Below are 115,343 nucleotides of genomic sequence, written 5' to 3'. Positions count from 1 at the left end.
GCCCGGGAAGGGCATCGGGTGGATCTTGTCCAGCGGGGCCTGGAGCTTGGAGGGGCGGACGGTCAGGTCGATGAGGCGGGTGCGGCCGTTGTCGGCGGCGTACTCCGTGCTGCGCTCGTGGTCCAGGCCCATCTCCTCCAGGACCGCCAGCTCGATCTCGAGGAACTCGACCGGGACGCGGCGGATGGTCAGTTCGGACTCGGTGACCACCGCGGCCGCGAGCAGGCTCATGGCCTCCACGGGGTCCTCGGACGGTGCGAAGTCCACATCCCGCTCGATGTGCGGCGTGCCGTGCACGGTGAGGGTGGTGGTGCCGATGCCGTCGACCCGGACGCCCAGCTCCTCCAGGAAGAAGCAGAGGTCCTGGACCATGTAGTTGGAGGACGCGTTGCGGATGACCGTGACGCCGTCGTGGCGGGCGGCGGCCAGCAGTGCGTTCTCGGTGACGGTGTCGCCGCGTTCGGTCAGGACGATCGCGCGCTTGGGGGCGGCGTCGCGGTCGACCTCGCCGATGTAGGTGCCGTCGGTCGCGGTGATCTCCAGTCCGAAGTGCCGGAGCGCCGTCATATGCGGCGTCACGGTACGGGTGCCGAGGTCGCAGCCGCCCGCGTACGGCAGCTTGAAGTGGTCCATCCGGTGCAGCAGCGGGCCGAGGAACATGATGACGCTGCGGGTGCGGCGGGCCGCCTCCATGTCCATGGAGTCGAGGTCGAGTTCGGCGGGCGGGACGATCTCCAGGTCGTTGCCGTCGTTGATCCACCGGGCGCGGACGCCGATGCTGCCCAGCACTTCGAGGATGCGGTAGACCTCCTCGATACGGGCCACCCGGCGCAGCGTGGTGCGGCCCGCGTTCAGCAGTGTGGCGCACAGCAGCGCGACACAGGCGTTCTTGCTCGTCTTGACGTCGATACTGCCGGACAGGCGGCGGCCGCCGACCACCCGTAGATGCATCGGTCCGGCATAGCCGAGCGAGACGATTTCACTGTCGAGGGCCTCGCCGATGCGGGCGATCATCTCAAGGCTGATGTTCTGGTTTCCGCGCTCGATGCGGTTGACCGCGCTCTGGCTGGTACCGAGTGCCTCCGCGAGCTGCGTCTGTGTCCAGCCACGGTGCTGTCGTGCGTCGCGGATGAGCCTGCCGATGCGTACGAGGTAGTCGTCTGCCATGCGTCGACCGTATCTCAGATATGAGATGGGTGTGCAACTGTCATCAACTGGCTTGTTCTACTAATATGCAAACAACTGAGAGGTGGTCACCTAGGTCATGAAGAGCGCTCCGCGTCCTGCCGCCCGCCCAACGGGCCCGCTGCGGCTCCTGGTTGCCGTTCTGCCCTTCGGCGCCGCGATCGCGGCCGTCGTCGCCGTGCACGCATCCGTTTCCACCCGGCTGCCGGATCGGATGGCCGTCCATTTCGGTGCCGGCGGCCGGGCCGATGACTACTCCTCCAGCCAGGGTTTTCTGACGGGGTGTGTCGCCGTGCTGCTCGTCCTCGGCATCGTCTCCGGTCTGCTGACCCTGCTCCGGGCGCCGGCCGCCGCCATGCCCTGGCTGATCGCCACGATGTACACCATCGCTGCGAGCGTGGGCTCCGGCATGTGCCTGCTTCTGCTGGCCAACGCCAACGCCGAGGTGACGGACGCCGACGCCTCGGCCGTACGCCTGCCGGCGTGGCCGCATATGGCCGTGATGCTCGCGGCGGCCCTGGTCGCGGGCGTGCTGGGCTATCTGCTGGCCGGCGGCGCACCCCGCCGCCCGTCCCGGCAGGAACCGGGCGACGACGCGCCCCGGCTCGACCTCCCGGCCGGAACGACGGCCGGCTGGTCACGCGCCATCAGCTCGCCGCCGCTGGTCGCGGTGGCCGTCGTCCCGCTCTGCGCCGGGCTGTTCTTCGCCCTCCGCGCCGACGTGCTGACCGGCGGGTACCTCTTCGCCGTCGGGGTGCTGGTGCTCGCGGTCACCTCCGTGCGGGTGACCGTCGACCGGCGCGGTCTGACCCTCGCGCCGCTGCTGCTCCGGCCCGTCGCCCCCTGGATCCGCTTCCGGCGCATCGCCCTCGACCGGGTCACGGAAGCCACCAGCCGCCGGATCGACTGCCTGGCCGACCTCGGCGGCTGGGGCTACCGCCACCGGCCCGGCGCCAGTGGCCTGGCCCTGCGCTCGGGCGACGGCATCGTGATACGGCTGACCAACGGGCGGGAGTTCATGGTGACGGTGGACGACGCGGCGACCGCCGCCGCGCTGCTCAATGCGTACGCGGATCGCGCGCGGGCGCGGCTGGGAGGCTGACGTGCTCTTCCGTGTCGACCCTGGCTCGTCCGTCCCGCTCGGCGACCAGATCGCCGCCTCGGTCCGCGGTGCCATCGCCGACGGCACGGTGGACACCGGTGAGCGGCTGCCCGCCGCCCGCGAACTGGCCGCGTCCCTCGGTGTGAACGTCCATACCGTGCTGCGCGGCTACCAGCGCCTCAAGGAGGAGGGCCTGATCGAACTCCGCCGCGGCCGCGGCGCGGTGGTCACCGGCAGGGCCGCCCCGGCCCGGGCCCGCCTGAGTGAAACCACGGCACGCCTTATCGCGGAGGCCCGCCATCTGGGGCTGTCCGACGAGGAGATCGTGAGCGTGGTGCGGGTGGGGCTGGCGGGCGGGTGAGCGGCGGCTCCCACCCAGCGGCCGGGCCGGGCCGGCGGGCGGGAGCCGGAGCAGGGGGTCAGGCCGCCGTGAGGCGGACGATCTCGCGCGGGCGGGATTCGCGGTCGTCGTAGGCCAGGTCCAGCTCCGCCGTCGCCTGTACGACGGCGAACGATGCGGCGGAGGCCTCCTCGGACTCCCATTGCACGATCGAAACCACCGCGTCGCCGGACACCCAGCACTCCGCGGAGAGGCATCCGGGGGTCTGCCGGAACACCTCACCGACCCGGTGGACGCGGGATATGAACTCCTCACGGTGAGCCGGGTGCGGGTAGTGGTGTGCGACCATTCCGACCTTCATGTTGTGCTCCTTGGTTTTCTCGGCGCTTCTCGGCGCTTCTCGGCGCTTCTCGGCGTTTCTCGGTGTGTCTTGGTGCCGGTCGTATGTGAGGGAACCCCTTCGCTTCAGGAGATTCACTTCAGGAGAGTGGGCTCCGGCGACGGCTGCCGCCGGCTCTCCCACTCGGCCATCAGGTGGAACAGCGCGAACCGGTCGAGCACCGGCTGGTCCGGGTGGATCTCGCGGTAGCGCTGGTAGACGTTGACCACGATCCGTTCGGCGTCCAGCCAGTCGGCGTACTCGGCCAGATCGACCCCGAAGGCCGCCTCCTGGAAGTCGAGGCCCTTGGCGTAGGCGGCGTCGGCCTGTTCGATGACATGACGGAGGTAGCCGCGGACGGCGCGGATCCCGTCGGCGTCCGTCACCGGGCCGTGGCCCGGCACCACGGTCGGCGCGCCAAGGCCGATCATGGTGTCGCAGGCGGCGATCCAGTTGGCGATCGGGCCGTGCCACACGATCGGCGTGCACCCGGCGAACACCAGGTCACCCGTGAAGAGCACCCCTGCATCGGGAACGTGCACCACCGTGTCGGCCTCGGTGTGGGCGGGCCCGAGATTGAGCAGCCGCACCTCGCGGCCGCCCACCTCGAGGGTGAGCCGCCGGTCGTAGGTCTGGTCGGGGGCGCGCAGGCGGATGCCGCCGAAGTCGAACGGGCCGAAGCGGTCGCGCAGATACGGCGTGAGCGTCGGCCCCAGGTCCATGACCTGGAGGCCCGCGGTCAGCTCCGGCGGCATCTCGGTGCGCATCTCGTGCGCCGTCCCCTCGGCGGCGACCACGCGCACCGTGCCGGGGAGCAGCTGGCCGCCGTGGGTGTGGTCGCCGTTGGCGTGGGTGAGCACGGCGTGGCTCAGCGGGTGCCGGTCGGTGACCGGCTGCATGCCGAACAGCATCCCGGCGGTGAGCGGCAGGTCGTAGAGCGTGTCGACGAGGAGACTGGCGCCGTCTCCCGCGACCAGGCCCGCGTTGCTCAAGCCGTACCCGCCGTCGGGCAGCAGCCACGCCCAGACGTCGTCACCGACCCGGTGCAGACCCTTGGTGTAAGGCAGGGCGGAGGGGGCGGGGTTGACCCGCGGCCGGCGGGGCTTCGCGGTGGGGTCGGGCCGGGCGGCGAGCGGGTGGGGAGCGGCGCCGGCCCGTACGGTCTGCCGCAGCTCGCCCAGCCCTTCGGCGTGCAGCGACACCACGTCGCCGTCCTTGAGCCAGCCGCGGAACGCTCCCAGGTCGCCGAGGTCGAGATGCTCCAGCAGGCAGCAGCCGGGGACGGTGCCCGAGCCGAAGACGTCTCCCGGCCGGAGCTCGACTCCGCGCGAGGCGTACGAGATGACCTCGCCGAACGTCCAGTCCATGGCGTCGGTACGGCCTTCGCCGACCGGCTCGCCATTGACCTCGGCCCGCACCTGGAGCGCGAGCCTGCCGTCCGGGCCGAAGGGCAGTTCGTCGGGCGTGACCAGCCAGGGTCCGAGCGTGGACGCACCGTCCTTGCCCTTCGCCTGGCCGATCTTCAGCCGGCCCTCCAGGCTCTGCAGGTCGCGGGCGGTCCAGTCGCAGAAGAGGGTGTATCCGGCGATCCGGCCCTCGGCCTGTTCGGGTGTCAGGTCGCGGCCCGGGGTGCCGATCACCGCGCCGATCTCCAACTCGAAGTCGAACCAGGCGCTGCCGGGGGAGATCGGTACGTCGTCGTCAGGGCCGATGACGGTGGCGGGGTTGCCGAAGTAGAAGGCGGGGATCTGGTACCAGGCCGGCTCCAGCGTTCCCGTGCCGCCGGTGGCACGGAGGCAGGCGCGCATGTGGTCGAGGAAGCACAGGGAGTCCCGGAGGGACGGCGGTCTGGGAACGGGGGCGCGCAGGGTGGCGCCGGCGAGCGGGACGACCTCGTCGGGCTCGGCGAGCGCCCGTTCGCCCGCCTGCCGCAAGGAGCTGCCGAGCAGCTCGATCAGGGTCGTGCCCCGGGGGAAACCGTGGATCAGGTCACCGTTGACGACACCGGCCCGGTCGCCGTCGGCCGAGGCGTACGTGACGAAGCGCAAAACGACCTCCTCCTGCTGGGGCCCGGACGCCGTCATCGCCCTGCGTCCTGAGCCGTCCTGGGTTCTGGGTTCTGTGTTCTGCCTGTTCTGTTCTGCCCGTCCTGCCTGTGTTGGCCAGCATAGAATATTGTCGCCGGCATAGAGGAGGTTCTGTGGCGACGCGGCGAGAGCAGACCAGTCTTGAGAGCAGTGAGCGGATCCTGATAGCGGCGGCGGAGCTGTTCGCGGACAAGGGCTACCGGCAGACCACGTTCGCCGATGTGGCCGAACGGTCCGGGATCAGCAGGGGATCGATCCCCTGGCACTTCGGCAGCAAGGAGGGCCTGCTGCTGGCCGTGCTCGAACGCTCGCTGAACACGATCCGCGCGGGCCTCGCCGAGCCCCCGGACGAGCCGGCAGGACCCGAGGGGATAGCGGAGGGATTCGACGGCCTCCTGGAGGGCGCCCGGGCACTGTCCGCACAGCCCACCACCAAGCTCTTCGTCACGCTCCTGGTGGAGGCGCTGGAGCCGGGCTCGCCCATCCACGGCCGTTACGTCGAGATCCACCACACCCTGCGCGGCCACTGCCGGCGGTGGCTGGAGCGGCTGCCGCTGCCGCCCGGGCTGTCCGCCGAGGCGCTGGCCGTCACCATCGTCGGCGCCGCGATCGGCATCCACCAGCAGTGGCTGCTGGCGCCCGACCGGGTCGATCCCGAGCAGGCGCTGACCGCGCTGCGCGCACTGGTGGCGGCCGCGGCACTGCCCGTACACCCCGGGTAACCCCCGACGTGCGCAAGGGAGTTGCTCTCCTGTCCGTGCGGCGTCAGTCCGGGGCGTGCAGGGACTCGGCCGCCGCGGCGGCGATCGCCTCCGCCACGAGTGCGAGCGCCGGCACGTCCAGCTTCCACTGCTGCCAGTACAGCGGCACGTCCACCCGTTGCCCCGGCGCCAGTTCCACGAGGGCGCCCGAACGCAGCAGCGGTGCGGATTGCGGCTCCGGGACCAGACCCCAGCCGAGACCGGCGACCACCGCGTCGCAGAACCCCTCCGACGTGGGCATGTAGTGGCGGAGCGGGCCGGCGCCCGACCGGTTGGGTGCAAGGGACCGGACGAACCGGTCCTGCAGTTCGTCCCGCCGGTCGAACGCGACCACAGGTGCGTCGGGCAGACAGTGCTCCAGCGGCCCGGCCGACAGGTGGCGCGCCACGAACCGGGGGCTCGCGACCGGCGGATACCGGGCCAGGCCCAGCGGGCGCACCGTGCAGCCGGCCACCGGCTCCGCCGACGACGTCACCGCCGCCATCACCTTCCCCTCGCGCAGCAGCGCCGCGGTGTGCGCCTCGTCCTCGCGGTAGAGCTCGAAGCAGATGGGCGGGCTCTGCGGTACCCGCGTCAGGGCCGGCATGAACCAGGTGGCCAGGGAATCCGCGTTCACCGCGATGGCCAGCCGGGCCGGGCCCACCCCGGATGCGATACCCAGTTCCCGCCGCGCGTCCCGCTCCAGGGCGGCCAGTTGGCGCGCGAACCGCAGCACCACTTGTCCGGACTCCGTGGGCCGGACCGGTTTCGTCCGCATGAGCAGGACCCGCCCGGTGCGCTGCTCAAGCAACTTCACCCGCTGGCTGACCGCGGAAGGCGTCACGTGCAGAGCCGCCGCGGCGGCGTCGAAAGTGCCCTCGTCGACGACGGCGAGCAGCGTACGCACCTGGTCGTAGGGCAGATCGGTCATCACACCTGCTAATGCTACGTAAGAAACTTTAGCTGTACTAATGTCACGGGGATTTCTAGCGTCGGGTGGCATGAACAGCGGCATCCTCCCGGCGGCCCTCGCCGGATTCAGTACAGGCCTGTCCCTCATCGTCGCCATCGGCGCGCAGAACGCGTTCGTCCTGCGCCAGGGGGCGCGCGGACAGGCCGTCCTCGCGGTGGTCGGCATCTGCGCCGTGTCCGACGCGCTCCTGATCGCTCTCGGTGTGGGCGGGCTCGGTGCGGTGGTCACCGCGTGGCCCGCCGCGCTGACGGCGGTCGGCCTGGCCGGCGGCGGTTTCCTGATCTGCTACGGCGTCCTGGCCGCCCGCCGTGTGCTACGGCCTGCCGCCGGACAAGGGCTGACGACGAAGGGCGCGTCGGCGGGATCCGTCCGCGCCGCGGTGCTCACCTGCCTGGCCATGACCTGGCTCAACCCGCACGTCTACCTGGACACCGTGCTGCTGCTCGGCTCGGTGGCCGCCGACCGCGGCTCGCTGCGGTGGGTCTTCGGCCTCGGCGCGATGCTGGCCAGCCTGGTGTGGTTCGCCGGCCTCGGCTACGGCGCCCGGCTCCTCAGCGGTGTCCTCTCCCGCCCCGCCGCCTGGCGGGTGCTGGACATCCTGGTCGCGGTCGTCATGCTCGTGATGGGCGCGATGCTGCTGGCCCGCACCCTCTGACCTCGCCGCGCCGTCGGCTTTCGATGAGAACGGACCCCGGCCGGGCATGACCGAAGAGCAGCGATGTACTAGTGTTATCTCGACATCGAGATATCTGCCGAGAGGTGTACCGCTGCCGCGCCAGTAAGGCATGCCTAACTAAGGGCTACCTTATCGGATCGGCCAGAGCCTGCAACGGCAGGATGCGGTGGTACGCGCGAATTCATGCATGAAGGAGACTGTCGTGTCGGCGAACAGCTTCGACGCCCGCAGCACGCTGCAGGTGGGCGACGAGTCGTACGAGATCTTCCGGCTGGACAAGGTCGAGGGCTCCGCCCGCCTGCCCTACAGCCTGAAGGTGCTGCTGGAGAACCTGCTCCGCACCGAGGACGGCGCGAACATCACCGCCGACCACATCCGGGCGCTGGGCAACTGGGACTCGCAGGCCCAGCCCAGCCAGGAGATCCAGTTCACGCCGGCCCGCGTGATCATGCAGGACTTCACCGGTGTGCCGTGTGTCGTGGACCTCGCCACCATGCGTGAGGCCGTGAAGGAGCTCGGCGGCGACCCGGCGAAGATCAATCCGCTGGCCCCGGCCGAGCTGGTCATCGACCACTCCGTCATCGCCGACAAGTTCGGTACGAACGACGCCTTCAAGCAGAACGTCGAGCTGGAGTACGGGCGCAACAAGGAGCGCTACCAGTTCCTGCGCTGGGGCCAGACCGCGTTCGACGAGTTCAAGGTCGTCCCGCCGGGCACCGGTATCGTCCACCAGGTCAACATCGAGCACCTGGCCCGTACCGTCATGGTCCGCGGTGGCCAGGCGTACCCGGACACCCTCGTCGGCACCGACTCGCACACCACCATGGTCAACGGCCTCGGCGTCCTGGGCTGGGGCGTCGGCGGCATCGAGGCCGAGGCCGCGATGCTCGGCCAGCCGGTCTCCATGCTCATCCCGCGAGTGGTCGGCTTCAAGCTGACCGGCGAGCTCAAGCCCGGCACGACGGCCACGGACCTCGTCCTCACCATCACCGAGATGCTGCGCAAGCACGGCGTCGTCGGCAAGTTCGTCGAGTTCTACGGTGAGGGTGTGGCCGCGACCTCGCTCGCCAACCGCGCCACCATCGGCAACATGTCGCCGGAGTTCGGCTCCACCGCCGCGATCTTCCCGATCGACGACGAGACCCTCAACTACCTGAAGCTGACCGGCCGCAGCGAGCAGCAGGTCGCCCTCGTCGAGGCGTATGCCAAGGAGCAGGGCCTCTGGCTGGACCCGGCCGCCGAGCCGGACTTCTCCGAGAAGCTGGAGCTGGACCTGTCGACGGTCGTGCCGTCGATCGCCGGTCCGAAGCGCCCGCAGGACCGTATCGTCCTGGCCGAGGCCGCCCGGCAGTTCGCGCAGGACGTCCGTAACTACGTCGGCGACGCGGACGAGGAGGCGGGCAAGGAGTCCTTCCCGGCCTCCGACGCCCCGGCCGTGGACCACAACGGTGCGCCGACCAAGCCCACCCAGGTGATCGCCGCCGACGGCACCGTCTACGAGATCGACCACGGCGCCGTCACCGTCGCCGCGATCACCTCCTGCACCAACACCTCGAACCCGTACGTCATGGTCGCCGCCGCGCTGGTGGCCAAGAAGGCGGTCGAGAAGGGCCTGACCCGCAAGCCGTGGGTCAAGACCACGCTGGCTCCGGGCTCCAAGGTCGTCACCGACTACTTCGACAAGGCCGGGCTGACCCCGTACCTCGACAAGCTGGGCTTCAACCTGGTCGGTTACGGCTGCACCACCTGCATCGGCAACTCCGGTCCGCTGGACGAAGAGGTCTCCAAGGCCATCAACGAGGCCGACCTGGCCGTCACCTCGGTGCTCTCCGGCAACCGCAACTTCGAGGGCCGGATCAACCCCGACGTCAAGATGAACTACCTGGCGTCCCCGCCGCTGGTCGTCGCGTACGCCATCGCCGGCTCCATGAAGGTGAACATCACCGAGGAGGCCATCGGCAACGACACCGAGGGCAACCCGGTCTACCTCAAGGACATCTGGCCGACCGAGGCCGAGGTCAACGACGTCGTGGCCAACGCCATCGGCGAGGACATGTTCAACAAGTCCTACTCCGACGTCTTCGCGGGCGACGCCCAGTGGCAGGCGCTGCCGATCCCGACCGGCAACACCTTCGAGTGGGACGCGGAGTCCACCTACGTCCGTAAGCCCCCGTACTTCGAGGGCATGACGATGGAGACCACCCCGGTCAAGGACATCGCGGGCGCCCGGGTGCTCGCCAAGCTGGGCGACTCGGTCACCACCGACCACATCTCCCCGGCCGGTGCGATCAAGGCCGACACCCCGGCCGGCAAGTACCTCACCGAGCACGGCGTCGAGCGTCGCGACTTCAACTCCTACGGCTCCCGCCGCGGTAACCACGAGGTCATGATCCGCGGCACGTTCGCCAACATCCGCCTGCGCAACCAGATCGCGCCGGGCACCGAGGGCGGCTTCACCCGCGACTTCACCGTCGAGGGCGGCCCGGTGTCGTTCATCTACGACGCGTCGCAGAACTACCAGGCGGCCGGGATCCCGCTGGTCATCCTGGCCGGCAAGGAGTACGGCTCCGGCTCGTCCCGCGACTGGGCGGCCAAGGGCACCGCGCTGCTCGGCGTCAAGGCCGTCATCGCGGAGTCGTACGAGCGCATCCACCGCTCGAACCTGATCGGCATGGGCGTGCTGCCGCTCCAGTTCCCGGAGGGCGCCTCGGCTCTCTCCCTGGGCCTGACCGGCGAGGAGACCTTCTCCCTCACCGGCGTCACCGAGCTCAACGACGGCACCACGCCGCGCACGGTGAAGGTCACCACCGACACCGGCGTCGAGTTCGACGCGGTCGTCCGCATCGACACCCCCGGTGAGGCCGACTACTACCGTAACGGCGGCATCATGCAGTACGTCCTGCGCAGCCTGATCCGCAAGTAACCGCGAGCGGGCGCCCCTTGAACGGGCGCCCGCCCCGACTCTCCCGAGTCCAAGGAGAAGGGCCGCACTCCCCGCGCGGGGAGTGCGGCCCTTCTCCTTACGTGTGCCCGAGCCCGTGGAAAGGGATCAGGGAGACGGGATCAGAACAGCATCCGGTACTGGTCCCAGCCACGGCTGCCGATCTTCACGCGGCGGTCGTACGGGTCCTTGCCGTTGCCGTTGCCCTTGTAGAGCCAGAGGGCGCCGTCCTTGTCACGGGCCAGCAGGTCGCTGTGGCCGTCGAAGTCGAGGTCGCCGACGGAGACCAGGTAGTCGTAGGTGTTCCAGCCGCCACCGATCCGGGTGCGGCTCTCGAAGGTGTCCCCGGCCCGGCCGTTGCCCTTGTAGAACCACAGCACGCCGTTGCGGTCCTTGGCGACGATGTCCGTCTTGCCGTCGCCGTCGAGGTCGCCCACCCCGGCGATGTCGGTGTACTGGCCCCAGCCGCTGCCGACCTTGTAGCGGTCCGTCAGAGTGCCGTCCGCGTACGCCATGTACATCCACAGGACGCCGTTCTTGTCGCGGGCCAGGATGTCGGCCTGCTTCTGACCGGCGAGGTTGCCCGGCGACATGATGCGGTCGTAGATGTTCCAGCCGCCACCGATCCTGCGTTCGCCGGACTCGGAGGCGTAGACCAGGGTGCCGCCCTTGTGCCGGACGTAGGCGCCGGTCTTCTGGCCGTCACCGTTGTGGTCGACCTGCGTGGCCGCGGTGAAGTTCTCCCAGCCGCTGTCCAGGAACCAGCGGTCCTCCACCCCGCCGTAGCCGTCGGGGTGGTAGGCGTACAGGAAGCCGTCGGAGCGGTTGACCGCGAAGAGCGGGTAGGTGGGAATCTCCGCACGCGACGCCGAGCGGTACGGCGTCGCGGCGGGTGCCTTCTGGGAGGCGCCTGCCTTGGCGTCCTTCGCGGCCGCGCCGGCGGCGTCGAGGTCGTCGGCGGAGGCGGTACCGGCGCTGGTGGCGACCAGGGCCGCGGCAACGGCCGCGGTGGCGAGCCTGGCCAGCGTGCGCCCGGCCTTCCGGCAGGAGTTGAGTGCCACGTGTTCTCCAAGTTCCTGAAAGCGCGTGATGTGCCTTTTGCCTGCACATCGCATAAACGTTCCAGAATCCTACATAGAGGCTTTACCTGCCGTTTAAGGGGGTCCCGTCTATGGCTGGGATGTTTTGGCCAGGAGCTCGACCTCGGAGAGGGTGGCGGGGGTTGGGATGCGGAGGCGGTAGTGGTGGTAGGTGGCGGGGGCGGGGAGGGTGAAGGGGCGGGTCTGGCGGGGCCAGGGGAAGGGCTCGGCGGTGCGGTGGTCCAGGGTGTGCCATGTCTTGCCGTCGTTCGAGCCCTCCAGGGTCCAGGTCTGAGGGGCTTTGGCGTCGGCTGCCGAGGTGAGGGTGTAGGACGTGACGCGGGTGTGGGGGCGGGTGGGGAGAGGGGCCGTGGTGAGGGTCTGGGCGGTGGTGGAGGTGTTGTCGGTGAGGGGGGTGCTGCCGGGAAGGGTGGTGTCGCGGGGCGGGGTGGGGACGGCGTCGTCCTGGGTGAGGGACGTGGGGGCGGCGTTCTCGCCCGTGCCCCAGGCGGAGGGGCGCGGGCCCATGGTGAATTCCAGGGTGCCGCCGCGGGCGATGAGCTGGTGCGGGAGCCGGGTGGAGTGCCATGTCCTGCCGTTGACCCGGAGGCTCTGGACGTAGACGTTCCGCGCGCTGTTCCGCGGGGCCTTCACCACCAGGTCGCGGCCGTTCTCCAGGTGCACGGTCACCTTGGTGAACTGGGGCGAACCGATGGCGTACTCGCCGCTGCCCATCACCAGCGGATAGAAGCCGAGAGAGGAGAAGAGGTACCAGGCGGACTGCTCGCCGTTGTCCTCGTCGCCGTGGTAGCCCTGGCCGATGTCGCTGCCGGTGTAGAGGCGGGAGAGTGCCTCGCGGACCTTCGCCTGGGTCTTCCAGGGCCGGCCGGCCGCGTCGTACATGTACGGGATGTGGTGGGCGACTTGGTTGGAGTGCCCGTACATACCCATCCGTACGTCACGGGCCTCCGTCATCTCGTGGATGACGTCGCCGTACGAGCCGGCGAACTCCGGCGCTGCCGTCTCCGGGGTGGCGAAGAACTCGTCCAGTTTGTGGGCGAGTCCGGCCCGGCCGCCGTAGAGGTTCGCCAGGCCCCGTGAGTCCTGCGGGGCGGTGAAGGCGTACCCCCAGCCGTTGGTCTCGGTGTAGTCGTAGCCCCAGACGCGCGGGTCGAAGCGATGCGACGGGACGCGCCAGTCGCCCTTTTCGTTCTTGCCCTGGAAGAAGCCCGCCTTGGGGTCGAAGAGGTGCACATAGCCGAGGGCGCGGTCGCGGAAGTAGTCGGACTCCTCCTTGTAGCGGGGCTTGCCCGTCCGTTCGTACAGGGCCCGGCCCATCCTCGCGATGCCGTAGTCGTTGAGATATCCCTCCAGCGCCCAGGACAGGCCCTCGCCGGTGGCGGTGCTGGTGTAGCCGAGGAAGGGGGAGGTGGCCATGCCCTTGCGGCCCACGCCCGGACTCGGCGGCGCCACCGTGGCGTTCTTCACCGCCGCCTCGTACGCGGCCTCGGCGTCGAAGTCCACGCCCTTGACGTAGGCGTCGGCGAAGGCCACGTCCGAGGAGGTGCCGGTCATCAGGTCCGCGTAACCGGGGGAGGACCACCGGGAGACCCAGCCGCCGTCCTTGTACTGCTGGACGAAGCCGTCGACCATCCGCCCCGCCTGCTTCGGGGTGAGCAGCGCGTAGGCGGGCCAGGTGGTGCGGTAGGTGTCCCAGAAGCCGTTGTTGACGTAGATCTCGCCGTCGACGATCTTCGAGCCGGTGTGGGTGGGGGTGTCGGGGCCGGTCTGCGGGGAGAAGGGGGAGGCGTAGCGTTTGCGTGAACCGACGTGCTCGAAGCCGGAGTTGGGGTAGAGGTAGAGCCGGTAGAGGCTGGAGTAGAGGGTGGTGAGCTGGTCGCGGCCGGCGCCTTCGACCTCGACCCGGCCCAGCAGATCGTCCCACTGCGCCCGCGCCCGGTGCATGACGTCGGTGAAGGCGGTGCCGGCCGGGATCTCCCGGGCCAGATTCGCCTTGGCCTGGTCCACGCTGATCAGGGAGGTGGCGATCCGCATGGTCACGGTGCGGTCGGCGCCGAGCCGGAAGCGGAGGTAGCCGGTGACGTCGTCCCTGCCGTCCCCGCCGGCCGGCTTGCCGCCGTCGGTGACCGGTGCGTCGAATTCCGCGTAGACGAAGAGCCGGGTCGCGCCGACGGACAGTCCGCTGCGGACGTCGGAGAAGCCGGTGACGATGCCGCGGCGGGTGTCCAGGGTGAGGCCGCCCTTGTTGGTGACATTGTCGAAGATCAGGCTCGCGCGGTCGGCGGGGAAGGTGAAGCGCATCAGCGCGGCGTGGTCGGTCGGGGTGATCTCCGCCTTGAGGCCGTTGTCGAAGGTCACGCCGTAGTAGTGCGGCCGGGCGGTCTCGTGGGCGTGGTGGAAGGGGAGGGCGCGGGCGGTGCGGGAGGCGTCCGGGGTGCCGGCCGCGACGGACGGCATGACCTGGAAGGTCTGCCGGTCGCCCATCCAGGGGCTGGGTTCATGGCTGGCGCCGAAGGCCTGGAGGGTGGGGAGGTTGTCGGCGTTGTTCTTCCGCGCGTAGTCGTAGAGCCAGTCGGTGGAGCCGGCGTCGGTCACCGGCGTCCAGAAGTTGAAACCGTGCGGGACGGCGGTGGCGGGGAAGGTGTTGCCGCGCGAGAAGCCGCCGCTGGAGTGGGTGCCGCGGGTGGTGACGGCGTGGTCGGCGAGGTGCGCGAGCGGTTTGTCCGGCGGCTTGGGGGCGAGGGTGACATCGTCGATCCAGCCGCGGAAGGCCGGGGCGGTGCGCGGGCCCTCGGGCGCGTCGTAGGCGACCAGGATCCGGTCGACGGTCTTGCCGGCGGCGACCGCGGCGATCCGCGACTCCCGGCTGTTCCACTGGTTGACGTAGAGCGTCTTGGCGGCGGCCTGGCCCTGCGGGGTCAGCGGTGCGCCGTGCTGGTCGACGGCCGGCAGCTCGCTGAGGTACGTGCCGTCGGTGAAGGCCAGGTCGAGGGCGGCATGGGTCGCGGGGTAGGCGAGATCCGTGGTGGCCATCTCGGGGAAGAGCTTGTACGAGAGCGTGGTCGACGCGGTGACGGGGGTGTGGACGTCGAAGACCTTGTTGTACGAGTAGCCGCGGCCGGCGGCGGTGTGGGTGCCGGCGTAGCGCAGGGCGTGGCGGCCGGTGAAGCCGGCGTGTGCCTTGGCGGTGGGGGAGTGGGCGGGGCCGGTGCCGGTCCTGGTGCTCATGCCGGGGGCCGCGGGGGAGGTCTCCGGTGTGACGCCGGAGGCGCGGGGCGCTCCGTCGGGGCCGGTGTCGACGGTGTCGGTCCAGTCCGGGCGTGGGTCACCGGGTTCGAAGGATGAGGTGAACTGCGCTGATTCCGGCGGCCTTTGGGGGGACGTGGCCCGGGCCGGCCCATGGGCGGTGATGACGAGCAGGGCGGCCGCCAGGAGGGCGGTGGGGCGGGGGACGCCCCGCAGCGGACTGTGCCGGTGTCTGAGCCGCACGCGGTCCCTCTCAACCAGGTTGACATCGTTGTCGGTTGGTGACGTGACGATAAACAGGGATAAGTAAGGTGCGTGGGCATGGTGGTGTCAAGGGTGTCGCCGCGACCGATGGGCCGGCCGGGTACCGGGGTGATCCGGCGGGGTGACGGCGGTCCGATCACGCATACCGGGGAGGTCTCAACTAGGGAAAGACTCCCGCCCAACCCTGCGCTCGATCTTGCCCCTTCGGCCGGAAGTGGACTATACCTGTCGGCGTCCGACCCGGCCGTACGAGCAGGCCGTGGGGAACGGGGGAAAGACGGGGAACCGAGTATTTCCCGGTAATTCTCCAGCGCGCCCCGTGCACATCCCGTACGAACTCAGCTTCATCTGACCCGCGGTGCCGGGGTGGCTCCGGTACACCGCCTGAGTCCTGAAGAAGGCGAGGACTTGAGCATGGGATCCACCTCGGAATTCAACCGTCGCGATCTGGTCAAGCGAGCCGCCGCCCTGGGGATCACCGCCGTACCGGCGATGGGGATCCTCTCGGCGTGCGCCACCGGAGGCGGCGGAAACGAGGACAACGGCACCAAGAACAAGGGCGCGACCTCGGCGAAGAATCCGCTCGGAGTGAAGAACGGCGTACCGCTGGAGGCCTTCATCTTCAAGGGCGGGCTGGGCGACCAGTACGCCAGGGACGCCGAGGCCGACTACCACAAGACCTATGGCGCCACGGTCAAGCACACCGGAACCCAGCAGGTCGGCCCCAAACTCCAGCCCCGATTCGCCGGCGGCAATCCTCCGGACCTCATCGACAACTCCGGGGCCGACCACCTCGACATGAACAAGCTCTCCGCACAGGGCCAGTTGCAGGACCTCACCGCACTGCTCGACGCCCCTTCACCGGACGACCCGAAGAAGAAGGTCCGGGACACGCTCTACCCCAGCACCCTGGAGAAGGGCCGGCACAAGGACGCGTTCGACGTTCTCTATTACGCGTTCGTCGTCTACGGCACGTGGTACTCCCGCAAGCTGCTGAAGGACAAGGGCTGGGAGTACCCGGAATCCTTCGACGACATGATCAAGCTCTGCGGCGAGATCAAGAAGACGGGCGTGGCGCCCTGGACCTACCCGGGCAAGTACCCGTACTACGTCCACTTCACGTTGTTCGCACAGATCGCCAAGATCGGCGGACTCGACAAGTGGATCGCCATCGACAATCTGGAGCCCAAGGCCTGGACATCGAACGACGCCGTCAGACAGGTCGTCGAGCACTACGAGGAACTCGCCGCCAAGGGCTACTTCCTGGAAGGCAGCCAGGGCCTGACGCATATCCAGGCCCAGACCGCCTGGACCCGCGGCAAGGCCGTCTTCATGCCCAATGGCTCCTGGGTGGAGAACGAGGCGGCGCCGACCACGCCCCAGGGCTTCGATATGGCCGTCGGGCCGCTCTTCAACGGCGGCGCGGACGACAAGATGCCGCACGGGACCGTACGTGCCGAGCCGGGTGAGCCGTTCGTTGTGGCCAAGGGCGGGGAGAATCCGACCGGCGGAATGGAGCTGCTGCGCATTCTGCTGTCGAAGAAGCACGCACAGAATTTCGCGACCAAGGTCAAGTCGCTCACCTCGGTCCAGGGCGCCACCGATGGTATGCGGCTCTCGCCCGGCCTCGCCTCGGCCGCCCAGGCCGTCAAGGACGGTGGCCGGAACCTGCTGATGATCCAGCTTCAGGAGTGGTATCCGAAGCTCACGGACGAGAAGATGGGCGGGCTCACCAGCCGGCTGCTGACCGGCGATCTGAAGGCCGCGGAGTGGATCGCGAAGACCCAGCAGTACGCGGACGAATTCGCCAGGGACGATTCCGTCACCAAGTTCCGGCGTGCGGCCTGACCGGTACCACCGCTGACGAGGGAGGGCCGGGAGCGCAATGCGACACGGCAAGTACCGATTCATCGTGGGGTTCCTGGCCCTGCCGTTGCTGATCTACGCGATCTTTGTGATCTCGCCGTTCATCCAGGCATTCCAGATTTCGACCACGCAATGGAGCGGCCTGCGGGGCGGCGCCCGGAGCATCGGTCTGGACAACTACGACAAGCTGCTGCACAGCGGCGAGTTCTGGAACGCGCTCAAGCACAACGTCGTCATGCTGGTGCTGGTCCCGATCGCCACCCTGACGCTGGGGCTGTTCTTCGCCTTCATGCTCAATGTCGGCGGACGGGCCCGCCGTGGCGCCGTGATCACCGGCGTCCGCGGAACGTCGTTCTACAAATTCGTCTACTTCTTCCCGCAGGTCATCTCGATCACCATCATCTCGGTGATCTGGTTCAACATCTACAATCCGGATCCGCACGACGGCATGCTCAACTCGCTGCTCGGCGCGGTCGGTCTGGACTCGCTGCAGAGCTCCTGGCTGGGTGAGCGCGGTATCGCGCTCGCCTGCATCATGGTGGTCATGGTCTGGGCGAATGTCGGCTTCTACGTCGTGCTCTTCTCCGCCGCCATGGCCTCCATTCCACGGGAGATCTACGAGGCCTCCCTGCTGGACGGAGCCAGCCGTTTCCACACCTTCTTCCGGATCACCCTTCCTCTGCTCTGGGACACCGTGCAGACGGGCTGGGTGTATATGGGCATCATCGCGATGGACGCCTTCGCGCTGGTGCAGATCATGTCGGTCAACATGGGAGGCCCGGACGGCGCGACCGATGTCGTACCGCTCCGGCTGTACCAAACCGCTTTCCGTGACAGCCAGTTCGGCTATGCCGCGGCGATGGGTGTCGCCATGCTCGTCGTCACGCTGTTGTTCGCCGTCCTCACCATGCGCTTCGCGCGGCGTGAGCGGATCGAGTTCTAGGGGGCGGGGCGTATGACGACGGAGACCGATGCGGTGCGGAAGCAGCCGGCCGACGCCCGGCGGCGCCCCGGGGGCGGAAGGCCCGCCGGGAAGTCGCGCGGGGGCACCGAGGGCGGTGTACTCAATGCCTTCTCCCACGGCATTCTGATCGCGTGGGCGCTGATGGTGGGCATGCCGCTGCTGTGGGTGCTGTGGAGCTCGTTCAAGAACAGCGGCGACATTCTCACCACGCCCTGGTCGCTGCCCGACACGCTGCACTTCGAGAACTGGGGCAACGCCTGGGAGAAGGCCAACATCGGCAAGATGTTCCTCAACACCCTGATCGTGGTGGGTGGTTCGGTCACCGGGACGATGGTGCTCGGCTCCATGGCCGGCTATGTGCTGGCACGCTTCACGTTCCCCGGGAACCGCCTCATCTACTACCTGTTCGTCGCCGGGATGTCCTTCCCGGTGTTCATGCTGGTCATCCCGCTGTTCTTCGTGATGCGGGACTTCCCGGGAATTCCGCTGCTGGCGACGTACCAGGGTCTGATCGCCGTCTATGTCGCCTATTCGCTGCCGTTCACCGTCTTCTTCATGACGGCGTTCTTCCGCACCCTGCCCACGTCCGTGGCGGAGGCGGCGATGATCGACGGCGCCTCGCACGTCAGGACGTTCTTCCAGGTGATGCTGCCGATGGCCAAGCCCGGCCTGATCAGCATCGGGATCTTCAACTTCCTCGGGCAGTGGAATCAGTACCTGCTGCCGATGGTCCTCAACCAGGATGAGGACAAGTACGTGCTCACCCAGGGCCTGGCCAATATCGCGCTGCAGCAGGGCTATGAGGGCGACTGGGGCGGGCTGATGGCCGGCATGATGATCGCGATGCTGCCGGTGCTGATCGTGTACGTCGTCTTCCAGCGGCAGGTGCAGGCCGGGCTGACGGCGGGAGCGGTCAAGTAGGGCACACCGGCGCCCCTCCCGGGGCGGCTCCCCCGTGGTGGAGCCGCCCGCGCGCGCTGCCCGTCTCCGCGGGCTCGATCATGGCGGGCTCAACGCCTTGACGTGACTTCCCGGCCGGAGTTCTGCTTAGAGTTCACATGTTGAATCGAGGGCCGCCTCCCGACGGTGTGGGTGCGGCCGGCGGGCGGTCGCGTACCTCCTCCAGCTGTTGCCGGGAGGTGCTCCCACGCCCAGACAGGAGTGGATGAGCCGATGGAGACTCCGGGGTCGCAGTCCTCGCTGCACCGGGCCAATCTGGAGCGGGTCGTACGCGCGGTGCGTATGGCGGGCTCACTCACACAGGCGGAGATCGCGAGAAGCACGGGGCTGTCCGCGGCCACCGTCTCCAACATCGTCCGGGAGCTGAAGGACGGCGGGACCGTCGAGGTGACCCCCACGTCGGCCGGCGGCCGGCGGGCGCGCAGCGTCTCGCTCTCGGGCGACGCCGGCATTGTCGTAGGGGTGGACTTCGGGCACTCCCACCTGCGGGTGGCGGTCGGCAACCTCGCCCACCAGGTGCTCGCCGAGGAAGCCGAGCCGATCGATGTGGACGCCTCCGCCGCCGAGGGCCTCGACCGGGCGGAAGAGCTGGTCAACCGGCTGATCAAGGCGACCGGGATCGGCCTGGGCAAGGTCATCGGGGTCGGCCTGGGCGTCCCGGGCCCGATCGACGTGGAGTCCGGGACGCTGGGCTCGACCGCGATCCTGCCGGGCTGGGCGGGGACGAACCCCGGCAAGGAGCTGTCCGAGCGCCTCGGCGTGCCCGTCCATGTCGACAACGATGCCAACCTCGGCGCGCTGGGCGAGCTGGTGTGGGGCGGGGGGCGGGGGGCGGCCGACCTGGCGTACATCAAGGTCGCCAGTGGTGTCGGCGCCGGTCTGGTGATCAGCGGGCAGATCTACCGCGGGCCGGGGGGCACCGCGGGCGAGATCGGGCACATCACGCTGGACGAGTCCGGCCCGGTGTGCCGCTGCGGCAACCGCGGCTGCCTGGAGACCTTCACCGCGGCCCGCTACGTCCTGCCGCTGCTCCAGCCGAGCCACGGCGAGGACCTGACCATGGCGCGGGTGGTGAAGCTGGCCCGCGACGGAGACCCGGGCTGTCGGCGGGTCATCGCGGACGTAGGCCGCCATATCGGGAGTGGTGTGGCAAACCTGTGCAATCTCCTCAATCCCAGTCGGGTGGTGCTCGGCGGGGACCTTGCCGAGGCCGGTGAGCTGGTGCTCGCACCGATCCGGGAATCGGTGTCCCGGTACGCGATCCCCAGCGCGGCACGGCAATTGGGCATTGTCACCGGCACGCTCGGTGGCCGGGCCGAGGTCCTGGGCGCACTGGCGCTGGTGCTGAGCGAGATGGGCGATGCGACGCTGCTCGGCGGCGTGCAGGGTGCGGACGTACCCGCCCTCGCGTAAGGGCCCGCCCTTGCCCAACGGCGACGCCCTTGCGTCACGGCAGCGTCCTCGCGTCACGACGCTGAGTTCACGCACCAAACGCATGGCACCGTTGTCATCTCGTTAAGAATTTACTCCTTGACGGTCGGCAGGCGGCCGAGTTGACTTCCAGCCACCTCGGCCGCAACGACGCGGCCACGTCAGGGAGGTAACCCCCATGAACGTTTGGACGCGCCGCGTCGTCATAGGCACCGCCGCCGTCTCGATGGCGCTCTCCGTGGCCGCCTGCGGCAAGGCCGGTGACGGCGCCAAGGCCGGCGGTGGCGATGACAGAACCATCGGCCTGCTCCTGCCGGAGAACAAGACCACGCGTTACGAGACCTTCGACCGTCCGCTGATCGAGGCGAAGATCAAGGCGCTGTGCGACGACTGCACGGTCAAGTACAACAACGCGGCCCAGGAGACCCAGACCCAGAAGAAGCAGTTCGACGCGCTGATCACCCAGGGTGTGAAGGTGATCATCCTGGACCCGGTCGACTACAAGGCCACCAAGTCCTGGGTGAACCAGGCCGCCAAGAAGGGCGTCAAGGTCGTCGCGTACGACCGGCTGGCCGAGGGCGATATTTCGGCCTATGTCTCCTACGACAACGAGAAGATCGGCCGCCTGCAGGGCGAGGCGCTGGTCAAGGCGCTCGGCGACCAGGCCAAGGACAGCAGTGTCGTCATGATCAACGGGTCTCCGACCGACCCCAACGCGCCGTTCTTCAAGAAGGGCGCCCACAGCGTCCTCGACAAGCAGGTCAAGAAGATCGCCTACGAACAGGACATCCCCGACTGGTCGCCGGACGAGGCCAACAAGAAGATGGCCGCGGCCATCGACTCCCTCGGCAACGACGGCTTCCAGGGCGTCTACTCCGCCAACGACGGTATGGCCGGCGGCATCGTCACGGCGCTCAAGCAGCAGGGGGTGAAGGTCCCGGTCGGCGGCCAGGACTCCGAGCTCGCCGGGCTGCAGCGGATCCTCAAGGGCGAGCAGGCGTTCACGATCTACAAGCAGATCAAGCCGGAGGCGGAGACCACCGCCGAGATCGCGGTCAAGCTGCTCAAGGACGAGAAGACCGACTCCCTGACGCCCACCAAGGTCGACAGCCTCAGCGGCGAGGTCAAGGGCATCCCGGCGAAGCTGTACGACGCGCAGATCGTGACCAAGGACAACATCGCGGCCACGATCATCAAGGACAAGGTCTACCCGGCGAGCCAGATCTGCACCGGCGACACCAAGGCGGCCTGCGAGACGGCCGGTATCAAGTAGGGCCGTTCCTCAAGAGCCGTCAAGGGCCGTCAAGGCGTCAGGGGCCACCCGGCCACACCCCCTTCACCGCTCGCAGAGCTCTCCCTTCACCGCTCGCAGAGCTCCCCGCTCTCTCGCACCACCATCCCCGCCGTTGTGACGGCGGCGAAGGAGATGATTCACGTGTCCGCTACGCCTGTGCTGGCGTTGCGCGGAATCTCCAAGCGGTTCGGCGCCGTCCAAGCGCTCACGGACGTCACCCTGGAGATCCACCCCGGTGAGGTGGTCGCCCTCGTCGGCGACAACGGTGCCGGCAAGTCCACCCTGGTCAAGACCATCTCGGGCGTCCACCCGGTCGACGAGGGCACCATCGAGTGGGAGGGCGAGCCGGTACGCATCAGCAAGCCGCACGACGCCCAGGAACTCGGGGTTGCCACCGTCTACCAGGACCTCGCGCTCTGCGACAACCTCGACGTCGTCGCCAACCTCTTCCTCGGCAGCGAGACCCGCACCGCCGGTGTCCTCGACGAGATCGCGATGGAGAAGCGCGCCAAGGAGCTGTTGGACACCCTGTCCATCCGCATCCCCAGCGTCCGTATCCCCGTCGCCGCGCTCTCCGGCGGTCAGCGGCAGGTCGTCGCGATCGCCCGCGCACTGATCGGCGACCCGAAGATCGTCATCCTCGACGAGCCCACCGCCGCCCTCGGCGTCGAGCAGACCGCACAGGTCCTCGACCTCGTCGAGCGGCTGCGGGAACGCGGTCTGGGCACCATTCTCATCAGCCACAACATGGCCGATGTGCAGGCCGTCGCGGACCGGGTCGCGGTGCTGCGACTGGGCCGCAACAACGGTGTCTTCGACGTCGAGGGCACCTCCCACGAAGAGATCGTCGCCGCCATCACCGGCGCCTCGGACAACGCCGTGACCCGCCGCAAGGCGCGTACGCACCAGCAGGCGAAGCGCACGGACCAGGAAACGAAGGAGGCCGGCGCATGAGCGACCTCACCAAGGAGCCGACGAAGGAGTCGGCCAAGGAGCCGGCCAAGGAGCCGACCGGGGAGCGGACGGCCCAGGCCCCTGCGGCCGACGCCACGCCCCCGCCGGCCGCCGTCGACCCCCGGCTGCTCGTCCGCGAACAGGGCCTCGCCGGCTACCTCACCGTCTTCAAGCGCCGAGTGCGCGGCGGTGAGCTGGGCTCGCTGCCGGTCGTCGTCGGCCTGATCGTCATCGCGATCGTCTTCCAGCTCAAGAACAGCAGCTTCCTGTCCGCGGACAGCCTCGCGAACATCGGTGTCTACACCTCAGGCCTCGGCATCATGGCCGTCGGCATCGTCTTCGTGCTGCTGCTCGGGGAGATCGACCTCTCGGTCGGCTCCGTCGCGGGCGTCGGCGCGGCCGTCTGGGCCGTGCTCAGCGTCACTCACGGGGTCGATGACTGGCTCGCCGTACTGATCGCCATCGGGGCCGGTGTGGCCATCGGCGCCCTGCATGGGTTCTTTTTCGCCAAGATCGGAGTACCGGCCTTCGTCGTCACTCTGGCCGGTTTTCTCGGCTGGAGCGGGCTGCAGATCTGGATCATGGGCAAGGAGGGCTCCATCAACACGCCGAGCGGCAGTGTCGTGGAGCACCTCACCGGCTACTACTTCGAGGACAAGGCCGCCGCGTACGGACTCGCGCTGATCGCGGTGCTCGCGTACGCCGGATCGCTGCTGCTGGAGAGCAGGCGCCGTAAGGCCGCCGCGCTGCCGTCCCGGCCGCTCAGCGAGGTCCTGCTGCGCTCCGGTGTCGTCGCGGTGCTCGCCTTCGCCGTCGCCTATGTCCTCAACGAGCCGGCCGGCGCCCGCGGCCTGCCGCTGGCCCTGGTGCTCTTCCTCGCCGTGCTGGTCCTCGCGGACTTCGTGGTGCGCCGTACCACCTACGGCCGGCAGATCTTCGCGGTCGGCGGCAACGCCGAGGCGGCCCGACGGGCCGGTATCAACGTCAACACGATCCGGATCAGCGTCTTCGCGATCTCCGGGATGCTCGCCGCCTTCGGCGGACTGTTCATCGCCAGCCTCTCCGGGGGCGCCACCAAGAACCTGGGCGCGGGCAACACGCTGATGAACGTGATCGCGGCGGCCGTCATCGGCGGCACCAGTCTCTTCGGCGGCCGCGGCAAGATCTGGTCCGCGCTGCTCGGCATGCTGGTCATCCAGTCGATCCAGCAGGGCCTGAACCTGCTCGGTATGGCGAGCGAGATCCAGTACATGATCACGGGAGCGGTGCTGCTCGCCGCGGTCGTGATCGACTCGGTCTCGCGCCGGACCCAGAGGACGGCCGGGCGTACCTGACGCGCGGCGCGCCGTCCATTCGGCGGACACCGGCCCCCACCGGGCATGATCCGGTGGGGGCCGGGCCGCGTCGGGGAGGCGGTCGGGGAAGCACCGTCACCCGAGTGACATACATCGCGAGGCCCGGGCGTCGACGCGGCGACCGCAACATTAGACTCATCTGATCGGCAAGCTCGATCACAGCACCAAGCCCGACCACGGCAGGCTTGACCAAGCAAGGAGGCAGGAGTGCAGAAGGTGCCGCGCGCGTTGCTTTCCCGCATCAAGGGACCACGCGACCTGGACCGACTGGGCCCGGAGCAGCTCGAGCAGCTGGCCGGGGAGATCCGTAGCTTCCTTGTCGACGCGGTCGCCAAGACCGGCGGCCACCTCGGCCCGAACCTCGGCGTGGTCGAGCTGACCATCGCCCTGCACCGCGTCTTCCACTCCCCGAAGGACAAGGTCCTGTGGGACACGGGACACCAGTCCTACGTCCACAAGCTGCTCACCGGCCGCCAGGACTTCTCGAAGCTGAAGATGAAGGGCGGACTGTCCGGCTACCCCTCGCAGGCCGAGTCCGCGCACGACGTCATCGAGAACTCCCACGCCTCCACCGTCCTCGGCTGGGCCGACGGCCTCGCCAAGGCCAACGAGCTGCGCAGGCGGAACGACCATGTCGTCGCCGTCATCGGCGACGGAGCCCTCACCGGCGGCATGGCCTGGGAAGCCCTGAACAACATCGCGGCCGCCAAGGACCGTCCGCTGGTGATCGTGGTCAATGACAACGAGCGCTCGTACGCCCCCACGATCGGCGGCCTCGCCAACCACCTCGCCACGCTCCGTACCACCGATGGCTACGAGCGCTTCCTGGCGCGCGGCAAGGACCTCCTGGAGCGCACGCCCGTCGTCGGCAAGCCGCTGTACGAGACGCTGCACGGCGCCAAGAAGGGCCTCAAGGACTTCATCGCGCCGCAGGGCATGTTCGAGGACCTCGGCCTGAAGTACGTCGGCCCCATTGACGGCCACGACATCGAGGCCCTGGAGTCCGCCCTCCAGCGCGCCAAGCGCTTCGGCGGCCCGGTGATCGTGCACTGCCTCACCGAGAAGGGCCGCGGCTACCAGCCCGCCCTGCAGGACGAGGCGGACCGCTTCCACGCCGTGGGCAAGATCCACCCCGACACGGGCCTGCCGATCGCCTCCTCCGGCGCCGACTGGACCTCCGTCTTCGGCGAGGAGATGGTCAAGCTCGGTCACGAGCGCGAGGACATCGTCGCGATCACGGCCGCCATGCTGCAGCCGGTCGGTCTGGACAAGTTCGCCAAGGCCTTCCCGGACCGGGTCTACGACGTCGGCATCGCCGAGCAGCACGGCGCCGTCTCCGCCGCGGGCCTGGCCACCGGCGGTCTGCACCCGGTCTTCGCGGTCTATGCCACCTTCCTCAACCGCGCCTTCGACCAGGTCCTGATGGACGTCGCGCTGCACAGGTGCGGCGTCACCTTCGTCCTGGACCGGGCCGGTGTCACCGGCACCGACGGCGCCTCGCACAACGGCATGTGGGACATGTCGATCCTCCAGGTCGTCCCCGGTCTGCGGATCGCCGCCCCGCGCGACGCCGACCAGGTCCGTGCGCAGTTGCGCGAGGCCGTCGAGGTCGAGGACGCCCCGACCGTCGTGCGCTACTCGAAGGGCGCGGTCGGTCCGGCCGTCCAGGCCGTCGGCCGGATCGGTGGTATGGATGTGCTGCGCCGGCCCGCCGAGGGCATCGACCGCCCGGACGTGCTGCTGGTCTCTGTCGGTGCGCTCGCCCCGATGTGTCTGGAGATCGCCGATCTCCTCGACAAGCAGGGCATTTCGACGACCGTGGTGGACCCGCGCTGGGTCAAGCCGGTCGACGAGGCGCTCCCGGGTCTGGCCGCCCAGCACCGTGTGGTCATCACCGTCGAGGACAACTCCCGTACCGGTGGCGTCGGTTCGGCGATCGCCCAGTCCCTGCGGGACGCCGGGGTGGACCTGCCGCTGCGCGACTTCGGTATCCCCGAGAAGTTCCTCGACCATGCCTCCCGTAAGGAGGTCATGGCGGAGATCGGGCTCACCGCGCCGGACATCGCCCGCCAGGTGACCGGCCTGGTGGCCAAGATCGACGGTCCGGCCGAGCCCGCCGGGGTCGCCCGCGACTGACTCCGTCCGGGACTGACTCCGCCCGCCGCGGACCGGCGGCGGCGCGTCGACGAACCATGGACCGCGACACACCGCGGACCGTGGCACGAAGACCGACGTGCCATGAAGACCGACGTGCCATGAAGATCAATGGGCCGGGCAGACCATCCGTTCACTCGTACGGATGTTCCATCCGGCCCATCTGCATACCCAGCGAATCACCCCATCGGGTGAATCCCTGCCGCCCGGAGGCCCGCCGAAGCTGACTGTTTCCAGACATTGCGGAGACTCGGTCAGTTCAGGAGAGTTGCCAGGGACGTCCAGGCGGAGGTTCGCCCATGAGCACACAGCACGGCACACCACACGATTCGCGTCGCAGAAGCGGTCTGTTCAGGACGAAGACTGTCGAGCAGTCGATCCTGGACACCGAGGAGCCGGAGCACACGCTCAAGAAATCCCTGTCCGCGCTTGATCTGACCGTTTTCGGGGTCGGTGTCATCATCGGCACCGGCATCTTCGTCCTCACCGGAAAAATCGCCAAGGAGCAGGCCGGGCCCGCGGTCGCGCTGTCCTTCGTCGCGGCGGGCGTGGTCTGCGCGCTCGCGGCGCTGTGCTACGCCGAGTTCGCTTCCACCGTGCCGGTCGCCGGATCGGCCTACACCTTCTCGTACGCCTCACTGGGCGAACTGCCCGCCTGGATCATCGGCTGGGACCTGATCCTGGAGCTCGCCCTGGGCTGTGCGGTGGTCGCGGTCGGCTGGTCCGGCTATGTCCGCTCACTGCTGGACAGCATCGGATGGCATCTGCCGGCCGGCCTGACCGGCAGTCATGAAGGGCAGTTCGGCTTCGACATCCTGGCCTGCGTCCTGGTGCTGCTGCTGACCGTCATCCTGGTACTCGGGATGAAGCTGTCCTCGCGGGTGACGGCGCTGGTCGTCGCCGTCAAGGTCACCGTCGTCCTGCTCGTCATCATCGCCGGCGCCTTCCTGATCAGCGGCGCCAACTACGATCCGTTCGTACCGCCCAGCCGGCCGAGCGCGGCCGGGGGCGGACTGGGCGCTCCGCTCTCGCAGCTGATGTTCGGCTTCGCGCCGTCCAACTTCGGCACCATGGGAATCTTCGCCGCGGCCGCGGTGGTCTTCTTCGCGTTCATCGGCTTCGACGTCGTGGCCACCGCCGCCGAGGAGACTCGCAACCCGCAGCGCGACGTACCGCGCGGCATCCTCGGCTCGCTGGCCATCTGCACGGTCCTCTACGTCGCCGTGTCCGTCGTCGTCACCGGCATGGAGAAGTACAGCGAGCTCTCCACCGACGCACCGCTCGCCGATGCGTTCAAACACCACGGGAAGCCGTTCTTCGCCGGTGTGATCAGCTTCGGTGCGGCGGTCGGCCTGACCTCGGTCTGCATGATCCTGCTGCTCGGCCAGAGCCGGGTGTTCTTCGCGATGAGCCGGGACGGGCTGCTGCCCCGGGTCTTCTCGCGAGCCCACCCCAAGTACGGAACCCCGTACCGGTCGACCATCGCGCTGGGCGTCGTCGTCGCCGTCGTGGCCGGCTTCACCTCGATCGATGTGCTCGCCGAACTGGTCAACATCGGCACGCTGTTCGCCTTCGTCGTGGTCGCCATCGGCGTGATCCTGCTCCGCCGCTCCCGTCCCGATCTGCCCCGCAGCTTCCGCACCCCGTGGGTGCCGGTGGTGCCGGTGCTGTCCGTACTCGCCTCGCTGTGGCTGATGCTCAATCTGCCTGCGGAGACCTGGGTCCGGTTCGCCATCTGGATGGTCGCCGGCTTCGGCGTCTACTTCGTCTACGGACGGTCACACAGCCGGCTGGGCATGCGTAACCGGGAGGAGTCAGGCAGACATTGACCCCGGAGCCGTCCGGGCCGTTGGGTCTTTTCGTCCCTTAGGGGGTGCTCGAACAGATCCCCTAGGGGACGCGAGCGCCCCCTGCGGGGCCACAACGTGGCGGTGCCGGACGGTATTCCCATGCTGCGGTGCCGGACGGTAGTCCCACGTGGCCGTACCGGACGGTATTTCCACGAGGCGCTGCCGGACGGTATTCCCAGAGGGCCCTACCCCCTGTCGCGCTCGCCCCCCTCGCGCTCGCTCCCGGTGCTCTCGCCCCCGGCCCCGCGGCCCCACACCGTACGTGGTCCCGCTACCCGGGCGCCCAGGGCCTGGACGCGTTCGCGCAGGCCGCGGTCCGCGGTGACGACCAGGCAGTCCCGGCCGGCGGCCTCGGCGGCCACCAGCTGCACGATCCGGTCGTCGCCGCTGCCGGATGCCGACACCACCCGTACGCCTTCGACGGAGGTCACTCCGCGGGCCGCGCCCTCCACCACCAGCACCATCTCCAGGGGAGGTGCGACCAGCCCCGGCAACCCGCCCTCCGCACAGGCCGGCAGAGCGTCGCGCAGTCGCTCCGCGGCGCCGCGACGGTCCCGCCACCACCCGTCGGGCACCGAGCCGACGACATTCGCGGCGTCGACAATGACCAAGGAATCCATACCCCCAGCCTCCCACGCCCGTCATGCAACGCCGTGAGGGCCGGCCCCCACGGAGGGAGCCGGCCCGCACCTCTGCGTCAGCTGACTACGCGGGCACGCTCGCCACGCCCGGGGCCAGGAACTTCTTGCCGGTCACCCGCTCGGACACACCCGCACGGTCCAGGTACGGCGTGATACCGCCCAGGTGGAAGGGCCAGCCGGCGCCGGTGATCAGGCACAGGTCGATGTCCTGCGCCTCGGCGACCACGCCCTCGTCGAGCATCAGCCCGATCTCCTGCGCGACGGCGTCCAGCACCCGGTCGCGCACCTGCGCCTCGGTCAGGACGGCGTCGCCCTGCTTGAGGAGCGCGGCGACCTCCGGGTCCAGCTCCGGCTTCCCGCTGTCGTAGACGTAGAAGCCGCGCTTGCCGGCCTCGACCACGGCCTTCAGGTTGGGGGAGACCTTGAAGCGCTCGGGGAACGCCCCGTGGAGGGTCTCCGAGACGTGCAGACCGATCGCCGGGCCGACCAGCTCCAGCAGGACGAGGGGCGACATCGGCAGGCCCAGCGGCTCGACCGCCTTCTCCGCCGTCTCGACCGGGGTGCCCTCGTCGATGACGTTCTGGATCTCGCCCATGAAGCGGGTCAGGATGCGGTTCACCACGAACGCCGGGGCGTCCTTGACCAGCACCGCGGTCTTCTTCAGCTTCTTGGCGACACCGAACGCCGTCGCCAGCGCGGCGTCGTCGGTCTTCTCGCCGCGCACGATCTCCAGCAGCGGCAGGATCGCGACCGGGTTGAAGAAGTGGAAGCCGACGACCCGCTCGGGGTGCTTGAGCTTCGACGCCATCTCGGTGACCGACAGCGAGGAGGTGTTGGTGGCGAGCACGGCGTGCTCCGGCGCCACGGCCTCCACCTCGGCAAACACCTGCTGCTTGACGCCGATCTCCTCGAAGACCGCCTCGATGACGAAGTCCGCGTCGGCGAAGCCCTCGGCCTTGTCCAGCACACCGGTCACCAGGGCCTTGAGGCGGTTGGCCTTGTCCTGGTTGATCCGGCCCTTGCCGAGCAGCTTGTCGATCTCGGCGTGGACGTAGCCGACGCCCTTGTCGATGCGCTCCTGGTCGATGTCGGTCAGGACGACCGGCACCTCCAGACGGCGCAGGAAGAGCAGCGCGAGCTGAGAGGCCATCAGACCGGCGCCGACGACACCGACCTTGGTGACCGGGCGCGCCAGGTTCTTGTCCGGTGCACCGGCCGGCCGCTTGCCGCGCTTCTGCACCAGGTTGAACGCGTAGATGCCGGCCCGCAGTTCACCGCCCATGATCAGGTCGGCGAGGGCCTGGTCCTCGGCGTCGAAACCGGCCTGGAGGTCGCCGTTCTTGGCGGCGGCGATGATGTCGAGCGCGCGGTACGCGGCCGGGGCGGCGCCGTGCACCTTGCCGTCGGCGATGAACTTTCCGCGCTCGACGGCCTGGTCCCAGGCCGCACCGCGGTCGATCTCCGGCCGCTCGACGGTGACGTCACCCTTGAGGACCTGCGCGGTCCACACCAGCGACCGCTCCAGGAAGTCCGCACCCTCGAAGATCGCGTCGGCGATCCCGAGGTCGAAGACCTGCTGGCCCTTGAGCTGCTTGTTCTGGTTGAGGGAGTTCTCGATGATGACCGAGACGGCCTTGTCCGCGCCGATCAGGTTCGGCAGCAGCGCACAGCCGCCCCAGCCCGGGACCAGGCCCAGGAACACCTCGGGGAGGGAGAAGGCCGGGAGGGCCTTCGAGACGGTCCGGTACGTGCAGTGCAGACCGACCTCGACGCCGCCGCCCATCGCGGCACCGTTGTAGTACGCGAAGGTCGGCACGGCGAGCGCGGACAGCCGCTTGAAGACCTCGTGGCCGCCCTTGCCGATGGCCAGCGCTTCCTCGTGCTTCTTCAGCAGCTCGACGCCCTTGAGGTCGGCGCCGACCGCGAAGATGAACGGTTTGCCCGTGATGCCGACGCCGACGATGTCACCGTCCGCCGCCTCCTTCTCGACCTGGTCGAGCGCGGCGTTCAGATTCGCCAGCGAGGCCGGACCGAAGGTGGTCGGCTTGGTGTGGTCGAAGCCGTTGTCGAGCGTGATGAGGGCGAACTTGCCCGCACCGTACGGCAGATCGAGGTGGCGGACGTGCGCCGAGGTCACGACCTCGTCAGGGAACAGCTCGGCCGCGCCCTTGAGAAGCTCAGCGGTAGTGGTGGTGCTCACTTGTCGCCTCCGGCGTCCTTGTGGTGCGGGTTCTCCCAGATGACCGTCGCGCCCATGCCGAAGCCGACGCACATGGTGGTCAGGCCGTAGCGGACCTCGGGCTGCTCCTCGAACTGGCGGGCCAGCTGGGTCATCAGCCGGACGCCGGAGGAGGCCAGCGGGTGGCCGTAGGCGATGGCGCCGCCGTACTGGTTGACCCGCTCGTCGTCATCGGCGATGCCGTAGTGGTCGAGGAAGGCCAGCACCTGGACGGCGAACGCCTCATTGATCTCGAACAGGCCGATGTCGCCGATGCCCAGGCCCGCCTTGGCCAGCGCCTTCTCGGTGGCCGGGATCGGCCCGTAGCCCATCACCTCGGGCTCGACACCCGCGAAGGCGTACGACACCAGGCGCATCTTGACCGGGAGGCCGTTCTCCCGGGCGAAGTCCTCGGAGGCGATGATCGAGGCGGTGGCACCGTCGTTGAGGCCCGCGGCGTTACCGGCCGTCACGCGCCCGTGGGTGCGGAACGGGGTCTTCAGCCCGGCCAGGTTCTCCAGCGTCGTCCCCGGACGCATCGGCTCGTCGGCCGTCACCAGACCCCAACCGGTCTCGCCCACCTCGGCGTTGGTGTTGCGCACCGAGATCGGGACCAGGTCCTGCTGGATCTTCCCGTTGGCGTACGCCTTCGCCGCCTTCTCCTGTGAGCGCACCGCGTAGGCGTCCGCGCGCTCCTTGGTGAGGTGCGGGAAGCGGTCGTGCAGATTCTCCGCCGTCATGCCCATGAACAGGGCTGATTCGTCGACCAGCTTCTCGGACACGAACCGCGGGTTCGGGTCGACGCCCTCGCCCATCGGGTGGCGGCCCATGTGCTCGACACCGCCCGCGATGACGGCGTCGTACGCGCCGAAGGCGATGGAGCCGGCGGTGGTGGTGACGGCGGTCAGCGCACCGGCGCACATCCGGTCGATGGAGTAGCCGGGCACCGACTGCGGGAGGCCCGCGAGGATGCCGGCGGTACGGCCGATGGTCAGGCCCTGGTCGCCGATCTGCGTGGTCGCGGCGATGGCGACCTCGTCGATCTTCGCGGGGTCCAGGTCCGGGTTGCGGCGCAGCAGCTCCCGGATGGCCTTCACGACGAGATCGTCGGCGCGGGTCTCGTGGTAGATGCCCTTCGGGCCCGCCTTGCCGAACGGGGTGCGGACGCCGTCGACGAAGACGACGTCCCTAGCGGTACGAGGCACGTTGGCTCTCCTCCAGGTGCGGGATGGCACTGCTGCTGGGCGCCCCCAGGGACGCTTCACACCGACATGCTACTTACGGGTAACCAAGCTGCACACCCCCATCGCGCGGAGCGGCGAAGGTCACACCGGATGGCGGCGCGACGGACCGGACACCCGCACCGGCCCCAGGGGGGAGGTCAATGGGCACGACGCGGCCATCCAGCCGAAGCGGCGAAGCCCGCCGGCCGGGAGCTCGGGGATCGGAAGCCGGAAGCCGGAAGGTCGCAGATCGCCGTAAGCTGGAAGCCGAAGATCACCGGCCGAAAACCGGCGGAAAAGGGCCGAATGCTGTCGCCTCCTGGCGCAATCCACCCCGCCCGGCATGCCCAACGACGCCCTGCGATGCCAACGCCCGTCCGGCTCCTGGATCCGCCCGTCCGGCTCTTGGATCCGTCCGTCCGGCTCCTGGGCAGCAGCCGGGAATACCCGCCCCCACCGCCCCGTTGTGGCCCGCAAGGGGGGGCTCGCGTCCCCTACGGGATCTGTTCGAACGCCCCCTACGGGTACGCGTGGGGGCGTTCGTGCCTCAAGATCGTCCCGCCCGTTCGTGCCTCAAGCTCGTACCGCCGGGGTGCCTGCCCCGGCGGGACGGTCCGGTCAGCCGGCGTCCGGGGCGGCCAGCAGTGCTTCCGTGAGAATCGGGGTGACCTGTTCGATCTGCCATGGCCGGGCGCCGTGCTCGGCCAGGACAGCGGTGACCGACTCGGGGGTCGGCACGGCCGGCGGGTTCCAGCACAGCCGGCGCACCGTGTCCGGGGTGATCAGGTTCTCCTGCGGAAGGTTCAGCTGCTCGGCGAGCGCGGTGACCGCCGCGCGGGCGGCCGACAGCCGGGCCGCGGCGGCCGGGTCCTTGTCGGCCCAGGCCCGGGGCGGCGGCGGGCCGTTCAGCGGCTGGCCGGGCTGCGGCAGCTCGCTCTCGGGCAGCGCCCGGGCGCGGTCGATGGCGGCCTGCCACTGCTCCAGCTGCCGACGGCCCATACGGTGCCCGAAGCCGGGCAGCGCCGCCAGGGCGTGACTGCTCTGCGGCAGGTGCAGCGCGGCCTCCACGATCGCGGTGTCGCCGAGCACCTTGCCGGGCGAGATGTCGCGCCGCTGGGCGACCTGGTCGCGGGCCGTCCACAGCTCCCGTACGACCGCCATCTGGCGGCGTCGCCGGACCTTGTGCATACCGGACGTCCGGCGCCAGGGGTCCTTGCGGGGCGGCGGCGGGGGAGCGGCGGCGATCGCGGCGAACTCCTGCCGGGCCCACTCCAGCTTGCCCTGCCGCGTCAGCTCCTCCTCCAGCGCGTCCCGCAGGTCCACCAGCAGCTCGACGTCGAGCGTGGCGTAGCGCAGCCACGGTTCGGGCAGCGGCCGGGTGGACCAGTCGACGGCCGAGTGGCCCTTCTCCAGGGCGAAGCCGAGGACGTTCTCCACCATCGCGCCGAGGCCGACCCGGGCGAATCCGGCCAGCCGTCCGGCCAGCTCGGTGTCGAACAGCCGGGAGGGGGTCATCCCTATGTCGCGCAGGCACGGCAGGTCCTGGGTGGCGGCGTGCAGCACCCATTCGGCGTCGCCGATCGCCTCGCCCAGCGCGGACAGGTCGGGGCAGCCGACCGGGTCGATCAGCGCGCTGCCGGCGCCCTCGCGGCGCAGCTGGACGAGGTAGGCGCGCTGGCCGTACCGGTAGCCCGAGGCCCGCTCGGCGTCGACGGCCACCGGACCGGTACCGGCGGCGAAGGCGGCCACGACCTCGGCGAGCGCCTCTTCCGTGGCGGTCACCGGGGGGATGCCCTCACCGGGCTCCAGAAGGGGGACCGGCGCCGGCCGGGTGTCCGGAGGAGGCGGGTCTCCGGCTGCTCGCAGTGTCGTGTCTGTCGTGTCTGCTGCGGTCTTTTGGGCGTCGGTCACCAGTCAAGGGTATCTGTGTATGTACGTCGCCCGTCGAGGGAAGGTTCCCTCGACGGGCGAGCGGGTCGGGCGAAGGGGTAGCGGTCGGGTGAAGGGGGTCAGTGGATGATGCCGGTGCGCAGCGCGACCGCGACCATGCCGGCCCGGTCGCCGGTGCCCAGCTTGCGGGCGATCCGGGCGAGGTGGCTCTTGACGGTCAGTGCCGACAGTCCCATCGAGACGCCGATGGCCTTGTTGGACTGGCCCTCCGCCACCAGCCGCAACACCTCGACCTCACGGCCCGACAGCTCGCGGTAGCCACCGGGATGCCCGGGCGCGCCCGGTGGACGGCGCTGCAGACGGGCCGCGTTGGCGCCGATCGCGGAGGCACCGGGGCGGCCGGGAATGCCCAGGTTGGTGCGCGTTCCGGTGACGACATAGCCCTTGACGCCGCCGGCCAGGGCGTTGCGTACGGCGCCGATGTCATCGGCCGCGGAGAGCGCGAGGCCGTTGGGCCAGCCGGCCGCCCGGGTCTCGGACAGCAGCGTGAGGCCGGAGCCGTCGGGAAGGTGGACGTCGGCAACGCAGATGTCGCGAGGGTTGCCGACGCGGGGACGAGCCTCCGCAATGGACGATGCCTCGATCACGTCACGTACTCCGAGGGCCCACAGGTGGCGGGTGACGGTGGAGCGGACGCGAGGGTCGGCGACGACGACCATGGCCGTCGGCTTGTTCGGGCGGTAGGCGACCAGGCTCGAAGGTTGCTCGAGGAGAACAGACACCGGGCCTCCTGGGGGAGTGGCAGGGACGGAAGCCGGCTGGGGGGAGCCGGAATGATCCGTATTTGAAGGGTCACTGACCTCTTCGGCAGCAAACCGGCGGGACTTTAGACTTTGATCACGATTTAGTTAGGGGCAATTCGGGCAAATCGGATGGGTGATCGATCAGGTGTGGGCACGGAGTGCATACCGAGGTGATCAGAGCCGTACGCGAACGTGATCAGACGGGCGCGCCGAGGCGGGCACGTCGGGGGGCGCGGCGAGGGAGGGCGCCGGGGGTGACGGGGCGACGTGTCGGGCCGCCCGTCCGCGCCCGGGGGATGACGACGGGACTTCCGGCACGCCTGGCCAGGACTTCCGCGCAGGGCAATACGGCACGAGGCGATACAACACAGAGCAATACATCACAGGGCAATACGGCACGGGGCCATACAGCTAGTGCGGCTGTGACCCCCGGCGCTGCGGCAGCGGGACCACCCCGCCGCGCGGCGCCATGTCGAGTGCGACCGGCGGCAGCCCCGCCACCTGGCACAGCAGATCGCACCACGCCGCCAGATGTGCCGCCAGGTCCGGCACTCCGCCGGGGCCCTCGGCTGGCGTCCAGGACGCCCGGATCTCGATCTGCGTCGCCGGCTCGCGGGCCGCCAGCGCTCCGAAGTAGGACGAACCGGCCCGGGTCACCGTGCCGCTCGGCGCTCCGTAGCCCACCGCGCGGGCGTCCAGCGCGCCCGTCAGCCACGACCAGGAGACCTCCGGCAGCAGCGGATCCGCGCCCATCTCCGGCTCCAGCTCCGCCCGTGCCAGCGTCACCACCCGGAAGGTGCCCTGCCAGGTCTCGTCCCCGGCCGGGTTGTGCAGCACCACCAGCCGTCCGTCGGCCAGATCCCGGACCTCGTCGCCCGGCCCCGTGCCGTGCTCGACGACCGCCGCCTCCAGCGCGTACGCGTACGGGGCGAGCCGTTTCGGTGCGGGCGTCGGGTCGATCTCGATCTCCGGCCGCAGCCGTGCCGACCGGAGCGCCTCGACCGCCTGACGGAAGGGGATCGGGACCTCGTCCGCGCTGTCCGCGAGGTGTTCGTGAGCCGCAGCCATGCCCGGAAGAGTAGGCCGAACCGGCCCCGCATACGCGGAGGACACCCGGTGCGCGCGTCGCCCGTTCGGAGGCGCCCCGGGGCCCGTGCGAAGATTTGGGCGTGAGTGCCAACTTCAGCCCCACGGGCCAGCCGCAGACCGGTACCTACGACTCGGCCTTCCTCAAGGCCTGCCGGCGTGAGCCGGTGCCCCACACCCCGGTGTGGTTCATGCGCCAGGCCGGGCGCTCACTGCCCGAGTACCGCAAGGTGCGCGAGGGCATCGCGATGCTCGACTCCTGTATGCGGCCCGAGCTGGTCACGGAGATCACTCTGCAGCCCGTCCGCCGCCACGGCGTCGACGCCGCCATCTACTACAGCGACATCGTCGTCCCCCTCAAAGCCATCGGCATCGACCTCGACATCAAGCCCGGGGTCGGCCCGGTCATCGCGAACCCGATCCGCACCCGCGCCGACCTGGCGCAGCTGCGCGACCTGGAGCCCGGCGATGTCCCGTACGTCACCGAGGCCATCGGGATGCTCGTCCGCGAGCTGGGCGGCACCCCCCTCATCGGCTTCGCCGGCGCGCCGTTCACGCTCGCCAGCTACCTCGTTGAGGGCGGCCCCTCCCGCAACCACGAGCACACCAAGGCCCTGATGTACGGCGACCCGCAGCTGTGGGCCGACCTGCTCGACCGCCTCGCCGACATCACCGCCGCCTTCCTCAAGGTCCAGATCGCCGCCGGCGCCGGCGCGGTCCAGCTCTTCGACTCCTGGGTCGGCGCGCTCTCGCCGGCCGACTACCGCCGCTCCGTGATGCCGGCCTCCGCCAAGGTCTTCCGGTCCGTCGAGGGCCTCGGCGTGCCGCGCATCCACTTCGGCGTCGGCACCGGCGAACTCCTCGGTCTGCTGGGCGAGGCCGGCGCGGATGTCGTCGGCGTCGACTGGCGGGTGCCCCTGGACGAGGCGGCCCGCCGGGTCGGCCCCGGCAAGGCGCTCCAGGGCAACCTCGACCCCGCGGTCCTCTTCGCCCCGCGCGAGGCCGTCGAGACCAAGACCCGCGAGGTCCTCGACGCGGCCGCCGGCCTCGAAGGGCACATCTTCAACCTCGGCCACGGCGTCCTGCCGACCACCGACCCGGACGCGCTGACCCGCCTCGTCGAGTACGTCCACACGCGGACGGCCCGCTGAGTCCGGGCGGACGGCGGGAGTCCGGCGTCAGGCCCTGGAGAACCAGGGCCTGACCCACAGGACAGGGCCTAGCGTTCCAGTACGAGCGCCAGGCCCTGGCCCACGCCGATGCAGAGGGCGGCGAGGCCGGTGCCCGAGCCGAGGGCGGCGAGCTGGTGCGCGACCGCGCCCGCGAGGCGGGCTCCGGACGCGCCGAGGGGGTGCCCGATGGCGATGGCGCCGCCGCGCGGGTTCACCACGGACGGGTCGAGGTCCGGCCACTGGGCGACGCAGCCCAGCGCCTGGGCCGCGAAGGCCTCGTTGAGCTCGAAGGTCGCGAGATCGGCGAACCCGCGGCCGGACCGCTCCAGCGCCCGCCGCACCGCCTCCACCGGGCCCAGGCCGAAGAGCTGCGGCTCGACACCGGTCACCGCGCTCGTACGGATACGGGCCAACGGTTCGCGCCCCGTGGCCCGCAGGCCCTCCTCGTCCGCCAGCAGCAGGGCCGCCGCACCGTCGTTCAGCGGGGAGGAGTTGCCGGCGGTCACCGTCCCTCCGGCCGTACGGAACACCGGCTTCAGCCTGGACAGGGACTCCAGGGAGGAGCCCTCCCGGATCGTCTCGTCCCGCGTCAGGTCCACGCCCGGCAGCGGTACCACCTCGGCATCGTAGGCACCCTCCTGCCAGGCACGGACCGCCTTCTGATGGCTCGCCAGCGCGAAGACGTCCTGCTGCTCGCGGGTGATGCCATGCCGGTCGGCGACCAGCTCGGCGCCCTCGCCCAGCGCCACCGTCCACTCCGGGCGCATCCGCGGATTGACCATGCGCCAGCCCAGCGTCGACGAGAACATCTCCTGATGCCCCGCGGGGAAGGCCCGCTCGGGCTTGCGCAGCACATACGGCGCGCGGCTCATCGACTCCACCCCGCCCGCCACCGCGACGTGCGCATCGCCGAGCGCGAGGGCGCGGGCCACCTGGATGACCGCCTCCAGGCCGGACCCGCACAGCCGGTTCACGGTCACGCCGGGGACGGTCACCGGCAGTCCGGCCAGCAGCACCGCCATCCGCGCCACGTTCCGGTTGTCCTCGCCCGCGCCGTTCGCATCGCCGAAGCAGACATCGTCGATCCGCGCCGGATCGAGGCCGGGAGTGCGGTCCACCAAGGCCTTGAGCACATGGGCGGCGAGATCGTCCGGCCGCGCCTCAGCCAGTGCGCCGCCGTACTTGCCGACGGGGGTCCGTACCGCATCGACGATGTATACGTCCTGTACGCGTGGATCGCTCATCAGGCCCTTTCGCTGCGCTTGGCTTGCTTCCCACGTTGTCGTCCGCGGCGCCGTACCTTCCGTTCCGCCGTTGCGCCTGCGGCGGGCGTGGGTGGGTCGGGCGCGGGTCCGCTCCTCCGGACTTCGTCCTGCGGCGCGGCCCCTCCCGTGAGGGGGAGTGAAGACCCTCGGTGGGGGTGTACGCAAGTGGTCCGCTGCCCGATGTTGATCGCTTACGGCCACCCCCACCGGTCTCCTTCCACCCACCCACGGGAGGGGGCGGACCGCAGGACGGAGTCCGGAGGGGCGCACCCGCGACGTACAGCCCCGCGCAGCGGCAACGGCCCGCCGCAGGCGCCATGGCGAGAAACGCCAAAAAGCAAACGGGGCGCCGCGACGGGCGCAACGGCGAACCGGAAGGTACGGCGCCGCAGACGACAACGTGGGAAGCCAGCCAAGCGCAGCGGACGGGCGGACGGGTGAGAGAGTGGTCGCATGAACGCAGCGGACACCAGCACGGCGGCCCACGGTCCCGGCGGCATCGGCCACGTGGTCGTGATCGGTGGCGGTATCTCCGGGCTGGCGGCGGCGCACCGGCTGCTCGACGGCGGCGCCCGGGTGACCGTCCTGGAGGCTTCCGGCCGGCTCGGCGGCAAGTTGCGGGCGGGCGAGATCGCGGGCGTACCGGTCGACCTCGGTGCCGAATCGATGCTGGCCAGGCGGCCGGAGGCGGTGGAGCTGGCCCGCGCTGTGGGGCTCGGCGAACGGCTGCAGCCGCCCTCCACGGCTACCGCCAGGCTGTGGACCCGCGGGGCGCTGTGCCCGATGCCCAAGGGGCATGTCATGGGCGTCCCCGGGGATCTCGGTCCACTCGTGGCGTCCGGTGTGATCTCCCCGGAGGGGCTCGCCCGTATCGAGGAGGACGTGCGTCTGCCGCGCACCGAGGTCGGCGAGGACGTGGCCGTCGGCGAGTACGTGGCCCGGCGCATGGGCCGCGAGGTCGTCGACCGGCTCGTCGAGCCCCTGCTGGGCGGGGTGTACGCGGGCGACGCTTACCAGATCTCGATGCGCGCGGCCGTGCCCCAGCTGTTCGAGGCCGCGCGGAGCAGCCGTTCGCTGCTCGACGGCGTACGAGGCATCCAGTCGCGGGCCGCGGCCACGGTTCACCAGGCCGGGGCCGCGGCGACCGGCTCCGTCCAGGACAGCCCCGTCTTCATGGGGATCGCCGGCGGCATCGGGACGCTGCCGGGCGCGGTGGCCGATGCGGTACGCGCCAAGGGCGGCGAGATCCGTACCGGGACGCCCGTCGCCGCCGTACAGCGGACGGCCGATGGCTGGCGGATCGCCGTCGACGGGGCCGCGCTGACCGCGGACGCCGTGGTCCTCGCCACGCCCGCGCCCGCCACGGCCCGCCTCCTCGCCGCCGTCGGCAAGCCCGCCGCCGCCGAGCTCAGCACTGTCGAGTACGCGTCGATGGCGCTGGTCACGATGGCCTTCCGGCGCGCCGACATGGGACGCGCACGGCGGATCATCGGCAGCGGCTTCCTCGTACCGCCCGTCGACGGGCGCAAGATCAAGGCGTCCACCTTCGCCAGCAACAAGTGGGGCTGGATCGGTGCCGCCGACCCGGACCTGTTCGTGCTGCGCACCTCCCTCGGGCGCTACGGCGACGAGGAGGACCTGGAGCGCGAGGACGCCGAACTGGTCCGCCTCTCCCGTACGGACCTGCGCGAGGCGATGGGGCTGACCGCCGCCCCGGTCGCCACCGAGGTCACCCGCTGGTACGACGGGCTTCCCCAGTACCCCGTAGGGCACCTGGCGCGAGTGGCGCGTATCCGGGACGCCGTCGCGCAACTGCCCGGCCTCCGGGTGTGCGGTGCGCTCTACGAAGGTGTAGGCATCCCGGCGTGCATCGCCTCGGCCCACAGGGCCGCCGACGACATCCTCGGCACCCTGCGGCCGGGCACCCTCGCCGGCGAGCGAGAATGGACGGCATGACAGACGCTTCCACCCCCGCAGCCGCACCACAGAACGCCGCGGCCCCCGAGAAGGCCCCCCACGCCGGCAAGAAGGCCAAGGACCTCAACGAGGTCATCCGCTACACCCTCTGGTCGGTGTTCAAGCTGCGCGATGTCCTCCCCGAGGACCGCGGCGGCTACGCAGACGAGGTCGAGGAGCTGTTCACGCAGCTCGCCGCCAAGGACGTGGTGGTCCGCGGCACCTACGACGTGTCCGGTCTGCGCGCCGACGCCGATGTCATGATCTGGTGGCACTCGGCGAGCTCGGACGCTCTCCAGGAGGCGTACAACCTCTTCCGCCGCACCCGGCTGGGCCGCGCGCTGGAGCCGGTGTGGTCGAACATGGCGCTGCACCGCCCCGCCGAGTTCAACAAGTCGCACATCCCGGCCTTCCTCGCCGACGAGCGGCCGCGCGCGTACGTGAGCGTCTACCCCTTCGTGCGCTCCTACGAGTGGTACCTCCTCCCCGACGAGGACCGGCGCCGGATGCTCGCCGACCACGGCAAGATGGCCCGCGGCTTCCCGGACGTCCGGGCCAACACCGTGCCGTCGTTCTCGCTCGGCGACTACGAGTGGGTGCTCGCCTTCGAAGCCGATGAGCTCTACCGCATCGTCGACCTGATGCGGCACCTGCGCGGCTCCGAGGCGCGGATGCACGTCCGTGAGGAGATCCCGTTCTACACGGGGCGGCGCAAGCCGGTCTCCGAGCTGGTCGCCGGTCTGGCCTGACCCGGATGTGAGCCGAGGGCCGCCCTCCAGGAGCGGCCCTCGGTATCTGTTCGGTGTCTGTAGGGCCCTTACTTCCCCGGGCGGGCGTGCGGTGCCCGGGTCATCGCCTGGCCCGGCACCGGCTCCGGGCGCGGGGAGCAGTACACGCTGTGCGCCGGGACCTTGCCCTGCAGCAGGTAGGCCTCGGTGTAGGTGTTCACGCAGGCGTTCTCGCCGAAGGCGATGCCGTGCGTCCCCGCGCCCTTCTCGGTGACCAGCGACGAGCCCGGGAACCGCCGCTGCAGCTCCAGCGCGCCCTCGTACGGCGTCGCCGCGTCCCGCTCGGCCGCCAGCAGCAGCACCGGCGGCAGCGCCCCGGGCTCGGTGCGGACGTCCAGCGGACCGTGCTGCCCGTGGAGCACCCCGTCGAGCTCGGACGCGGCGGCGCTCACGGCGGCGTCGGCCAGCTCCTGTGCCGTCTTGTGGTCCGCCCGGTGCAGCGCGGCGTCGATGCCGTCCGCCGACGTCTCCGTCTCCGACGCGCGCGGCCAGAAGGCGCAGGGCAGGTTCATCCAGGCGTTGTCCCAGGTCTCGAACGGCGCGATCCGCGCCACCTGGGTGTTGTCCCGGTCCCAGGTCTCCCAGGAGCGCGGCCAGCGCGCGTCATTGCACTCCACGGCCGTGTAGACGGCGTTGGTGTTCTCCTCGTCCTTGGCGGTCTGGGTCTGCGGCATGGCCTGGGCGATCAGGGACCGGGGTTTGCCGTGCAGATAGTCCGAGAGGGCCTGGGCGCGCAGCGGCCAGAAGGAGTCGTTGTAGCCGGTCTTGAGGAACGCCGACTGCAACTGGCCGGGGCCGATCTTGCCGTTGAGCGGTTGGCGGCGGAGCTGGGCCGCGGCCTTGTCGTACGCCTGCTGGACGGCCTGCTTGGTTGTGCCGAGGCGGTAGGTGCCGTTGTGCTCGGCGACCCAGTGCAGCCAGTCGCCCCAGCGGTGCTCGAAGGCGATGTTCTGGTCGAGGTTGTTGCGGTACCAGATCTGCTGCGGCGAGGGGTTGACCACGCTGTCGAAGACCATCCTCCGGACATGGCCGGGGAAGAGCGTCGCATACACCGCGCCGAAGTACGTCCCGTACGAGGCGCCCATGAACGTCAGCTTCCGCTCACCGAGGGCGGCCCGCAGCATGTCCAGGTCGCGGGCGTTGTTCACGGAGTTGTAGAACGGCAGGTCCGCCCCGGCATGGCGGGCACAGCCGCGGGCGTACGCCTTCGCCTCGGCTACCTTCTTCCGCTTGAACGCCGCGTCCGGGTGCATCCAGCTGTCGGTGGGCGCCTTGGCGAACTCCTTGGGGTCCTGGCACGACAGCGGCGCCGAGCGGCCGACGCCGCGCGGTGCGTAGCCGACGAAGTCGTAGACGCGGGCCAGCTTGCGCCACTTGGGGAGCGCGCTGTAGAGCGGGAACTCCATGCTGGAGGCGCCCGGCCCGCCGGGGTTGAAGACCAGCGCGCCCTGCCGCTCGCCGTGTGCACTGGCGCGGATCCGGCTGACCGTGAGGGTGATCTTCTTGCCTTCGGGACGCGCGTAGTCCAGGGGAACGGCGAGCGTGCCGCACTCGACGGACGGCGGCAGATGCTCCGCCGTCGCGCAGCGGCCGAACTCGATACGGTGCGCAACGGGCGCGGGCGGCGCCAGGCGCGCGGGGAGCGTCCCCGTGGCGCTGCCCGCCGGGGCCGTGGCGAGGGCGGTCACCATCAGCGACCCGACGGTGCCGTACAACGCAAGTGCTCTCACTGGCCGTCCCTTCGTGTCTGCATACAAAAGGGATAGTTGAGGTGCCGATTGGCGTTGTAAAGCACCGGATGCCGGTGTCGGAGGCTATGCCCCGGAAGAGTGGAGCGCGGCGCGGAGGGAGGGGGCGCTGAGGGCAGCGGGGCCGTGGTGGGCCGGCGTGGCGAGAGAGGCGGGAGTGGCGGCGGAGTCCGGGGAGCCGGGGGAGGCGCGCCTCTGCCGGGCAGTTGGCGGGCGCCCGAGAAGGTGGCGCGGTCGCTTGTGAAGGCGGAGCTTTCACCCCCGTATGAAGAGGTGCCGCACGGCTCGTGCCAGACGGGTCGCGGGGCGCGCCGACGGCGGTCGTGGACCCGCGCGATCCCGCCACCAGCGGGTCAACTCCCGCCGTGCGGCGCGCCCTTCGGGACGGCCCTGGGCCAGCAGATGCGCGGCGAAGTCCAGGGCGTCCTGCCGGTACCCGCCGCCCATCGGCCGGTGTTCCGCATAGTCGGCGAAGGCCGTGCGGTAGTCCGCGCCGAGGATCTCCGGGAGCTCGGGCGCCACCTTGGCGACGACCGCGGCCCGCTTGGCCGTGAGCGCCCGGCTCTGCACCCGCAGGCGGACCGGGTCGAAGCCCTCGGGGGCCGGTGTGCCGGCGACCAGCGCGGACAGCAGCGCGGTCTGTGCCAGGGCCAGGCGCCGGCGCGCCGCGTCCGTGCCGGGACCGGGATCAAGCCGCCCGGACATGGCGGGCCTCCTTCAGCACCGTGCGGATCGCGTCGAGTTCCGCCGCCAGCTCCCCGCCCTCCGGGAAGTTTTCGTCGCGCTCCAGCAGCACACCGGGCGGGGTGGTCCGGGCACACAGCTCGGCGAGTACGTCCAGCACCGGCCGGGTCACCGGGTGGGCATGGCTGTCGTGCCACACCCCGTCCCGCTCCACCCCGCCCGCGACATGGACGTACGCGATCGCCTCCAGCGGCAGCTCGTCGAGCGCGACGGCCGGGTCCTCACCCCGGTTGACATGGTTCGTGTGGAGGTTGGCGACATCGATGAGCAGCCGCACCCCGGTCCGCTCCACCAGCTCGGACAGGAACTGGCCCTCGGTCAGCTCCTCGCCCGGCCAGCTGATCAGGGCGGCGATGTTCTCCAGGGCCAGCGGCACCGGCAGCGCGTCCTGGGCGATCCGGACGTTCTCGCAGAGTACGTCCAGGGCGTCACGGGTGCGCGGTACCGGCAGCAGATGCCCGGCCTCCATCACGGGAGAGGCGGTGAGCGGCCCGCCGGCCCGGACGAACGCGAGGTGCTCGCTGACCAGTGGCGCGCCCAGCACCTCGGCGCGCTCGGCGAGGGCTGCCAGCCGGCCGGCGTCCGGACGGTCCGCCCCGCCGAGGCCGAGCGAGACCCCGTGCGGAACGACGGTCGTGCCCCGCTCGCGCAGCTGCCGGACGCCGTACGGCAGATGGCCCGGGCAGATGTTCTCCGCCACCACCTCGACCCAGTCCACCGCCGGCAGTTCCGCGATCTCCGCGGCGATCTCCGGCCGCCAGCCGATGCCCGTTCCCAGGTGCTCCATGGCTCCTCCCCTCTGGCTTCGGCGCTCCATGCCTCCCCCTTCCGCTCCCCACGCTGTCGAGGCGATCGATCGACCGCGTACGGGGGTACTCCTGCCGCCTCACGGAGCGCCGAACCCCGCACCGGCCGAGTTCAGAGGTTGATTTGAGGGTGGGCGACGGGAGCTTGATGCGCGCCGGCCCGCGCCGGTCACCCCCGTATCCGCCCGGGCGGCAGCGCCCTCCGCAGCGCGGGGTGATCCGCGACGACGGTGGCCGAGCCTGGCCGGATCTCCGTGAACCCCGCGTCGCGCACCACGGGCAGCCCGCTGCCGGTCAGCGCCTCCCACTGCGCGGGCTCCGCGGACCGTACGGCCAGTGCGAACCCCGACGCGCGCCAGGCCGCCCGCTCCTCCTCGGGCAGCTGCCACCACGCCAGCTGCGCTCCATGGCCGGCCTGCGCCATCTCCTTGCCCGCCGACATCTCCAGCGCCGGGTTGAGCCACAGCACCGGCACCCCGTCGGCGGGCGGACCGGGCGGCTGCGGATCGTCCAGCTCCGTGCCCGACACCTGAAGCCGCGCCAGGTCCTTCGGCCAGCCGTCCAGGGGCACGGGCGGATAGACCCGCACCTCGGCGCCGCTACCGTGGACCGTGATCCCCGGCAGCGCCTCGGCCCGCCGCCACTCCGCGCCGCGCGCCCGCCGCACGACCTTGCGTATACGGGCGTCCTGCCACTTCCGCACGGCCTCGGCCCACTCGCCGTCACCGGCCGCCCGCTCGTCCGACAGCAGCACCAGCACCGCCCGCGCGGCCGTCTCCAGCGCGTCCGTCCGCGCCGGGAGCGCGGTCCGCTCCAGCCGCGCGACCAGCGGCAGCACGAACTGCGGCGCCGCGTCCCGGCCGGTCACTTCCTGCTCGAAAGGGCTCTCTTCCGGCGGGACTTCCCGCTGGGGCGGGCCGTCGAAGCTGTTGCCGGGCCGCTGCCCGGCGGTCTTGGTGCTGGTCACGTGTTCAAGTCTGCCAGCCTCCGCTGACAGCCCCCACTGACAGCCCCCACTGACAGCCCCCACTGACAGCCTCCGCTGACCGGCTCACCGACAGCGCCCGCTGCCCGACGCACCCCCCCCAACCGGTGCCGCACAGGAGTTCCGGCTACCGTCGGGGACGGCGCCACGGCGGGGGAACGCCGGAATCGCCGGATTCACCGGGAACACCGGACAGCGCCTGAGAGCGCCGGGGACACCGGCGGGGGAGTGGAGGTGTCGGCAGGTATGAGGCTGGACGGGGTAGGGCGGCGCTACGGGGTGCGCGGGCCCTGGGTGCTGCGGGACGTACGGCTCGACGTGCCCGCGGGCGCGCTGCTGCGCGTCGAGGGGACCAACGGCAGCGGGAAGTCCACCCTGTTGCGGCTGTGCGCGGGCATCGACCGCCCCAGTACCGGCCGCATCACCGGCCGGCCGCGCAGCGCGTACGTCCCCGAACGGTTCCCGGCCACCCTGCCGTTCACCGCCGTCGGCTACCTCACCCACCTGGGACGCATCCACGGTCTGCGCGGACCCGAGGCGGCTCGCCGTGCCTCCGAGTGGCTCGACCGCTTCGGAGCCGCCGGGCACGCCCGTACCCGGCTCGCCGAGCTGTCCAAGGGGACGAGCCAGAAGGTCGCGGTCGCCCAGGCCCTGCTCGCCGGACCCGAACTCCTCGTCCTGGACGAGGCCTGGACCGGCCTGGACCACGGTGCCCGCGCGGTGCTCGACGAGGTGGTCGCCGAGCGGGTGGCGGCCGGCGGCGCCGTCGTGTTCGTCGATCACGACCCGCAGCGGCTGGCCGGTGCGGCCGACGCCCGGTACCGGGTCGTGGACGGGCGGCTGCTCGCTCAGGAGGACAGCGGGCCGGCGGCCGAAACGGCGGTCGTGACCGGCCCCCGTGTGGTCATCGAGGCCGAGCCCGCGCCCGGAGGTGCGCCTCTCACGACCGCGGGCGGGCCGGGGCTGCCGGGCGCGCCGGGTGGAGCGGAGGGGCTGCCCGGGCGACCGGAGATCACCTGGGGGCCGGACGGTACGACCCGGCTGACGGTTCCCGCCGTCCACTCCGACGCCCTGCTGCGCGCCCTGCTCACCGCCCGTCCGCCCTGGCACATCCGGGCGGTCACCCCGGTACCACCCCGCGCCCCTGCCGAGCACCACGCTGTTCCGGCTCCTCACACCCTTGCCGAGCACCGCGCTGCTCCGGCCCCTCACACCCCTGCCGAGCACCAAGGTGCTCCCGACCCCGATGAGGCCCCGCACCCGTGATCGCTCTCCTCCGCTACCAGGCGGCGCTGCTGGCCGGCTCGCACCGCTGGCTGCCGCCGGTCATCTTCTACGCCGCCTTCCTGGCCATCGGTGTCCAGAGCGGCGGCCCCATCCTCGACGCGTTCGGCTGGGCCGCCGGCGGCCTGCTGCCGGTCGCCGTCTGGCTCACCCGGGTATGCGTCACCAACGAGCCGCCGGCCGCCCGCGCCTGCGCCGCGGCCGCCGCCGGCCCCGGCCGGGTCCACTTCTCCTGCGTCCTGACCGCGACCGGCGCCGGACTGCTGCTCGCGCTCCTCGGGATGGCGGTGGTCCTGCTGATGTCCGACCCGCGCTCCGCCGATCACCAGGTCCACGTCCCGGTCCTCCCGGCGGCCGGCGCCGGGCTCCTCGCCGCGCTCGCCTGTGTGCTCATGGGCACGGCGATCGGCGCCCTGTGCAACTGGCCCGTGCTGCGCAGCCCCGGCTGGGGCATCCCGACCGGCCTGACCGCCGCCCTGCTCCTGCTCGTGCTCGGCGCCTCCCCGGCCAACGCCGCCGTCACGGGCCTGGTCACCGGCTCCGCCCACGGCACCATCAGCACCCCCTGGCTGCCGCTCGCCGCCACCGTGCTGATCGCCGCCGCCGCCACGGCCGTCGCCTGCGGGCTCAGCTCACGCCGCACCTGACCCGGACAGGACTCGGTGTGAACTGTCAGCAGGGACGGAGAGTGGACTCAGTGATGCCAGGGGCCGCGCACCGCGAACGTGGTCCCCGGGGTGTAGCAGTTGACATACATCGTCCGGTGATCGGGGGAGAAGGTCACACCGGCGAATTCGCCCCACTCCGGCTTCTTCCCCGTCCCAATGTTCTGCCGGCCGCGCGCCATCGGATAGACCTTCCCGTGCCGGGTGAGGCCGAAGACATGCTGGGCGCCGTCACCGTCCTCGCAGACCATCAGGCCGCCGCTGGGCGCGAGACAGATGTTGTCGGGGGACTCGCCGGGCAGCTGGAGGTCGGTGCCGGGGCCGAAGACCACGACCTGGGTGAGCCGCTGCCGCCGGGGGTCGTACCGCCAGACCTGCCCGTAGTGGTCGGCCGCCGAGCCGTCGCCCCGGTGCGCGAAGCTGGAGACGAAGTACACGCACGAGCCGCCCCAGTAGCAGCCCTCCAGCTTCTGGGCGTGGGTGATGCCCCCGGGGCCGAAGTCCTGGAAGCGGATGGGCGTGCGGCGGGCGAGCGGGTCGGGGACGTCCACCCACGCGACGTGGTCGAAGGCGGTCCCGGGCGCCTGGACGGTGGACAGGTCGGGCACACCGGGGACCCGTAGCGCCTGGAGGCGGCCACCTGCCCGGAGCGAACCCCGGCCGCCCCTGGGCTTGTTCGGCAGAAAGCGGTAGAACAGGCCGAACGGCTTCTCGAACGCGTCCTCGGTCTCGTAGACGATGCCGGTCCCGGGGTCCACCGCGATCGCCTCGTGCTGGAACCGGCCCATCGCGGTCAGCGGTACCGCGCCGGTCCGGAGCGGGTCGTACGGATCGACCTCGAAGATGAAGCCGTGGTCCTTGGTGTAGTTCTCGTCACCGGCCCGTAGCTCGGTCTCTTCGCAGGTCAGCCAGGTGTTCCACGGGGTGGGGCCGCCCGCGCAGTTGGTGGAGGTGCCGGCGATGGCGACCCGTTCGGAGCGCACTGTGTCGTCCCCGTCCAGTTCCAGGACGGTACAGCCGCCCTCGCCACCGGGGTCGTAGGTCAGACCGGGCACCCGGGGGACGGCGGAGCGGGAGTCCGTACGGTTCTCGTGGTTCCGGACGAGGCAGGTGCCGTGGGACCGGTGTCCGGGAGGACCGGGGAAGGCCGCCATGCCGTCGCAGTTGCTGGGCACCTTGCCCTCCCCGGAGTGGAGCGGGTCGCCCTCCTTCGACAGGACCCGATACCGGAAGCCTTTGGGCAGGTCGAGCAGACCGCCGGGGTCGGGGACCAGCGGGCCGTAGCCTTCCCGCCCCATGCCCTGGGTGGTCGCGCTCCCCGCGAAGATCTCCGTGACGTTGCCGGAGAAGACGAGGGACGCCCCCAACGCGCCGGTTGTGGCCAGGATCTGACGTCGTGTCGCAGACATGGGCTGCTCCCCGTTGGCGGGCAGGTGACGTGACCCGCCTGTGGTACCACGCGCACGACTCGTCGGGAACCTGCCCGGCCGTGGGGAACCTGCCCGGCGGTGGGGAACCTGCCCGGCGGTGGGGAACCTGCCCGGCCGTGGGGAACTTACCCGGCCGTCGGGAACCTGCCGGGCCGTCCGGGCGTCAAGCGGCGCCGCCCCACGGCGCCCCGCCGGTGGCCAGTGGCTTGGCGTCGCGGGCCAGTGCGGTCAGCCGGGAGATGGCCCGGAAGTACTTCTTCCGGTAGCCGCCGCGCAGCATCTCGTCGCTGAACAGCTCGTCGAAGGCCTTCCCGGAGGCCAGCACCGGCACCTCCCGGTCGTAGAGCCGGTCCGCGAGGACCACCAGGCGCAGCGCGGTGGACTGGTCGGGCACGGCCTGCACATCGGTGAGGCAGACCGCCTCGATGCCGTCGCACATCGCGCCGTAGCGGCTGGGGTGCACCTTCGACAGATGCGTCAGCAGGGACGGGAAGTCGTCGAGCGAGGCGCCGGGCGTGCGGTACGCCGCGCGGGTGACGGTCTCGTCGTCGTACGGGGCGGGCGCCTCGGGCAGACCGCGGTGGCGGTAGTCCTCACCGTCGATGCGCAGCGGGCGGAAGCGGGCGCTCAGCCCCTGGATCTCGCGCAGGAAGTCGGTGGCGGCGAACCGGCCCTCGCCGAGCTTGCCGGGCAGGGTGTTGGAGGTGGCCGCCAGGGCCACACCGTTGTCGACCAGCTTGCCGAGCAGGGTCGAGACCAGGACCGTGTCGCCCGGGTCGTCGAGCTCGAACTCGTCGATGCACAGCAGCTTGTGGTCACTGAGCGTACGGATGGTCTGCTGGAAGCCGAGCGCGCCCACCAGGTTGGTCAGCTCGACGAAGGTGCCGAAGGCCTTGCGCTCGGCCGGTGCGGGGGTGGCGTGCCACAGGGAGGCGAGCAGGTGGGTCTTGCCGACGCCGTAGCCGCCGTCCAGGTAGACGCCGCGGGGGCCCTGGGGGGCGGTCGCCTTCTTGGGGTTCCTGGCGAACCAGCGTCGCTTGCCGGCGGCCTTGCCCGTCCCGGTGCCCGCCCCGGCGTCGATGCTGTCCGCGAAGTCGCTCAGCACCTGCACGGCCTGGCCCTGGCTGGGCTGCTTCGCGTCCGGGATGTACGTGTCGAAGCGCGCGTCCTGGAAGCGCGGCGGGGGCACCATCTCGGCGACCAGGCGGTCGGCCGGGACGTGCGGGGCGCGGGCGGTGAGCGCGGCCGGGGACGTGCCGGGGGAGGTCCCGTCCCCGTCGGCCGGCGGTCCGGCTATCGGGTCGGTCTGCGGGGAGGAGGGCTGGGAAGGCGACACAGCTGTCCAGCCTATCTCGTCGCCGGTCTCCGAAGGTCCGCCGGGCGAGGCATGTCACACTGCGGCCATGCGACGCCTCTTTCCCGTCCCTGACCTGCTCGTATCCGGCCCCGGCGGCACGGCGCCCAGCGTCGGCGACGCGGCCCCCGGCTCCGGCTCCACGGCCTCCGCGGCGGCGCCCGCCGACCTCACCGACCGGGAGTGGACGCTGGACGAGCTGGCCGACGCCTACGCGTATCCGGCGGCGGACGACCTTGCGCACACGGGCCGCACCGGGTCCTCCGAGCTGTCCGCCCCCGTATGGCTGCGGGCCAACATGGTGTCATCCATGGACGGCGCGGCCCACCACGAGGGCCGTTCGCAGCCGCTCTCCTGCGCGGCGGACATGCGGATCTTCGGAGTGCTGCGGGGCCTGGCGGACGCCGTGGTGGTCGGCGCGGAAACGGTTCGCCAGGAGGGTTACCGGCCGGCCCGCGTCCGGGAGGCGTTCGCTGCCCGCCGGGCCGCCGCCGGCCAGGCCCCGGCGCCCGCCATCGCCGTGGTGACCGCCGGTCTGGGGCTGGACTTCACCCTCCCCCTCTTCACCGAGCCGCTCACCCCCACCCTCATCCTGACGGGCGCCGGCGCACCGGCCCATCGGGTGGCGCAGGCCCGCGCGGCGGGCGCCGAGGTGCTGTTCGCCGGTGAGGGGCTGGGCGTCGATCCGGCGCGGGTGCCGGCGGTACTGGCCGGACGGGGGTACACCCGGCTGCTCACGGAGGGCGGGCCGAAGCTGCTGGGGCAGTTCGCGGCGGCCGGGGTGCTGGACGAGATGTGCCTGACGCTGGCCCCGGTGGTCGCCGTCGGCGATGCGCCGAGAATCATGAGCGGGCCGGCCGTCCCGGTTCCCGAGCGGTTCGCTCTGGCGTCCGTACTGGAGGAGGCCGGGTTCCTGTTCACTCGCTACCGCCGGTCCTGACATTCGGCGGAATTATCTGTTCCGCTTAGCTTCCGTTGGGCACACTAAACCCCAACAGGTCCCGTGTGGCGACGGGGCAGGATGGTTTCTGTCGGGCGCCGCGCAGCGCTGCGCCCCGAAGCGAAGAAGGGCGTCCGTCGTGTTCACGAGCGTATTGATGATCGAGAAGCCTCTGACGCCCGCCGACGTCGAGTTTGTGACCACCCTGCACGGCGACGACCGGATCTCGTTCGTCGTTCTCATGCAGCCCCGCGGCAAACAGGACGTCCTGCTCCGGGCCATCGACGATGTCGCCCTCGGCGAGTTCGACGACGCCGTACGGGAGGGCGACGAGCCGGCCGGCGAGGCCGCGGAGGCCCCGGCCCAACTCGCCCTCTCCCGGACCCTCCAGGCCCTGCGCGACGCCGGCGCCGAGGCCGTCGGACAGGTGGTCGCGGACCACCCGCTGGACCTGCTGCGCAGCGTCGTCGACGAGACCGGCGCGGACGAGGTCATCGTGCTGACGGCGCCGCACTTCGTCGAGGAGTTCTTCCACCGCGACTGGGCCTCTCGCGCCCGCCACAAGGTCGGCGTACCCGTACTCAAACTCTTCTCGCACGCCGCGGACGACCAGCCCGCCGGCTGACCGCGAGGGGCCGTGAGGGGCCGTGAGGGGCTGAGTCATCCCTCACCGGGTGTCGCGTGCGTCCAGCCCCCGTCCGGTTCTCGTCTGGTCCTCGCCCAGCCCTCTTCGGCCGGTCCTCGTCCAGCCCTCCTCGGCCGGTGGCTCATCGGCATTTCATCGATGTTTCAGCGGCGGTGGCTACCGTCGCGCGGACATCGGCAGTCTCGTCGTCACGGCGCGAACCGCTCGGCGTGCCCCAGCGAGTACGTGCCTGTGCGGCGAGTACGGGTCACTTCCCGACCAGGAGGTCATGGTGAGCGAGCACCACCCCACCCGCAGGGGGATCCTGAAAGCCGTCGGCGGAATCTCCGCGGCGATGGCTCTCGGAGGTGGGAGCGTCGTGGCGACGGCGTCGCCCGCCAGTGCGGCCGACGACGGTTTCGGCCTGCACATCAAGGAGCGCAACGAGGAAGACCCCCGTATGTGGTACTACCGCTTCGGGACCGACGCCATCGGCTGGGACAACGGACCCGCGGTCAACGTCCTGCTCCCGGACGACTACCACAGCAGCGGACGCACCTACCCGGTCCTCTACCTGCTCCACGGCGGCCTGGGCGATTTCATGGAATGGGACCGGGCGGCGGAAGGAGGCATCCGTGCCTACACCGCCGGCCAGCCGCTCATCGTGGTCATGCCCGACGGCGGACAGGCGGGCTGGTACTCCGATCCGGTCAGCACCAACGTGGGCCCCCGGAACTGGGAGACCTTCCACATGCACCAGTTGCGCCCCTGGATCGAGGCGAACTTCCGGACGTACGCCGAGCAGGACGGCCGCGCCGTCGCCGGGTTCTCGATGGGCGGCTTCGGGGCACTGAAGTACGCGGTCAAGTACCCCGACCTCTTCGCCTCGGTGAGCGCCCACTCCGGCCCTCCCAGCCTGCGCGGCGACCTCGGTGCGGTCGCCCACTGGGCCAACGTGTCCTCCGCGGTGAAGGACCTGGCGGGCGGCACGATCTACGGCGAACCGTGGGACGAGGCCAAGGTCAGCGCCGACAACCCGATGGAGCACATCGAGAGCTTCCGGGACAAGCGGATCTTCCTGGTCGCCGGTACCAGCCCCGACCCGACGGACCCGTTCGGCTGGGGCAACGAGACCGAAGTGCTCCGCGGCCAGCGGGAGTTCAAGGCCGCACTCGACGGCGCCGGCATCCCGTACGAGCCGTACGAGGACGACGGCGGACACTTCCCCCGCCCCATCCGTGTCAGGACCGACATCCAGGGCATCGTCGACCGGCTCCGCAAGGCGTAGCGGCGCGGGCCGCGGCGTCTCCAGCCGCTGCGGCCACGCCTGCCCCGTACCCCCACGGTCCACGGCCGTGCCCCGTACGCCCCATGGTCTACGGCCGTGCCCCGTACGCCCCCATGGTCTACGGCCGGACGGCGCTTGCTCGAGGGCGCAGCCGGCCGTCCCGTACCTCGGCGATCTCGTCGACCGCGTCCAGATGGGTGTGGTCGTGGGTGACCAGCACAGTGGCGGTGGCCCGCTGGTGAGTGAGGGTCAGCAGCAGATCGAGGACCGCGGCGCCGCGTTCGTGGTCCAGGGCGCTGGTCGGCTCGTCCACGAGCAGGACGGCGGGGTCGTTCATCAGCGCGCGGGCGATGTTGATCCGCTGGCGCTGACCGCCCGAGAGCTGGTGCGGCCGCCGGTCGGCCTGGCCCTCCAGGCCGACCGCCGCCAGGAGCTCCAGCGCCCGGGACCGCGCCCGGCGAGGGGAGCCGCCGTCGAGATGGGCCATCACCTGCAGCTGTTCGGCGGCCGTCAGCGACGGCAGCAGGTTCGGCTGCTGGAAGACCGTGCCGATCCGGGTGCGGCGCAGCGCCGTCAGTTCGGCGCGGCCGAGGCCGGTGGTGTCCGTGCCGTCGATCACCACCCGTCCGCGCTCCGGGCGGATCAGGGTCGCGGCGACCGCGAGCAGGCTGGACTTCCCGGAACCGGACGGACCGATCACGGCGGTCAGGCACCCGGCGGGTACGGCCAGCGAGACCTCGTCCAGTGCGGTCAGCCGGGTGTCGCCGTCGGGGTAGGTGAGGGTGACATCGGTCAGTTCAAGACGTGCCGAGTTCATCGGGCTCATCGGACTCATGGGGTTCGTAGGACTCATGGGGCTCGTAGGACTCGTAGAACTCGTAGAACTCGTAGAACTCGTAGAACTCGTAGAACTCGTAGAACTCGTAGAACTCGTAGGGCTCGTCGGACTCATGGGGCTCATCGGGCGCTTCCCAGGGCGGTGAGGGGGTCTACGGACGTGATGCGGCGGATGGCGAGGGCGGCGCCGACGGCTCCCAGCGCGATCATGATCAGGGCTGGGAGCAGCACGGTGGACGGATCGAGCACGAAGGGCACCGCGTCGCCCATGGCGGCGCCCACCCCGGCCACCACCGCGGTACCCAGGCCCGTACCGATCGCCAGCAGGACGACCGCCTGGCCGAGCGCGTCGCGCAGCAGATAGCGGGTCGAGGCGCCCAGTGCCTTCAGCACGGCGATGTCGCCGCCGCGCTGGATCGTCCACACCGTGAAGAACGCGCCGATGACCAGCGCGGAGATGGCGAACAGGAAGCCGCGCATGAGCTGGAGGGAGCCGTGCTCGGCGGCGTACGAGCCAATGGCGTTCAGGGCGTCGTCGGCGGTGACGGCCCTGGTGCCGAGCCGCTCGTCGGCGGAGGGCAGTTCGGCCGACGCGGTGGTGGAGAGGGCGAGCACGGTCGCGCCCGCGGCGGCACCGGAACCGCCCGCCAGCCGTCGCCAGTCGTCCAGCGACGTCCAGACCACCGGTGTGTGGCTGTACATCGCCGGGCCGGAGACCGCCGTGACGCGGAGCGACCGTCCGCCGAGCGTCAGCGCGTCCCCGGCGCGCACGCCGAGCGAGGAGGCGGCCTTCGCGGACAGCACCACCGTCCCGTCGGCCACCTGCCCGGACGCCGGCTCCAGCCGCGAACCGGGCCGCACTCCGAACACCGACACCGCGGCCGTCCGCCCACCCGTCCCGACCTTGTCCGTCCCGGCCTCGCCCGGCGTGACGGTGCCCGCCTCGGCCTTCGTCGTGGCGATCCCCAGCGGCTCGGCGCTCCGCACTCCCGGCACCCGCGCCCACTCCCGTACGGTCCGCTCCGGCAGCCTGGAGTCGGTGAACGTGACGCCGCCGTCCCCGGCGGGTGCCGAGAAGACCAGGTGGTCGACGGGCAACGCGGTGATCGCCGAGGTGTTCTCCCGGCCCAGGCCCGCCGTCAGCCCGGACAGCAGGCCCACCAGCACCGTGATCAGCACGATCACGGCGCCCATCAGCGCGAACCGCCCCTTGGCGAATCTCAGGTCTCTCCAGGCGACGAACACCGGCTTTGCCATCCTCAGGTCCGGGCGCCGGACCCACTGCCCGGCGGCTGGCCCCCACCCTCGCCCCCGGAAGAGGGCCCGGGCATCGCGCCGCGGAGGGGTTCACCGGCGCCGAAAGGTGCGCCCCGGCATCAAACCTTCGGTTGATGCCGGGTGGCGGGAGCGGCCCGTAGCCTGAAGAGGCCGTGACCGAAGAAGCCGTGACCGATCACTCCCTCACTCCCGTCCTGCGGGTCCTGCGCAGCTGCCTCCATCTGATGGTGGCCGCGCTGCTCGCGCTCGCCGCCGTACGGGCGGTCGCCGACCGTGTTCCGGGCGCCCCGGCTGTGATCGTCACCGCCGTCGCACTGTTCGCCGTGTACGTGGCCGGCCCCCGGCTGCCGCGCGTCCGCAGCTCCACGGGCGCCGCGGGCCTCTGGCTCGGTGCCGTGGCGGCCCTCTGGCTGGTGCTGCTCGCCCTCACCCCGGACGGCGTCTGGCTGGCCTTCCCGCTCTTCTTCGTGCAGATGCACCTGCTGCCGCTGCGCTGGGCGCTGCCCGCCGTCGCCGCCACCACCCTCGCCGCCATCGCCGGATTCGGGTGGCACACCCACACCCTCAGTGTGGGCACGGTGCTCGGCCCCTTCCTGGGCGCCGCCGTCGCGGTCGCTGTCGTCCTGGGGTACGAGGCCCTCTACCGGGAGAGCGAACAGCGCCGCCGACTCATCGAGGAGCTCACCGCGACCCGCGGCGAACTGGCCGTCGCGGAACACTCCGCCGGGGTCCTCGCCGAGCGCGAACGCCTGGCCCGGGAGATCCACGACACCCTCGCCCAGGGCCTGTCCAGTATCCAGCTGCTGCTGCGCGCCGCCGAACGCGCCCTGCCGGAGCGGCCCGAAACGGCCCTCGGCCACGTCCGGCAGGCCCGTACGGCCGCCGTCGACAACCTCGCCGAGGCTCGCCGCTTCGTCCGGGCACTCAGCCCGCCCGATCTGGAGACGGGGTCCCTGCCGGCCGCCCTGGAACGGCTCTGCGCCACCACCGCCCGGGCGTCCGGCCTCTCCGTGCACTGCCAGGTCTCCGGCGCGCCCACCGCGCTGCCCACCCCGCACGAGGTCGCCCTGCTGCGCATCGCCCAGTCCGCGCTCGCCAACACCGTGCAGCACGCCCGGGCCGGCCGCGTCGAGCTCACCCTCAGCTACATGGACACCGAGGTGGCCCTGGACGTCGTCGACGACGGCGCCGGGTTCCGGCCCGCCGAGGTGCCCGCGCCGGGCTCCGCGGCGGCCCGCGGCACCGGCTTCGGCCTCGCCGCGATGCGCGCCCGGGCGCACGCGCTGCGGGGCACCCTCGCCGTCGAGTCCGCCCCTGGAGAGGGCACCGCCGTCGCGGTCACCCTGCCCTGCCCCGCCGCGCCCGCCCCACCGGAGACCGCCTCATGACCGTCCCCGACAGCACCCCGGACACCACCCCGGACACCGCCCCGGACGTCACCCCGGGAACTGCCCCGGATGTCGCCCCCATCCGGTTGCTGCTCGCCGACGACCACCCCGTCGTACGGGCCGGGCTGCGCGCCGTCCTGGAGACCGAGCCGGACTTCGAGGTCGTCGCCGATGTCGCCACCGCCGAACGGGCCGTCGAGCTCACCGCCGAGAGCACCATCGACGTGGTCCTTATGGACCTCCAGTTCGGCGGCCGGATGCTGGGCTCCCAGGCCACCGCCGCGATCACCGCCCGCCCCGGTGCCCCGCGCGTTCTGGTCCTGACCACGTACGACACCGACGCCGACATCCTCGCCGCCATCGAGGCCGGCGCCACCGGCTACCTCCTCAAGGACGCCCCTCCCGAGGAGCTGGCCGCCGCGGTGCGCACCGCCGCCGCCGGGAAGTCCGCGCTGGCGCCCACCGTCGCGCTGCGGCTGATGGACCGGATGCGTACGCCCGCCACCGCGCTCTCCCGCCGGGAGACCGAGGTGCTGCAGCTCGTCGCCGACGGCCTCTCGAACGCCGCGATCAGCAAGCGGCTCTTCCTCAGCCAAGCGACCGTGAAATCCCACCTTGTCCACATTTACTCGAAGCTCGGGGTGGACTCCCGTACGGCCGCGGTCGCCACCGCCACCGCGCAGGGCCTGATCCGCCGCTGAGAGCCGGCCCGCGGACCGCCCGGTGATCACCCGCGGACCGCCCGGCGGCCTCCGATACCGCCGGGTGGCCCCGGCCCGGCCCCGGCCGCGGCCCATGGCCCGCCGCTGTCAGTGCCGGGTGCGAGAATCATCGACAGCACGACAGCAGCACGACAGCAGCACGACACGACAGCATGACAGCGGCACGACAGGTGCGACCGCACGGACCGCACCACCGCCCGCGATGATCGACGATCAGGGAGACGCACCATGGCACCCGCCATCCCAGCCTCGATGGACCGGCCGCACTTCATCGGCATCGGCGGAGCCGGCATGTCGGGTATCGCCAAGATCCTCACGCAGCGCGGCGCCCAGGTGGCGGGAAGCGACGCCAAGGACTCCGCGACCGCCCAGGCCCTGCGCTCCCTCGGTGCCACGGTCCACATCGGCCACGCCGCCGGACACCTCGCCGCCGACGCCACCAGCGTCGTGGTCTCCTCCGCGATCCGCCCCGACAACCCCGAGCTGGCCGCGGCCCGTGAGCGCGGCATCCCCGTCGTGCACCGCTCCGACGCCCTCGCCTCCCTCATGGACGGCCTCCGCCCCATCGCCGTGGCGGGCACCCACGGCAAGACGACGACGACCTCCATGCTGGCCGTGTCCCTCGCCGCCCTCGGCCTCAAGCCCTCCTACGCCATCGGCGGCGACCTCGACGCACCGGGCTCCAACGCCGAGCACGGCGCCGGCGAGATCTTCGTCGCCGAGGCCGACGAAAGCGACCGCAGCTTCCACAAGTACGCGCCCGAGGTCGCCATCGTCCTCAACGTCGAGCTGGACCACCACGCCAACTACGCCTCGATGGACGAGATCTACGAGTCCTTCGAGACCTTCGTCGGCCGCATCCGCCCCGGCGGCACCCTGGTCATCGCCGCCGACCACCCCGGCGCCCGCGAGCTGACCGCACGGATCTCCGGCCGCCATGACATCCAGGTCGTCACCTACGGCGAGTCCGAGGACGCCGACGTCCGCATCCTCAAGGTCAACCCCCGCGGCCTGACCAGCGACGTCACCGTCACCCTCACCAGCGGCAAGATCCTCACCTTCACCGTCTCGGTCCCCGGCCGGCACTACGCCCACAACGCCGTCGCCGCCCTGGCCGCCGGAGTCGCCCTGGACCTGCCGCCGCACAACCTCGCGTCCGCGCTCGGCAAGTACACCGGCGTCAAGCGCCGCCTCCAGCTCAAGGGCGAGGCGGCCGGCGTCCAGGTCATCGACTCGTACGCCCACCACCCCACGGAGATGACCGCCGACCTGGAGGCCATCCGCGGCGCCGCCGCCGAGAACTCCAGGGTCCTGGTCGTCTTCCAGCCGCACCTCTTCTCCCGCACCCAGGAACTGGGCGCCGAGATGGGACAGGCGCTCGCACTCGCCGACGCCTCCGTCGTCCTGGACATCTACCCGGCCCGCGAGGACCCGATCCCGGGCATCACCAGCGCCCTGATCATCGACGCCGCCCGCGCCGCCGGCGCCGAGGTGACCCCCGAGAGCGACCAGACGGCCGTCCCCGCCCTGATCGCCGGAATGGCCAGGCCCGGCGACCTTGTTCTCACCATGGGCGCGGGCGATGTGACCGACCTCGGCCCCGCCATCCTGACCCACCTGGGCCGCTGAGCCCGGGCCGCCGAGCTGAGGAGAGGGACACCAGATGCCGTACGAGATCGACAAGCCCGACGAGCAGTGGCGCGACGAGCTGTCCCCCGCCGAGTACCACGTCCTCCGCGAGGCCGGCACGGAACCGGCCTTCGTCGGCGAATACACCGACACCAAGACCGCCGGCCTCTACTCCTGCCGCGCCTGCGGAGCCGAACTCTTCCGCTCCGACACCAAGTTCGAAAGCCACTGCGGCTGGCCGTCCTTCTACGACCCCAAGGACAGCGAAGCGGTCGAGCTGATCGAGGACCGCTCCCACGGCATGGTCCGCACGGAGGTCCGCTGCGCCCGCTGCGGCTCCCACCTCGGGCACGTCTTCGAGGGCGAGGGCTACCCGACGCCCACGGACCAGCGGTACTGCATCAACTCGATCTCGTTGCGGCTGCTCCCCGACGAGGGCTGACCGGGCGAGGACCGGCCGGCCTTCCGGGATGTCAGGTCACGTCGGCAGGACGGCCTGGATGCGGGAGAGGGTGAAGACCCTGAGATCTTCGCGGAGATGGCAGTACGCGGAGAGGAGAGGCGGGTCGAGTTCGAGTTCGCTCACCGTGCGGACGGTCCGGTTCCCTGAGGCCGCGAGGTACTCCAGGGTGATGGGTTCGTGTTCGTGGATGGCGTGGGCGAGCTGCCGGAGGTCCGTCAGGTTCAGGGCCTTCGCGTATCCGGCGAGGATCTCCTCGGTGTCGGTCCGGAAGGGGACGCCGCGGACCGGGTCGGGGTGCGGTTCGTGGTCCGGGGCGGACAGCAGGCGGAGCGCGAGTCCAGCGGCGGGGGCGGTGCGGCGGCGGTGCTGCCGGGGGCGGGGGAGGGGCTGCGCGGCCCGGGCCTGCTCGGGCCGTTCGAGGCGGACCGCTCCGTCCTCCGTCTCGGCCACCGGTGCGTACCCTTCTGCGCGCAGGGCGCCGAGCGCCTCGGGCAGCGGGGTGCGGCAGAGCAGGACGCCGGGAGCGATGCCGCGCAGCCCGAGCCGCGACAGTTCGCGGTGGGCGGCGATCTCGGCGAGCAGGGCTGTGTCGTTGCTGTGGATCACGCACGCGGCGGTGACGAGGCGGAGCCGTCCGTGCTTACGGGCGGCGTCGGAGATCAGGTGCGTGAGGGTCTGGGGCAGTGGACCGTCCGCGGCGTCGGAGAGGCCGGCCCGGATCTCGGCCGGTGTGCGGCCCGCGTCCAGCGCCCGGCGCAGCGATGACGGCCCGAACCGCCAGATGGACGCCGTGCCATGGGTCTCCCGGTCGGCGAGTGCGTCCAGGAGCGCCGCGAGGCGGCCGGTGGGAGCACCCATCACCACCGCGGTGAGGTCCGCTCCGATGCGGACCCTCGAGTCGGCGCCCGGCAGCAGGCGCCGGGCATGTGTGTGCAGGCGGCCTTCGTCACCGAGCAGCAGGGCCGCGCCGAACGGGGACAGCGCGCCGCGGGCGAGGACCCCCAGCAGCCCGGCCTCCCGGATCAGCCCGGCGAACGGCGTGGTGTCCTGGGGCAGTTCATGGGCGAGTGGCCGGTGCCAGGCCACGAGCGGTCCCAGGTCGGCCGGATCCCGTACGCCGTGGGAGCCGGGAAGGCCGGCTGCCGCGGTGAGCAGCCCCTGACGGGCCGCCAGGCAGCTGGCGCAGGCTGACGTACGCTCCACGGCCGGCAGCGCCTTGCCCTCGTCGTCACGGGAGCCGGAGGGCGTCAGGCCGAGCAGCCACCAGGAACGGAGGAGAGCGGCGAACTGGTCGGCGGGCTCCTGCCCGGCCCACCCGTCGTACGCCTCGGTGACCGACAGGGCGCGCTTCTCGTATGCCAGCAGCCCGGCGGCGTACGCGGTCTCCAGCACGAGGCGTACCACGGGCTCGTCGCATCCGACGGCCTTGCCGAGGCGGGCCAGTTCGCGTGCCCCGACGCCGCCGGACTTCAGTGCGGTCACGGGGCGGGCCGCGCATTCCCTCAGCAGTACGCCGGCTTGCACCGTGAAGGACGCGGCCGCGGCGGCCGCGTCGTTCTCCACGTCGGAGGCGGTGAGGGAGACGACCGGGGGCTCGGGCGGCGTCGGCTCGAAAGGGGCGTGCCAGCCGGGACCGCGCAGGGCGCGCACCACCTCGGCAGGCACGTGCGCCGGCTCCACCGACCAGCCCCGGCCGCCCACCAGCAGAGCTCGCTCCCACAGCCAGCGTTCTGCGGGATCCTCGGTGACCGAGCCGAACATGATGGGTGTCCGTTCGAGGCGGAGACGCCGCTCCAGGAGGTCCCTGGCCGCCGGTGGCGCGGAGTCGATCAGTGCCCGCAGCCGGTCGGAGTCACGGTGGTGGGCGAGCACGGCATCAAGACGTTCCCGCTTCCTGGCGCCGGGGGCGAGACCGAGCGTCGTCGCGATCCTGCGCAGTTCGTCGGACGTGGTGCCGGACAACAGCTCCTCGAGCCCGGGACCGAGACCGAGGGGTGCCTCCCAGGCATCACCCAGCGCCGCCGCCATGTGCAGCACACCGTCCGGGCCGGGCCAGACGAGTGCGTGCACGCCGAGCGTGCCCAGTGCCGTGTCGAGGCGGGCGGTGTCCGCGCCGAGCAAGCTCTCCAGTTCCGCACGCGGAGCGGGAGCGCCGAGGGCCGCGAGCGCCTCGGCGGCCTGCAGACAGGGAAGCGGCAGGAGGGGCAGCACCCGCGTGACGGAGCCCGGCCGTTGCAGCCGGTCGGCGAGCTCATCGAGGGTGCTCGGCTCCGGTGCGCCCGCGCAGTCGGGGCGTGCGTCGAGCACACCCTGCAACCGATCGGCGTCGAGGGTGCGCAGCCAATGCGTCAGCGCCGAGCCGTGGGAGCTGCCGATGTCCATCACCTGTTCTGCCAGAGCGGTTTGCCGGGCCCGGCCCACGGTAACGCCGTCAGCGGACAGCGCATGCACAGGCTTGACAACTGGCCCGTTCCTGCCTCGGCCACTCTGGTCAGACCCATGGCCCAGGTGCCGTCCCGAGGAACCCCGAGCCGTCCGGATCGTCACCGCCCCGCCTCCCCCGCAGCCGGTGGCAAAGATGCTGGGCTCCGGCAAAGGTGTGATGCTCGAAAAGGGGCGGATTCCGCACCGAGAGGTATCCCACGGGACTCGGGCGATCCCGACCGAAAAATCCGCACCGCTCCAGTGGGGCAGGCGACGGGAAGGATGCGTGTCCCATGTTTCTGTCACAGCTGTTTCAGGGCGAGCCGGTCCTTGAAGCCGTCGCTCGGAACGAGACGCGGATCAACAGGCAGCTCCATAACGACTTTTCCCCCGTCAACCGCCTGCAGAGCGCTCTGCTCATCTGGGATCCCGACAGCTTGCCGCAGTTCGGTGCCGACGGCGACTACGGCAACGAGACGGCCGCTGCCGTCGCCCGGTTCAAGCGGGAAGTCCTCCTCGTGCCCGCCGCCGAAGTGATCGACGACGTGGGTCCGCGCACGGTTTGGCGGCTGGACGAGAACGCCTACGGGGCGGAGGAGCATCCGCAGGAGCCGTTCACGCCTCAAGTGATCGTCAAGCTGGGCGACGAGGCGGCCGCGGAGATCCCGTACGAGGACGAAGCACAGGAGTTCCTCCCATCCCAGGACCGCGCGGCCTGGGACGGCGTCGCCATGGCCTTCCCGGACTTCCACCTCGCGCTCAACAGGGGGCTCCCGGGCGTCGACCCGGAGGCGGTACGGCAGTGGCTGAGCCGGAACGAAGAGGTCCACGGAACTCCGTCCCAGCCGCTGCTCTCCTTCTACGTGATCCCCCTGCCCGCAGGCTCGGCCGAGCAGGTCGCCACGGCTGTGGACGCCCTGCCGTTCGTCGAACACGCCTATGTCGAGCAGGAGGTGGTGCCGCCCGAGGTCGTGGCGGACGACCCCCTGATCGTGGGGCAGGGGTATGTGAGCGCGGCGCCGATCGGGGTCGACGGGCTGCACACCTGGGCGCTGCCGTTCACGGACGGGAGCCAGGTCCCTCGTTTCGTCGATCTGGAATGGGGCTGGCAGCTCACCCATGAAGACCTCGTGGACACGGACGGCGTCAACCGTGTCCGTATCCTCCCCAGTGGGAGGGTCGCCAGGGAACCGGGCCTGATCAACCACGGGACGAACGTGCTCGGAATCGTGATGGCGACCGATAACCGGAAGGGAATGCTCGGACTGGCGCCGAACGTCAGGACGTCGGTCGCCCCGGTGGAGACGCCGACCGGTATGGACCAGGTCGCGGTGGCCCTGGCCGTGATCGGTACGGTACCCGGCATCGAGCCCGGGAGCATCGTCCTGCTCGAGCTGCAGGATGTGCAGAACCGACCGCTCGAAACCGACCTGTTCATCCAGCTTGCCATTCAGGAGCTGACGAGGAAGGGCATCACGGTCGTCGAAGCCGCGGGCAATGGGTTCGGTGATGGCGTGAACCTCGACACCTTCGTGGCGCCGGGGCACCTCTTCGATTCCGGCCGGATCTTCGACCGCAACGACACCACCGGTGCCTTCTTCGACAGCGGCGCCGTCATGGTGGCCGCCGCGACCTCGACGCACCCGCACTCACGCATGCGCTTTCCGGACAACCAGAGCTCGAACCACGGGAATCGCGTCGACTGCTACGCGTGGGGCCAGAATATTCTGACGACCTCATCACTCCTGGACCCCGCGACGAACCAGCCGTACCGCACGAACTTCGGTGGTACGTCAGGTGCGTCGGCGATCATCGCGGGAGTCGCCGTGGTGCTGCAGAACATCCGACGCTCGGTCGTCGGCGACTTTCTGACGCCCGCCCAGCTTCGGGCACTTCTCAGCGACCGTTCCCTCAACACCCACTCCGCGGCCGCGGACGACTTCCGGATCGGCGTCATGCCCGACCTCGCCCGTCTCGAACCGGCGGTGAGGGCACTCTAGTCACTGCAGGCCCATGCTCGTCTTGCGCGCCCCGGCGGCTACCGACGTAATTCCTTTTCCTGGAGCTGCGGCACCACGCCGCTCCGGATGATGCTGCGGCAGAGGGGATCTCTGGTGCGATGCGTCCTTTCCGGGAATGGGGTGCGATCACTGGCCGGAATTGCGCTCTTTCGGCGTCAGGCTCCCCCGTTCACCCTTCGACCAAGGGCGATCCAGCGGAGTCGATGGGGGAGCCGCGATGGTCGAGCTGCTCTACGTGCCCGTACTGCCGACGAAACAGAATGCGCTCCGGGCATACGCATCTCTGGCGCTCTCGGTGCGGGCGAGAACGTCGCCGCTGTGGACCATCCCGCCTCGAGCAGGCCCGCTGCGCCGGCTGGGGCATCGGCCCGGGGCTCCGGTCGACCCTGATCCGGCTGCTCTCACGGAGTGGCTGCGTGGCAAGGTCATTGAGGTCAGGAAAGTCCAACAGGCGGTACCCGCATGGCTGGACGCCTTCCATGTGGAGGACGAGCCGGGGTCCGTCACCGCGGGTGTTCGGGAGCTCTTGGCCGACAGCCCATTGCGGCCGGTTACAGGCGTCGAGCGAGCCGAGTGGCAGACGGCCGCGTGCGTGGAGCTGGCGCGGGCGAGTGGAAACGGTCTGGGCATACGTGTCTTGCTGACCGGCCTCCCCGATGAGCGGCGTGCCGACGCCGTTCTGGCCCTGCTCGACCAGATAGGAACCCCGTCGTCCATTGCCGTCGATCTGCTCCTCGACTTGGGTGCTGTTACCGACGAATACCACCCGGCAGACAAGTGGGCGCTACGTGCCTTGGAATTGTTCGGCCCGCTTCACCAATGGCGCACGGTGGCCATGATGGCGGGTGCTTTCCCCCGCAGCCTGCCCGAGTCGTTCCACGCGTCGCCGGAGGAAGCGCACCGCTTCGACTGGGATTCCTGGCACATGGTCCGGCATGCCCGAGGCGAGCATCCGCTCCACGTGACGTACGGGGATTATGGAGCGCATCATGCCAGCGGCGCGGATCAGCCTTCGGACAGCGGGGGTGGCCCGCCATGGGGTGTCCTGCGCTACACGGCGGAGCGTACCTTTCTCCTGATCAAGGCACCGACCGAAGGTACGGATCGTTGTGTGGTCGTTCGTTCGCTCGCCCGGCAGCTCGTCGAAGCGCACGACTTCCGCGGGCCGGCGTACAGCGACGGGGAGCGGTGGCTCCGTGATTGCGCGTACGGGACGGGAGGTCCCGGCTCGGGCAATCACGCCACGTGGACCTGGGCAGGACACATCCAGCACATGACATATGTGCTACGAGAATTGCGAAGGTTACCCGGACAGGCAAGGGGTGTGCTTCCAGCCGGGGACTGAGGGTTCTTGCTCCCGTATGCCTGACGGGGTGCCAGGGGCCCGGGCGGAGAGTGCCCGGGCCCCGCGCGTGCCCCGTCGGGCCGTGCCCACGGCCGTCTCGTCGGGGCGGCCCGCGCCCGTCTCGTCAGGCCGGCATGGCGATCGCCGTTACCACCAGTCCCGACTCGACGAGCCAGCCCCCGCTGAATTCGGTGAGCTCCTCGCCCTTGACCCGGGGGCCGGGGACGAGGAGGCGGGCGGTGAAGGTGGCGTTCGTGGGGTCGAGGGTGAGGAGAGCGTCCTCGAAGCCCAGCCAGCGGTGGGCGAGCGGATACCACGCCTTGTAGACGCTCTCCTTCGCGCTGAACATCAGGCGGTCCCAGCAGACTTCGGGCTCCAGCACGGCCAGACGGCGGAGCTGGGCGCGCTCCTCCGGGAGCGTGACGAGGTCTATCACCCCGGGGTCCTCTATGGGCTCGTTGGGCTCCGCGTCCAGGCCGATCGTCAGCACGTCCCGTGCGCGGGCCACCGCGGCGGCGCGGTAGCCGGTGCAGTGCGTCAGAGCGCCGACGACGCCGGCCGGCCACTGCGGCGCCCGATCACGGCCCGGGAGCAGCGGCGCCGGGGCGATGCCCAGCCGGGACAGCGCGGCCCGGGCGCAGCCGCGTACGGTGCCGAACTCCTTCTGTCGCTTGGGCACCGCGTCCTTCACCAGCGCCCACTCCTCCGGATACATCTCGGACAGCGGGGCGTCCTGGAAGGCTTCGGAGGTCACCATCGGCGCCGGCAGCAGTTTGTCGATCATGCGCGGGCTCCCGCTGTTCCGGAGGTCACCGCGGCCGGGGCCGGCAGGATCTGCACGGGCCGGCCCGGTGCACCGGAGCGGCGTCGCCATTCCCGTGGGTAGCCGAGCGACACCTCCTGATGGGGCACGCCGTCGCACATCAACAGCCGGGGGATGTGCAGATGGCCGTAGACCACGGTGGCGGCGCGGAACCGGTGCGGCCAGTCGGCGGTGGCTTCCGTGCCGCACCACAGCGCGAACTCCGGGTACCACAGCGGCCGGGTGGGTTCGCGCACCACCGGCCAGTGGTTGATGAGCACGGTGGGCAGCTCCTCCGGTACGGCGGCGAGCCGGGCCTCGGTGGCCGCCACCCGCGCCCGGCACCACGCCTCCCGCGTCGGATACGGGTCCGGGTGCAGATGGAACTCGTCGGTGCACACCACCCCGGCCTTCTCGGCGTCGGCGAGCGCCTCGCCCTTCGACGCCAGTCCCGGCTTGCGGAAGGTGTAGTCGTAGAGGAGGAAGAGCGGTGCGATGACCGCCGGGCCGCCCGCGCCCTCCCAGACCGGGTACGGGTCCTCCGGGGTGAGCACGCCCAACTCCCGGCAGATCTCCACCAGATGGTCGTAACGGGCCACCCCGCGCAGCTGCACCGGGTCGTCGGGCGGCGTCCACAGCTCATGGTTGCCCGGCACCCACACCACCTTCGCGAACCGGCTGCTGAGCAGAGTGAGCACCCAGCGGACGTCTGCGACGTACTCGCCGACGTCGCCGGCGACCAGCAGCCAGTCGTCGGGGGACTCCGGTCTCAGCCCCTCGACGACCTCGCGGTTCTCCGGATAACGGACGTGCAGATCGCTGACGGCCACCAACCTGCCCGCACCGCTCCGTCCGGCGCTGGGAGCGGGGTCGGGGGCGGGGACGGTGACGGACAGCGGGGCAGAGCCGGTGGGGTCGGCGGGGCCGTCGGCGCCGGGTGCCAGGGTGCGGATCTCGTAGGTCACCATGGCAGTAAAGACGGTGCGCCGGTGAGAGTGAAGGGCGGGGCCCTGCCGTGCGGTATACGTCACCGGCCTGGTGGTGATGCCACTGGTCAGGTGGCGCTACCGGCCTGGTGGTGTTGCTGTCCCGGTGTGCTGGCGGACTGGTGGTGGTGCTGTCCTGGTGCGCTAGCGGACTGGTGATGGTGGTGCGCCGCCGCGTCGGATCCGGGTGGCCAGCCACAGGTCGAAGCGGTCGTCGGGGTCGTCGAGGCGACGGCCGGTCAGGTCCATGGCCTTGTCGAGGCGATTGCGTACGGTGTGCCGGTGGACGCCGAGGCGCCGGCTGGTGGCGTCCCAGGCGCCGCCGGTCTCCAGCCAGGCCGCCAGGGTGGCGATCAACTCCTCGCCGTTGTCTGCGAGATCGAGCGGGCCCAGCACGGTGTCCGCGTAGCCCTGCAGCGTACGGCGGTCGGCGAGGTCGAGCAGCAGCCGGCTGGCCTGACTCTGCCGCGCCTCGGCCGGCTCGCCGCCGGCCCGGCTGACGGCGAGCAGCCCGGCCGCTTGCCGCAGCGAGACCCGTACCGCCTCGGGGGCGGTGGCCGGGCCGATACCGGCCGGGCAGCCCGGCGCGAAGCGGGCCAGCACATCGCGGACATCCAGGTCGTCGCCGACCACCGCCTCGATGAGCCCGCCCGGCGTGCCGCCGGCCGCGCCGTCCGTGACCCGGACCAGACCGCCGGGCATCGCCAGCGCCAGATCCGCGGCCACCTCCTGTGCGGCGGCCACCTCCTGTGCGGCGGCCACCTCCTGTGCGGCGGCCGCGTCCTGTGCGGCGGCCGCGTCCTCTCCGGCCGCGTCCACTCCGGACTCGTCCGCGTACTCCCTGTGGTCCCCGTGGTCCCTGTCGTCCCTGCCCATGCGGTTCCCGGATGCGCCGCTCTCGTCCACGGAGCCCGGAACAACGGCCCCCGCTCGGCCGGCTCGGCCCGTGCCGGCTCGCTCACAGCCCCCACCTGCCGTCGCCACCACGATCCCCCGCACCCGCTCGCTCGTCAGCCCCACCGAGTGCAGCATGTCCCGGGCCCGGTCCGAGGCTGGACGCTCCTCGGCCAGCAGCTCCGAGAGCAGCGCTGACCTGCGGCGACGCTCCGGTTCATCGCGTAGATGGCGGCGCTCCAGCTCCAACGACAGCAGGGAGACCAGACCGGGGACGACAGAGCGGGCGGCCTCGTCCGGGCGCCCGGTGAGCAGCAGCAGGCCGCGCAGCCGTCGCGCGCCCAGCGGCTGCACCTCCAGCTGCTGCCCTCCGACCGTGCTGGACGCGCTGCCGCGCAGGCCGCGGGCGGCGACCCGTTCGATCAGGTCGCGCGCCCGCTCCAGCGGCGGCTGCGGCTCTCGCTCGCCCGCGGCCAGCAGCCGCCCCAGCGGATCGAGCACCGCGGCGCCCACTCCTGTGGCGGCCGTCCACTCCGCGAGCATCGGCCGCAGCCCGTCGCCGGCCGCCGCGGCGGTCAGTCGCCGCTGCGTGGCGAAGGCCCGTTGCAGCGCCTCGCGCTGCTCATCGGCCCGGGCATCGAAGACGGCCTTGGTGACGGCGATGAACGGCACCCCGTCCGGCACCGTCAGCAGAGGCAGCCCCGCCTCCTCGGCCGCCGCCACCAGCGGCTCCGGCGCCCGCTGATAGGGCAGTCCCTGACCGAGCCCGAGCGCCAGGCAGGCCGCTCCGCCTTCGGCCACGTCCCGGACGTACGCCCGGCAGGCGGCCGGCTCGCTCGGCAGCAACAAGCCGATGGTCATCAGGAGTTCACCGCCCTGCAGCCACTTTCCCGGTACCAGCAGATCCGAGACGGTCGCCGCCTCGATCGAACGGACCAGCAGCTGTGGCGGCACGTCGTAGGCGACCGAGAGGCGGAGATCGGGCCGGGCGAGGAGGTCGGAGATACAGAGGGGCATGGACCCAGTGTCCATCACCTCTCCGCTACTCCTCTGAACCTCTCCGCTACTCCTCTGATCTTCTCCGCTACGCCTCTGATCAGTGGAAATCCGGGGTTCTTGACGCCGCCCACACCCACACGGATGCGCATACTCCGATTCGGTCCGGTCGACAGGGGCGATCAGTGAGCCATTGGTGGTTACTCGCTGGGCGAGAAGTGGGGGAGTGGCGATTGCCGCCTTATGGCGGACCAGCGCGGCGGAATATGAGCTCCCGGAGGGATACGAGCGGCGGAGGGATGTGGGTGTGTATGCGGGCGGCCTTTCTGGTGGCTCCGCAGGGCGTCGAGGAGCGCGAGCTGACCGGGCCCTGGAAGGCGGTGACCGCGGCGGGCGGCACTCCGACGCTGATCTCGACCTCCGTCGGCAGGATCCAGGCGTACCACCATCTCGACAAGGCGGGCACCTTCCCCGTCGATCTGACGGTGGACGAGGCGACCGAGGCGGACTTCGACGGCCTGGTGCTGCCCGGCGGGGTGGCCAATCCGGACACGTTGCGTCTGAACAGCACGGCCGTGGCGTTCATCAGGTCGTTCTTCGACGCGGGGAAGCCGGTGGCCGCCATCTGCCACGCGCCGTGGACGCTGGTCGAGGCCGATGTGGTGCGCGGCCGCACACTCACTTCCTGGCCGAGCGTGCGGACCGATATCCGTAACGCGGGCGGTACCTGGGTCGACGAACCGGTCGTGATCTGCTCCGACGGGCCGAACACGCTGATCACCAGCCGGAGGCCGGGCGACCTGGAGGCCTTCTGTGCGGCGATGGTGGCGGAATTCTCCCCTTAGATCTCTCTAGTCGGCAGATCGCTCTAGTCGGCGCGGCCCGTCGCCGCCACCGTCACACCCAGGCCGATCATGGCAAAGCCGCCCGCCCCGCCGACCATCGACAGGCGGCGGTCCGAGCGGGCGAACCAGGAACGGGCCGCCGAGGCTCCCAGGCCCCACAGGGTGTCCGTCATCAGGCCGATGGCGACCGGGACCAGGCCCAACAGCATCATCTGGACGGGCACATGGCCCGCCGAGTGATGCACGAACTGCGGCAGCACCGCCGCGAAGAAGACGATCCCCTTCGGATTGGTCACTCCCACGAGGATGCCGTCCAGGATCGTGCGCAGATCGCCGCGCCGCTCACCCGCCGGGACCTCCATGTCCGCCGCGCACAACTCCTTGCGATGCCGGAACGCCTGTATGCCGAGGTGGACGAGGTACGCCGCGCCGGCCAGCTTCACGCCCAGGAACACCGTCGCCGACCGCTCCACCAGCGCGCCGAGGCCCCACGCCACGGCGATCACCAGGAGGTACGAACCGACCATGTTGCCCAGGACCGTCGCGAGCGCCGTGCGACGTCCGTGCGCGAGGGCCCTGCCGATCACGAACAGTACGCTCGGCCCCGGAACCACGATCACCAGCAGCGACATCGCCGCGAACGCGAGAATGCTCTCCGCGGACACCATGAGTCCGTCACCTCCTGGAGTGCTTGCCGGGGGCCATGCAAACAGACGGCGGACCGTCCGCTCCAGGCGCATCCACATGCCGATACGGGCCCTACGGGCTCTAGGGGCCCAGGAGGGTCACGGATTCCGGTGGTAGGTGCAGCACGTCGGGTGTGCCGGGTGCGTCCTGTGCGTGGGGGAGGTGGGGCCGGGGCCAGCCGGCGAGGGGCTTCCGAGGGGTGGGGGCCGGGGGGAGCGGGATGCGGGCGGTGGTGTCGTGGGCGAGGTTGGCCGCTACCCACAGCGGGCCGCGCCGCAGCAGCAGCCAGCGGGCTTCCTCGTCGTAGCGGACGCTGGTGTGGCGCGGATCAGGGTCCGTCAGGGCCGGCAGCTCGTGGCGGAGCGTCAGCAGGGTTCGGTGCCAGGCCAGCAACGAGCGGTGCGGTTCCCGGGCCGGCTCGTTCCAGTCCAGGACGCTGCGTTCGCGGGTGGCCGGGTCCTGCGGGTCGGGCCACTCGGCGCTGTCGCCCGTCCACTCGTGTGCGGCGAACTCGCGCCGCCGCCCCGCCCGTACGGCCTCCGCCAGCTCCGGATCCGTGTGATCGGTGAAGTACTGCCAGGGAGTGGCCGCTCCCCACTCCTCGCCCATGAACAGCATCGGAGTGAACGGTGAGCAGAGCACCAGTGCGGCGGCGCAGGCGAGCAGCCCGGTGGAGAGGCTCGCGGAGAGCCGGTCGCCGAGTGCCCGGTTGCCGATCTGGTCATGCGTCTGGGCGTACGCCAGCAGCCGGTACGCGGGCGTGGTGCGCAGGTCGAGCGGCGCCCCGTGCGCCCGGCCGCGGAAGCTGGAGTATGTGCCGTCGTGGAAGAAGCCCCTGGTCAACGTCTTGGCGAGGGCGGCGAGCGGGGCGCGTGCGAAGTCGGCGTAGTAGCCCTGGGCTTCACCGGTGAGCGCGGTGTGCAGGGCATGGTGGAAGTCGTCGTTCCACTGCGCGTGCAGGCCTTGGCCGCCGCTGTCGCGAGGGGCGGTGGTGCGCGGGTCGTTCAGGTCGGATTCGGCGATCAGGAACAGGGGGCGCCCCCACTGCCGGGCCAGCCCGTCCACCGCCGCGGACAGCTTGGCGAGAAAGTGCGGGGTGCGGTCGTCATGCAGTGCGTGGACGGCGTCCAGCCGCAGCCCGTCGAGCCGGTAGTCGCGCAGCCAGGACAGCGCGTTCGAGAGAAGGTAGCCGCGCACCTCGTCGGAGCCGGCGGCGTCCAGGTTGACCGCCGCGCCCCACGGCGTGCGATGGGCCTCGGTGAAGTACGGTCCGAAGTCCGGAAGATGGTTGCCGGCCGGTCCGAGGTGGTTGTACACGACGTCGAGGACGACGCCGAGACCGAGGCCGTGCGCCGTGTCCACGAACCGTTTCAGCCCGTCGGGCCCGCCGTACGGCTCGTGCACGGCCCAGGGCGCGACCCCGTCGTATCCCCACCCGTGGACACCGGGGAACGGGCAGACCGGCATCAGCGAGACGTGGGTGATCCCCAGGTCGGCGAGGTGCCGCAGCCGCGCGGCCGCGGCGTCGAAGGTGCCCTCCGGGGTGTACGTACCGATGTGCAGCTCGTAGAGGACCGCGCCGGGCAGCGGGCGGCCGGGCCACGGATGCCGCCAGTCGAACCGGTCGTGCTCGACGACCGCGGCGGGTCCGCCGGGGCCGTCCGGCAGCCGGACGGCACGCGGGTCGGGCAGCGGTGGCCCGTCGTCGAGCCGGAAGGCGTAGCGGTCGCCGTCGTGGGCCGGAGCCTCCGCGCACCACCAGCCGGCGCGGTCGGCGTCCCGCTCCATCGGGACCGGCGGCTGACCGGCCCGTTCCCCCGCCCACTGCAGAGCGACCCGCCCGGCCTTCGGCGCCCACACCTCGAACAGCACGGCCGTCCTCCCTCCTTCGTCGGCACCTGGTCCTTCGTCGGTCCCTGGTCTTTCGTCGGTTCCTGGTCTTTCGCGTGCTCCCGGTCCGGACGAACCAGGGACGAACCAAGCATGCCGCCGCACCGCCCTGCGTGTCCTGCCACCCACCGTCCCGCGCGCGTACCGCCCGTCCCGCGCCCGTCCCGCGCATACGGGCGCGCCCGGGACGGAGCTCCGGCTGGTGGACAGCCAGCGTCCCGCGTGCGTACCGCGCCTACCTCGCCTGGACAGCGGCTCGCGGTGGCCGGACAATCACCGCATGACTTCGCTCGAGTTCCCCGCGCACGCGGCGCGGCCGTCGGACGCCGACCGGGACCGCGCCCTCGACCTGCTGCGCGACGGTGCGGCGCAGGGGCGGCTGTCCCAGGACACCTTTCTGCGCCGCCTGGAACTCGTCCTCACCGCCCAGCAGCACTCCGAACTCAAGCTGGCCACCGCCGACTTGGCGAGCCGCGGCAAGGTCCAGGGCACACTGCTGCGGATGGTCGGCCGGGTGTCGGCGTTTCACCTCCGGGTGCGCCGCGCCTGGCGGACGGAGCGGCTGCCCAAGCTCCTGCTGCCCGAGCCCGGTCCGTTCCCGCTGCTGATAGGGCGCGCTCCCGGAGTGGGCCTGCGCCTCAACCACGACACGGTCTCCCGCGCCCATGCCGAACTCCGCAGCGAGGGCAGGGGCTGGATGCTGCGCGACCTCGGCTCCACCAACGGCACCTGCGTCAACGGCCGCCGGGTGGTCGGCGAGGTCCCGGTCGGCCCCGGCGACCACATCACGTTCGGCCACGTCGACTACGTCCTGACGGAGCGCTGAGGCCCCGCGCGGGGCGAGAACGGGTCCGCCGACCTCGCACCCGCTCCGGCCCATGTGCTGAGGCCCCGCGCGGGGCGAGAACGGGATGCGGGGGTGCTGGAGAAGGCGGAGTCACTCGCCGAGGCGGCGGCCGACCGGCCGGTCCCCCGACGGATAGGACAGCCACACCCCTTCACCATGGGTCAGACCGGGCAACAGCCCCTCGATCCGCTGCACATGGCGGGCCGGCAGTACCCCGCTGACCAGCCAGGAACGCTGCCCGCCGACGGGCTCGGCCAGTTCCGCGCCGAGCGCCGTGAGGCGGGCGGTCACCGGCGCCAGTGTGGCTGCCGGGATCTCGGCCTCGAAGGCGTGGCACGGCTCGTAGACGCGGGTGCCGGCTCGGTCGAGAGCCCGCAGCAGCACGGGCCGGGTGACCGTACGGAAGTGGCCCGCGGTACTGACCGGGCCGATGAAGCCGGAACGGGTCAGCACTACCCGGCAGTCCGTCACGGCCCAGCCCCGCGGACCCCGTTCCAGGGTCGCCAGGACGGTCTCCTCGATGGCCTGGTGGAAGCCGTGCGGCAGGGCGCCCAGCTCGGTCTCGTACGCGAAGACCGGACCGGAGCCACGGGTGCCGGGCTCGACGCGCAGCCCGACCGTGGCCCAGGGCCCGCTGTGTCCGCGCTTGGCGATCTCATGGCAGGCCTCGCCGACACCGTACGGCCGCTCCACGCACACCACCCGGCTCGGTGCGAACTCGGCCCCGATCCCGTACTCCTGGCGCAGCGTGTCGTCGAGGATCTCCTTCTGCACCTCGCCGTGCAACAGCACCGATGTCGCGCCGTCGGGCGCCGGGCGGACCTGTAGCAGCGGGTCCTGGTCGGCGAGTGCCAGCAGCGCGGCGCGCAGGTCGGCGGCGCGCGCCGGATCGCCGGCGCGGACCAGGGTTTCGAGGGTGGGGGAGGGGAAGAGGGCGGCGGTGTCGGCGGACGCGCCGTCGGGCGGGCCGAGTCGGTCCCCGGTACGGATTCCGGGCAGCCCGCGGAGCACGGCGATATTGCCCGGGGTGAGCGGCCGCCCGTCGTCGTGCCGCCCGTCGCCGTGCCGCCTGCCGTTGCGCTGCTCGCTGTCGCGCCGTCCACCGTCGTACTGCCCGTCGTCGTGCCGGCCGGCGCCACCCGGCGGCCGCGAACCCGGTCGGGGGCCGATGACGTCGAGCGAGGTGATCCGGCCGGTGAGCGCCGGCCCCGCGTTCCGTGGCGCGCCGGGCCGGTACAGTGCGATCCGCTGCCGGGGCCGCAACTCACCCGCATAGAGCCGGACATGGGCCGTACGCTCACCGTTCGGCGGCTGGTGGACGGCGAAGACTGTGCCCCGCGGCTCGGGGCCCGGGCCGGGCGGGGCCGGCGGGATCAGCCGGGTCATCCCGTCGATGAGCGCGCCGACCCCCTGCCCACCGAGGGCCGAACCGAAGTACACGGGGTGCAGCGCACCCTCGGCGGTCCGGGCGGCCAGGGCGGTGCGGAGCTGCTCCGCGCCCGGCGGCGGCCCTTCGACCAGCCGCGCCAGAATGCCCTCGTCCACCTCGGCCACCGCCTCGGCGAGCCGTTCACGGACCTCCGGGTCCTCCAGGGAGTACGGCGCCGAGCGGGCCCGTGCCGTGCCGAGACCGGCCACGGACGTCATCGGGACGACGGCCGGGGTCAGCAGGCGCCGGATGTCCGCCAGCAGAGCCTCACCGCGGGCGCCCATCCGGTCGATCTTGTTGACGAAGAGCAGCGTCGGCAGCCGCAGCCGCCGCAGCGTCCTGATCAGCACCCGGGTCCGGGCCTGGACGCCCTCCACCGCGGACAGCAGCAGGACAGCACCGTCGAGTACTCCCAGCGCGCGCTCGACCTCGGCGATGAAGTCGGAGTGGCCGGGGGTGTCGATCAGGTTGACCTGGACCTCGTCGACGGTGAAGGAGGCTACGGCCGAGCGGATCGTGATGCCGCGCTGCCGCTCCAGCGCGCCGGTGTCCGTACGGGTGTCACCGCCGTCCACGCTGCCGAGCCGGTCGATGACGCCGGTGTCGAAGAGCAGCCGCTCGGTGAGGCTGGTCTTACCCGCGTCGACGTGGGCGAGGATGCCGATGTTCAGGGTGTGACGGATATGCGGAATGTGGGGTGTGTGACGGGTGTGCATGCGTGGTCGAGTCCTCGAAAACTGACGTCCGGTGGGGGCGCTGAGTGCTTTCGAGGAATCGGCGCATTCCGTACTCCTGAGTCCTGAGTGGGGCCCGAGTGGGGGGTGATGGTGCGGGGGCGTACGGCGCCATGGTCGCCGGGCGCAGACCGGACCCGCAACCGAATTATCCGCGCCGGACCGTCTCGGCCGTCTCCGGGTACGAGTGGTCATTCCTGTACGAGCAGCGCCACCGGTGAGGCGGTCAGCAGGTTGTCCAGCCTTGCCACGGCACCGCCCGGCACCTCGCGCCCGGTCAGCCGCTCGCGCCAGGGACCGCCCTCCGGCAGCCGCAGCCCGGTGTCCCACCAGCCGCCGGTCTCCGCCAGGCGCAGCGACAGCCGGGTCACCACCGTCAGCACCCGCCCGCTTCGGCAGAACGCCACACAGTGCTCGGCCGCCGGGCCCTCCGCGTGGACCGGCTCGTAGGCGGCCGTGGCGCCGAACCACTGTGGGTGGTCGCGCCGCAGCCGGAGTGCCGTGGCCGTCAGCCGCAGCTTCTCGCCGGACAGATCGCGCGGCGCGGCCCCGGCATCGAGTCCGGCCAGCAGTTCCGGCCGGAAGCGGGCGGGCCGCCGGTTGTCCGGGTCGACCAGCGCGGCGTATGCGGCTTCGGTGCCCTGGTAGAGATCGGGTACGCCCGGCATGGTCAGATGCAGGAGCGCCGCGCCCAGCACATTCGCGCGGATGAACGGGGCGAGCTCCTCGCCCAGCGCCGCTAGTGGAGCGGCCGGGGGACCGCACGGTCCGCCGCGGACGAACTCCGCCACCGCCTCCTCGTAGTCCGCGTTCTGCTCGGTCCAGGAGGTGCGTAGCCCGGCTTCCCGTACGGCCTTGAGTACCGCGCGCACCATCCTGCCCGGGTCGACTTCCCCAGGAGGCGCCTCCGCCTCCGCCACCGTCGGGTCGTCGATTCCCCCGTTGGCTGCCGGCTTGTTGGCCGCCGGCCCGTCGGCCGCCGGGCCCAGGCCGAATGCCGTCTGCCAGGCCAGCCAGGACACCATCGGATCCGGCGGGCCCGCACCGTCCATCCCGCCCGACCCGGACCCGGACCCGGTCCCGCACACCGCCTCGTCGGCCAGCCCGCCCAGCACGTCCCGCCACCTGTCCGGGCACTCCGACAGCACCGCGATCCGCGCCCGGACATCGGCGCTGCGCTTGGTGTCGTGTGTGGAGAGCGCCGTTCCGGTCAGTGGCCGGTCCCGCTGGATCCGGGCACAGTACGCGTGGAACGCTTCCGGGCCGAGCGCGGGTTCGCCGGGATCGCCGCCGACCTCGCAGGCCGACAGCAGCACGGGGTAGCGGTAGAAGGCGGTGTCCTCCACGGACTTGGCGCGCAGCGCGGAGGCGGTCTGTGCGAACCGCGCGGCGAAGTCGGCCCGGTCGAAGTCGGCGCGGTCGAAGTCGGCACGGGCCGCCGCCCCCTGGTCATCGTCATGGGGACTCCGGCCGTCCTCCGCGTGACCCCGGCTGTCCTCCGCGTGACCCCGGACGTCCTCCTCACGGCCCTGGCCGCCGTCCGTCGAACCTGGGGCGTCGGCCTCCCGGACGGTGCCGCCCACCGGCCGGCCGAGCGCCAGATCGCGGATCACGTCCACCGCCCGTGCCTCCTCGGGCACCCGGAACGTGCCGCGCGCCCCCTCCACGGCTCGGTCCAGCATGGCCGCGTCCGACATCGCCCGTGTGTCGTCGGCCGCGTAGGGCCGGTATACGGGCAGCCGCACCAGAAGTTCACGGATCGCCTGCCGCAGCGCCCAGGGCGCGTGATCGCCCGGCAGCGGGGCGCGCTCATTGATCCGCGCCGCGGTCCGCACCAGGCGTTCGACCTCCGCGGCCAGATCGTGCGTCACGACCTCGTACGCGGCCCGGCGCATCGTCTCCTCCCAGTCGCCGCCCTCGTCGGCCAGTGGGGTGACGAAGTCCCGGTAGTGGGAGAAGAGCCGCGCGGCACCCTGGGGACAGACGAACAGCCCGTCGATGTGCCGTAAGGCGTCGTAGCCCGTCGTGCCGGCGCACGCCCAGCTGCCGGGGAGCCGCTCGTCGTCGGTGAGGATCTTCTCGACGACGGTCCACCGGCCGCCGGTCGCCCGGTGCAGCCGGGCCAGATAGCCGCCGGGGTCCGCCAGCCCGTCCGGATGGTCGATGCGCAGCCCGTCGACGATCCCCTCATCGATCAGCCGCAGTACCGTGCTGTGTGTCGCCGCGAACACCTCGGGATCCTCGACGCGCACCCCGATGAGCTTCGAAATCGTGAAGAACCGGCGGTAGTTGAGCTCACTGCGGGCCAGCCGCCACCAGGCGAGGCGGTACCACTGGGCCGCCAGGAGGAGCGGCAGCGGCAGGTCCTCGGTACCGGCGCGCAGCGGGAAGAGATGGCCGTGATAGCGCAGCAGCCCTTGCCTGGGATCGACGACGAGGTGCCGCGCCTCGTCACCGATCCGCCCGTGGAGCACCGGAAGCAGCAGCCGGCCGCTGTGCCCGCCGTCCCAGTCGATATCGAACCACCGCGCGTACGGGGACGCCGGACCGTCGCGCAGCACGTCCCACAGCGGTCCGTTCAGCGTCATCGGTTCCGGTACGGCCATGTGGTTCGGCACGATGTCCACGATGAGCCCGAGACCGTGCGCCCGCGCCGTCGAGGCCAGCGCCCGCAGCCCCGGTTCGCCGCCCAGCTCGGACCGTACCGCCGTGTGATCGACCACGTCATAGCCGTGCGTCGAGCCGGGCACCGCCTCCAGCACCGGCGACAGGTGCAGGTGGGAGACGCCCAGTGCGGCCAGATGGGGTACCGCCCGTTCGGCGGCGGCGAACGGGAACTCCGGCTGGAGCTGCAGCCGGTAGGTGGCGGTCGGAGGCGGACTCGAGGGCTGCGTCATGGGAACACCCGTACCCCGCGGGGGACCCGTTGTGTCATCGGCCGCCGTACGGATCCTCCGCTGCACCCTCGCCACCCGGCACAGGCCTACTCCACCGGACTCAGGCCCTACGCCGCCGGGCTCAGGCTCTACGTCACCCGGCACAGGCCCTACGCCGGCGGCCGCCGCAGCACCAGCAGACTCCGGTCGGTCAGCGTCAGCCGGTCGCCGGCCTTGACCCGGGTGCCGCCGCCGTCCGACACCGCCCGCGGCCGGTCGGTGTCCACCACCACCTGCCACTGCCGGCCCAGGTGCTCGGGAACCACGAACTCCTTCTCCTGGTCGTGGGCGTTGAACAACAGCAGGAACGAGTCATCGGTGACCGGTTCACCGCGCGGCCCCGGCTCGGAGATCGAGCTGCCGTTCAGGAAGACCGTCAGCGACTTGGCGTGCACCGACTGCCAGTCGCGCGGGCCCATCTCCCGGCCGCCGGCCGTGAACCAGGCGATATCGGACAGCTCGTCGCTGGTGCCCTCCGCGGGGTGGCCCTGGAAGAACCGCCGCCGCCGGAAGACCGGGTGGTCGCGCCGTAGCCACACCAGCCGCCGGACGAACTCCAGCAGCTCAAGGCTCTCCTCGTCTCCCCAGAGCGTGCCGTCCTCCGGGGCGGCGGCGCTCGCCCTGCCGTCCTCCACCACTCCTTCCCTTCCCTCCGTACCGACCGCCTTGTGAGTCCCAGCCGGCCGGTCCGCCCCAGCCGGCCCGTCCACCTCATCCGCCCCGTCCGCCTCCGCGCTCCGCCCCGCCTCCGCGCTCCGCCCCGGTTCCGGCCAGTGCACCCAGGACAGCTCGTTGTCCTGGCAGTACGCGTTGTTGTTGCCGCCCTGACTGCGCCCGAACTCGTCCCCGTGGCTGAGCATCGGCACGCCCTGCGACACCATCAGCGTGGCGATGAGGTTCCGCATCTGGCGGGCCCGCAGCCGGCGCACCGAGGGGTCGTCGGCCGGTCCCTCGACTCCGCAGTTCCAGGACCGGTTGTAGCGCTCCCCGTCCCGGTTGTCCTCGCCGTTGGACTCGTTGTGTTTCTCGTTGTACGAGACCAGGTCGCGCAGGGTGAAGCCGTCGTGGCAGGTCACGAAGTTCACCGAGGCCAGCGGCCGCCGTCCGTCCTCCTGGTAGAGGTCCGAGGAGCCGGCCAGCCGGGAGCCGAACTCCGCGAGGGTACGCGGTTCACCCCGCCACAGGTCCCGCACGGTGTCCCGGTACTTCCCGTTCCACTCGGTCCACAGCGGCGGGAAGTTGCCCACCTGATAGCCGCCCTCACCGACGTCCCAGGGCTCGGCGATCAGCTTCACCTGGCTGACGACCGGGTCCTGGTGCACCAGGTCGAAGAACGACGACAGCCGGTCCACCTCGTGGAACTGCCGGGCCAGCGTCGCCGCCAGATCGAAGCGGAAGCCGTCCACCCGCATCTCCTGCACCCAGTAGCGCAGCGAGTCCATCACCAGCTGCAGTACGTGCGGGCTGCGCATCAGCAGCGAGTTCCCGGTGCCGGTGGTGTCCACGTAGTACTGCCGGTCCTCCGACAGCCGGTAGTAGGAGGCGTTGTCCAGCCCCCGGAACGACAGCGTCGGGCCGAGGTGGCTGCCCTCGGCGGTGTGGTTGTACACCACATCGAGGATCACCTCGATACCGGCCTGGTGCAGCGCCCGTACCGCCGTCTTGAACTCCAGTACCTGCTGCCCGCGGTCGCCCCAGGACGCGTAGGCGTTGTGCGGGGCGAAGAACCCGATGGTGTTGTAGCCCCAGTAGTTCGTCAGCCCGGCGTCCACCAGCCGGTGGTCCTGGACGAACTGGTGCACCGGCATCAGTTCCAGGGCGGTCACCCCCAGCTTCGTCAGATGGCCGATGATCGCCGGATGCGCCAGCGCCGCATAGGTGCCGCGCAGCTCCTCGGGGAGCTCCGGATGGCGCATCGTCAGACCCTTCACATGGGCCTCGTAGAGCACCGTCTCGTGGTACGCGGTGCGCGGCGGACGGTCGTCGCCCCAGTCGAAGTACGGATTGACCACCACCGACGCCATGGTGTGCGGCGCCGAGTCCAGGTCGTTGCGTACCTCGGGGCGGCCGAAGCGGTAGCCGTAGACCGCCTCGTCCCAGTCGATCGTGCCGCTCATGGCCCGTGCGTACGGGTCGAGGAGCAGCTTGGCGGAGTTGCAGCGGTGTCCGCGCTGCGGTTCGTACGGGCCGTGCGCCCGGAAGCCGTAGCGCTGCCCCGGCATCACCCCCGGCAGGTACGCGTGCCGTACAAAGGCGTCGCTCTCCCGCAGCTCGACGGCGGTCTCCGAACCGTCGTCGTGCAGCAGACACAGTTCGATGCGGTTCGCGGCTTCGGAGAACACCGCGAAGTTGGTGCCCGCCCCGTCATAGGTGGCACCCAGCGGATACATCTGTCCCGGCCAGACCTGCATGCCTAGACTCTTCCACTTTCTCGTCGGGAGCCGCGGCGACTCCACGACACACGCCCTACTGGTGGATGCCGGGGAGCGGCGGCGGAACGGCCGGGAACGGCCCCGGAACGACAGTCGGCCGGGGTACGAGTCAGGAACAGCAATGTGACAGAGCGTGACATCCACGGGTATGCACGCCGACTGCCGCGTCGCGATCTCCCGGGTCAACGTACGGCTGCCGGAACACCCCATCGCGTGCCCCGGCTGATGCCACGGGGTGCCAGGGCTATGAATCCGCTCACTCCGACCGCACCGCGCGGTGACAACCGGCACTATGAATAAGGGGAGTTGGTAGATGACTCGACCCTTCCTGCTGCACCGCCTCCCGCACCGCAGTAGTCTGCCTTGATCGTTGGGCACGGGGTTCGGAAGGCGGTGGCAGGTGAGCGGCGGGCTGGAGCTGCCCCCTGGTGGCGAGAGTCACGAGGGGCATGAAAGCGGCTCCGTCGACGCACCGCCCGGCACGGTGTCCCTGGCGCGGCCACTGGAGATCGGGGCGGAACTGGACTGGGGCGCGGACGCCTGGCGCGAGGTGCGCACCCGCGCCCGCCGGGCCGGCCGCGCCTACATCTGGCTGAACCTCGTCGAGCAGCGGCTGCGGGCCGTGGTCGCGGCCGTCCTGCGGCCCGTGTACGAGCCGGTGCACGGCGGCGAATGGGTGATCGCCGCGGCCGGCCCCGCCGGGCAGGAGTGGGTACAGCGCGCGGTCGCCGTACGCGAGGTCAGCCGCCGCAAGGGGTACCTCCTCGACCCCGCGGACGACAACATCGTCAGCTTTCTGACGCTGCCGCAACTCCGCGAACTGATGGTCCAGCACTGGCCCTGCTTCGAGCCGTACTTCGACGACCGCCGCGAGGTCGAGCTGGCTCTCGACGAGCTGGAGGTCGCCCGGAACATCGTCTCCCGCAACCGCGCCCTGTCCGAGACCGTCCTCGCCCAGGCCGAGCGCGCCTCGGCCCGCCTCCTGGACATCCTCGGCTCCGGCATCGGCACCAGGATCTCCGGCCGGCTGCCCATCGACGCGGTGGAGGACCTGGTCGGCGACCGCTACGCCGATGTCATCGGCGTGCACCCAGACCGGGTGCGGCTCCAGCGGCAGCTCCCCGCCGAGGATCTCTTCGGTGGTGCCCGGCGCCTCGACGCCGTCGGCATAGGCCTGAACCTCCTCGTCCAGAACTACTCCGGCCGCCGCCTGGTCCGGCTCGCCGAATCGGGCTGCCGGGTCCGGCTGCTCTTCCTCAACCCCGCGAGCAGCGCGGTCCGCCGGCGGGAGCGTGAAATCGGCCTCAAGAAGGGCGAGATGAGCCGCTCCATCGAGATGAACATCCTCCACATGCGGCGGGTACGGGCCCGGCTGCGCGACCCCGGAGCCTTCGAGATCCAGGTCTTCGACGAGACCCCGCGCTTCACGGCGTACCTCGTCGACGGCGACGGACCCGACGGGATAGCCGTCGTCCAGCCCTATCTCCGCAAGAGCCGCGGTATGGAGTCGCCCGTCCTCGTCCTGCGCGGCGGGGTCCGTGACGTCGTCCGCCAGGACACCCGGGACGGGCGCGACGGTGACCACGGTCTCTTCGAGACCTACCGGGAGGAATTCGAGAGTGTTTGGGCGGATTCGCGGCCTGTTTCCTGAGCCTTCCTGAACATCCCTGAACGTTCCTGAATCTCCCTGAACTTTCCTGATGTGACGGGCGGCCCGGGGGATTGTCAGTGGGGCGTGCGAGAGTGGGCGGGCAACGGGGGAAGTACCACCGAAGGAGGCGGCATGAGCTGGCATCAGGAGCTTCTGGTCAGCTTTGACCTGGAGACCACGGGCACGGACGTCGAGCGGGACCGTATCGTCACCGCCGCCCTGATCCGGCTGGAGGGGGACGGCCGGGTGGCCGGGAGGCAGACCTGGCTGCTCGATCCGGGTGTGCCGATCCCTGACGAAGCGGCGGCCATTCATGGCGTTTCGACCGCATATGCCCGCGAGCACGGGCGTGCGCCGGCCACCGCGATAGCGGAGATCACCGAGGCGCTCGCCGATGCGCTGCGCGCGGACATCCCGCTGGTGGTGATGAACGCCCGGTACGACCTCTCCCTCCTGGACCGCGAGTGCCGCCGCCATGGCGTCCCGACGCTGACGGAGCGGCTCGGTCGCGCCCCCGCGCCGGTCATCGACCCGCTCGTTCTCGACAAGCATGTGGACCGGTACCGCAAGGGCAAGCGCGCCCTGCAGGCGCTGTGCGGCCACTACGGCGTCCGGCTGGACGGGGCACACGAGGCGGGCGCGGACGCGGCCGCCGCGGCCGGTGTCGCCCGGCGCATCGGGGAACGGTATCCGGCCGTGGCCATCCCCTCCCCGCGCGCGCTGCACGAGCTCCAGGAGCAGGCCGCCGCCGAGCAGGCCGCGTCGTTCCAGGCGTACTTGCGGCGCTCGGGCGACCCTCAGGCGATAGTCGAGCCGGCCTGGCCGCTGATCCCGTACCAGGCCGGGGCCTGACGGGTACGGCGGGTAGGGAGCGTGCGGGGAGTACGGGGAGTACCGCCCGGCGTCAGAAGGGGTACCACCGTACCGTCGCGTCCTTCTCGCGGAGGGAAGCGATCCGGCGCCGGAACTCCTTGAGCGCCGCCGGGTTTCCGGGCGCGTGCTGGGACACCCAGGCGCAGCTCGCCGTCTCCCGGGACCCGCGGAGCACGGCGCAGCCCTCCCAGTCCCGTACGTCCCAGCCGTAGACGGAGACGAAGGTGTCGTACGCGTCCGCGGCCAGGCCGTAGCGGTCCCGGCTCAGCGCCATCACGACCAGATCGTGCTCGCGCAGGTCGGAGGAGAAGGTCTCGAGGTCGACGAGCACCGGCCCCTCGGGCCCGACATGGACGTTGCGGGCCAGTGCGTCGCCGTGGATGGGGCCGCGGGGCAGATGCGGTTCCAGCGCGGTGGCGGCCGCCGCGAAGGCGTCCCGCCGGCCCCGCAGATACTCCGCGTCCGATGCCGATACGGCGTCGCCCGCCAGCCGCAGCCAGCGCTCGACGCCGTCCAGCAGCTGACGCCTGGGCAGCGCGAACGGCGGCTCCGGCAGGGCGTGGACGCGCTTGAGCAGCTCGGCGAGATCGTGCGGCCCGGCGGGGCGAACGGCCTCCGGCAGCCGCTCCCAGTACGTCACGGGATGACCGTCGACCAGTGTGGCCACCGGCTCCGCGGCCCGTACGGCCGGTACGCCCTCGGCCGCCAGCCACTGGGCCACGCCCAGTTCCCGCTCGGCGCGCTCCAGGAGTTCGGCGCTGCGGCCCACCCGTACAACGGGGCCGCCGTCGCAGAGGGCGAAGACGGCGTTCTCCCCGAGCGAGAGCAGCCGGGCGTCGGCCGCCGCATCCGGCCGCCCGGCCGCGGCCAGGACGTCCCGGGCGCGCGCCTCCGTGAAGGGGGCCGAGCTCGGTTCGGTCATGGTGCTGCCTCCTGCGGTGGGCTGACCTGACCAGTGTCGCAGGTCGCCGACGGTCCCCGGTGGGGAGATCCGTCACGGACCACGGAATCCGGCCGGGACCTTGACCGGCCGGGACCTTGACTGCTGTGACAGCCGTCACGACGATGGCGCGGACAACGGGGAGTGGGCGAGCGAGATGACACCGGGGGGTGCCGTGACCCTCGCGACCGGGCCGGGACCGCCCGCCGCCGTGGACGGGAGACGTGCCGCCGCGAGGGACGGGAGGAGGCGAGCCGCCCGTGCCGCCCGCCCGCGGCACGGCCCCGGCGCATGGTTCCTGGTGCTGCCCGCACTGATCCCGATCCTGGCCCTGAGCGTCGGGCCGCTGCTCTACGGCATGGCACTGGCATTCACCGACGCCCAGTCGGGCCGGACCCGGGCCACCCGGTTCGTCGGCGTGCTGAACTTCTCCGACCTGTTCCAGGACACCCTGTTCTGGGACTCCTTCCGGATCGGCCTGGTATGGGCCTTCGGTGTCACCGTCCCGCAGTTCTTCCTCGCTCTCGGACTGGCCCTGCTGCTCGACCTGGACCTGCGGCTGCGCTGGCCGGCACGTGCGCTGGCGATCGTCCCGTGGGCGATGCCGGAGGTCGTCGTCGGCCTCATGTGGCGCCTCGTCTACCACCCGGACGCGGGCGTCCTGAACGGGACGCTGCGCAACCTCGGCCTGTCCGCCGCCGACGGCCGGGACTGGCTGAGCGGACTGGCCACCGCCTTGCCCGCGGTCATCGTCGTCGGGGTCTGGGCCGGGATGCCGCAGACCACCGTCACCCTCCTGGCCGGCCTGCAGAATGTGCCGCGCGAGCTGCACGAAGCCGCCGCCGTGGACGGCGCGGGTGCCTGGCGCCGCTTCCGTACGGTCACCTGGCCCGCCCTCAGACCTGTCGCACTCGCCGTCACCGCCCTCAACTTCATCGGGAACTTCAACTCCTTCGCCCTGGTCTATGTGCTGACCGACGGCGGCCCCGGCGGCCGGACCAGGCTGCCGATGCTCTTCGCCTACGAAGAGGCCTTCCGCTACGGGCAGTTCGGCTACGCGGCCGCGATGGGCCTGGCGATGGTCGCGGTGATCTCCGTCCTGCTGGCTATCCGGCTGGCCGGCCGGCTGAAAGGGGACGACGCGTGAGCCCGGGGACGACGCACGAGCCAAGGGGACGACGCGTGAGCCACACGAGCCCGGGGGGAGACGCATGAGCCGGCGTCCGGGCCTGAAGCGCACCGCCGGCCGCACCGGCCAGTACGTCGCGCTCCTCGGCTATCTGCTCTTCCTCGCCTTCCCCTTCCTCTGGTTGCTCTCCACCGCCTTCAAGGCCCCGCGTGAACTGGGCGGTGTCCACCCCACCTGGATCCCGGAGGCGCCGACGCCGGAGAACTTCCGGCAGGCGTTCGCCGAGCAGCCGCTGCTGACGGCCGCGGCCAACAGTCTGCTCACGGCGGCCGTGTCTGCCGTGCTCGCGATCGTGCTGGCGACCCCGATGGCGTACGTCCTGGCCCGTGTCCGCAACCGGCTCTCGTGGGCAGTCACCGGCTGGGTCGTGGTCAGCCAGGCGTTTCCCCTGGTGCTGGTGATCATCCCGTTGTTCCTGATCCTGAAGGGGCTGCATCTGGTGGACTCCCGGATCGGACTGATCGCGGTCCATGTGGTCTGGGCGCTGCCGTTCGCCCTGTGGATGCTGACCGGCTATGTCCGCGCCGTACCGGCCGAGGTCGAGGAGGCCGCGGCCGTGGACGGCGCGGGCCGGGCCCGCACGCTCGTCTCGGTGACCGCGCCGCTGCTCGCTCCGGGCATCATCGCCACCGCGCTGTTCGCCTTCCTCACCTCCTGGAACGAGTTCTTCTTCGCCCTGGTCCTGCTCAAGTCGCCCGAGAAGCAGACCCTCCCGGTCGTGCTGACCCACTTCCTCGGCGCGGAGGGCGTCGCCGACCTCGGCCCGCTCGCCGCCGCCGCGCTGCTGGCCACCCTCCCCGGCCTGCTTCTCTTCGCCGTCATCCAACGGCGTATCACCGGCGGAATGCTCGCCGGGGCGGTGAAGAGCTGATGCGCGACGGCGACGCCGCCCGGCCGCCGGCCGGTGTCCCGCGCCGGCCGCTGCTCGCGGCGGCCACCGCGCTGCCCGCCGCGGCCCTGCTGCCGGGGTGTTCCGCCGGCCGCCGGCGCCGCTCGGCCGACGGCCGGATCACCCTGCGCTTCCAGTCGCCGGCCTGGCAGCGGGACTCCGTCCGCGCCATCCGGCACCTGGTCGCGGAGTGGAACGAACGTCACCCGAAGGTCCAGGTGCGCTACGTCCAGGGCTCCTGGGCCACGGTCCACGACCAGCTGCTCACCTCCTTCGAGGGCGGTGAGGGACCGGACATCATCCATGACGCCGCCGACGACCTCGCGGACTTCGCCCACGGAGGCGACCTCGCCGACCTCACGCCCCTCCTGCCGCCGCGGCTCCGGCAGGACATCCCGGAGCGGAGCTGGCGGACCGGCACGTTCAACGGACGGATCCACGGCATCCCGTTCCTCCAGGAGCCACGGGTGCTGATGGCGCACCGCGGCCTGCTGCGCGGCTCCGGCGTTCGTCTCCCCACCCCCGAACACCCCTGGACCTGGGAGGAGTTCAGGGAGGTGGCCCGACGGCTGGCCCGCGGCGGCCGGCACGGTATCGCCTGGCCGCTGAAGGAACCGGTCTCGGCCACCCTCGACCTCGCCCTGTCCACGGGCGGCCAGGTCTTCCACCGCCGCCCCGACGGCAGGGCGGAGGTCCGCTTCGACGCCGTCGACCAGGTGGTCCCGCGCACCATCCACGACCAGGTGAACGTCGACCGCAGCGCATCCCGTACGACGCTGGGGATGGGCGGATCGGACACCCTCCCGGGCTTCTTCGCCGGGCGCTACGCCATGGTGCCGCTCGGCTTCTCCTACCGTCACCAGATCGCCCGGCAGGCGCCCCGGGGCTTCGACTGGACGGTGCTGCCGGCCCCCGGCGGCACCAAGGGCCTCGACCAGGGCGTGAGCCCGCAGACCCTGTCGATCGCCGAGGGGTGTCCGTACAAGGAAGCGGCGATGGCGTTCATCGACTTCCTGCTCCGGCCACCGAACATGGTCCGGCTCGCCCTGGGCGACTGGATGCTGCCGACGGGCCGGAAGGCGCTGGCGGACCCGGCACTACGGGTGACGCGCCACGGCTGGGCGACCGGCACCGCCCTCGCCGGTTCGCTGCGCGCCGCCCCCGCCCAGTCCTTCCGGGGCTACCCGGAGTGGAAGGACAAGATCGCGACTCCGGGTCTGCAGGAGTACTACAGCGGCGCCATCGGTCTGGACGCCCTCCGGGAGCGGCTGGTCGAGGACGGAGGTCTGGTGCTGGCGCGCTATCAGCGCTGAACTGCGCGGTTCTGCCCGGCTGTCCGTCCTGCGGCCGGACAGGAGCCTGAACTGTCCACCAGATGGACAATTCTCAAATCGCCGCGAATACCGAGCAATTACGTCGATGAGGGGTACGCAAGGGCGGCATCGGACCGTTGCCGAGTTCATCGGGCCGCCCCATGCGCGATGCGACTTGTCACCCTCTGTTTCCTGTATGTAAACGGAGTTGAACAGTTCAGCTCCGGCCTGACGCTCTTTTGACCATTTCTGCGGGGCTTTTGGAATTTCGCAGCGTTGTTGTCTATGTCACACGGCTGGGTGCCCCTTGAATTGAACCCATCAATCAGACAGGGTTTCGAGCCAGCCCGACGTGGATTCTCCTTCGTCCACGGGCTGTTGGCGTACTGCCTTCCCCCCACACCACAACCGAGGAGAAACCCTCGCATGAGTCACAAGCGTTCCAGCAAGAAGCGGCTCGTCACGGCGATAGCCGCCGCTGTCGCCGCCACTGGTATCGCCGCTGTCACTGCCGTCACCGCGGGCGCATCACCCGCCCCGGCCGAGGGCAAGATCTACGGAGCCGAGGCCAAGGGCGCCGTGAACGGCAGCTACATCGTCATGCTCAAGAAGTCGATCCGTACGGCGCAGAGTGGTGACCTGGCCTCCAAGTACGGCGGCGAGGTCAAGCGGACCTTCTCATCCGCGATCAACGGTTTCTCGACGAGCGGTATGAGCGCCGAAGACGCCAAGCGTCTCGCCGCCGACCCGGCCGTCGACAAGGTCGTCCAGAACAAGAAGTTCCACGTCACCGCCGTTCAGGACAACCCGCCGTCGTGGGGCCTGGACCGGATCGACCAGGCGGACACCCAGGGCGACAAGAAGTACAAGTACCCGGACGGCGGTGGTGAGGGCGTCACCGCGTACGTCATCGACACCGGTGTCCACATCAGCCACAAGGACTTCGGCGGACGCGCGTCGTTCGGCTTCAGCGCCGTCGACGGCAGCAACAAGGCCGAGGACGACAACGGCCACGGCACCCACGTCGCGGGCACCATCGCCGGTGAAGCGCACGGCGTCGCGAAGAAGGCCAAGATCGTGGCCGTCAAGGTGCTGGACGCCCAGGGCTCCGGCAGCACCGAGCAGGTCGTCGCGGGCATCGACTGGGTCACCAAGAACCACAAGGGCCCCTCGGTCGCGAACATGTCCCTCGGTGGCGCAGGTGTCGACGAGGCGCTCGACGCGGCCGTGAAGAAGTCCATCGACTCCGGTGTCACCTACGGTGTGGCGGCGGGCAACGAGTCCAGCGACGCCGGCCAGAGCTCCCCGGCGCGCGTGCCGGAAGCCATCACGGTGGCCTCCAGCACCAACCAGGACCAGCAGTCCGACTTCTCCAACTACGGCAGCGTCGTGGACCTTTACGCTCCTGGCTCCGACATCACGTCGGACTGGAACTCGGGTGACGACGCCACGAAGACCATCTCCGGTACGTCCATGGCGACCCCGCATGTCGTCGGTGCCGCCGCGCTCTACCTGGCGGGCCACCAGGACGCCAAGCCCGCCGACGTGGAGAAGGCGCTGACCGCGGGGGCCACCCCCGACAAGATCAGCAACCCGAGCCAGGGTACGCCCAACAAGCTGCTGAAGGTCGTCGAGTAACCCTCGCTCACCCCTCAGCTCCCTACGCCGGTCGTCGCGCTCGCCCCCACGGTGCGCGGCGGCCGGCGTCTGCGTGTGCCGTCCGGAGTCCGGGTGTGCCGTCCGGGGTCCGGGTGTGTCGTCCAGCATGAGTAGACACTGTCTACGCAGGAATGGTAGACAGTGTCTATGTCCAAGAGTGAACGCGCCCGGGCCGGGGTACCCGCGCCTGACGGCGCACAAGACGCGGGCCTGCGCGCCCGCTTGGTCCAGGCGGGCGTCGACCTCGTGACCGAGGAGGGCGCGCAGGCGCTGTCACTGCGCGAGATCGCCCGCCGGGCCGGGGTCTCGCACGGGGCCCCGCGCCGCTACTTCCCGAGCCATCTGGACCTGCTGTCCGCCATTGCGCGCCAGGGCTTCACCGAGCTGGCCGCACAGGTCGCCGACGTGACCGACGGCAGCCAGGCGAGCCCGCGGGCTCAGCTGACGGCACTCGGCCGGAGTTACCTCGACTTCGCGCGGGACCACCGCGGCATGTACGAGCTGATGTTCCGGCACGACCTGTTGGAGAGCGGCCGACTGGGACTCCGGGAGACCAGCCTGCCGCTGTTCCGCGTACTGGTGGACCTGGTCGCCCGAGTGCGTCCGGCGTCCGGCGGGGAACCACGGGTGGTCGCGGGCGCCCTGTGGGCGAATCTGCACGGCATCGCCCAACTGTGGGGCTGGGGCGGCCTCCCGCTCGCGACGGGGGCCGAGGACGTCGCACCACTGCTGCGCGCCACGCTGGACGCCCACCTCGGGCCGGAGGAGCGATGACCGGCCTGCGCCGCCACCGGCGTCTGACGCTCGCCGGCAGCATCACCGGCGCCGTGATCGTCGCCCTGGACGGCACCGTGCTGACCGTCGCTCAGCCCGCCCTGCGGCGGGATCTGCACGCCTCGTTCAGCCAGGTCCAGTGGACCAGTACCGGCTATCTCATCGCCGTCGCGGGCCTGCTGGTCTTCGCCGGCCGGCTCGGCGACCGGTACGGGCACCAGCGGGTCTTCGCCCTCGGGAGCCTGGGTTTCGGCGCCGCCTCGGCCGGGATCGGCCTGGCGTCCGGCATCGGCTGGGTGATCGCACTGCGCGTCGCCCAAGGGGTCTTCGGCGCGCTGCTGCAGCCCGCCACGCTCGGGATGCTGCGCACCGCGTACCCGCCCGACCGGCTCGGTATGCCCATCGCCCTGCGCACCAGCGCCATCGGCCTGGCCGCCGCCGCGGGCCCGGTCGTCGGCGGCGCCCTCGCCGCGCACTGGGGCTGGCGGGCGGTGTTCCTCCTGAACGTGGTGCCCGCGCTGGCGATCGGCGGACTGGCGCTGACCGTTCGCCTGCCGGCGCCCACCAGCCGTACGGCGGGTACGGCGGGGAACCGCCGCCACTCGTCGGCACAGGCCCTGGGCCTTCCCGGTGCCTGCCTGCTCGCGGTCACCCTGGTGTGCCTGGTGCACACCCTCGTCGTCGTCCCGGAGCACGGCTGGAGCGCGGCCACCGTACTGGGGGCGGCCGCGGCGGCGGTCGCCTGCGGCGCGTTCATCCGCCACGAGCGGCGCACCACGAGCCCTCTGATCCCGCCAAGTGCCCTGGGCAGGGGCCCCGTTGTGCCGGCCCTCCTCGCCCTGCTGACGGCGTCGGCGGCGATGTTCGGCACCCTCTTCCTCGCCACCTACTATCTGCAGGACGTCCTCGGACTGGACCCGCTCCAGTGCGGCCTGCGGGTGCTTCCGCTGGCCGCGATGATGGTGCTGAGCGCACCGCTCTCGGCCGTACTGCAGCGTCGGTACGGCCCCCGCCGGACGGCCACGGCGGCGACGGTGCTGCTCACCGCGGGCATCCTCGTCCTCTCCCGGCTCGGCGGCTCGGCGGCGACGTGGTCCCTCGTCGCCGGCTTCCTGCTGCTGGGCGCCGGTTTCGGCACGGTGATGGTCACCGCGACGGACGCGATCGTGCGCCATGTACCGGCCGGGAACGCCGGGGTGGCCGGCGGGCTGCAGCAGACCGCGATGAACACCGGCCCGACGCTGGGCGTCGCCGCGGCCGCCATGCTGACCACCCTCACCTCGACGACGGGCGCCGCGCTGATGGCCCTGGCGGCCCTCGCCGTACTCGGCGTGCCGGCCGCCCGAAGACTTCCCGACCGCACCCTGCCCGCCCGCGAGCGGCCCGCCTCCCGAACCGGCAACTCGACACCCGTGCCCGGCAGTTATCCACAGGAGGATGCCTCCGGAACCACGTTGGGCGCGACGCCGCTACCGTCGGCGACATGCGTACAGGACTCCCCTTCATCGGCAGCAGAACGAGTACCGGAACCAGAACGGGAACGGTGACGAGTGCCAGAACTGGAACCGGAACTGGAATCAGGAACGGAAGCAAAACCGGAGCCGGAATCGGATCCAGAATCGGATCCAGAATCGGATCCGGAGCCATCGTCCAGGGCGTGATTCGGCTGATCCGTCGTGCGGTGGTCGCGCTGGGTGGCCTCGGGCGCTCTCAGGCGGTCAGGGCCGGCAGGTCCCCGCGTGCGCCCGTTGCCAGTGCCTGGTCGTACCGGTGCAGCAGCAGGCGGGCCAGCTCGGGGGCATCGCCCAGGGTGGGCGCGAGGATGTCCGCCCCGGCCTCCCGGGCCCCGGCGGCGATCCGGTCCGGCAGGAAGCCGGGGGCGATGACGTACGGGGCGACGGCCACCTGCCGTACGCCCTCGGCCCGCAGAGCCTGTACGGCGTCGGCCGTCCGGGGAAGAGAAGCGGAGGCGAACGCAGGCCGCACGGCGCACCAGCCGGCGGTGCGCCGCCACTCCCGCGCGATATCAGCGATCACTGCGATCGCCTCCGGGTCGGAGGAGCCCGCCGAAGCCAGGACGACCCCGGTCGAGCGACGGTCGCCGGGCCGAAGCCCGGCCTCCGCCAGACGGCGCTCCAGCGCGTCGTTCAGGAGCCGGGACGGACCGAGCACCTCGGCCTGACGGATGGTCAGCAGGGGCAGGCGTGCGGCGGCCTCGCGCAGGACCGCCGGGATATCGGACTTGGCGTGAAAGGCGCGCGTCAGGAGGAGCGGCAGCGCCACGACGTGACGTGCGCCGTCGGCCGAGAGGCGCTCCAGCACCCGGGGCACCCGGGGCGCGTTGAAGTCGAGATGGCCGACCTCGACGCGCAGCCCGGGTCGCAGCGCCCGCACCCGCGCGCAGAGCGCGGAGACGGTCGCCGCGTGCCGTGGGTCGCGGCTGCCGTGGGCGACGACGAGGAGCGTGGGGCGGCTGGTGGGTCTGTGCATCGTGTGGCCCGTGGCTCAGCTCTTCACGAGGAGGCCGCGGCTGCGCAGCACCCGCCGCTCGATCGGTGCGAAGATCAGCAGCTCGATGCCGATGCCGACGACGAGGATCAGCAGGATCGCGGAGAGCACCCAGGACATGTCCTGCAACTCCCGTCCCTGTTCCAGCAATTGGCCCAGCCCGGTGCCCAGATCGGCCGCGTTGACGATGAGTTCGGCAGCCATCAGCGAGCGCCAGGAGAACGCCCAGCCCTGCTTGAGGCCGGCGAGATAGCCGGGCAGCGCGGCCGGCAGCAGTACGTGCCGTACCCCGGACGGACCCGTCGCACCGATGGTGCGGCCGGCCCGCAGATAGAGAGGAGAGATCTGGTCGACCCCCGCCACCAGGCCGTTGGCGATGGACGGTACGGCGCCGAGCAGTACCACCGCGTAGATCGTGGCGTCGCTCAGCCCGAACCAGATGATCGCCGCAGGCACCCAGGCCACGGACGGCAGTGACTGCAGACCACTCAGGATCGGTCCGATCGCGGCCCGTACCGCCTTGATACGGGCGACGATCAGCCCGAGGACCGTACCGAGGGCGACCGAGGCCAGAAAGCCCAGGGCGCCACGGGAGAGGCTGGTCCACACGAAGCCCAGCAGGGTGCCTTCGAGCCACTTCTGCCGCAGCGAGTGGGCGACGTCCGCCGGGCTCGGCAGCAGGTAGTGCGGCTTGAGCTCGAAGTGATAGGCGAGCTGCCACAGCGCCAGCACGATCACGATGGCGACGGCCGGTGGGACCGCCTTCGACACCGCGGTACGCAGCCACGGCTGGCGATCGGCGACCGTGGACTCCAGGGCATCGAGCCCGGCCTCCAGACCGGCGATGTCCCCGGCTCCCCGGGAGGATCCGCCTGCCCGGGTGGATCCGGCTGCCTGGGGGGACCCGGCTGCCTGGGCGGAGGCCGGTGCCCCAGGCTCGACCGTGGTGGAGGTGGAGGTGGAGGTGGAGGTGGAGGTGGAGGTGGAGGTGGAGGTGGAGGGGGTGGGGGCGGGGGAGCCGGTGTCGGCCGGGGTGTCAGTGCTGGCCATGGCGGCGGATCTCCCCACGGAGGTGTTCGGTGATCTCGATGGACAGGTCGGCGACCGCGGAGTCCTCGATGCGCCGCGGCTGCGGGATGTCCACCCGCCATTCGCGGGCCACCCGGCCCGGGCGGGAGGACAGCAGCACGACGCGCTGGGCGAGCCGTACGGCCTCCCGCACGTTATGGGTGACGAAGAGGACGGAGAGGCCGCCCGTCGCGGAGTCGCCGTCGTTCGCTGCCGACCAGATGCGGGTCAGCTCGTCGTGCAGGACGTCACGGGTGATCGCGTCCAGTGCGGCGAACGGCTCGTCCATCAGCAGCAGCCGGCTGTCCTGGGCGAGGGCCCGGGCCATCGCGACGCGCTGCCGCATCCCGCCCGACAGCTCGTGCACCCGCTTGCCGTGGGCACCCTTGAGCCGGACGAGCTCCAGCAGCCGCTCGGCCTCGCCCCGGCGCTCGGCGCGCGGCACCCCGCGCAGCCGCAGCGCCAGTTCGATGTTGCGTCCCGCGGTCAGCCACGGGAACAACGCGTGTTCCTGGAACATCAGGGCCGGCCGGCCGCCGGGCGTCTCGATGGCGCCGGCGGACGGCGCGTCCAGACCGGCCACCAGGTTGAGCAGGGTGGACTTGCCACAGCCCGACGCCCCCAGGAGGCAGACGAATTCGCCGGGTGCCACATCGATACTGATGTCGTCCAGGACCTGCTGCTGTGCGCCCGGCCGGCCGAACGACTTCGAGACATGGCCGATACGGGCCGCGTACGGCACGGTGCCGCCCGGGTCCGCCGTGGTGGGCTGCTGTTTGGTGAGCGTGGTGGTCGTCATCGGTGTCACCTCCTGGGGGAGTGCGGTGCTGCCGGGGCTACTTGCTGCCGAGGCCGGCGTCGCCGACCTGCTGCTTGCCCTCGGACTTGAGCACCTTGTTGAGCAGGGTGAGGTCGTAGATGCCCTTGAGGTCGGGCTTCTTCAGCAGGCCCGCCTGGACGGCGTGGTCGGCCTCCTCCTGGAGGGTGGCGGCCAGCGGGTCATCGGTGAGGTCGACGTTCTTGAACGCCGGGTCGAGGACGTCGTCCGGCAGGGGCTTGCCGACCTCCTGCGCCAGCTTGTCGTTGAGCGCCTTCCTCGCGTCGGCCGGGTTCGCCCGGATCCAGGCGTTGGTCTTCACCGAAGCGCGCAGCACGGCCTCGACGGCCTTCGGGTGCTCCTTGAGGAAGCGCTGCGAGACGATCACGTTCGTGATGACGAACTTCCCGTCCTGCCACAGCGTCTTCTCGTCCAGGATCGCTTTGCCGCCCGCGGCGACGAGCTTGGCGGCGGTGGGCTCGGGCACCCAGGCACCGTCGATGGAGCCCTGCTCGAAGGCGGTCGGCGTCACCTTGTTGTCGGTGCGCTGGACGGTGACATCGCCCTTGCCGGTGGCCGCGTCGACCGTGTAGCCCTTCTTGGCAAGGAAGTTCAGCAGTGCCACGTCCTGGGTGTTGCCCAGCTGCGGGGTCGCGATCGTCTTGCCCTTCAGGTCGTCAAGACCCTTGATCTTCTTGGGGTCGACGACGAGCGAGACACCGCCGGAGGCCGAACCCGAGATGATCTTCAGGCTCTTGCCGTGCGACTTGGTGTAACCGTTGATCGCGGGGGAGGGGCCGATCCAGCCGATGTCGATGGCGCCCGAGTTGAGCGCCTCGATCTCGGCGGGGCCCGCGTTGAAGACGGCGGATGTGATCTCGGTGCCGCGCAGTTCCTTCTGGAACAGGCCCTTCTGGAGGCCGATCAGGGGGGTGGCGTGCGTGGTGTTGGCGAAGAACCCGATCTTGATCTGATCGAGCCCATCGGTCCTGGGCCCCTTGGGGGCGACGCCGGCCGAGGCGTCCTTCTTGGCTTGCGAGCCGTAGCCGCAGGCGCCCAGCGCGCCGATCAGGAGCGGGACGGTGGCGGCGGCCGCCAGCAGGCGGTGTCGAACGGCAGACACGGGAGGGGGTCCTCTCGGAGGGCCGGGGCAGTGCGCGCCCCTGTCATGGCGCGCCCGGCGGAGCGAAGGATCTTCGGAAGGTGGCGTGGGGGGTACGGAGTCGTGCCTGGTCAGCGCACACATCGGCCAACTCCGCCCTGGCCGCTCCCGAGGGCGCCGCTGCCGATGCGGCCGCCCTCCTTCGCGAAGGTCGAGAAGACGTCCTGGGGAATCCCGTTCATGGTCAGAAGTCCCATCCCTCGTCGTCCGCCTGGTCGGCCGGTGCGGCATCCGGGGCCGCCGAGGCGAAGGCGGTGCCCGCCATCCCCGCGGTCAGCGTCGTACCGTCCGCCGGGTCGATCAGCAGGAAGGAGCCGGTGCGGCGGGAGTCGGCATAGGCGTCCAGGGCCAGTGGCTCGGCGGTGCGCAGGACCACCCGGCCGATGTCGTTGGCGGCCAGCTCATCCGGGTCCGGGTGCTGGGACAGGCCGTGCCGTGCGTCGGACACGGCCAGGGTGAGCCGGGACGGAATGCCCTTGACGATCGCCTTGACGGTGCGCGTGGTGTGCTTGAGCAGTACCCGCCGGCCGACCGTCAGAGGACGGTCGTGCAGATGGCAGACGGTGGCCTCGACGTCCTGTGTGGAGGCGGGAGCCGAGGCGGTGGGCACGATCATGTCGCCGCGCGAGACATCGACGTCATCGGTGAGCCGGACGGTCACCGACTGCGGCGCCCAGGCGACGTCCACGGACCCGCCCAGCCCGTCGATGCCCTCGATGGTGCTCGTACGGCCCGAGGGCAGCACGGTCACGGCCTCGCCGGCGCGCAGCACGCCGGAGGCGATCTGGCCCGCATAGCCGCGGTAGTCGGGGTGCTCTGCGCTCTGCGGGCGGATGACGTACTGGACCGGGAAGCGCGCCGGGTCGCCGGACGGGTCGCCGCCGACGGGCACGGTCTCCAGGTGCTCCAGCACGGTCGGGCCGCCGTACCAGTCCATGTGCGCGGACGGGATCACCACGTTGTCGCCGGCCAGCGCCGAGACAGGGATCGCGGTGACCTCCGGGACGCCGAGGGCGGTGGCGTACGCGGTGAACTCCTCGGCGATGGCCGCGAAGACAGGCTCCGCGTAGCCCGCCAGGTCCATCTTGTTGACGGCCAGGACGACGTGCGGGACGCGGAGCAGCGCCGCCACCGCGGCATGGCGGCGGGTCTGCTCCACCACGCCGTTGCGGGCGTCGACCAGGACGACGGCCAGTTCGGCCGTGGAGGCGCCGGTGACCATGTTCCGGGTGTACTGCACATGCCCGGGGGTGTCCGCCAGGATGAACCGCCGCCGGGGCGTGGCGAAGTAGCGGTAGGCGACGTCGATGGTGATGCCCTGCTCGCGCTCGGCGCGCAGACCGTCCGTCAGCAGCGCCAGGTCCGGCGACTCCTGACCACGGCTGCGCGAAGCGTGCTCCACGGCCTCCAGCTGATCGGCCAGGACGGACTTGGAGTCGTGCAGCAACCGGCCCACCAGGGTGGATTTGCCGTCGTCGACGGAGCCCGCGGTGGCGAAGCGCAGCAGCGAGGTGGCCGAGGTCCCGGCCGCCGGGTCGATGATGTCGGTGCTCATGATCAGAAGTACCCCTCGCGCTTACGGTCCTCCATGGCGGCCTCGGACAGCTTGTCGTCGGCGCGGGTGGCGCCCCGCTCGGTGAGCCGGGACGCGGCGATCTCCGTGATCACGGCCTCGATGGTGGCCGCGTCCGAGTCGACGGCACCGGTGCAGGACATGTCGCCGACGGTGCGGTAGCGCACCAGCCGGGTCTCGACGGTCTCGCCGTCCTTCGGGCCGCCCCACCCGCCGGGCGCCAGCCACATGCCGTTGCGGGCGAAGACCTCGCGCTCGTGCGCGTAGTAGATGGCGGGCAGTTCGATCTTCTCGCGGGCGATGTACTGCCAGACGTCCAGCTCGGTCCAGTTGGACAGCGGGAAGACCCGGACGTGCTCGCCGGGCGAGTGCCGGCCGTTGTAGAGCTGCCACAGCTCCGGGCGCTGCCGGCGCGGGTCCCAGCCGCCGAACTCGTCGCGCAGGGAGAACACCCGCTCCTTGGCGCGGGCCTTCTCCTCGTCCCGCCGCCCGCCGCCGAACACCGCGTCGAACCGGTGCTTCGCGATCGCGTCCAGCAGTGGCACGGTCTGCAGGGGATTGCGGGTGCCGTCCGGCCGCTCGCGCAGCTCACCGCGGTCGATGAAGTCCTGGACGGACGCGATGTGCAGCCGCAGGCCGTGGCGTTCGGCGGTGCGGTCGCGATGGTCGAGGACCTCGGGGAAGTTGTGGCCGGTGTCGACGTGGAGCAGGGAGAAGGGGACGGCGGCGGGCGCGAACGCCTTGAGCGCCAGGTGCAGCATGACGATGGAGTCCTTGCCACCGGAGAAGAGGATCACCGGCCGTTCGAACTCCCCCGCCACCTCACGGAAGATGTGCACCGCCTCGGACTCCAGGGCGTCGAGGTGCGACAGCGCGTAGGGGGAGTCGCCGGGGCCGGAACCGGCCTCGGTTCTGGCTGCCGTCGTCATGCGGTGCCCCTTTCGTTCGCTTCTCCGCCTGCGCGGCGCAGAGGTGCGGCCATCGTGGTCGACTGCGGCCGAGTGGCCGCGCACGCGTCGCTCACAGGAGACCCCTCTCGGTGAGCAGCGCGTAGAGCGCCGCCGCGGACTCCTGCACGGTCCGGGTGTGCGCCTCGATGCGCAGGTCGGGCGATTCCGGTGCTTCGTACGGGTCGTCCACACCGGTCAGACCGGAGATCTCGCCGGCCGCCTGCTTGGCGTAGAGCCCCTTCACATCGCGCCGGGAGCACACCTCCACCGGCGTGGCCACATGCACCTCCAGGTACGGCGTGCCCTCGGCCTGGTGGCGCTTGCGCACCGCCTCGCGGCTGTCCGTGTACGGCGCGATCACCGGTACCAGCGCCTTGACGCCGTTGCTGGCCAGCAGCTCGGCGACGAAGCCGATCCGCTGGACGTTGGTGTGCCGGTCCTCGCGGGTGAATCCGAGGCCCGCGGAGAGGAACTCGCGGATCTCGTCGCCGTCGAGAACCTCGGCGCGGTGGCCCTCGTCCCGCAGCCGGGCGGCCAGCTCGCGTGCGAGGGTCGTCTTGCCCGCGCTCGGCAGACCGGTCAGCCAGATCGTGGCACCCGTGGCACCCGTCATGGATATCTCCTGATGCTCCGTCATCCGTGCAGCCCGCACTCGGTCTTGTTGCTCCCGGCCCAGCGGCCGGCCCTGGCGTCCTCGCCCGCCGCCACCCGGCGGGTGCAGGGCGCACAGCCGACGGAGGCGTAACCGTCCATCAGCAGCGGGTTGGTGAGCACACCGTGCTCGGCCACGTACGCGTCCACGTCGACCTGTGTCCAGCGGGCGATCGGCGAGACCTTCACCTTCCGCCGCCGGGCGTCCCAGCCGACCACCGGCGTGGCCGCCCGGGTCGGCGACTCGTCCCGGCGCAGACCGGTCGCCCAGGCGTCGTACCCGGTCAGGCCCTCTTCGAGCGGCTTGACCTTGCGCAGCGCACAGCACAGGTCGGGGTCCCGGTCGTGCAGCCGGGGCCCGTACGCGGCGTCCTGTTCGGCCACCGTCTGACGTGGCGTCAGGGTGAGGACGTTGACGTCCATCACCGCGGCGACCGCGTCCCGGGTACCGAGGGTCTCCGGGAAGTGGTAGCCGGTGTCCAGGAAGACCACGTCCACGCCCGGGAAGGCCCGTGAGGCCAGGTGCGCGACGACCGCGTCCTCCATCGAGGAGGTGACGCAGAAGCGCGCGCCGAAGGTGTCGGCGGCCCAGGCGAGGATCTCCAGGGCGGGCGCGTCCTCCAGCTCACGGCCCGCCCGTTCGGCGAGCCGCTGAAGGTCGGTGGCGGTGGTCACGGCGTACCTCCGTCGGAAGCGGAAGGGGTGAGGCTGTTGCCGGCGGCTTCCGGGGCCAGCAGCCCCAGGAACTTCAGCCGGAACGCGCGGCTGCAGGCCCGGCATTCCCACGCCGCCCCCTCTCCCCGGGCGGTCGTCGCCTCGGAGGGGCGCAGGTCCTCGTCCCCGCAGTACGGGCAGTAGAAAGGCGCTGCACGTTCGCTCACTTCAGTGCACCCTCTTCCGCCCGGGCCGCCCACTGGGCGAACCGCTCGCCGTCGGTGCGCTGCTCCTGGAAGGCGCGGAGCACCCGCTCGACGTAGTCCGGGAGTTCGTCGGCGGTGACCTTCAGACCGCGGACCTTGCGGCCGAAGCCGGCCTCCAGACCCAGCGCACCGCCCAGGTGCACCTGGAAACCCTCGACCTGGTTGCCGTCCTGGTCGAGTACCAGCTGGCCCTTCAGGCCGATGTCCGCGACCTGGATACGGGCGCAGGCGTTCGGGCAGCCGTTGATGTTGATGGTGACCGGCTCGTCGAACTCGGGGAGCCGGCGCTCCAGTTCGTCGATCAGCGAGGCGCCGCGGCCCTTGGTCTCGACGATCGCCAGCTTGCAGTACTCGATACCGGTGCAGGCCATCGTGCCGCGCCGGAACGGGGACGGCTTGACCCGCAGGTCGAGCGCCTCCAGACCGGCGACCAGCGAGTCGACCTGCGACGCGTCGATGTCCAGCACGATCATCTTCTGCTCGGCGGTGGTCCGCAGCCGGCCCGACCCGTGCTCCGCGGCCAGGGCGGCGATCTTGGTGAGGGCGGAGCCGTCCAGCCGGCCGACGCGCGGGGCGAAGCCCACGTAGTAGCGGCCGTCCCGCTGCCGGTGCACCCCGACGTGGTCGCGCCACTGCTGGGCGGGCTGCCGCGGGGCGGGCCCGTCGGTCAGCTTCCGCCGGAGGTACTCGTCCTCCAGCACCTGGCGGAACTTCTCCGCGCCCCAGTCGGCGACCAGGAACTTCAGGCGGGCACGGGTGCGCAGCCGGCGGTAGCCGTAGTCGCGGAAGATCGAGATGACGCCCTCGTAGACATCGGCGGCCTCCTCGCGCGAGACCCACACACCGAGCCGGACGCCGAGCCTGGGGTTGGTGGACAGTCCCCCGCCGACCCACACATCGAAGCCCGGACCGTGCTCGGGGTGCTCGACGCCGACGAAAGAGATGTCGTTGATCTCGTGCGCGACGTCCAGCAGCGGTGACCCGGACACCGCGGACTTGAACTTGCGCGGCAGGTTGGAGAACGCGGGGTTGCCGATGATCCGGCGCTGGATCTCCTCGATGACCGGTGTGCCGTCGATGATCTCGTCCTCGGCGATACCGGCGACCGGCGAACCGAGGATGACCCGGGGCGTGTCACCGCACGCCTCGGTGGTGGACAGGCCGACCGCCTCCAGCCGCCGCCAGATCTCCGGTACGTCCTCGATGCGGATCCAGTGGTACTGGACGTTCTGCCGGTCGGTGAGGTCCGCGGTGCCGCGGGCGAACTCCTGGGAGACCTCGCCGATCACCCGGAGCTGCTCGGTGGTCAGCCGTCCGCCGTCGATGCGGACCCGCAGCATGAAGTACTTGTCGTCCAGCTCCTCGGGCTCCAGTATCGCGGTCTTGCCGCCGTCGATCCCGGGCTTGCGCTGGGTGTACAGGCCCCACCAACGCATCCGTCCGCGCAGGTCGTTGGGGTCGATCGAGTCGAAGCCCGCCTTGGAGTAGATCGTCTCAATGCGTGTCCGCACATTGAGACCGTCGTCATCCTTCTTGAACTGCTCGTTGCCGTTCAGCGGCGTGAAATGGCCTGCGGCCCACTGGCCCTCGCCGCGGTGGCGTCCGGCCTTGCGGCGGGTCGTGGCGGCCGGTGCCGCGGGGCTGTTCGGGGTGGCGGCCATGGGGATACGTCCTTCTGGGCGGGCTCAAGGAATCCGGACCGGCGCCGGGCACCACGTTGACCTGCGCGGACGCGCCGAAGGGCGGCGCGTGGCGACGCGTCGAAAGGCCGAAGGGTGTGCGGGTGCGGGTCCGTGGGGTCTCAGCGCGTCCACGACGATGGGGACGGCAGGAAGATCAGCGTTGCTGGGTGCTGTGGAGGGTCAATGCCCCCGAGGCGTTCTCGCCTCAGCCCGCCCGACAAATGGCGCTGGACATGCGGCCGAGGTCGACGTGCCGCCGACACACCAAGGCAATTCCAGCTCGAGACATGACGGAAGCGTGGCACGCCGCTGTTCGGACAGTCCACTGTCATCCATGATGCGGACGCCATTGTCTCGATTGTTGAGATAGGTGACCTCGGTCACCGCGCGTCAGGCCGACGGTGCCGGGGGCGCCGGGGGTGCCGGGGGTTCGACCGTCCCCGCACCCGGCCAGGGCCCCGGGGCCGGCACCTCGGCCTCCTCGGTCACCGTGGTCTCGTACAGCCGGAAGCCGCGCCGCCGGTAGTTGGCCATCGCGTGCACGCCGTCCATGTCGCAGGTGTGCAGCCACACCCGCTTGGTCGGCACCTGCCCCGGCCACCGTTCGGCCAGATCCCAGGCCCGCTCGATCCCGTACGTCAGCAGATGGCCGCCGATCCGGCGCCCCCGGAAGGCCGGGACGAGCCCGAAGTAGGTGATCTCCACCGATCCGTCCCCGGTCGCCGCCAGCTCGATGAAGCCGGCGGGCGTACCGCGTTCATACGCCACCCAGGTCTCCACGCCCGGCCGCCCCAGGTACTCCGCCCACTGCGCATACGACCACGTCAGCCGGTCGGTCCAGGTCACGTCCCCGCCGACCGCCGTATAGAGGAAGCGGCTGAATTCGGGCGAGGGCACCTCGGACCGCACGATACCGACGCCCTGCCCGGCCGGCGGCTGCTGCGCGGGGCGCAGGTCGGCGTGCGAGGTCTGTTCGAGATACCAGGTGGTGACCGCGATGCTCATGCCGTCAGCACATCACACCCGGACGGCCGGACGCCGGGCCGGCCACCCGCATCAGTCCGGATCATGAGACACCGACCCACCGGGTGGGATCCTCGCCGAGTGGATCTTCGCCGAGCGGATTCCTCATCGAACGGGATCCTCACTGCGTGGCAGCCCCGGACATCGCCTCCGCCGGCCATGCGTCCCCGTCCGGGACACCGGGCCCGCCCGCCGCGTCCCGCCGGGCCGCCAGCACCGCCGGAGCCAGCGACTGCGGCAGCAGGTGCACGGGGCGCGCCGGCAGCCGGAGCTCCACCGCCACCCCGTCCGCGAAGCGGTACGGCCGGTGCGCCAGGACGCCCCCGAGGTGGCGGCGCAGGCGGGACAGCTCGGCACGTACCGTCACCGTACGGCTCGCATCGCCGAACAGGTCCTGCGCCAGCTCGGCGGCGCTGCGCCCCTGCGGATGCGAGGCGAGGACGAACAGCAGCTCGGCATGGCGCGGCGTCAGCTCGTGCGACCAGCTGCCGGCCGGCCCGCTGACCGTGAGCGTCCAGCCGTCCCGCCCGCTGACGTCCAGCACCACGTGGCGCGGCCCGGCCTCCCGTTCCGTGCGGTCCACCCGGATCAGCCAGCCGCCGGGCAGCGGCTCCAGGGCGCACATGCCGTAGCGCGGCAGCCACAGCGGTCCGGCCGCCGGGGTCCTGGGCAGCGCCACCCGGTCCGGAGGCGCCAGACCCGTCACGCCCGCCACCCAGCCGTGCGGGTCGACGGCGAGTGCCCGCCCGCCGAGCCGCGCCAGCACCGGCGCCGCGCTCGACCGCAGCCGCTCCAGGGACGCATGGTGGCGGGTGCGCAGTTCGCCCTCCGCCAGCCGCGCCACCGTGGACACCAGCGACAGCGTCGTGGGATGGAAGCCGTGCGCCGGACCACTGACGTCCACGGTGCCCAACAGACGCCCGTCGCGCGGGTCGTGGAGCGGCGCCGCGGCACACGTCCACTGGTGGTGGCTGCGGACGAAATGCTCGGCGGAGTGCACCAGAACCGGGCGGCGGGCCACCAGGGCCGTGCCGATGGCGTTGGTGCCGACCACCCCCTCCGTCCAGTCCGCGCCCTTGTCGAAGCCGAGCCGGTCGGCCATCCGCCGGACCGGCGCGCTGCCCTCCCGCCACAGCACCCGGCCCTCGTCATCGGTGACGACCATGATCTGCTGCGCGGCGTCGGCGGCCGCCAGCAGCCCCTCGTTGAGCACCGGCAGTACGGAAGCCAGCTGGGACTGCTGCCGACGGTGCTCCAACTCCGCGACGGACAGGGGATGCTGGGACTGCTCGCCGTCCGGGTTCACACCCGAGCTCAGCACCCGGCGCCAGGACTCACCGATGACCGCACGGGGTGCGGCCGCCGACGAGTCGTCAGGTGACCTCTCGCCCGCGAGTGCGGCGTCGTGGACGGTGGCGAGCCGGCGCGCGGTCGCACGGATCTCGTGGGCCGACCACACGGCGCTGTCGATCGGTCTCTCGCTCACGCTGCTCCCCGTTGTGCCCGCCGGTTGTGCCGCCCGGCCGGTGGTGCCTGCCGGGTGTCCTGTCCGGTCCGGCCTCACCAGACCGTCCCGGAGCCGCCATTGTCCAGATCCCCCGCGGTCAACTGCAACGCATTGCAACCGTTGTGGCCTATGACGCCTACCCGGGACTCTGATGCGAGCGGCCGATGGCTTCTCGCCACCACGAGGTTTGCCGGTCCACCCGTCGGAGAACCCGATGGCTGTTGCCGGGATTCCATCGGCCGCCACACGCGACACCGGCTCGGCGTGGGGGAGGTGGCACACCGTGGTCGCCCCTGCTCCGCGCATCGTGGTGATCGGAGCGGGCGAGGGTCCACGGATCGTCCGTGCCACCCGGCTGGCCGGCCATTACGGAGTCCCCCGGCTGCCCGCGGTCGACGTCCTGATCGGGCGTCAGCCGCTGCCCGCCGACGGCTATGTCGTCGACGGCACGCCGCGACTGCTCGACCAGGTCGCCGGAACGGGCGGTCCGCTGCCCGTGCTGGAGTCGGCCGACCTCGTCGTGGCGCTGCGCGGGGCGGAGCGAACCGGCGCGGACGAGGCCTACCGGGTGCTGCGCTACTACGAGGCGCGCGGGGTGCTGATCGCCTTCCCACCGGACGTACCGGACGGCGAGATCACCCTTGCCGTCGACGCGGCGATGCGCGGGCGCACCACGGCGGATCCGGCGGAGGGCGGCCGGGACCGGTGCCGTCCGCCGCGAGGCATGCGGGGGTGTGACGAGAACAGGGCCTAGGCCCACAGACCGGGAACGGTGCCGAGTCGGCGCGGCACCGCTCCCCGACCGGCGCGGCGGCGGCACCCCCCACTCCCCGTCGCTCTCCAAGGCCCCGGGGCCCGGAGCGACGCGGAACCGCCGCCGCGCCGATATCCCGTGGCGCACCCGGGCACGGCCGTCCTCAGAGGTCCACCACCGGCCGCGCCCGCGCCACGACCGCCGCCAGGTCCAGCGTGTGCGGCAGCGTCCCGAACGCCGCCCCCGCATCGCCGCCCAGCCGGGAGGCGCAGAACGCGTCCGCGACCTCGGGCGGGGCATGACGCACCAGCAGCGAACCCTGGAGCACCAGCGCCATCCGCTCCACCAGGCGGCGGGCCCGCGCCTCGATGCCCTCCAGATCGGCGAGTTCGGTGAGCATCCCCCTGATCGCCCGGTCCAGGCGGTGGTCCGCGCCGCGCGCCGTACCGATCTCGGTCAGGAAGGCGTTCAGCGCCTCCGGCTCCCGCCGCAGGGCCCGCAGCACATCCAGTGCCTGGACGTTCCCGGCCCCCTCCCAGATCGAGTTGAGCGGCGCCGCACGCAGCAGCCGAGGCATCCCCGACTCCTCGGCATAACCGTTTCCGCCCAGGCACTCGAGCGCCTCGGTCACCACCGGCGTACACCGTTTGGTCACCCAGTACTTCGCCGCCGGCACCGCCAGCCGCAGAAAGTGCCGGTCCTGCTCGGTACCGCCGTCGTACGCCGCCGCCAGCCGCAGCGCGAGCGTGGTCGCCGCCTCCGACTCCAGCGCCAGATCGGCCAGGACGTTGCGCATCAGCGGCTTGTCGATCAGCCGGCCGCCGAACGCCTCCCGGTACGCGGTGTGGTGCAGCGCCTGTGCCACCGCCTGCCGCATCACCGCGGCCGAGGCGCTGACGCAGTCCGCCCGGGTCGCCGCCACCATCTCGATGATCGTGGCCACCCCGCGCCCCTCCTCGCCGACCCGGCGCACCCAGGTCCGCCCGTCGAACTCCACCTCCGCGGAGGCGTTCGAGCGGTCGCCGAGCTTGTCCTTGAGCCGCTGGATCCGGAACGCGTTACGGCTGCCGTCCGGCAGCACCCGCGGCAGCAGAAAGCACGTGAGCCCGCCCGGCGCCTGCGCCAGCACCAGGAAGGCGTCCGACATCGGCGCCGAACAGAACCACTTGTGCCCGGTCAGTACGTACTCGCCGGACGCGGCCAGCGGCTCGGCCCGGGTCGTGAGGGCGCGTACGTCGCTGCCGCCCTGCTTCTCCGTCATGGCCATGCCCGCCAGCGCGCCCCCCTTCTCGGCGGCAGGCCGCAGCTCCCGGTCGTAGATCCGCGAGGTCAGCAGTGGCTCCCACTCGGCCGCCAGGTCCGGCTCGGCGCGCAAAGCGGGCACCGCCGCGTGGGTCATCGACAGCGGACAGCCGTGCCCGGCCTCGGCCTGCGTCCACACCAGGAAGCCGGCGGTCCGGCGGAGATGGCCGTCCGGCCGTGCCCAGGCATCGGTCAGGCCCGCCGCGACGGCGTGGCCGAGCAGCCGGTGCCAGGCCGGGTGGAACTCCACCTCGTCGATGCGGTGGCCGTAGCGGTCATGGGTGCGCAGCACCGGCGGATGGTCATTCGCCTGTGCACCCCACCGCTGGGCGTGCGCCGAACCGGCCGCCCGTCCCAGGACCCCCAACTCCTCCCGCACCTCCTCGAGCCGCGCGCCGGCGACATACCGGGCCACGCCCTCCGTCAGTGCCCGGTCGCTCGCGAAGACGTCGTATCCGACCAGGGGCGGGGGCTGATTCGTCACCGTATGAGTGGTTGCTGCCATGCCAGATACGGTAAGGAGGTGCAGCCGGCAAACGAACCAACCGAGCGGGCGGGCCGCCTGACCAAGGCCCGCGCCCTCTACCGCAACGTCTCCAAGCGCCGCCTGGCCTGGCTGTTGCTCAAGGACACCGTCCACTCCTGTATGACCTACCGGGTCACCGGGCTGGCCGCCGAGGCCGCCTTCTGGTGCCTGCTCTCCCTGCCGCCACTGATCCTCGGACTCCTCGGCGTCCTCAGCTACACCCAGGCATGGATCGGCCACGAGACCCTCGACCACGTCCGGCAGCACATCCTCGGCGTCGCCGGCACCGTGCTCTCCGACAAAGGGGTCGACCAGATCGCCCGCCCCCTGCTGAACGACGTCTTCACCGGCCGGCGCCCCGACGTCATCTCCCTCGGCTTCGCCCTCGCCCTGTGGTCCGGCTCCCGCGCGCTGAACGTCTTCGTCGACACCATCACCATCATGTACGGCCTCGACGGGCACCGAGGCATCGTCAAGACCCGCCTGCTCTCCTTCCTGCTCTACCTCTGCGGCCTGGTCGTCGGCGCCGTCGCGCTGCCGCTGATGGTCGTCGGCCCGGACACCCTCGTGGACTGGCTGCCGGCCGGCGAGGACATCATCCGCGCCCTGTACTGGCCGGTCGTCCTCCTGGTCTCCATCGCCTTCCTCACCACCCTCTACCACCTCTCCGTCCCCGTCCGGACGCCCTGGCGCGAGGACATCCCCGGCGCGGTGGTCGCCCTGGGCATCTGGGTCCTCGGCAGCTTCCTGCTGCGGCTCTACCTCTCCTCGACGGTCGAGGGCCCCACGATCTACGGCTCGTTGGCCGCCCCCGTCGCCGTACTCCTGTGGATCGGCGTGTCCGCATTCGCCGTCCTGGTCGGCGCCGCGATGAACGCGGCGGTTGACCGGGTGTGGCCTTCGGTGGCCACGGCCGCAGCGAGGTCGGCTGGCGCCTGAGCCTCTTCCCACGTTGTCGTCTGCGGCGCCGTACCTTCCGTTTCGCCGTTGCGCCTGCGGCGGGCGTGGGTGTGTCGGGCGCGGGTCCGCTCCTCCGGACTTCGTCCTGCGGAGCGGCCCCTCCCGGGAGTGGGAGGAAAAACGGTGAGTGGGGGTGTACGCAAGCGGTCCACTGCCAGCAGACGATCGCTTACGTACACCCCCACCGGTCTCTTTCCACCCACCCACGGGAGGGGGCGCACCGCAGAACGAAGTTCGGAGGGGCGCACCCGTGACGTACAGCCCCGCGCAGCGGCAACGGCCCGCCGCCAGGCGCCACGGCGGGAAAGCCAAAAACGTGGGAGGCAAGCCAAGCGCAGCGATTAGCTAAGCGCAGCGGAAACGCACCAGCAGCATCGCCGCATCATCATGCAACGGCCCCTCGGCATGGCCGACCACGTCCTCACGGACCGAGCGCAGCGCGGTTTCCGGGTCGGGCTCTTTGAGGAGGGCGGCGCACTCGTCGAGCGGGTAGAAGCGGCCCGCCGCATCGCGGGCCTCGGTAACGCCGTCGGTGTAGAAGAGCAGTTGGTCGCCCGGAGCGAACGGCACCGTGTGGGGGAGCGGGGCGTCCGAGCCGTGGAGGGTGAGGCCGAGTGGCAGGGCACGCTCGGGGGGCGCGGCGTATGCGACCGCGCCGTCGGGGCGGACGACCAGGGGCGCCGGGTGGCCGAAGTTCAGGAGCGTGGCGTCGGGGCCGTCGCCGATCTCGGCGAGGATCGCGGTGACGAAGCGTTCGCCGGACAGATGGCGGTTCAGGGCCCGTTCGACGCGCTGCCCGACGGCCGACAGGTCCGGTTCGTCGTGTGCGGCCTCCCGGAAGGCCCCCAGTACCACGGCCGCGCTCTCCACGGCCTCCAACCCCTTGCCCTGGACGTCGCCGACGATGATCCGTACGCCGGCGGGTGACGTCACCACCTCGTACAGATCGCCGCCTATCCGGGCCTCGGCCACCGCCGAGGTGTACGAGACCGCGATCCGCAGCGGTCCGGCGCCGCGCGGCACGGGGCGCAGCAGTACGCGCTGCGCGACCTCGGCGATCGAGCGGACGCTGGCCAGTTCCGCCTCGCGGCGCTGGCGCATCACCGAGGCGACCACACCGGCCGCGGTCACCCCGGCCACCGACAGCAGCGCGGTCAGGCCGCGCCGGCTCTCGAACAGGCCGCTGTAGAGACCCAGGACCACGCAGAGGACGCATGCCGCCAGCCCGACCAGCGCGGTACGCCGCCAGCCGCCGACCAGACCGGCGAACGCGGGCCCCAGGGACACCAGGGGCAGAAAGCCCACCCCGGGGCCCGCGGTGAGGTCGACGACGCTGACCACGGCCATCACCGCGTAGGGGAGCACGGGCAGCACACGGGAGCCGGTGAACCGCTCCCCGTTCGCCACGGTCAAGGTGTTCTCCGGCGGTGTGGTGTGAAGTGGTCAGGGACATCGGGAAAGGGCCGTCGGCCGTCGGAGTGTCCGAAAACGGCTTTCTGGCACCTGACCTGAGCATATGCAACATATGCCGGATCGAGATGCTGTGCCCGTGCTTGTTACGGAATCGCAGTGGCGATGGTGATCGAGCGGTCACAGAACCGCCGACCGGTGACGGGCGTACGGCAGCGCTGCCCCGGCCTTGCCGTCGGGGGCAGCGGGATGTCCGGCCAGGGCGTCCGGCCGGGTGGTGCGACCAGGACGTGAGGCCAGGTCAGCCCAGGTAGTCCGGCCAGGTACGGGCCGCTTTCACCCGGCCGGGGTGCAGGATCCGGATGGGGCCGCGGTTGCAGGACGGGCAGTCGCTGAGGGTCAGGGGGGAGGGGACCCGCAGGCCGTGGGTGAAGTAGTCGGCGCGGCGGTGGCCGGCCAGATCCGTGGTGTGCCGGATCTCGTACTCCTCTTCCCATCCGTGTCCGCAGTGCAGGCAGACGAACGCGTACGCTTCGTGAACCATCTCGGTGTCCCGTTCCATGGTCACCACGCCCTCTCTCCGGTCCCGTCCTGCTCGCCGGGGGCCGGATGCATACCGCACCTCCCATTATCGCGCCGCACAACGAAGTCCGCCGGAGCAGATCCCCCGGCCCGCGCAAGCCCCCGACCAGGCGTGATCCCAACCGTGATCCTCAACGAACCGTGACCCCCGACCAACCTGGCCAGTCGTCCGCTGGCTCACGGGCCCGGTCGTTCTCTGGCTCACGGCTCAGTTGTCTCCTGGCTCACGGGCCCGGTCACCCCCTGGCTCACGGGCCCGTTCCCTCGCTCACGGGCCGGGGCCGGGGCCCGGGAATACCACCCGCCCCCACCCCGTTGTGGCCCCGCAGGGGGGCCTCGCGACCCTTAGGGGATCTGTTCGACCGACCCCTACGGGACCGCCCCACCCGATGACGCCGTTCTCTGCGCCAGCGACTCGTACACCGCCGTGACGAGGTTGCCGTTGCGTGGATCCTCGCCGGAGGTGCCACCGCCGTACTTGTTCATGGCGTACGCGTAGGACAGCCGGTTCTCCGGGTCCGCGAAGGCGTACGAGCCGCCCGCGCCGCCGTGCCCGAAGGCCCGCGGATTGGGGCCGACCAGGCCCTGGTGGTTGAGCATGTAGCCCAGGCCCCACCGGTGCGCGTAGCCGTCCGGGGCGAGCGGGTCGATGGTCAGATCCCGCTCGCCGGGCCGGCTCTGCGACCGGCGCATCGACTCCAGCGTGGCGCGCCCGATGAGCCTGCCGGTCACCAGCGCCCCGTAGACCGTCGCCAGGCCGTGAGCGGAGGCGTGTGCGTTGCCCGCCGGGATCTCGGCCGAGCGATAGGCGGCGCTGTTGACATCGCCGATGGGGATGGACGTCAGCGCCAGCATCACGGTCGCCAGTGGATGGTCGGCCAGCGACCGGAACGGCGGCTTCGGCGCGCCCGGGAACTGTTCGGCGAGCCAGGCCTCGTCCAGCTGCCCCACCATGTCGGCACAGGAGGCGTGCTCCTCGGCGGGGGTGCCGATGAACACCCGGGCACCCAGCGGCTCGGTGATCTCACTGCGGAGGAAGGCGCCCAGGGACTGTCCGGTGATCCGCCGGACGACCTCGCCGACGAGGTAGCCGAAGGTCACCGCGTGATAGCCCTGCGCGGTGCCCGGTTCCCACCACGGTTCGGTGGCCGCCAGGACGGCGCACACCCCGTCCCAGTCGTAGGCCTGCCCGACGCGCAGCGGCTCACGGGGGGCGATCAGGCCGGCGCGGTGGCTGAGCAGCCAGCGCACCGGTAAGTCCCGCTTGCCGGCCTGTGCGAACTCCGGCCAGTAGCGCGCGACCGGCGCGTCGAGGTCCAACTCGCCCCGGTCCACGAGCAGATGCGCGCAGAGTGCGGTCATGCCCTTGGACGTCGAGTAGACATTGACGAGGGTGTCACGCTCCCAGGCACGCGCCCGGCCCGCGTCCGTGTGGCCGCCCCAGAGGTCGACCACCGTCTCCCCGTCCACGGTGACCGCGACCGCCGCGCCGATGTCGCCGTGCTCGCGGAAGTTCCGCTCGAACGCCTCCCGTACGCCGGTGAAGCCCGGTGCGCAGTGGCCGTTGACGGTGGCTGGTCCCACGATGGTTCTCCTCGCGTCGTCCCTGTGCTCATCCCAAACGTCGGTATGTGCGCGCTCCGGACCAGATGATCCGGCCGGATCGATGCCCATGGCAACGGCATGGGCCCGGACGGCTCAGCGGCACGTGTCGGAACAGGGCCGCGGCGCGCCGGTCCGCCACACCCCGGCATGCCGAGGACGGCCTGACGTACCGCGCGGTGATGGCCCCAACGATCGGCGGTTCAACGCTCCTTGCATCATGGACGCCATGAACGCAACGACTGTGACCGGTGCCGATACCCACGCTGGTACGGGTATCGATCCCGGTGCCGATTCCGCGGCCGGGGGCGGGGCCGAGACGGTGGCCGCCGTCGAAGCCCTTCTCCTCGTCGACTTACAGCAGGCCTTCGTCGCGGGGGACGAGGCGGTGCCGGACGCCGCGCGGGTGCTCGGCCGGGGCCGTGAGCTGCTTGCCCGGGCACGCGCCGCCGGCGCACTCGTCGTCCATCTGCAGAACGACGGCGCCCCCGGAACCGTCGACGAGCCCCACACGCCCGGCTGGGAACTCCATCTGCCCGTCGAGCCCGGGCCCCGCGAGGTGGTGGTGCACAAGACGGTGGACGACGGTTTCGACGGCACGCCGCTGGGTGCCCTGCTCGCCGAGGCCGGCGTCGAGGCCCTGGCCGTCTGCGGGGTGCTCTCCGAGATGTGCGTGGCCGCGACCGCCCGTACGGCGCTCGCCCGCGGCCTCCGCGTCGTCCTGCCGCACGACGCACACGCCACGTACGACATCCCCGCGGCCCCCGGCATCAGTGACGTCGTCCCGGCCGCCATGTCTTCCCGCGCCGCCGAATGGGCGCTGGGCGACGAGGTCGAGATCATCGCCCGTGCTGCCGATGTCACCTTCACCCGCGCCACTTCCCGCCCGGACGCCCGCCCCGGCCGGTGAATCCGCCGAGGGACCTGCCATGGAAACCGCTGAGGGGATCACGCGGAGGGGAGCCACGCCCTGAGGAGTGTGGAGTCCCCCGGAGGGGCCGTCCGCGGGCGGACCGGGGGGCCGGCCGCCGTGCCGCCACGGTCGGCCCACCCGGCTCCGGCCGTGGTCACTTCTGGTTCTTCTCCATGGCGTTGACGTAGGCGTGCATGAAGTGGTCACGGATGCCGTCGGAGGCCGGTGCCAGTACGTCGGCGGTGAGGCCCTTGGCGCGGTCGAGCAGGCCGGCGATCACCGGCATGGTGTGGTGAATGGCGCCCTTGGAGTCGATATAGCGCAGGGCGGAGACATGCTGGAACGGCGGCTCCGGGGGAAGCTGGGGAACGATGTCGTTGTTGTTGACGAAGCGGTACATGCGGTCACCGAATGCGGCGTTGAACTCCTTCGTCAGCAGCCGGTCGCAGGTGCGAGGCTGGCCGAAGGTGTAGATGCCGTCGGCCGTCACATACGGCTCTTCGAAGTGGAGCCGGGCACCGGCCAGCATGGCCAGCGCCCCGCCGAGGCTGTGGCCGGTGAACCATACGGTCTGGCCGTTGTCACGGAACTCGTCGACGGCGGCGCGGACCTGCGGCCAGATGGAATCCAGCGCCTCACCGAATCCGTAATGGATGAACCCCTTCCCGGCCGGACCGGGCCAGGGCGGGGTGGTGGCATCGGTCAGCCAGTCGCGCAGGTTCGTCGGTTCCGTCCCCCGGAAAGCAGTGATGATCATGCCGTCGCCGCCCAGGGTGTACGCCTGGGTGTCCTCCAGCGGGAACGGAGGCTGAAACGTGGTGTGGTGGTGGCGCACCCGGCCGAAGCCCCACTTACGAGCGGTGGCTTCGATGGTCTCCTCGTTCTTCTCGTAGGCGAGCTCGGAGGCGCGCGCCAGGCACAGCGCATGGCGGACGTTGTAGCCGGTGACCTTCTGATCGACGGTGACGCTGGTCAACGTGGGCTCCTGATATTGAGGCGATGAATGAGATGAATTCGATGAATGCGATGACGATGAGTGCGACGGGCGGGCGAGGTGTATGCGACCGTCCGTGATCACGGTGCCTGCGGCATGGGTGATCGCGGGCGATTACAGAGTGCTCGCTCTGGCTACTGAGCGTAACTCTGTCGTGTCGCGCCGCGGCTGTGCGCCCGTTTAAACCACTCGTTCGAGCCTCGGGTCGCACACGCTGAGCCGCCGGGTGAGCCTGGAAGCGTTCGGCCCCCGGAGGGCGGCGCGCGGAGGAAGGCTCCACAGTGAACAGCGCGGATCAGGCATCACGCACGGATCAGGCAGCAGGCGCGGGACATGCATCGCGCACGGAACACGTGTCGGCCGAGGTGGTGGTGGAGCTGGAGAGCTGTGCGACGCAGGACGCGCACGCCGTCTTCAGTGCGCTGCGCACCTCGTTCAGCTCCGACAGGGCCGCCGACGATGTGCCCGTGGAGGTGACGGGGCACGGATCGACCGTCTGGACCACGACGTTCGACGTGAGCGAGCTCAAGGCCGCTGCCGAACCCCGGCGGCTGACCGCCCCCGTCACGGTCGGTCTGCAGGGCGGCTACTGGGCGGTCGACCAGCTGTGCAAGGCCCTGGCGCCGGCGTTCACCGTCCATATCCTGGGCATGGCCGCCGGCGACCAGGAGAAGGAGGTCGAACTGCGCCTGGAATCCCGCCGCTGAGGGCGCGTTGCCGGCCTCGGGCGCATGGGAGGACTCCATGGACTCCAGTGGCCCACGAGCTCCATGGACTCCAGTGGCCCACGATCTGTTGCGGGCCCCTCGCCGCGGGGTCACCATGACATATGACCTATACGTGACAGATGCTCACTCTTCGTATCGGGGTTCGTTGGTCCAACGAGGTGAAGGGCGTGAGCCTCGCGGTGAGGAGCCACGACATGACACTTCCCAGCGGCCGGCACTACACGGTCGAACTGCATGCCACGGCGGAGCGCGTACCGCAGATCCGGCGGATCCTCGCGGCCCACCTGCGGTACTGGAACCTTGAGCTCCATATCGGGCCGGTATGCCGGGGAGTGGCGGAACTCCTGACCAACGTCCATCGCCATATCGGTCCCGAAGCCTACTGTGTCGTCGAACTCCGCTGGTCCGGGCGCCACCTCACGGCTTCTGTCGCCGACGAGGGGCCACGGCTGCCGAAGCTGGTGAGCGCCGCCGGTGGCGGACTGTCCAGGGTGGCCGCGCTGAGCGACAGTTGGGGCACCTGCGGCACCCCGGACGGCAAGGTCATCTGGTTCACCCGGCGCGTCGAGGCGACTCGCAAGACCCCGCTGACCACCCGCATCCCGCCGCGCAGCGTGCGCGACGCGAAGGGGCAGCCGACGCTGCCGCCGGCCGTACCGGTCGAGCCGCCGGCCGGGCCCATGTCCGGGGTGACCGCTGGAACCGGCCCGGCCGCCTCCCAGGAGATGTCGCTCGTCTGACGCACCGTCGGTGAGGGGCCTGGGGCCTGGGGCCTGGGGCCTGGTGCCCGGGGTCTGTGCGGGAAGTCGGGGGCGGGGTGGGACTTCCGCGAAGGGGCCGGCGGCGCCACGGCCCCTTGCGCGCCGCACAACCGGCTGATACGCGCCTTGCCGCAACCGGCTGATATGCGCCTTGCCGCAACCGGCTGATATGCGCCTTGCCGGGCATCCCGATACCGGCCGTGGTCACCTGCCGCGGTTACGATTCCGGTATGGCAACGGCTCGGTCGGCCAACGCAGGGATGCGGGACCGCGGTTCAGCGGTTCCGTTCCGCCTGCTGTGGCTGGTCGCCCTCGTGATCGGTGTGCTGGTCGCACACGGTGCCCGGGCGGAGAACGCCGAGGACCACTTGCTGAGCGCCCTGCCGGCCATGGCCTCGTCGGCGGCTCTGCCGACGGCGGCGGCATCCGGCCCGGTCACCGCCGTGGACTCGGATACGGACCCCGATGCCCGGCTCGCGCCCCGTGCCGGCGAACGCTCGGAGGCTCCCGGCCACCCGGGTCACCTGGGTGAGCACTCCCACGAGCTGTGTGTGTCGGGCCACCCCCAAAAGGGCGCGGCGGTCTCGCTGCCGTGCGCCCACCCCCTGACGGGCTTCTCCTGGGGCGCGCCGACGCGGGATCGGCTCGGGCCGTCCGCGCACGCCGGCGCCGCCCTGCCGCCGATGAGCGGCGCTACGGGTTCGGTCGTCCAGCAGGTCTAGATTCCGGCCAATTCCGGAACACGCCTGCTGTCTTCTGCCGCCTCCTCTCCTCCTCTCCTGCTCTCCTGCCGCCTCGCGTGCGTATGCCTCTTCGGCGACGTGGCGGCCGTCCGCGGAGGACCGACCCGTGCTGTCCCGCATCCCCCACCGCGTTCCACGGCGCCCCACCCCTCGTCCGGTGCGCCGTGCCTCCAGCCCCCTCCTCCTGCCGCTACCGCTCCTCTTCCGCTTCTTCCTCTGCCTCGGCCTGCTGCCGGCGCTCTTCCCGTGCTACGGCGGTGCCGCCGGGCACACCCCCACCACCGCTCTGCCCTCGGCCGCCACGCCATCCGCCGCATCGTCGGTCCCGTCGACCCCACCGCTCTCGTCGGCCCAACCGGTCCCGTCGGCCCCCTCGGACCGGCCCGTGCCCGTCCCCATGGCCGCCGCCTCCGGGGAACCGAGCCCGGGGCACGACGCCACCACGTGTGTACGGGGGGTGCCCGGCGGCCTTCCGCAGGGCCGCTCTCCCGCGGATCCGCAGGGGGCCGGGGCCGAACTGCTCGGAGGGGCGCTGCTCGGCGTGCCGGTGCCATGGCCCGGC

At 71.2% G+C, this 115,343-nt stretch carries 91 protein-coding genes and 1 pseudogene (2 of these 92 only partly in view); 45 read left to right on the top strand and 47 right to left on the bottom strand.

Going from position 1 to position 115,343, the window contains the following annotated elements:
• Positions 1 to 1,167 carry the 5' portion of a helix-turn-helix domain-containing protein gene (locus ACFY12_RS20450; protein ID WP_390717219.1) on the bottom strand. Its footprint begins 363 nt before the window's first position, so only the first 1,167 of its 1,530 coding nucleotides appear in the window; it begins with the start codon at positions 1,165 to 1,167; its stop codon lies beyond the left edge, outside the window.
• Positions 1,168 to 1,264: 97 nt separating this feature from the next.
• Between ACFY12_RS20450 and ACFY12_RS20445 the strand changes: the two genes are divergently transcribed.
• Both ACFY12_RS20445 and ACFY12_RS20440 read left to right on the top strand, forming a co-directional pair.
• Positions 1,265 to 2,287, top strand: a complete 1,023-nt coding sequence (locus ACFY12_RS20445; RefSeq protein ID WP_390717218.1) for a DUF1648 domain-containing protein — start codon at positions 1,265 to 1,267, stop codon at positions 2,285 to 2,287.
• Between the two features lies 1 nt (position 2,288).
• Entirely contained in the window at positions 2,289 to 2,648 is a 360-nt protein-coding gene (locus ACFY12_RS20440) for a GntR family transcriptional regulator (RefSeq protein WP_390717217.1), read from the top strand.
• A 58-nt stretch (positions 2,649 to 2,706) separates the two neighbouring features.
• On the opposite strand, the gene ACFY12_RS20435 is transcribed toward ACFY12_RS20440, so the two are convergent.
• Complete coding sequence (locus tag ACFY12_RS20435) at positions 2,707 to 2,988, bottom strand: antibiotic biosynthesis monooxygenase family protein (protein WP_390717216.1); 282 nt, start codon at positions 2,986 to 2,988, stop codon at positions 2,707 to 2,709.
• Positions 2,989 to 3,101: 113 nt separating this feature from the next.
• Positions 3,102 to 5,054, bottom strand: a complete 1,953-nt coding sequence (locus ACFY12_RS20430; protein WP_390717215.1) for a fumarylacetoacetate hydrolase family protein — start codon at positions 5,052 to 5,054, stop codon at positions 3,102 to 3,104.
• 152 nt (positions 5,055 to 5,206) lie between these two features.
• Between ACFY12_RS20430 and ACFY12_RS20425 the strand changes: the two genes are divergently transcribed.
• A complete protein-coding gene (locus tag ACFY12_RS20425; protein WP_390717214.1) occupies positions 5,207 to 5,815 on the top strand; it encodes a TetR/AcrR family transcriptional regulator in 609 nt (202 codons plus the stop codon).
• 43 nt (positions 5,816 to 5,858) lie between these two features.
• On the opposite strand, the gene ACFY12_RS20420 is transcribed toward ACFY12_RS20425, so the two are convergent.
• On the bottom strand, positions 5,859 to 6,764 hold the full coding sequence (locus tag ACFY12_RS20420; protein WP_390717213.1) for a LysR family transcriptional regulator ArgP: 906 nt from the start codon (positions 6,762 to 6,764) through the stop codon (positions 5,859 to 5,861).
• A 70-nt stretch (positions 6,765 to 6,834) separates the two neighbouring features.
• On the opposite strand from ACFY12_RS20420, the gene ACFY12_RS20415 reads away from it, so the two are divergent.
• Together ACFY12_RS20415 and acnA are read left to right on the top strand one after the other, a co-directional pair.
• Positions 6,835 to 7,461: a LysE/ArgO family amino acid transporter gene (locus ACFY12_RS20415; RefSeq protein ID WP_390717212.1), complete on the top strand. Its 627-nt coding sequence runs from the start codon at positions 6,835 to 6,837 to the stop codon at positions 7,459 to 7,461.
• A 223-nt stretch (positions 7,462 to 7,684) separates the two neighbouring features.
• Positions 7,685 to 10,405 (top strand): aconitate hydratase AcnA, encoded by a 2,721-nt coding sequence (acnA, locus tag ACFY12_RS20410; protein ID WP_390717211.1) that lies wholly within the window; start codon positions 7,685 to 7,687, stop codon positions 10,403 to 10,405.
• A gap of 140 nt (positions 10,406 to 10,545) precedes the next feature.
• Here acnA and ACFY12_RS20405 read toward each other — a convergent pair whose 3' ends face one another.
• Positions 10,546 to 11,484 (bottom strand): FG-GAP repeat domain-containing protein, encoded by a 939-nt coding sequence (locus ACFY12_RS20405; protein WP_390717210.1) that lies wholly within the window; start codon positions 11,482 to 11,484, stop codon positions 10,546 to 10,548.
• Between the two features lie 108 nt (positions 11,485 to 11,592).
• A complete protein-coding gene (locus ACFY12_RS20400) occupies positions 11,593 to 15,012 on the bottom strand; it encodes a GH92 family glycosyl hydrolase (protein ID WP_390717209.1) in 3,420 nt (1,139 codons plus the stop codon).
• A gap of 435 nt (positions 15,013 to 15,447) precedes the next feature.
• Between ACFY12_RS20400 and ngcE the strand changes: the two genes are divergently transcribed.
• The 9 genes from ngcE (at position 15,448) to ACFY12_RS20355 (ending at position 27,840) form a co-directional block, all read left to right on the top strand.
• Positions 15,448 to 16,881, top strand: a complete 1,434-nt coding sequence (ngcE, locus tag ACFY12_RS20395; protein ID WP_390717208.1) for an N-acetylglucosamine/diacetylchitobiose ABC transporter substrate-binding protein — start codon at positions 15,448 to 15,450, stop codon at positions 16,879 to 16,881.
• Positions 16,882 to 16,918: 37 nt separating this feature from the next.
• Positions 16,919 to 17,842 carry a carbohydrate ABC transporter permease gene (locus ACFY12_RS20390; RefSeq protein ID WP_390717207.1) on the top strand — a complete coding sequence of 308 codons (924 nt, stop codon included), beginning with the start codon at positions 16,919 to 16,921 and terminating at the stop codon, positions 17,840 to 17,842.
• Between the two features lie 12 nt (positions 17,843 to 17,854).
• On the top strand, positions 17,855 to 18,784 hold the full coding sequence (locus ACFY12_RS20385) for a carbohydrate ABC transporter permease (protein WP_390717206.1): 930 nt from the start codon (positions 17,855 to 17,857) through the stop codon (positions 18,782 to 18,784).
• A gap of 252 nt (positions 18,785 to 19,036) precedes the next feature.
• Positions 19,037 to 20,236, top strand: a complete 1,200-nt coding sequence (locus tag ACFY12_RS20380; protein ID WP_390717205.1) for an ROK family protein — start codon at positions 19,037 to 19,039, stop codon at positions 20,234 to 20,236.
• A 196-nt stretch (positions 20,237 to 20,432) separates the two neighbouring features.
• Positions 20,433 to 21,527: a substrate-binding domain-containing protein gene (locus tag ACFY12_RS20375; RefSeq protein WP_390717204.1), complete on the top strand. Its 1,095-nt coding sequence runs from the start codon at positions 20,433 to 20,435 to the stop codon at positions 21,525 to 21,527.
• 153 nt (positions 21,528 to 21,680) lie between these two features.
• On the top strand, positions 21,681 to 22,502 hold the full coding sequence (locus ACFY12_RS20370; protein ID WP_390717203.1) for an ATP-binding cassette domain-containing protein: 822 nt from the start codon (positions 21,681 to 21,683) through the stop codon (positions 22,500 to 22,502).
• Entirely contained in the window at positions 22,499 to 23,836 is a 1,338-nt protein-coding gene (locus tag ACFY12_RS20365; protein WP_390717202.1) for a sugar ABC transporter permease, read from the top strand. The genes ACFY12_RS20370 and ACFY12_RS20365 overlap by 4 nt, the downstream gene beginning before the upstream one ends.
• 228 nt (positions 23,837 to 24,064) lie before the next feature.
• Positions 24,065 to 25,993, top strand: a complete 1,929-nt coding sequence (dxs, locus tag ACFY12_RS20360; protein WP_390717201.1) for a 1-deoxy-D-xylulose-5-phosphate synthase — start codon at positions 24,065 to 24,067, stop codon at positions 25,991 to 25,993.
• 317 nt (positions 25,994 to 26,310) lie between these two features.
• Complete coding sequence (locus ACFY12_RS20355) at positions 26,311 to 27,840, top strand: amino acid permease (RefSeq protein WP_390717200.1); 1,530 nt, start codon at positions 26,311 to 26,313, stop codon at positions 27,838 to 27,840.
• 206 nt (positions 27,841 to 28,046) lie between these two features.
• On the opposite strand, the gene ACFY12_RS20350 is transcribed toward ACFY12_RS20355, so the two are convergent.
• From ACFY12_RS20350 to ACFY12_RS20325, 6 genes are all read right to left on the bottom strand, one after another.
• On the bottom strand, positions 28,047 to 28,481 hold the full coding sequence (locus ACFY12_RS20350) for an NTP pyrophosphohydrolase (RefSeq protein WP_390717199.1): 435 nt from the start codon (positions 28,479 to 28,481) through the stop codon (positions 28,047 to 28,049).
• A gap of 85 nt (positions 28,482 to 28,566) precedes the next feature.
• Entirely contained in the window at positions 28,567 to 30,702 is a 2,136-nt protein-coding gene (locus ACFY12_RS20345; RefSeq protein WP_390717198.1) for a 3-hydroxyacyl-CoA dehydrogenase NAD-binding domain-containing protein, read from the bottom strand.
• Positions 30,699 to 31,925 (bottom strand): thiolase family protein, encoded by a 1,227-nt coding sequence (locus ACFY12_RS20340; protein WP_390717197.1) that lies wholly within the window; start codon positions 31,923 to 31,925, stop codon positions 30,699 to 30,701. Before ACFY12_RS20340 ends, ACFY12_RS20345 begins: the two co-directional genes overlap by 4 nt.
• A gap of 636 nt (positions 31,926 to 32,561) precedes the next feature.
• Positions 32,562 to 33,854, bottom strand: a complete 1,293-nt coding sequence (locus ACFY12_RS20335; RefSeq protein ID WP_390717196.1) for an HRDC domain-containing protein — start codon at positions 33,852 to 33,854, stop codon at positions 32,562 to 32,564.
• A 98-nt stretch (positions 33,855 to 33,952) separates the two neighbouring features.
• On the bottom strand, positions 33,953 to 34,615 hold the full coding sequence (locus ACFY12_RS20330) for a response regulator transcription factor (protein WP_066929724.1): 663 nt from the start codon (positions 34,613 to 34,615) through the stop codon (positions 33,953 to 33,955).
• Between the two features lie 432 nt (positions 34,616 to 35,047).
• Positions 35,048 to 35,704 (bottom strand): DUF3000 domain-containing protein, encoded by a 657-nt coding sequence (locus ACFY12_RS20325; RefSeq protein WP_390717195.1) that lies wholly within the window; start codon positions 35,702 to 35,704, stop codon positions 35,048 to 35,050.
• Positions 35,705 to 35,805: 101 nt separating this feature from the next.
• On the opposite strand from ACFY12_RS20325, the gene hemE reads away from it, so the two are divergent.
• Positions 35,806 to 36,873, top strand: coding sequence for a uroporphyrinogen decarboxylase (hemE, locus tag ACFY12_RS20320; protein ID WP_390717194.1), 1,068 nt, complete (start codon positions 35,806 to 35,808; stop codon positions 36,871 to 36,873).
• Between the two features lie 68 nt (positions 36,874 to 36,941).
• Here hemE and ACFY12_RS20315 read toward each other — a convergent pair whose 3' ends face one another.
• The gene (locus tag ACFY12_RS20315) at positions 36,942 to 38,138 is read right to left on the bottom strand and encodes a thiolase family protein (protein WP_390717193.1); all 1,197 of its coding nucleotides are present in this window, start codon (positions 38,136 to 38,138) and stop codon (positions 36,942 to 36,944) included.
• A gap of 474 nt (positions 38,139 to 38,612) precedes the next feature.
• Between ACFY12_RS20315 and hemG the strand changes: the two genes are divergently transcribed.
• Both hemG and hemQ read left to right on the top strand, forming a co-directional pair.
• Entirely contained in the window at positions 38,613 to 40,115 is a 1,503-nt protein-coding gene (gene hemG / locus ACFY12_RS20310; RefSeq protein WP_390717192.1) for a protoporphyrinogen oxidase, read from the top strand.
• Positions 40,112 to 40,864: a hydrogen peroxide-dependent heme synthase gene (gene hemQ / locus ACFY12_RS20305; protein WP_390717191.1), complete on the top strand. Its 753-nt coding sequence runs from the start codon at positions 40,112 to 40,114 to the stop codon at positions 40,862 to 40,864. The genes hemG and hemQ overlap by 4 nt, the downstream gene beginning before the upstream one ends.
• A 68-nt stretch (positions 40,865 to 40,932) precedes the next feature.
• Here hemQ and ACFY12_RS20300 read toward each other — a convergent pair whose 3' ends face one another.
• From ACFY12_RS20300 to ACFY12_RS20290, 3 genes and pseudogenes are all read right to left on the bottom strand, one after another.
• Complete coding sequence (locus ACFY12_RS20300) at positions 40,933 to 42,594, bottom strand: alpha/beta hydrolase (protein WP_390717340.1); 1,662 nt, start codon at positions 42,592 to 42,594, stop codon at positions 40,933 to 40,935.
• A 312-nt stretch (positions 42,595 to 42,906) separates the two neighbouring features.
• Positions 42,907 to 44,182: pseudogene (locus tag ACFY12_RS20295) on the bottom strand (DUF692 domain-containing protein).
• A gap of 188 nt (positions 44,183 to 44,370) precedes the next feature.
• Positions 44,371 to 45,168, bottom strand: a complete 798-nt coding sequence (locus ACFY12_RS20290; protein WP_390717190.1) for a peptidyl-tRNA hydrolase — start codon at positions 45,166 to 45,168, stop codon at positions 44,371 to 44,373.
• A gap of 264 nt (positions 45,169 to 45,432) precedes the next feature.
• On the opposite strand from ACFY12_RS20290, the gene ACFY12_RS20285 reads away from it, so the two are divergent.
• The gene (locus tag ACFY12_RS20285; RefSeq protein WP_390717189.1) at positions 45,433 to 46,452 is read left to right on the top strand and encodes an ATP-binding cassette domain-containing protein; all 1,020 of its coding nucleotides are present in this window, start codon (positions 45,433 to 45,435) and stop codon (positions 46,450 to 46,452) included.
• Positions 46,449 to 47,117 carry an ABC transporter gene (locus ACFY12_RS20280; RefSeq protein ID WP_390717188.1) on the top strand — a complete coding sequence of 223 codons (669 nt, stop codon included), beginning with the start codon at positions 46,449 to 46,451 and terminating at the stop codon, positions 47,115 to 47,117. The genes ACFY12_RS20285 and ACFY12_RS20280 overlap by 4 nt, the downstream gene beginning before the upstream one ends.
• Positions 47,118 to 47,164: 47 nt before the next feature.
• On the opposite strand, the gene ACFY12_RS20275 is transcribed toward ACFY12_RS20280, so the two are convergent.
• Together ACFY12_RS20275 and zapE are read right to left on the bottom strand one after the other, a co-directional pair.
• On the bottom strand, positions 47,165 to 48,544 hold the full coding sequence (locus tag ACFY12_RS20275) for an alkaline phosphatase PhoX (protein ID WP_390717187.1): 1,380 nt from the start codon (positions 48,542 to 48,544) through the stop codon (positions 47,165 to 47,167).
• Positions 48,545 to 48,728: 184 nt separating this feature from the next.
• Positions 48,729 to 49,901, bottom strand: coding sequence for a cell division protein ZapE (gene zapE / locus ACFY12_RS20270; protein ID WP_390717186.1), 1,173 nt, complete (start codon positions 49,899 to 49,901; stop codon positions 48,729 to 48,731).
• 67 nt (positions 49,902 to 49,968) lie between these two features.
• Between zapE and ACFY12_RS20265 the strand changes: the two genes are divergently transcribed.
• The 3 genes from ACFY12_RS20265 (at position 49,969) to ACFY12_RS20255 (ending at position 52,772) form a co-directional block, all read left to right on the top strand.
• Complete coding sequence (locus ACFY12_RS20265) at positions 49,969 to 50,859, top strand: dihydrofolate reductase family protein (RefSeq protein WP_390717185.1); 891 nt, start codon at positions 49,969 to 49,971, stop codon at positions 50,857 to 50,859.
• 139 nt (positions 50,860 to 50,998) lie between these two features.
• Positions 50,999 to 51,484 carry an indole-3-glycerol phosphate synthase gene (locus ACFY12_RS20260; protein WP_390717184.1) on the top strand — a complete coding sequence of 162 codons (486 nt, stop codon included), beginning with the start codon at positions 50,999 to 51,001 and terminating at the stop codon, positions 51,482 to 51,484.
• A 289-nt stretch (positions 51,485 to 51,773) separates the two neighbouring features.
• Entirely contained in the window at positions 51,774 to 52,772 is a 999-nt protein-coding gene (locus ACFY12_RS20255; RefSeq protein ID WP_390717183.1) for an alpha/beta hydrolase, read from the top strand.
• Positions 52,773 to 52,890: 118 nt separating this feature from the next.
• Here ACFY12_RS20255 and ACFY12_RS20250 read toward each other — a convergent pair whose 3' ends face one another.
• Together ACFY12_RS20250 and ACFY12_RS20245 are read right to left on the bottom strand one after the other, a co-directional pair.
• Entirely contained in the window at positions 52,891 to 53,589 is a 699-nt protein-coding gene (locus ACFY12_RS20250; RefSeq protein ID WP_390717182.1) for an ABC transporter ATP-binding protein, read from the bottom strand.
• Between the two features lie 140 nt (positions 53,590 to 53,729).
• Positions 53,730 to 54,854 (bottom strand): ABC transporter permease, encoded by a 1,125-nt coding sequence (locus ACFY12_RS20245; RefSeq protein ID WP_390717339.1) that lies wholly within the window; start codon positions 54,852 to 54,854, stop codon positions 53,730 to 53,732.
• 200 nt (positions 54,855 to 55,054) lie between these two features.
• On the opposite strand from ACFY12_RS20245, the gene ACFY12_RS20240 reads away from it, so the two are divergent.
• The 4 genes from ACFY12_RS20240 (at position 55,055) to msrB (ending at position 59,068) form a co-directional block, all read left to right on the top strand.
• On the top strand, positions 55,055 to 56,275 hold the full coding sequence (locus tag ACFY12_RS20240) for a sensor histidine kinase (protein WP_390717181.1): 1,221 nt from the start codon (positions 55,055 to 55,057) through the stop codon (positions 56,273 to 56,275).
• Positions 56,272 to 56,976, top strand: a complete 705-nt coding sequence (locus ACFY12_RS20235; protein WP_390717180.1) for a response regulator — start codon at positions 56,272 to 56,274, stop codon at positions 56,974 to 56,976. Before ACFY12_RS20240 ends, ACFY12_RS20235 begins: the two co-directional genes overlap by 4 nt.
• 249 nt (positions 56,977 to 57,225) lie before the next feature.
• Entirely contained in the window at positions 57,226 to 58,626 is a 1,401-nt protein-coding gene (gene murC, locus ACFY12_RS20230; RefSeq protein ID WP_390717179.1) for a UDP-N-acetylmuramate--L-alanine ligase, read from the top strand.
• 34 nt (positions 58,627 to 58,660) lie between these two features.
• Positions 58,661 to 59,068: a peptide-methionine (R)-S-oxide reductase MsrB gene (gene msrB / locus ACFY12_RS20225; protein WP_390717178.1), complete on the top strand. Its 408-nt coding sequence runs from the start codon at positions 58,661 to 58,663 to the stop codon at positions 59,066 to 59,068.
• Positions 59,069 to 59,104: 36 nt separating this feature from the next.
• Here msrB and ACFY12_RS20220 read toward each other — a convergent pair whose 3' ends face one another.
• Positions 59,105 to 61,471 carry a helicase-associated domain-containing protein gene (locus tag ACFY12_RS20220; protein ID WP_390717177.1) on the bottom strand — a complete coding sequence of 789 codons (2,367 nt, stop codon included), beginning with the start codon at positions 61,469 to 61,471 and terminating at the stop codon, positions 59,105 to 59,107.
• A 335-nt stretch (positions 61,472 to 61,806) separates the two neighbouring features.
• Here ACFY12_RS20220 and ACFY12_RS20215 point away from each other — a divergent pair, with 335 nt between their 5' ends.
• Together ACFY12_RS20215 and ACFY12_RS20210 are read left to right on the top strand one after the other, a co-directional pair.
• Positions 61,807 to 63,513 carry a S8 family serine peptidase gene (locus ACFY12_RS20215; RefSeq protein ID WP_390717176.1) on the top strand — a complete coding sequence of 569 codons (1,707 nt, stop codon included), beginning with the start codon at positions 61,807 to 61,809 and terminating at the stop codon, positions 63,511 to 63,513.
• A 238-nt stretch (positions 63,514 to 63,751) separates the two neighbouring features.
• Positions 63,752 to 64,879 (top strand): hypothetical protein, encoded by a 1,128-nt coding sequence (locus ACFY12_RS20210; RefSeq protein WP_390717175.1) that lies wholly within the window; start codon positions 63,752 to 63,754, stop codon positions 64,877 to 64,879.
• A 124-nt stretch (positions 64,880 to 65,003) separates the two neighbouring features.
• Here the strand turns inward: ACFY12_RS20210 and ACFY12_RS20205 are convergent, their stop codons facing one another.
• The 3 genes from ACFY12_RS20205 to ACFY12_RS20195 all read right to left on the bottom strand — a co-directional run bounded on the left by ACFY12_RS20205 (position 65,004) and on the right by ACFY12_RS20195 (position 68,578).
• A complete protein-coding gene (locus ACFY12_RS20205) occupies positions 65,004 to 65,663 on the bottom strand; it encodes a 4'-phosphopantetheinyl transferase (protein WP_390717174.1) in 660 nt (219 codons plus the stop codon).
• The gene (locus tag ACFY12_RS20200) at positions 65,660 to 66,646 is read right to left on the bottom strand and encodes a metallophosphoesterase family protein (RefSeq protein WP_390717338.1); all 987 of its coding nucleotides are present in this window, start codon (positions 66,644 to 66,646) and stop codon (positions 65,660 to 65,662) included. The genes ACFY12_RS20205 and ACFY12_RS20200 overlap by 4 nt, the downstream gene beginning before the upstream one ends.
• A 165-nt stretch (positions 66,647 to 66,811) precedes the next feature.
• On the bottom strand, positions 66,812 to 68,578 hold the full coding sequence (locus ACFY12_RS20195; protein WP_390717173.1) for a PucR family transcriptional regulator: 1,767 nt from the start codon (positions 68,576 to 68,578) through the stop codon (positions 66,812 to 66,814).
• Positions 68,579 to 68,868: 290 nt separating this feature from the next.
• Here ACFY12_RS20195 and ACFY12_RS20190 point away from each other — a divergent pair, with 290 nt between their 5' ends.
• On the top strand, positions 68,869 to 69,402 hold the full coding sequence (locus ACFY12_RS20190; RefSeq protein ID WP_390717172.1) for a type 1 glutamine amidotransferase domain-containing protein: 534 nt from the start codon (positions 68,869 to 68,871) through the stop codon (positions 69,400 to 69,402).
• Positions 69,403 to 69,425: 23 nt separating this feature from the next.
• On the opposite strand, the gene ACFY12_RS20185 is transcribed toward ACFY12_RS20190, so the two are convergent.
• Together ACFY12_RS20185 and treZ are read right to left on the bottom strand one after the other, a co-directional pair.
• The gene (locus tag ACFY12_RS20185; RefSeq protein ID WP_390717171.1) at positions 69,426 to 70,070 is read right to left on the bottom strand and encodes a LysE family translocator; all 645 of its coding nucleotides are present in this window, start codon (positions 70,068 to 70,070) and stop codon (positions 69,426 to 69,428) included.
• A 100-nt stretch (positions 70,071 to 70,170) separates the two neighbouring features.
• Positions 70,171 to 71,961, bottom strand: coding sequence for a malto-oligosyltrehalose trehalohydrolase (gene treZ / locus ACFY12_RS20180; RefSeq protein ID WP_390717170.1), 1,791 nt, complete (start codon positions 71,959 to 71,961; stop codon positions 70,171 to 70,173).
• A gap of 298 nt (positions 71,962 to 72,259) precedes the next feature.
• On the opposite strand from treZ, the gene ACFY12_RS20175 reads away from it, so the two are divergent.
• Positions 72,260 to 72,805 carry an FHA domain-containing protein gene (locus ACFY12_RS20175; RefSeq protein ID WP_390717169.1) on the top strand — a complete coding sequence of 182 codons (546 nt, stop codon included), beginning with the start codon at positions 72,260 to 72,262 and terminating at the stop codon, positions 72,803 to 72,805.
• A gap of 111 nt (positions 72,806 to 72,916) precedes the next feature.
• Here ACFY12_RS20175 and ACFY12_RS20170 read toward each other — a convergent pair whose 3' ends face one another.
• The 3 genes from ACFY12_RS20170 to glgX all read right to left on the bottom strand — a co-directional run bounded on the left by ACFY12_RS20170 (position 72,917) and on the right by glgX (position 80,336).
• Complete coding sequence (locus tag ACFY12_RS20170; RefSeq protein ID WP_390717168.1) at positions 72,917 to 74,971, bottom strand: GTP-binding protein; 2,055 nt, start codon at positions 74,969 to 74,971, stop codon at positions 72,917 to 72,919.
• A gap of 209 nt (positions 74,972 to 75,180) precedes the next feature.
• A complete protein-coding gene (gene treY, locus ACFY12_RS20165) occupies positions 75,181 to 77,886 on the bottom strand; it encodes a malto-oligosyltrehalose synthase (protein WP_390717167.1) in 2,706 nt (901 codons plus the stop codon).
• Positions 77,887 to 78,035: 149 nt separating this feature from the next.
• Positions 78,036 to 80,336: a glycogen debranching protein GlgX gene (gene glgX / locus ACFY12_RS20160; RefSeq protein ID WP_390717166.1), complete on the bottom strand. Its 2,301-nt coding sequence runs from the start codon at positions 80,334 to 80,336 to the stop codon at positions 78,036 to 78,038.
• 421 nt (positions 80,337 to 80,757) lie between these two features.
• Between glgX and ACFY12_RS20155 the strand changes: the two genes are divergently transcribed.
• Both ACFY12_RS20155 and ACFY12_RS20150 read left to right on the top strand, forming a co-directional pair.
• Entirely contained in the window at positions 80,758 to 82,008 is a 1,251-nt protein-coding gene (locus tag ACFY12_RS20155) for an SAV2148 family HEPN domain-containing protein (RefSeq protein WP_390717165.1), read from the top strand.
• 132 nt (positions 82,009 to 82,140) lie between these two features.
• The gene (locus ACFY12_RS20150) at positions 82,141 to 82,860 is read left to right on the top strand and encodes an exonuclease domain-containing protein (RefSeq protein WP_390717164.1); all 720 of its coding nucleotides are present in this window, start codon (positions 82,141 to 82,143) and stop codon (positions 82,858 to 82,860) included.
• A gap of 52 nt (positions 82,861 to 82,912) precedes the next feature.
• Here ACFY12_RS20150 and ACFY12_RS20145 read toward each other — a convergent pair whose 3' ends face one another.
• On the bottom strand, positions 82,913 to 83,803 hold the full coding sequence (locus tag ACFY12_RS20145; RefSeq protein ID WP_390717163.1) for a phosphotransferase: 891 nt from the start codon (positions 83,801 to 83,803) through the stop codon (positions 82,913 to 82,915).
• Positions 83,804 to 83,996: 193 nt separating this feature from the next.
• Here ACFY12_RS20145 and ACFY12_RS20140 point away from each other — a divergent pair, with 193 nt between their 5' ends.
• From ACFY12_RS20140 to ACFY12_RS20115, 6 genes are all read left to right on the top strand, one after another.
• Positions 83,997 to 84,968, top strand: a complete 972-nt coding sequence (locus tag ACFY12_RS20140; RefSeq protein WP_390717162.1) for a carbohydrate ABC transporter permease — start codon at positions 83,997 to 83,999, stop codon at positions 84,966 to 84,968.
• A gap of 64 nt (positions 84,969 to 85,032) precedes the next feature.
• Positions 85,033 to 85,881 (top strand): carbohydrate ABC transporter permease, encoded by an 849-nt coding sequence (locus ACFY12_RS20135; RefSeq protein WP_390717161.1) that lies wholly within the window; start codon positions 85,033 to 85,035, stop codon positions 85,879 to 85,881.
• Complete coding sequence (locus ACFY12_RS20130) at positions 85,881 to 87,212, top strand: ABC transporter substrate-binding protein (RefSeq protein ID WP_390717160.1); 1,332 nt, start codon at positions 85,881 to 85,883, stop codon at positions 87,210 to 87,212. Before ACFY12_RS20135 ends, ACFY12_RS20130 begins: the two co-directional genes overlap by 1 nt.
• Before the next feature lie 426 nt (positions 87,213 to 87,638).
• On the top strand, positions 87,639 to 88,850 hold the full coding sequence (locus ACFY12_RS20125) for a S8 family peptidase (RefSeq protein WP_390717159.1): 1,212 nt from the start codon (positions 87,639 to 87,641) through the stop codon (positions 88,848 to 88,850).
• A 168-nt stretch (positions 88,851 to 89,018) separates the two neighbouring features.
• Complete coding sequence (locus ACFY12_RS20120; protein WP_390717158.1) at positions 89,019 to 89,645, top strand: TetR/AcrR family transcriptional regulator; 627 nt, start codon at positions 89,019 to 89,021, stop codon at positions 89,643 to 89,645.
• Positions 89,642 to 91,192, top strand: coding sequence for an MFS transporter (locus ACFY12_RS20115; RefSeq protein WP_390717157.1), 1,551 nt, complete (start codon positions 89,642 to 89,644; stop codon positions 91,190 to 91,192). Before ACFY12_RS20120 ends, ACFY12_RS20115 begins: the two co-directional genes overlap by 4 nt.
• A gap of 163 nt (positions 91,193 to 91,355) precedes the next feature.
• Here the strand turns inward: ACFY12_RS20115 and ACFY12_RS20110 are convergent, their stop codons facing one another.
• The 12 genes from ACFY12_RS20110 to ACFY12_RS20055 all read right to left on the bottom strand — a co-directional run bounded on the left by ACFY12_RS20110 (position 91,356) and on the right by ACFY12_RS20055 (position 103,485).
• The gene (locus tag ACFY12_RS20110) at positions 91,356 to 92,135 is read right to left on the bottom strand and encodes a sirohydrochlorin chelatase (RefSeq protein ID WP_390717156.1); all 780 of its coding nucleotides are present in this window, start codon (positions 92,133 to 92,135) and stop codon (positions 91,356 to 91,358) included.
• Positions 92,136 to 92,150: 15 nt separating this feature from the next.
• Complete coding sequence (locus ACFY12_RS20105; protein WP_390717155.1) at positions 92,151 to 93,203, bottom strand: ABC transporter permease; 1,053 nt, start codon at positions 93,201 to 93,203, stop codon at positions 92,151 to 92,153.
• Positions 93,190 to 94,020 carry an ABC transporter ATP-binding protein gene (locus tag ACFY12_RS20100; RefSeq protein WP_390717154.1) on the bottom strand — a complete coding sequence of 277 codons (831 nt, stop codon included), beginning with the start codon at positions 94,018 to 94,020 and terminating at the stop codon, positions 93,190 to 93,192. The genes ACFY12_RS20105 and ACFY12_RS20100 overlap by 14 nt, the downstream gene beginning before the upstream one ends.
• 37 nt (positions 94,021 to 94,057) lie before the next feature.
• On the bottom strand, positions 94,058 to 95,161 hold the full coding sequence (locus tag ACFY12_RS20095) for an aliphatic sulfonate ABC transporter substrate-binding protein (protein ID WP_390717153.1): 1,104 nt from the start codon (positions 95,159 to 95,161) through the stop codon (positions 94,058 to 94,060).
• A gap of 223 nt (positions 95,162 to 95,384) precedes the next feature.
• Positions 95,385 to 96,755: a sulfate adenylyltransferase subunit 1 gene (locus tag ACFY12_RS20090; RefSeq protein ID WP_390717152.1), complete on the bottom strand. Its 1,371-nt coding sequence runs from the start codon at positions 96,753 to 96,755 to the stop codon at positions 95,385 to 95,387.
• Between the two features lie 2 nt (positions 96,756 to 96,757).
• On the bottom strand, positions 96,758 to 97,702 hold the full coding sequence (gene cysD, locus ACFY12_RS20085) for a sulfate adenylyltransferase subunit CysD (protein ID WP_390717151.1): 945 nt from the start codon (positions 97,700 to 97,702) through the stop codon (positions 96,758 to 96,760).
• Between the two features lie 91 nt (positions 97,703 to 97,793).
• Complete coding sequence (gene cysC, locus ACFY12_RS20080; RefSeq protein WP_390717150.1) at positions 97,794 to 98,360, bottom strand: adenylyl-sulfate kinase; 567 nt, start codon at positions 98,358 to 98,360, stop codon at positions 97,794 to 97,796.
• On the bottom strand, positions 98,357 to 99,049 hold the full coding sequence (locus tag ACFY12_RS20075; protein WP_390717149.1) for a phosphoadenylyl-sulfate reductase: 693 nt from the start codon (positions 99,047 to 99,049) through the stop codon (positions 98,357 to 98,359). The genes cysC and ACFY12_RS20075 overlap by 4 nt, the downstream gene beginning before the upstream one ends.
• Entirely contained in the window at positions 99,046 to 99,255 is a 210-nt protein-coding gene (locus tag ACFY12_RS20070) for a hypothetical protein (RefSeq protein ID WP_390717148.1), read from the bottom strand. The genes ACFY12_RS20075 and ACFY12_RS20070 overlap by 4 nt, the downstream gene beginning before the upstream one ends.
• Complete coding sequence (locus ACFY12_RS20065; RefSeq protein WP_390717147.1) at positions 99,252 to 100,955, bottom strand: nitrite/sulfite reductase; 1,704 nt, start codon at positions 100,953 to 100,955, stop codon at positions 99,252 to 99,254. Before ACFY12_RS20065 ends, ACFY12_RS20070 begins: the two co-directional genes overlap by 4 nt.
• A 411-nt stretch (positions 100,956 to 101,366) precedes the next feature.
• Positions 101,367 to 101,981: a GNAT family N-acetyltransferase gene (locus ACFY12_RS20060; RefSeq protein WP_390717146.1), complete on the bottom strand. Its 615-nt coding sequence runs from the start codon at positions 101,979 to 101,981 to the stop codon at positions 101,367 to 101,369.
• A 139-nt stretch (positions 101,982 to 102,120) separates the two neighbouring features.
• The gene (locus ACFY12_RS20055; RefSeq protein WP_390717145.1) at positions 102,121 to 103,485 is read right to left on the bottom strand and encodes a GAF domain-containing protein; all 1,365 of its coding nucleotides are present in this window, start codon (positions 103,483 to 103,485) and stop codon (positions 102,121 to 102,123) included.
• Between the two features lie 304 nt (positions 103,486 to 103,789).
• On the opposite strand from ACFY12_RS20055, the gene ACFY12_RS20050 reads away from it, so the two are divergent.
• The gene (locus tag ACFY12_RS20050) at positions 103,790 to 104,260 is read left to right on the top strand and encodes a hypothetical protein (RefSeq protein ID WP_390717144.1); all 471 of its coding nucleotides are present in this window, start codon (positions 103,790 to 103,792) and stop codon (positions 104,258 to 104,260) included.
• 163 nt (positions 104,261 to 104,423) lie between these two features.
• On the opposite strand, the gene ACFY12_RS20045 is transcribed toward ACFY12_RS20050, so the two are convergent.
• Entirely contained in the window at positions 104,424 to 106,067 is a 1,644-nt protein-coding gene (locus ACFY12_RS20045) for an acyl-CoA dehydrogenase family protein (protein ID WP_390717143.1), read from the bottom strand.
• Positions 106,068 to 106,085: 18 nt separating this feature from the next.
• Between ACFY12_RS20045 and ACFY12_RS20040 the strand changes: the two genes are divergently transcribed.
• Positions 106,086 to 107,027, top strand: coding sequence for a YihY/virulence factor BrkB family protein (locus tag ACFY12_RS20040; protein ID WP_390717142.1), 942 nt, complete (start codon positions 106,086 to 106,088; stop codon positions 107,025 to 107,027).
• A gap of 366 nt (positions 107,028 to 107,393) precedes the next feature.
• Here the strand turns inward: ACFY12_RS20040 and ACFY12_RS20035 are convergent, their stop codons facing one another.
• The 3 genes from ACFY12_RS20035 to ACFY12_RS20025 all read right to left on the bottom strand — a co-directional run bounded on the left by ACFY12_RS20035 (position 107,394) and on the right by ACFY12_RS20025 (position 110,624).
• Complete coding sequence (locus ACFY12_RS20035) at positions 107,394 to 108,395, bottom strand: PP2C family protein-serine/threonine phosphatase (protein ID WP_390717337.1); 1,002 nt, start codon at positions 108,393 to 108,395, stop codon at positions 107,394 to 107,396.
• A 364-nt stretch (positions 108,396 to 108,759) separates the two neighbouring features.
• The gene (locus tag ACFY12_RS20030) at positions 108,760 to 109,002 is read right to left on the bottom strand and encodes a hypothetical protein (RefSeq protein WP_390717141.1); all 243 of its coding nucleotides are present in this window, start codon (positions 109,000 to 109,002) and stop codon (positions 108,760 to 108,762) included.
• A 407-nt stretch (positions 109,003 to 109,409) separates the two neighbouring features.
• A complete protein-coding gene (locus tag ACFY12_RS20025; RefSeq protein WP_390717140.1) occupies positions 109,410 to 110,624 on the bottom strand; it encodes a serine hydrolase domain-containing protein in 1,215 nt (404 codons plus the stop codon).
• Between the two features lie 247 nt (positions 110,625 to 110,871).
• On the opposite strand from ACFY12_RS20025, the gene ACFY12_RS20020 reads away from it, so the two are divergent.
• Positions 110,872 to 111,552 (top strand): isochorismatase family protein, encoded by a 681-nt coding sequence (locus tag ACFY12_RS20020; protein ID WP_390717139.1) that lies wholly within the window; start codon positions 110,872 to 110,874, stop codon positions 111,550 to 111,552.
• Between the two features lie 157 nt (positions 111,553 to 111,709).
• Here the strand turns inward: ACFY12_RS20020 and ACFY12_RS20015 are convergent, their stop codons facing one another.
• On the bottom strand, positions 111,710 to 112,531 hold the full coding sequence (locus ACFY12_RS20015; protein ID WP_390717138.1) for a lipase family protein: 822 nt from the start codon (positions 112,529 to 112,531) through the stop codon (positions 111,710 to 111,712).
• A 371-nt stretch (positions 112,532 to 112,902) separates the two neighbouring features.
• Here ACFY12_RS20015 and ACFY12_RS20010 point away from each other — a divergent pair, with 371 nt between their 5' ends.
• The 4 genes from ACFY12_RS20010 to ACFY12_RS19995 all read left to right on the top strand — a co-directional run.
• Entirely contained in the window at positions 112,903 to 113,256 is a 354-nt protein-coding gene (locus ACFY12_RS20010) for a hypothetical protein (RefSeq protein ID WP_390717137.1), read from the top strand.
• A 215-nt stretch (positions 113,257 to 113,471) separates the two neighbouring features.
• Positions 113,472 to 114,017 (top strand): ATP-binding protein, encoded by a 546-nt coding sequence (locus ACFY12_RS20005; RefSeq protein ID WP_390717136.1) that lies wholly within the window; start codon positions 113,472 to 113,474, stop codon positions 114,015 to 114,017.
• A 251-nt stretch (positions 114,018 to 114,268) separates the two neighbouring features.
• Complete coding sequence (locus ACFY12_RS20000) at positions 114,269 to 114,760, top strand: hypothetical protein (RefSeq protein ID WP_390717135.1); 492 nt, start codon at positions 114,269 to 114,271, stop codon at positions 114,758 to 114,760.
• 127 nt (positions 114,761 to 114,887) lie between these two features.
• Positions 114,888 to 115,343: the 5' portion of a hypothetical protein gene (locus tag ACFY12_RS19995; protein WP_390717134.1), read on the top strand. Its footprint extends 81 nt past the window's final position; only the first 456 of its 537 coding nucleotides appear in the window; it begins with the start codon at positions 114,888 to 114,890; its stop codon lies off the right edge, out of view.

This window comes from Streptomyces sp. NPDC001339 (assembly GCF_042895955.1).
Classification (GTDB): domain Bacteria; phylum Actinomycetota; class Actinomycetes; order Streptomycetales; family Streptomycetaceae; genus Streptomyces.
The sequence above is the reverse complement of the archived record's forward strand: the minus strand, read 5'-3'. Positions and strand labels throughout refer to the sequence as shown.

Excerpts from the sequence above, each read along its gene's own strand:
- ACFY12_RS20445 (WP_390717218.1), top strand. The coding sequence starts at position 1,265 with ATGAAGAGCGCTCCGCGTCCTGCCGCCCGCCCAACGGGCCCGCTGCGG.
- ACFY12_RS20435 (WP_390717216.1), bottom strand. The coding sequence starts at position 2,988 with ATGAAGGTCGGAATGGTCGCACACCACTACCCGCACCCGGCTCACCGT.
- ACFY12_RS20420 (WP_390717213.1), bottom strand. The coding sequence starts at position 6,764 with ATGACCGATCTGCCCTACGACCAGGTGCGTACGCTGCTCGCCGTCGTC.
- ACFY12_RS20415 (WP_390717212.1), top strand. The coding sequence starts at position 6,835 with ATGAACAGCGGCATCCTCCCGGCGGCCCTCGCCGGATTCAGTACAGGC.
- ngcE (WP_390717208.1), top strand. The coding sequence starts at position 15,448 with ATGGGATCCACCTCGGAATTCAACCGTCGCGATCTGGTCAAGCGAGCC.
- ACFY12_RS20390 (WP_390717207.1), top strand. The coding sequence starts at position 16,919 with ATGCGACACGGCAAGTACCGATTCATCGTGGGGTTCCTGGCCCTGCCG.
- ACFY12_RS20385 (WP_390717206.1), top strand. The coding sequence starts at position 17,855 with ATGACGACGGAGACCGATGCGGTGCGGAAGCAGCCGGCCGACGCCCGG.
- ACFY12_RS20380 (WP_390717205.1), top strand. The coding sequence starts at position 19,037 with ATGGAGACTCCGGGGTCGCAGTCCTCGCTGCACCGGGCCAATCTGGAG.
- ACFY12_RS20375 (WP_390717204.1), top strand. The coding sequence starts at position 20,433 with ATGAACGTTTGGACGCGCCGCGTCGTCATAGGCACCGCCGCCGTCTCG.
- ACFY12_RS20370 (WP_390717203.1), top strand. The coding sequence starts at position 21,681 with ATGATTCACGTGTCCGCTACGCCTGTGCTGGCGTTGCGCGGAATCTCC.
- ACFY12_RS20365 (WP_390717202.1), top strand. The coding sequence starts at position 22,499 with ATGAGCGACCTCACCAAGGAGCCGACGAAGGAGTCGGCCAAGGAGCCG.
- ACFY12_RS20355 (WP_390717200.1), top strand. The coding sequence starts at position 26,311 with ATGAGCACACAGCACGGCACACCACACGATTCGCGTCGCAGAAGCGGT.
- ACFY12_RS20350 (WP_390717199.1), bottom strand. The coding sequence starts at position 28,481 with ATGGATTCCTTGGTCATTGTCGACGCCGCGAATGTCGTCGGCTCGGTG.
- ACFY12_RS20325 (WP_390717195.1), bottom strand. The coding sequence starts at position 35,704 with ATGGCTGCGGCTCACGAACACCTCGCGGACAGCGCGGACGAGGTCCCG.
- ACFY12_RS20315 (WP_390717193.1), bottom strand. The coding sequence starts at position 38,138 with ATGAGCGATCCACGCGTACAGGACGTATACATCGTCGATGCGGTACGG.
- hemG (WP_390717192.1), top strand. The coding sequence starts at position 38,613 with ATGAACGCAGCGGACACCAGCACGGCGGCCCACGGTCCCGGCGGCATC.
- hemQ (WP_390717191.1), top strand. The coding sequence starts at position 40,112 with ATGACAGACGCTTCCACCCCCGCAGCCGCACCACAGAACGCCGCGGCC.
- ACFY12_RS20300 (WP_390717340.1), bottom strand. The coding sequence starts at position 42,594 with ATGGTGACCGCCCTCGCCACGGCCCCGGCGGGCAGCGCCACGGGGACG.
- ACFY12_RS20285 (WP_390717189.1), top strand. The coding sequence starts at position 45,433 with ATGAGGCTGGACGGGGTAGGGCGGCGCTACGGGGTGCGCGGGCCCTGG.
- ACFY12_RS20275 (WP_390717187.1), bottom strand. The coding sequence starts at position 48,544 with ATGTCTGCGACACGACGTCAGATCCTGGCCACAACCGGCGCGTTGGGG.
- ACFY12_RS20265 (WP_390717185.1), top strand. The coding sequence starts at position 49,969 with ATGCGACGCCTCTTTCCCGTCCCTGACCTGCTCGTATCCGGCCCCGGC.
- ACFY12_RS20255 (WP_390717183.1), top strand. The coding sequence starts at position 51,774 with ATGGTGAGCGAGCACCACCCCACCCGCAGGGGGATCCTGAAAGCCGTC.
- ACFY12_RS20250 (WP_390717182.1), bottom strand. The coding sequence starts at position 53,589 with ATGAACTCGGCACGTCTTGAACTGACCGATGTCACCCTCACCTACCCC.
- ACFY12_RS20235 (WP_390717180.1), top strand. The coding sequence starts at position 56,272 with ATGACCGTCCCCGACAGCACCCCGGACACCACCCCGGACACCGCCCCG.
- murC (WP_390717179.1), top strand. The coding sequence starts at position 57,226 with ATGGCACCCGCCATCCCAGCCTCGATGGACCGGCCGCACTTCATCGGC.
- msrB (WP_390717178.1), top strand. The coding sequence starts at position 58,661 with ATGCCGTACGAGATCGACAAGCCCGACGAGCAGTGGCGCGACGAGCTG.
- ACFY12_RS20220 (WP_390717177.1), bottom strand. The coding sequence starts at position 61,471 with ATGGACATCGGCAGCTCCCACGGCTCGGCGCTGACGCATTGGCTGCGC.
- ACFY12_RS20215 (WP_390717176.1), top strand. The coding sequence starts at position 61,807 with ATGTTTCTGTCACAGCTGTTTCAGGGCGAGCCGGTCCTTGAAGCCGTC.
- ACFY12_RS20210 (WP_390717175.1), top strand. The coding sequence starts at position 63,752 with ATGGTCGAGCTGCTCTACGTGCCCGTACTGCCGACGAAACAGAATGCG.
- ACFY12_RS20205 (WP_390717174.1), bottom strand. The coding sequence starts at position 65,663 with ATGATCGACAAACTGCTGCCGGCGCCGATGGTGACCTCCGAAGCCTTC.
- ACFY12_RS20195 (WP_390717173.1), bottom strand. The coding sequence starts at position 68,578 with ATGCCCCTCTGTATCTCCGACCTCCTCGCCCGGCCCGATCTCCGCCTC.
- ACFY12_RS20190 (WP_390717172.1), top strand. The coding sequence starts at position 68,869 with ATGCGGGCGGCCTTTCTGGTGGCTCCGCAGGGCGTCGAGGAGCGCGAG.
- ACFY12_RS20185 (WP_390717171.1), bottom strand. The coding sequence starts at position 70,070 with ATGGTGTCCGCGGAGAGCATTCTCGCGTTCGCGGCGATGTCGCTGCTG.
- ACFY12_RS20175 (WP_390717169.1), top strand. The coding sequence starts at position 72,260 with ATGACTTCGCTCGAGTTCCCCGCGCACGCGGCGCGGCCGTCGGACGCC.
- ACFY12_RS20170 (WP_390717168.1), bottom strand. The coding sequence starts at position 74,971 with ATGCACACCCGTCACACACCCCACATTCCGCATATCCGTCACACCCTG.
- treY (WP_390717167.1), bottom strand. The coding sequence starts at position 77,886 with ATGACGCAGCCCTCGAGTCCGCCTCCGACCGCCACCTACCGGCTGCAG.
- glgX (WP_390717166.1), bottom strand. The coding sequence starts at position 80,336 with ATGCAGGTCTGGCCGGGACAGATGTATCCGCTGGGTGCCACCTATGAC.
- ACFY12_RS20150 (WP_390717164.1), top strand. The coding sequence starts at position 82,141 with ATGAGCTGGCATCAGGAGCTTCTGGTCAGCTTTGACCTGGAGACCACG.
- ACFY12_RS20145 (WP_390717163.1), bottom strand. The coding sequence starts at position 83,803 with ATGACCGAACCGAGCTCGGCCCCCTTCACGGAGGCGCGCGCCCGGGAC.
- ACFY12_RS20135 (WP_390717161.1), top strand. The coding sequence starts at position 85,033 with ATGAGCCGGCGTCCGGGCCTGAAGCGCACCGCCGGCCGCACCGGCCAG.
- ACFY12_RS20130 (WP_390717160.1), top strand. The coding sequence starts at position 85,881 with ATGCGCGACGGCGACGCCGCCCGGCCGCCGGCCGGTGTCCCGCGCCGG.
- ACFY12_RS20125 (WP_390717159.1), top strand. The coding sequence starts at position 87,639 with ATGAGTCACAAGCGTTCCAGCAAGAAGCGGCTCGTCACGGCGATAGCC.
- ACFY12_RS20120 (WP_390717158.1), top strand. The coding sequence starts at position 89,019 with ATGTCCAAGAGTGAACGCGCCCGGGCCGGGGTACCCGCGCCTGACGGC.
- ACFY12_RS20115 (WP_390717157.1), top strand. The coding sequence starts at position 89,642 with ATGACCGGCCTGCGCCGCCACCGGCGTCTGACGCTCGCCGGCAGCATC.
- ACFY12_RS20110 (WP_390717156.1), bottom strand. The coding sequence starts at position 92,135 with ATGCACAGACCCACCAGCCGCCCCACGCTCCTCGTCGTCGCCCACGGC.
- ACFY12_RS20105 (WP_390717155.1), bottom strand. The coding sequence starts at position 93,203 with ATGGCCAGCACTGACACCCCGGCCGACACCGGCTCCCCCGCCCCCACC.
- ACFY12_RS20100 (WP_390717154.1), bottom strand. The coding sequence starts at position 94,020 with ATGACGACCACCACGCTCACCAAACAGCAGCCCACCACGGCGGACCCG.
- ACFY12_RS20090 (WP_390717152.1), bottom strand. The coding sequence starts at position 96,755 with ATGAGCACCGACATCATCGACCCGGCGGCCGGGACCTCGGCCACCTCG.
- cysD (WP_390717151.1), bottom strand. The coding sequence starts at position 97,702 with ATGACGACGGCAGCCAGAACCGAGGCCGGTTCCGGCCCCGGCGACTCC.
- cysC (WP_390717150.1), bottom strand. The coding sequence starts at position 98,360 with ATGACGGAGCATCAGGAGATATCCATGACGGGTGCCACGGGTGCCACG.
- ACFY12_RS20065 (WP_390717147.1), bottom strand. The coding sequence starts at position 100,955 with ATGGCCGCCACCCCGAACAGCCCCGCGGCACCGGCCGCCACGACCCGC.
- ACFY12_RS20060 (WP_390717146.1), bottom strand. The coding sequence starts at position 101,981 with ATGAGCATCGCGGTCACCACCTGGTATCTCGAACAGACCTCGCACGCC.
- ACFY12_RS20045 (WP_390717143.1), bottom strand. The coding sequence starts at position 106,067 with ATGGCAGCAACCACTCATACGGTGACGAATCAGCCCCCGCCCCTGGTC.
- ACFY12_RS20035 (WP_390717337.1), bottom strand. The coding sequence starts at position 108,395 with ATGGCCGTGGTCAGCGTCGTCGACCTCACCGCGGGCCCCGGGGTGGGC.
- ACFY12_RS20030 (WP_390717141.1), bottom strand. The coding sequence starts at position 109,002 with ATGGTTCACGAAGCGTACGCGTTCGTCTGCCTGCACTGCGGACACGGA.
- ACFY12_RS20020 (WP_390717139.1), top strand. The coding sequence starts at position 110,872 with ATGAACGCAACGACTGTGACCGGTGCCGATACCCACGCTGGTACGGGT.
- ACFY12_RS20005 (WP_390717136.1), top strand. The coding sequence starts at position 113,472 with ATGACACTTCCCAGCGGCCGGCACTACACGGTCGAACTGCATGCCACG.
- ACFY12_RS20000 (WP_390717135.1), top strand. The coding sequence starts at position 114,269 with ATGGCAACGGCTCGGTCGGCCAACGCAGGGATGCGGGACCGCGGTTCA.